We start from the raw sequence: 115,343 nt of genomic DNA, 5'->3' as shown, positions 1-115,343 counted from the left end.
GAAATGGATGAAGCACCAATGCTGTATATCGGAGAGAAATTAGGTACAGGATATGGTCCGCGCGTAGACGTTGCAGTTGATCCTTTAGAAGGGACAAACATCGTAGCAGCTGGCGGATGGAATGCACTTGCTGTTATTGCAATTGCAGATCACGGTAATTTGTTACATGCTCCTGACATGTACATGGATAAGATTGCGGTTGGCCCAGAAGCAGTTGGGGCAGTTGATATTGACGCGCCTATTATCGATAACTTACGTGCAGTTGCGAAAGCAAAGAATAAAGATATTGAAGATGTTGTAGCGACAGTTTTAAACCGTCCACGTCATCAAGCAATTATTGAAGAAATTCGTAAGGCTGGTGCTCGTATTAAGTTAATTAACGATGGAGATGTAGCTGGAGCAATCAATACAGCATTTGACCGTACAGGTGTAGATATTTTATTCGGTTCTGGTGGAGCTCCTGAAGGTGTATTAGCTGCGGTTGCATTAAAATGTCTAGGTGGAGAAATTCAGGGGAAACTATTGCCACAAGACGAAGCTGAATTAGAACGTTGCAAAAAAATGGGCATTGAAGATATAAATCGCATCCTTCGTATGGAAGACTTAGTAAGAGGTGACGATGCAATCTTTGCTGCAACTGGTGTAACAGACGGAGAACTATTACGCGGTGTTCAATTTAAAGGTAACGTAGGAACAACACACTCCCTTGTTATGCGTGCGAAATCAGGTACATTACGCTTCGTAGACGGACGCCATAGCTTAAATAAAAAACCGAACTTGGTTATTAAATAAAAAGTGGAAGCGGCTCGTTTAGAATCGCAGGGCATTGGAACTCTCGACCTTGAAGCGCTCTTTGCTTCGAGTGAGAGAGTGAAATGACCGGAGATTCTAGCCGCTGGAACTGGATTAAATAAAAAGCGTAAGCAGCTCGTTCAGAATGGGAGGGGGATGGAGCTTCTGACGTAGAGGCGTTTTTTGCCTCGTAGGAAGAAGTGAAGCCACCGACCATTCTAGCTGCTGAAGCTGGATTAAATAAAAAGCGTAAGCAGCTCGTTTAGAATCGCAGGGCACTTCAAACGAGAGAGCAAAATGCCTTATCTATTCTTCCTTAAAATCAGGTGAGTAGAAAAAAGAACGAAATATAAAAAGCGAAGACAAATTTTCTTGTCTTCGCTTCTTGTATTTGTGTTTCAACGTATTGATTAAAACTAGATAAAAGGGTTACAATAGTGAATATTACCCTACTTGAACTTATTGCCTTTCATTATTAATTATTTGCCTTCCGTATTTTTTCCCTTTACCCATTTGAATAGAGAATAACGTTAAAGTGTGGTGTCTGAATGAATTTGTCAATTGCAGCATTAGAAAACATGAAATTAAAAGAGTTATACGAGCTTGCGAAAGAATTTAAGATTTCGTATTATAGCAAATTAACGAAAAAAGAGTTAATCTTCGCTATTTTAAAAGCTCGAGCAGAAAAAGAAGGTTTCTTTTTCATGGAAGGCGTATTAGAAATTATTCAATCAGAAGGATTTGGATTCCTACGTCCTATCAACTATTCTCCAAGCTCAGAAGATATTTATATCTCAGCTTCGCAAATTCGTCGTTTCGATTTACGTAATGGAGATAAAGTTTCTGGTAAAGTACGACCTCCGAAAGAAAATGAACGCTATTTTGGATTGTTACAAGTTGAAGCTGTAAACGGAGATGATCCAGAGTCAGCAAAAGAGCGTGTGCATTTCCCTGCATTAACACCATTATACCCAGATCGCCAAATGAAATTGGAAACGGAACCGAAAAAGTTACCGACACGCATCATGGATTTAATCGCACCAGTTGGATTTGGACAACGTGGTTTAATTGTCGCGCCTCCAAAGGCAGGTAAAACAAGTCTATTAAAAGAAATCGCGCACAGTGTTACAACAAATCATCCGGAAGCAGAATTAATTGTACTTTTAATTGATGAGCGTCCAGAGGAAGTAACAGACATTGAACGTTCTGTTAAAGGAGATGTTGTAAGTTCTACTTTTGATGAAGTACCAGAAAATCATATTAAAGTAGCTGAACTTGTGTTAGAACGTGCAATGCGTCTTGTAGAGCACAAAAAAGATGTTATCATTTTAATGGATAGTATTACCCGTTTAGCGCGAGCTTACAACCTTGTTATCCCACCAAGTGGTAGAACATTATCGGGTGGTATCGACCCAGCTGCCTTCCATAGACCGAAGCGTTTCTTTGGAGCTGCGCGTAATATTGAAGAAGGCGGTAGCTTAACGATCTTAGCAACAGCGCTCGTTGATACAGGGTCTCGTATGGATGATGTAATTTATGAGGAATTTAAAGGAACTGGAAATATGGAACTTCACCTAGATCGTTCATTAGCTGAGCGTCGTATCTTCCCAGCAATTGATATTCGTCGCTCTGGTACGCGTAAAGAAGATCTATTAATTCCGAAAGAACATTTAGACAAATTATGGGGTATTCGTAAAACAATGCGTGATACACCAGACTTTGTTGAAGGTTTCTTGCGTAAACTTCGTCAAACAAAGACAAATGAAGAATTTTTACAAAACATTGTTGCAGACTCAAAAAGGTATGTAACAACTAAGTAAAGGGAAAAGATGGGGACTCGCTTATTTTATAGTAAGCGAGTTTTTTATGCCTTTTAGGTGATATTAAAGAGAGAAATAAGTGGGAGAACCTTAGCCAGTCAGAGCTAAACGAGCCCCCGCCACTTTAAATTTCAAAATACAAAAACAGGTAGTTGCAAAATGGAGTTAGCCTTGTTATAATTTCATCATATGTGTTTCATCAATATAGTTGTGTAAGCAGCTGAAGATGAAAAACTCTGTTTCGAAAATGATTCAGGGCGGAAGGAGATGAAAAGAATGAAAGCAGGAATCCATCCAAATTACAATAAAGTTGTATTTATGGACACGAACACAGGCTTCAAATTCTTAAGCGGGTCTACTAAAGGCTCTAGCGAGACTGTTGAGTGGGAAGATGGTAACACTTATCCATTACTAAAAATTGAGATCAGTTCTGATTCTCACCCATTCTACACTGGACGTCAGAAGTTTGCTACTGCAGACGGACGTGTTGACCGCTTCAATAAGAAATACGGTATTAAGTAATAAAGAACATAAAACAGGCAAGTGTATGTATTCGCTTGTCTGTTTTTTTTGCAAAAATATTAAACCTTTACCCTACTTTGGATTAGGAAAGTAGATGAAAGGAGAGCTCAATGTACTTAATGAATCAAAGTGGTTGGATTGAAGTGATTTGCGGGAGTATGTTTTCTGGAAAATCAGAAGAGCTCATCCGCCGTATACGCCGTACGCAATTTGCGAAACAACATGCGATTGTATTTAAACCATGTATTGATAATCGTTATAGTGAAGAAGATGTTGTATCACATAATGGATCAAAGGTTAAAGCGGTGTCTGTTTCAGCTTCAAAAGATATATTTAACCATGTAACAGAAGAAATGGATGTTATTGCAATCGATGAGGTGCAATTTTTTGATGGGGACATTGTGGAAGTGGTGCAAATATTGGCAAATCGTGGCTATCGTGTCATTGTAGCTGGTTTAGACCAAGATTTCCGTGGTCTACCATTTGGACAAGTTCCTCAGCTAATGGCGATTGCTGAACATGTAACTAAATTGCAGGCAGTTTGTTCTGAATGTGGATCTCCAGCAAGTCGTACGCAACGTTTAATTGATGGAGAACCAGCGGCATTTGATGATCCAATCATTTTAGTCGGGGCTTCAGAGTCATATGAACCACGTTGTCGTCATTGTCATGCAGTACCTACAAACAAAGATAAGTAAAACTCGCTATGTAGGGCGGGTTTTTTTCAAAATAGAGAGAATGTGCGGTGTGAGCCGCTTGCGCTTTTAAATATAATTTGCGTTTTTTTGATTAAGTACCATATACTATTTGTATTAGATACTAGGATGTAGAGGTGAATGGTGTGTTAGATCGTTTGCAAGCTGTAGAAGATCGTTATGAGAAGTTAAATGAGTTGTTAAGTGACCCAGAAGTTATTAGCGATACAAATAAGCTTCGTGAGTATTCAAAGGAACAATCCGATATGCAGGAAACGGTAGAGGTGTACCGTGAGTATAAAGATGTTCGTGAGCAATTAAGAGATGCGAAAGCAATGTTAGAAGATAAGTTAGACGCTGATATGCGTGACATGGTAAAAGAAGAGGTTTCTGAATTAGAAGGACAAGAGAAAGAATTGTCAGAGCGCCTGAAAATTTTACTTGTTCCAAAAGACCCTAATGATGATAAGAACGTTATCGTTGAGGTTCGTGGGGCTGCTGGTGGCGACGAGGCGGCTTTATTTGCTGGTGATTTATACCGTATGTATAGCCGTTATGCTGAGGTGCAAGGTTGGAAAACAGAAATTATCGAGGCTAGCTATACAGAATTAGGTGGATATAAAGAGATTATCTTTATGATTAACGGTAAAGGTGCGTTCGCGAAGCTGAAATTCGAGAATGGCGCTCACCGTGTACAACGTGTTCCTGAAACAGAATCTGGTGGACGTATTCATACATCTACAGCAACTGTAGCTGTATTACCAGAGGCAGAAGAAGTAGAAATTAATATTCATGAAAAAGATGTTCGTGTTGATACATTTGCTTCTAGTGGTCCTGGTGGACAAAGCGTTAATACAACGATGTCAGCGGTACGTTTAACACATTTACCGACTGGTGTAGTTGTATCTTGTCAGGATGAGAAATCACAGATTAAGAATAAAGAAAAAGCGATGAAAGTATTACGCGCACGTGTTTATGATAAGTTTAGACAAGAAGCACAAGCTGAGTATGATCAAAACCGTAAACAAGCTGTTGGTACGGGAGATCGTTCAGAGCGTATTCGTACGTATAACTTCCCGCAAAACCGTGTTACAGACCATCGAATCGGTTTAACGATTCAAAAGCTAGATCAAATCTTACAAGGTAAGTTAGATGATTTCATCAATGCCTTAGTAATGGAAGATCAGGCTCAAAAGATGGAGGCAGCTGAGTAATGCGTGTCTATGAAGCCCTGAAATGGGCTTCTTCTTTTTTACAGGAAAATGGACGAGATGAAAATGCGGGAGAAATTGTCCTTTGTCATGTATTAAAGATGAACAGAACAGGATTACTGATGAATATGCGTGAAGAAATAACTACGGAACAAGAAAAAAGTTTTACGGAGTTTATCCACAAGCATGTAGAAGGTATTCCTATTCAATATATGATTGGTTATGAAATGTTTTATGGACGGTCGTTCTTTGTGAATGAAGAAGTATTAATACCAAGACCGGAAACAGAAGAGCTTATAGTAGGAGTATTAGAAAGAATTGAGCGCCATTTTGGTAAGGAGAAACTGCATGTAGCGGATATCGGCACAGGTAGTGGAGCGATTTCTATTACGCTTGCTTTAGAAAATGAAAACCTTCATGTGTATACGGTAGATATTGCGCAGGAGTCGATTGAAGTTGCAAAAGAAAATGCAAAAGCTTTGGGCGCAGACGTAACGTTCTATCACGGTGATTTATTGTCGCCATTTTATAAAACAGGTCAAAAGTTAGATGTTGTTGTTTCAAATCCTCCATATATACCGGAAGAGGATTGGCGTGGTCTTTCTCCTGTTGTGAAAGAGCATGAGCCAAAGAGAGCACTTGTTGGCGGGGAAGACGGATTAGATTTTTATCGCCGTTTTATGGAAGAATTGCCGAATGTGTTGCAGAAGAAGGCAATTGTGGCATTTGAAATTGGAGTAGGACAAGGTGAGGATGTAAAGGGACTGTTACAACAAGCTTTTCCACATGCTCATGTTGAGGTTGTTTTTGATATTAATGGAAAAGACCGTATGGTATTTGCAGAAATGGAGTAAGGTATAAGCCTTACTCTATTTTTTTATGTGGAAATTCATATAGATTTTGAATTTAATAGTTTAGAAAGATGAAAGTCTGTCCACACTGTTTGTAGAAGGGACGGTGGAGGAAATGAAAAAACAAGTTATTGCTTATCTTCTTCTATTACTAATTGGTGCACAGTTGCTTGTGCAGTTTGGATATATGAAAGCTGATGCGAAAGGGCCTTCAGTTATTCCGAAAGAGGCCGTTCGATTACGAATTTTAGCAAATAGTGATTCAGATAAAGATCAGGCTTTAAAACGTAAAGTGCGTGATGAAGTAAAAGCACAAATTGATGGATGGGTAGCAGATCTAACTTCATTCGAAGAGGCAAGAAAAGTAATTCAAAGCCATATTCCAGAAATCGAAAAAACAGTTGCAAATACGTTAAAAAGAGAAGGAAGCAAAGAGTCATTTCAAGTGAAATTTAGTAAGAATGTAAAGTTTCCTACAAAGGTATATGGGAATTTTATTTATCCAGCGGGAGAATATGAAGCAGTACTGATTACAATTGGAGAAGGAGAAGGGGCGAACTGGTGGTGTGTATTATTTCCGCCAATGTGCTTCTTAGATTTTTCGAGCGGTACAGCTGTAAGAAAAGAGGAGCATGTTGTGAAGGCTGAATCTCCTGAAGAGGAGCAGGTAAAACAACTAGATGAGGAAGTAGTAGATATACAAGAGAAAAAAGAGGATGAGATGAAAGAAAAGGAAGTTGTAAAGAAGGAAGTAGCAAAAAAAGTAACGGCTTCTGAAAAGAAAGTAGTAAAAAATGAAACAAAAGTCGAAGAACAGCCTGTAAGTAAAGAAGAGACAAAAACTGTGGAAAAAGTGGAGAAACCTGTGGAACAAAAACAAGAAAAACAAAATGAGTATGTAAAAGTAGAGGAGGAAGAAGAAAAGCCAGAAGTTAAATTGTTTATTGTTGAAGCTTTTACATCTTTATTCTCTAAATAGTACTATTAACAAGTCCTTCCTCATATATAAAAAAGAGGAGGGATTTACTATGAAGAAGGTGTATTTTGCTACGAAAGCGGATGTGGAAAGATTACATTCTTTTTTCGGACAAGCTAATAAAAAAGATGATAAAATAAATGAGTTGTACGCACAATTTATGATTTTGGAAGAGGCGGAAGAAATACGAGCTGTAATTGGTTATGAACAAAGTGGGGAAGATGTATTGATTCGTTCTTGTTTATTCACACCTAATGTGGATAAACAGACTTTCTTATATTTTTTTGAAATGTTTTTGCAGTATATGAAAGAAAAAAGTATTCGACAATTGTACTTACTAACAAATCATCCACAATCTATAACAATCTTTCAGTTTTTTGATTTTGTCACTATAGAAAAAGAAAACGTGCCAGAGGGAATTCGACAGTTAGAACACTTTTGTAAAAATATAAAAGAGCCAAATGCAATAATACTAAATTGTCAGCTATTCACAAAGTTATCCACGGATTAATTAGGTTTATCCACATTTTGTGGATAAACCTTGTTTGTCTTTTGGATAAATCTCATAGTAAACTAAAAATAGACAAGTATTTCATGGTAGAAAAGGACGTGGGAAAAAATGCATACAAATATGTGGGTTGTGGATAATGTTGTGGAAAGAAAAAAATATTATCCACAGTTACAAGAAGCAGCAAAATTATTAAGGGAAAATGAAGCAATTGCCTTCCCTACAGAAACAGTATATGGACTAGGTGCGAATGCGATGAATGATGAAGCAATCGCGAAGATTTTTGAAGCGAAAGGAAGACCGAGTGATAATCCACTTATTGTCCACATAGGCACGAAATCTCAGTTAGATGGGATTGTGACGGAAATTCCGCCAGTTGCGGAGAAGTTAATGGAACACTTTTGGCCAGGCCCGTTAACAATTATTTTACCTAGAAAAGAAGGGATTTCAGAGAAAGTAACGGCAGGACTTAATACGGTTGGAGTAAGGATGCCGGATCATCCAGTAGCGCTTGCTCTTATCGAGGAGGCAAATGTACCTGTTGCGGCACCAAGTGCGAATCGTTCAGGTCGTCCAAGTCCAACATTAGCTTCTCACGTATATGAAGACTTAAATGGAAAGATTGCAGGTATTGTTGATGGTGGTGCAACAGGAGTAGGAGTTGAGTCAACTGTAATTGATTGTACGAGCGCAGTGCCAACGATTCTACGTCCAGGTGGCATTACGAAAGAACAGTTGGAAGCGGTGATAGGAAATGTTTCTTTAGATCCAGCTTTAAAGGATGAGAAGGAACAGCCTAAATCACCTGGAATGAAATATACACATTATGCACCGAAAGCACCACTTAGTATCGTTGAAGGATCGCGCGAGTTTATTCAGCGTATTGTGGATAAGAAAAAGGAAGAAGGATTTAAAGTAGGGGTATTAACGACAGAAGAATATCAGCATGTATATAGCGCAGATGTTGTATTATCTTGTGGTGTGCGAAGCGATTTAGCTAGCGTTGCGACTAAATTATATGATGTGCTTAGAACGTTTGATGCAAGTGACGTGGATGTTATTTTTAGTGAGTCGTTCCCGAATGAAGGAATAGGGGATGCAATTATGAATCGTTTAACAAAAGCAGCGGGACATCACATTATTACTGAATGATAATGTACCTTTCGCAAACAGAATATTTCTCCTCGGATAAGCATATTTTGAAGTAGCACGTCCGAGGAGGGACATGAATGACATTTGAACAATTAATGCCTTTAATAATTATGGCATTTGCCTTAGGTATGGATGCATTTTCAGTGAGCCTAGGTATGGGGATGATGGCCTTAAAGTTGAGGCAAATCTTGTATATCGGTATGACAATCGGGATATTTCATATTATTATGCCCTTTATCGGAATGGTATTAGGACGTTTCCTATCAGAGAAGTATGGGGATGTTGCACATTTTGCAGGAGCTATTTTATTAATTGGACTAGGGTTTTATATCGTATATTCGTCTATTTTAGAAAACGAAGAGACTAGAACGGCCCCTATAGGAATTAGTTTATTTGTATTTGCATTTGGCGTCAGTATAGATAGTTTCTCAGTGGGGCTTAGTCTTGGTATTTACGGAGCACAGACGATTATTACAATATTACTTTTTGGATTTATTAGCATGCTATTAGCGTGGTTTGGTTTACTAATTGGTAGACATGCGAAAGATATACTTGGTACATATGGTGAAATAGTAGGTGGTATCATTCTGGTTGGATTTGGATTATATATCCTTTTTCCTATATAATTTTATGGAGGAGGGAATTATGAACAAGTCATTGGAATGGTACATTCGATTTTTAACCTTTTTCCCTAGGTGGTTACGACAACTTATTATATGGGGTATTATTTTACAAATTTCTATTTTGGGTTGGATCAAGTTAATTCGTGAATGATAAGATAGTTCCTTTCTGTACATAGTTTTGTTTGTACTATACTTTATTGCACTAAAAAATTACAGATATAGAAAGGATGAGAAGAATGACGAGATTAAAGCAGGTTTTTGGCATTATTATTAGTTTTTTTGTTTTCTGGTTTAGTATGCTCGGTGTACAAATGTTTGCTGAGTTTTTAGATATTGAGTCATTAAAGTTTGTTGCGGGGAAAACGGAGGCAGCGCGTGCGTTTTATTCACCATATCCGTTTTTAATTGTTTTTCTTATTACATTACTTTCCTTATACTTCTTAGTAATTAAGCTTGGGAAACCGAAAAAAGAAAAATTCCCGGCTTTAGAGGAAAAAAAGGAAGAATTATAAAAAAAAATCCCCCGCTAAAAGCGGGGGATTTTATGTTTGAGCGATGAAGTTGGGCGAGCCGCTTCCGCTTTTAAGTGGTATCCAGTTCCAGTGGCAAGCTCTTCGCCACTAAGAACCTTAGCTGGTCAGAGCTGAACGAGCCGCCTCCACTTTTAGATATTATCCAGCTCCAGCGGCTAGAATCTCCGGTCATTTCGCTCTCTCGCTCGAAGCAAAAAGCGCTTCAAGGTCGAGAGCTCCAATGCCCTGCGATTCTGAGCGAGCCGCTTCCGCTTTTAAACTGGCCTCACTAATTCAAATTGTTCTCCTAGTTTTGCGTAGTTGTGTCCTGCCAGGCGGCTTATTGGTTTTAGTTCTTCGGCGTGAATGCGGCCGTTTTCGTATAGGTGTTCTGCGACGTGGAAACGAACGACGCGTCCAATTAGTAAATCGCAAGCGGGTGCGTCTTCTGTTCCACCAAGAGGAATTGCTTGTTCTAATACGCATTCCATTCGAATGTTTGCTTCTTTCACACCTGGAACGGAGATGACGTCACTTTCAATGGGTGTTAGTTTTGCTAGTTCAATTTCACTTTCATTTGGAGGTAGATTAGCCGCTGTTTCATTGATCGCTTCTACGTAGGATTCATCAGAAATATGTACGACAAACTCTCCTTTTTCGATTGCGTTTCTGGAAGTGTCTTTTTGTTTTCCTTCTTTTCGTTGTACGGAAACGGAGATAAGTGGTGGATTGGCAGCGACGATATTGAAATAACTATATGGTGCACCGTTCAATACGCCGTCTTTTGTTACAGAAGTAACGAATGCAACAGGGCGTGGAATGATACTTCCTGTTAGTAATTTGTAATTATCTTTTTCGGTTTGTTCGTTTGGATTAATGGATAACATGTTGTAATCCCCTTTCTAAATATGAAGACTTATTGTTTGTTTACAAGATATCAATGGGAATCTCCTGCTGAAAATAATATTTTTGTTATATAAAAAGAAACTTACTTCAATCGTGATGAAGTAAGTTTCTTTTTAAGAATCTCGAAATTGAGATAAATTTTAAAGTAAAACGTATGCGCCAGGTCCGATTAAAGCTACACCAACAGCAACAGCGATTAACATTAAGTTATATTCATATCCATTTTGGGTTACCCAGTAACCATTTTTTCCATGAACAGTGAAGATTGCCATTAACATTGTTCCGACAATAAATAATGCACCAATTGCAGTGAAAATACCTGATGCGAATAAGAAGCCACCTAATAGTTCAGTTGCACCCGCCATAAATGCCATAAATACACCAGGGCGTAAACCGATTGATTCCATCCAGCCGCCTGTTCCTTTCAGACCGTAGCCACCAAACCAACCAAATAATTTTTGAGCACCGTGACCCATGAATGTAATTCCTATAACAAGACGAATAATAAGAAGACCGATATCCATCATTTTTAAAACCTCCTAAAAGTTATTAACTTATCTTATGTAAGTAATAATAAAATAGTTACTTACTTTAGTCAAGCGATTTTTGAAAAAGGTATGAAATAAATTTTACATATTAACAACAAAAAATAAAATGTAGTAAAGACCTCTAGACAAGTTGGGTAAAAAAAGAGAAAATATAAGTAGAAGTTAACTTTCTTATTGTTATTCAGACAATCAGAATTGACTGGAATTTTATGAAGCGCTACAATAAGAGTCTATTAGTAATGACGTAATTTATTTCAAAAGCGTTTTTACAATATAATATTCGAAGTATGAAGTCTTACATGTATCCCGATCTTTACTAGGGATTGCCCTATAAACTTTTAGGTAAATTATAAGGAGGACTATCCTATGTTTAAAAAATTATTCGGTCTTGGTTCAAAAACAAATGAAGAAACAATCGTAGCTCCATTAACTGGAGCAGTGAAAAATATTGAAGAAGTACCAGATCCAGTATTCGCTGGTCGTATGATGGGTGAGGGTGTTGCAATCGATCCTACTGAAGGTGTAGTTGTATCTCCAGTTGATGGTGAAATCGTACAATTATTCCACACAAAACATGCTATTGGAATTAAAGCGAAAAACGGTACAGAAATCTTAATCCACGTTGGATTAGAAACTGTAAAAATGGAAGGCGAAGGTTTCGAAGCTCACGTTTCTGAAGGCCAAGCTGTAAAAGCTGGAGATAAATTAATCTCATTCGACTTAGAATTAATCCGTGAAAAAGCGAAAAGTACAATTACTCCAATCGTTATTACAAACACAGATGCAGCTGAGTCTATTAAGACTACTGTAGGTGTAACAGCTACAAAAGGTTCAACAGAAGTAATGAAAGTTACAATGAAATAATTATTGTGCGAAGGGAATCTGTTTCATATGAAATGGATTCCTTATTTTGTTTTGTAGTGTGTGTATTATGTATGATAAAATACTTTGGGCACTTGGAAATAGGGTTTCACATATATGTGGATAAGGCGCATTTTTCTTAGAAAAAATATAAGAGAAATGCGCCTTTCGTATATTCACATTTCTTTTGTTCTATTCTAATGTACGCTATGATAAATGGTAGGAAACAGAAAAAAAGGGGTGGGTTTAGATGAAACGAGTACTATTTGTTTGCACCGGAAATACATGCCGTAGTCCGATGGCTGAGGCGTTACTTCGTCATCATGGAGAAGGTAAGTTTGAAGTGCAATCTGCTGGTGTTTTCGCCTATCCTGGGAGCGATGCGTCGGTTTATGCGAAAGAAGCACTTATTGAAAAAGGAATTTCAATCGATCATGCTTCAAAGCAAATAAATGAAACGTTGCTTGATTGGGCGGATATTGTAATAGCAATGACAGAAAATCATAAGGGAATTATACTTGGGCATTATCCTAATAATGAAGAAAAAGTGTATACACTATATGGATTAACTGAAGGTGTAAGTAAGGATATTTCCGATCCGTTTGGAGGCTCTCTTTCTGTTTATAAGGAGACGTTAAAAGAGATGGAAGCTCTTGTGCAAACTTTATTGAAAAAACATTCAGAAGGTTGATGTTTCGTGTATAATACGATATTGGAGAGCATTTCCTACTATTAAGGTAGTGGAGTGAACAATGAAGATAATGGATTGAAACTTTGGAGGGGTAAAAATGAAAGTAGTAGTAGCATCTGATCACGGCGGTATGAATATCCGTAAAGAACTTGTAAGTTTATTAGAAGAGCTAAATATTGAATATATTGATTTAGGTTGTGAATGTGAAGCTGGTTCTGTTGATTACCCTGATTTTGCGTTTCCAGCAGCTGAAATGGTAGCGAATGGTGAAGTAGATCGTGGCATTTTAGTTTGTGGGACAGGCATTGGTATGTCAATTGCAGCAAACAAAGTAAACGGTATCCGTTGTGCGTTAGTTCATGATACTTTCAGCGCGAAAGCAACGAGAGAGCATAATGATACTAACATGCTAGCAATGGGCGAGCGCGTAATTGGTGCTGGTCTAGCGCGTGATATCGCAAAAATTTGGTTAACAACTGACTATGAGGGTGGACGTCACGAAAACCGTGTAGGAAAAATTAAAACATACGAAACAAAGTAATAGATTCTAACTAGAAGCAGTATGAAATATAATTTGGTGAACCAACCTGTGAAAGGAAGAGGCGTAATGACAGAAATCGTAAAAGTAAGAGAACAGCTACAAATCGCGCTTTCTGATTTCCAAGAACAAGCTTCATTGCAAAGTGGTCAAATTTTTGTAGTGGGGTGTAGCACGAGTGAAGTGCTAGGAGAAAGAATTGGAACATCAGGAACGATGGAAGTGGCAGAAGCGATTTTTTCTGAGTTAAAACAATTTCAAGAGCAAACAGGTATCGAATTGGCTTTTCAATGTTGTGAGCATTTAAATCGTGCTTTAGTAGTTGAGAGAGATGTGGCGATGAAATATCAATTTGAAATTGTAACAGTTACGCCTGTTAGATCAGCAGGTGGTGCATTAGCAACATATGCGTATCACAATTTGAAAGATCCGGTAGTAATTGAGTTTATTAAGGCGGATGCAGGAATGGATATTGGTGATACATTTATCGGTATGCATTTAAAGCATGTGGCGGTTCCGATTCGTACAAGTGTGAAGGGAATTGGAAGTGCACATGTAACGATGGCGAAAACACGTGGAAAACTAATTGGTGGAGCGCGTGCTGTTTATGCGGAGAAGGAAGAAACGATTACTTGCCGTTAAAGATGAAAAATTAGGAAGTCGTATAATAGCTTTGTATCGTAAGATAAAAGGTATGTTGTCTGACTTTATAATAGAAGAAAGAAAAGACCGATTTTCGGTCTTTTTTTTCTTTTATGATATAGAAAGTCATGTTAGAATGTAGTTGAAAACATGAATGTTCGAAAGAATTACAACCTGAATTTTCGTTTTTTCTGAATAAATGAGAAAAAACTATTGGGAATCGATGTAATTCGTTCAGAAAAGGGGGATTTTGGTGGATCATTTAAAACGTCAAGACGAAAAGGTATTTGCTGCAATTGAGGCAGAACTAGGAAGACAGCGTTCAAAGATTGAGTTAATTGCTTCGGAAAACTTCGTAAGCGAGGCAGTAATGGAAGCGCAAGGTTCTGTTTTAACGAATAAGTATGCTGAAGGATATCCTGGGAAACGTTACTATGGTGGCTGTGAACACGTAGACGTAGTAGAAGATATCGCACGTGACCGCGTAAAAGAAATTTTCGGCGCAGAGCACGTAAATGTTCAACCGCATTCTGGTGCACAAGCGAACATGGCAGTATACTTCACAATTTTAGAACAAGGCGATACAGTACTTGGCATGAATTTATCTCATGGTGGTCACTTAACACACGGAAGCCCTGTTAACTTCAGTGGAGTACAATATAATTTCGTAGAATATGGCGTGGATGCTGACTCTCACCGTATTAATTACGATGACGTATTAGCAAAAGCGAAAGAACATAAACCAAAATTAATCGTTGCAGGTGCAAGTGCATACCCTCGTGTTATCGATTTCAAACGATTCCGTGAGATTGCTGATGAAGTTGGCGCATACTTAATGGTTGATATGGCACATATTGCTGGTTTAGTAGCAGCTGGTTTACATCCAAATCCAGTACCACATGCACATTTCGTTACAACGACAACACATAAAACATTACGCGGCCCACGTGGTGGTATGATTTTATGTGAAGAGCAATTTGCAAAACAAATTGATAAATCAATCTTCCCTGGTATTCAAGGTGGCCCACTTATGCACGTAATTGCTGCAAAAGCTGTTGCGTTTGGTGAGGCACTTCAAGATGATTTCAAAACATATGCACAAAATATTATCAACAATGCTAATCGCTTAGCTGAAGGTCTTCAAAAAGAAGGGCTTACACTTGTTTCTGGTGGAACAGATAATCACTTAATCTTAATTGATGTTCGTAACCTAGAAATTACAGGTAAAGTAGCAGAACACGTATTAGATGAAGTTGGTATTACAGTGAACAAAAATACAATTCCATTTGAAACAGCAAGCCCATTTGTAACAAGCGGCGTACGTATCGGTACGGCAGCTGTGACATCTCGTGGTTTCGGTTTAGAAGAAATGGATGAAATTGCGGCACTTATTGCTTATACATTAAAAAATCATGAGAATGAATCTGCATTAGAAGAAGCACGTAAGCGTGTAGAAGCGTTAACAAGCAAATTCCCAATGTATACAGATCTATAATAGATTGAAAAAGACTGCTGAAATGTAATTGTTTCGGTAGTCTTTTTTTTGGGCATATATCATTTTTAAAGTATGTATACAAATGATGAATAAATTTTGGCGATATAATGAAGGATACAGCTCCCATAATTGGTAAAGATACTAGATAGATTCATCGTAAAATCATGATTTTGCCAAATTTGCCCTTGAATATTAGTAGCGTTTTCTTTACAATCGTAAATAGTGTAAAAAAGCGTGTGAACGCATGAATATCATCTAAAGGAGAGATTCACATGGGAAAACTGTATGTATTTGATCACCCGTTAATTCAACATAAGATTACATATATTCGCGATAAGAATACAGGTACGAAAGATTTTCGTGAATTAGTGGACGAAGTAGCAAGCTTAATGGCTTTCGAAATTACTCGCGACCTTCCACTTAAAGACATTGAAATTGAAACGCCTGTAAGTAAAGCGACAACAAAAGTGATCGCTGGTAAAAAACTTGGTTTAATTCCGATTTTACGTGCAGGTTTAGGAATGGTTGATGGAATTCTGAAATTAATTCCTGCAGCAAAAGTAGGACACGTTGGTTTATACCGTGACCCTGAAACATTGCAACCGGTAGAATACTATGTGAAACTTCCAACGGATGTAGAAGAGCGTGACTTTATCGTACTAGATCCGATGCTAGCAACAGGTGGTTCTGCAGCGGAAGCAATTAATTCTCTGAAAAAGCGCGGTGCAAAGCAAATTAAATTAATGTGTATCGTAGCTGCTCCAGAAGGTGTAAAAGTGGTACAAGAAGAGCATCCGGATGTTGATATTTATGTAGCAGCATTAGATGAAAAATTAAATGACCATGGTTATGTAGTTCCAGGTCTTGGTGATGCTGGTGACCGTTTATTCGGAACGAAGTAGGACAACAGACGAGAGGGGAGTCCCCGCTCGTCTTTTTTTTACCCAGAACGTGCGGGGGAGGGGAAGATAAATATACAGGGTGTATACAACATAAGTTACATACACATCACATATAATATAGAAGTCTTACGTCTAGGGAACACTATATTATGGAAGGAAAGCGCTATATCTTAAAAACATAATAGTGACAAAGTTGTGAACATTTTCTTCTATTATAAAGAGAAAACTGTTAGAAATTGCATATCTCTAACCAGTATTTAGAAGGGGAACGTTTTCATTTTTGGGAGGAAATGACTAATACTCAAATTTTTTGATTTTTTACGATTTCTCGTTGACACTGTTAATACCCTATTGTATGCTAACAACGGGGATAGATGGTAGGGCTTTCAGTGACAAAAATACATCTATTCCGTGACGAAAATGTAAACTTTTTATTTTGTATAGAATTTATGCAGAAAAATGAGTTATTATTAATACATCGTGAATGAGGGTTACATATTGGAGGGATGAATCCTTGCAAAAAAACGATCGCAGCCATATAAAAGCATATGCTTTAATGTCAGGAATTCTTGCTCAGTTAGTCGGTTCTATTCTTATTGGAATCTTTGGGGGGCAATGGATTGATAATAAGGTTGGAACGTTTCCATTGTTTCTTATTATAGGGTTATTACTCGGGTTAGGAACAGGGATATACGCAATGATTCGACTCATTCAACATTACTATTCGGGAGAGCAATGATGATAGACGTACATGGACTTGTCCAAAGACAAAAGAAATATATGTACTACTTGCTTGCGCTTCTAGTGCTAGGATGGGGATTTACCTCTTACAAGGATGTATTTCTTGGGCTGATTATCGGAACGATTTTCAGTTTTCTTAGTTTGCGCATCATTGCACGTAGAACAGACAAGCTATTAGATCGCGTAACAAACGGAGAAAACGTGAAGTTTAAGGCGACAGCGGTAAGTACATATTCAAGATTCGCCACGATTGGATTATTAATTTTATTTGCAGCCAAATATCAAGAGTTAATTGCGATGTGGGGCTTAGGTGTAGGATTGCTGACAGGATACCTTGTCATGATCATAGATTTTCTTTATTTAGAGTATAAGAGCAGGGAAGAGAGGTGAATTACTAGTGGAACACGGTAAATTAGTTGAATTTCTAGGTTTAACGTTCGATTTGTCATCAGTTATGATGGTTACTGTAGCGGCAGTTATTGTTTTCTTAATCGCTGTTATAGGAACTCGCAGTTTAGCCCTTCGCCCAACCGGGATGCAAAACTTCATGGAATGGGTGTTTGATTTCGTGAAAGGGATTATCAATAGTACGATGGACTGGAAAACAGGTGGACGTTTCTTAACGCTTGGCGTTACGCTTATCATGTTTATCATCGTATCGAACTTCCTTGGTTTACCATTCATGTATTCAACAGTTGAGGCTGGCGAACATATTGCATGGTGGAGATCACCAACGTCTGATCCAGCAGTTACATTAACATTAGCCGTGATGGTAGTTACCCTCACCCATTATTATGGAATTAAGATGAAGGGTACGAAAGAATACATTAAAGGTTATTTCCAACCGATGAAATTCTTATTCCCATTAAAGGTTATTGAGGAGTTTGCTAACACATTAACGTTAGGTCTTCGTTTATTCGGTAACATTTATGCAGGTGAGATTTTATTAGGATTACTTGCTAAGTTAGGCGGGGCATCAGTTCTTGGAGCATTAGGTGCACTTGTACCGATGTTAGCATGGATGGGATTCAGTGTATTCGTTGGATCAATCCAGTCATTTATTTTCGTAATGTTAACGATGGTTTATATGGCCCATAAAGTAAGCCATGACCATTAATATAATTTAAGTAAGAAAAAATTTATTTTTTTATAATACAAAGGAGGACAAATTAAATGAGTTTAGGTGTAATCGCAGCTGCAATTGCAATTGGTTTATCAGCATTAGGTGCAGGTATTGGTAACGGTCTTATCGTATCACGTACAATCGAAGGTGTTGCTCGTCAACCAGAATTAAAAGGCGCACTTCAAACAATTATGTTCATCGGGGTTGCTTTAGTTGAGGCACTTCCAATCATCGGTGTAGTTATTGCTTTCATCGTAATGAACAAATAAGGGAGACTCCCCTTACATAGATGGCGAAGAGTGTTTTTTGAACTTTCTTCGCCATTGCTTTATGAACGAAACGTATGTCTTTTTTTTTCATATGATCAATTTAGATATTTTGAAGGGAGTGAATCCTTGTGCCAACTTTATTATTAGGGGCTTCCATTCCATTTGGAACGATTGCTTACACATTGTTCATTTTCTTACTTCTATTAGTAATGCTACGCAAATTTGCGTGGGGTCCTTTAATGGGAATTATGAAAGAACGTGAAGAGCATGTTACTAATGAAATCGATGCTGCAGAAAGAAGTAACGCTGAAGCGAAGAAATTAGTAGAAGAACAACGTGAGATGTTAAAACAATCGCGTGTTGAAGCACAAGAGTTAATCGAAAGAGCGAAAAAACAAGCTGTAGATCAAAAAGATGTTATTGTTGCTGCTGCGAAAGAAGAAGCAGAGTCAATTAAAGCATCTGCTGTACAAGAAATTCAACGCGAAAAAGAGCAAGCAATTGCTGCTTTACAAGAACAAGTTGCTTCTTTATCTGTTCAAATTGCTTCTAAAGTAATTGAAAAAGAATTAAAAGAAGAAGATCAAGTGAAGTTAATTCGCGATTATATTAAAGAAGTAGGAGAAGCGCGATGAGCAATGGGATTGTAGCAAAACGTTATGCTGTCGCTCTTTTTAAAATTGCAAAAGAAAAACACGTATTAGAAATGTTTGAAGAGGAATTACGCCTTGTACAAAACGTTTATGTAAAGAACGGAGAACTACATAGCTTTTTAACGCAACCGAACATTTCAAAAGAGCAGAAGAAAACGTTTCTTGCAAACGTATTCGGATCTGTTTCTGAATCAATTTTAAATACGTTATATATTTTAATTGATAACAAGCGCATTGATATCTTACCTGAAATTGCAGATGAGTATGTTGTTCTTGCTAATGAAGAACGTAACGTAGCGGATGCAACTGTATATTCTATTCGTCTTCTATCTGAAGAAGAGAAGCTTAACATTGCAGAAGCATTTGCAAAGAGAACGGGAAGAGATGCAATTCGCGTGAAAAATGTTGTAGATGAAGATTTACTAGGCGGCATTAAAGTACGTATTGGAAATCGCATTTATGACGGAAGTTTACAAGGCAAATTAGCACGTATTCAACGTGAATTAATGAAGAATAGATAGGGGTGAAGCACATGAGCATCAGAGCTGAGGAAATTAGCGCACTGATAAAGCAACAAATCGAGAACTATCAGTCTGAAATCGAAGTTAGTGATGTTGGTACAGTTATCCAAGTTGGTGACGGTATCGCGCGTGCTCATGGTCTTGATAACGTTATGGCTGGTGAACTTGTAGAGTTCTCTAATGGCGTTATGGGACTAGCACAAAACTTAGAAGAAAACAACGTAGGTATTATTATTTTAGGACCTTACACAGAAATCCGTGAAGGTGACGAAGTTCGTCGTACTGGTCGCATCATGCAAGTACCAGTAGGAAAAGAACTAATCGGCCGTGTTGTAAACCCATTAGGTCAACCAGTTGATGGTTTAGGCCCAATCAATACAACAAACACTCGTCCAATCGAAAGTCCAGCACCAGGTGTAATGGATCGTAAATCTGTTCATGAGCCACTTCAAACAGGTATTAAAGCAATCGATGCTCTTGTACCAATTGGCCGTGGTCAACGTGAGTTAATCATCGGTGACCGTCAAACAGGTAAAACAGCAGTTGCACTTGATACAATCATTAACCAAAAAGATGAAGATATGATTTGTATCTATGTAGCTATCGGACAAAAAGAATCAACTGTACGTAACGTAGTAGAAACACTACGTAAGCACGGTGCATTAGAGTACACAATCGTTGTAACTGCATCTGCTTCTCAACCAGCTCCATTATTATACTTAGCTCCTTACGCTGGTGTAACAATGGGTGAAGAGTTCATGTACAATGGTAAACACGTATTAGTAGTATATGATGACTTATCAAAACAAGCAGCGGCTTACCGTGAGCTTTCATTACTATTACGTCGTCCTCCAGGTCGTGAAGCTTATCCAGGGGATGTATTCTACTTACATTCTCGCTTATTAGAGCGTGCAGCAAAATTAAGTGATGCAAGAGGCGGCGGTTCTTTAACTGCACTACCTTTCATCGAAACACAAGCAGGGGACGTATCAGCTTACATCCCAACAAACGTAATTTCTATTACGGATGGACAGATCTTCTTACAATCTGACTTATTCTTCTCTGGCGTACGTCCAGCGATCGATGCGGGTACTTCAGTATCTCGTGTTGGTGGATCTGCTCAGATTAAAGCGATGAGTAAAGTATCAGGTACACTTCGTCTTGACCTTGCATCTTACCGTGAGTTAGAAGCGTTCGCTCAGTTCGGTTCTGACCTTGATAAAGCAACACAAGCGAAATTAAACCGTGGTGCTCGTACTGTTGAAGTACTAAAACAAGGATTACACAAACCGTTACGTGTAGAGAAACAAGTTATCATTCTTTACGCTTTAACACGTGGATTCCTAGATGATATCCCAGTAGTAGATATCACTCGTTTCGAAGAAGAATTCCATGCTTGGTTAGATTCAAATGCGACTGACTTATTAGAAGAAATCCGCACAACTAAGAAACTTGCGGATGACGATAAATTTGCAGCGGCAATTAATGGATTTAAAAAAGTATTCGTAGCTTCTGAGTAATAAATAAAAGCGGAAGCGGTTCGTACAAGCCGCCGAAGCTAGATAATATATAAAGGCATCTCGGGTTCTGAGATTGCTAAAGGTCATGTAAAGGAAAAGAGTAGGTGCACCTATTCTTTTCCTTCAATCATGAGCAAGAATATCTTGCAACGTAGATTAGGAAGAGGATTCTTACTAATCGTGCCAACTTCCGGAAAAAAGGTGGTGAAAACCTGTGGCATCTTTACGCGATATAAAAGCGAAGATTACCTCGACAAAGAAAACGAGTCAAATTACGAAAGCGATGGAGATGGTATCTGCATCTAAGTTAAACCGTGCAGAGCAAAATGCTAAATCTTTCGTTCCGTATATGGAAAAGATTCAAGAAGTAGTAGCGAGCATTGCGCAAGGAAGCAAAGGGATTAATCATCCAATGTTAAATGCGCGTCCTGTAAAGCGTACAGGATACATCGTTATTACATCGGATCGCGGACTAGCAGGTGGTTATAACAGTAACGTATTACGTACAGTTAGTAACGTAATTCGTGAACGTCATAATATGGATTCAAACCAATATTCTATTATTGTGCTTGGACGACTAGGACGTGATTATTTAAAACGTCGCGGCTTTAACATCATTGATGAAGTAGTTGGACTATCTGACCACCCATCATTTACTGATATTAAAGATCTTGCTTCTCGAGCAATTGCGATGTTTGCAGATGGTGCTTATGATGAGCTGTACATTTACTACAACCATTACGTAAGTAAAATTTCACAAGAAGTAACGGAAAATAAAATTTTACCGCTTACTGATGTGGCGTCTGACAAACCGACGACATCTTATGAATTCGAACCTTCTGAAGAAGAAATTTTAAAAGTATTATTGCCACAATACGCAGAAAGCTTAGTGTACGGTGCATTACTAGACGGTAAAGCAAGTGAGCACGCAGCGCGTATGACAGCAATGAAGAGTGCTACAGACAACGCAATGGAAGTTATCGATTCACTTACACTTTCATTCAACCGTGCGCGTCAAGCAGCGATTACGCAAGAAATTACGGAAATCGTTGGTGGAGCAGCAGCGTTAGAATAGTATTAAAAAGCGGAAGCGGTTCGTTCAGAATGAGAGGGGGATGGAGCTTTTGACGTAGAGGCGATTTGTGCCTCGTAGGAAAAAGCGAAGCCACCGAACATTCTAACCGCTGGAGCTAGATTCAATAAAAAGCGGAAGCGGCTCTGTCAAAAGAGTCGCGTAAGCTAAACTAATAAAAAAAATTAAAAGCCGACTTCTTTTAGAAAGTTGGCTAATTAAAAGAAAGCTAGGAGGGAACCCGATGAATAAAGGGCGCGTTACGCAAATCATGGGTCCGGTTGTAGACGTTAAGTTTGATGGCGGAAAGCTACCAGAAATCTACAACGCCCTTACGGTAAAACAAAGCAACGAAAACGGAGCAAGCATTAACTTAACATTTGAAGTTGCACTTCATTTAGGTGATGACACAGTTCGTACAGTTGCAATGTCTTCCACAGATGGACTTGTTCGTGGCACAGAAGTAGAAGATACTGGTAAAGCAATCTCTGTACCAGTTGGTGATGCAACACTTGGTCGTGTATTCAACGTATTAGGTGATGCAATTGACTTAGATGGTGATGTTCCTGCGGATGTACGTCGTGATCCAATTCACCGTCAAGCACCTGCATTTGAAGAATTATCTACTAAAGTAGAAATTCTTGAAACTGGTATTAAAGTAGTAGACTTACTTGCTCCTTACATTAAGGGTGGTAAGATCGGTCTATTCGGTGGTGCCGGTGTAGGTAAAACAGTATTAATTCAGGAATTAATTAACAACATCGCACAAGAGCACGGTGGTATCTCTGTATTCGCTGGTGTAGGTGAGCGTACTCGTGAGGGTAATGACTTATACCACGAAATGAGCGATTCTGGCGTAATTAAGAAAACTGCGATGGTATTCGGACAAATGAACGAGCCACCTGGAGCACGTCAACGTGTTGCATTAACAGGTTTAACAATGGCTGAACATTTCCGTGATGAGCAAGGACAAGACGTACTATTGTTCATCGATAACATCTTCCGTTTCACGCAAGCAGGTTCTGAAGTATCTGCCCTTCTTGGTCGTATGCCATCTGCGGTAGGTTACCAACCAACTCTTGCGACAGAAATGGGTCAATTACAAGAGCGTATTACATCTACAAATAAAGGGTCTATCACGTCTATCCAAGCGGTATATGTACCAGCCGATGACTATACTGATCCAGCACCAGCTACAACGTTCGCTCACTTAGATGCAACAACAAACTTAGAGCGTCGTTTAACACAAATGGGTATTTACCCAGCGGTAGATCCATTAGCATCTACATCTCGTGCGCTTTCTCCGGAAATCGTAGGAGAAGAGCATTATGAAGTAGCACGTCAAGTGCAACAAACTTTACAACGTTACAAAGAGCTTCAAGATATCATCGCTATCTTAGGTATGGATGAGTTATCTGAAGAAGATAAGTTAGTTGTACACCGTGCTCGTCGTATTCAATTCTTCTTATCTCAAAACTTCCACGTAGCTGAGCAGTTTACAGGTCAAAAAGGTTCTTACGTACCTGTAAAAAATACAGTTAGTGGCTTCAAAGAAATTCTAGAAGGAAAATATGATGACCTTCCAGAAGATGCATTCCGCTTAGTTGGTGGCATTGAAGAAGTTATTGAGAACGCGAAGAAAATGATGGCGTAAGGCCTTAGGAGGGACGAAGTATGAAGACATTTCCAGTCAGTATTGTAACTCCTGATGGACCGGTTTACGAAAAAGAAGTAGAAATGGTAAGTGTAAAAGCAGAGAGTGGGGAAATGGGGATCTTACCAGGTCACATTCCAACTGTTGCACCATTAAAAATTAGTGCAGTTCGTCTGAAAAACGGTGGACACACTGATTATGTAGCAGTAAGCGGTGGCTTTATCGAAGTTCGTCCAGATAAAGTAACTGTATTATCATCATCTGCTGAAGAAGCAAACCATATCGATATCCATCGTGCAAATGAAGCGAAGCGTCGCGCTGAGCAACGTATGCAAGATAAACAAGCTCACGTTGACTTTAGACGTGCAGAAATGGCATTACAACGTGCTGTGAACCGTTTAAACGTTTCCGATATGAAATAAAAAATCCGTAAAGGCTTTGCCTTTACGGATTTTTTTTGTATGGTTTATGGATAATTTTACAAAAATGGTATAATTGTATTGATGCTTGTATAAGTAGAGAATGTACAACAATTTATAAAGGGGATGAATAAATGATTGGTGAAATGAAACGAGAAGCGTTGCATTCTTTAAAGGGAAAATGGGGACTAGGTGTTGGATCAACGATTTTATATTTTATTTTAAGTTATGTTGTTGCACTGGCTGCAATGCTCATACTTTTAATTCCAGGAATTATTATTTTTTTCTTATTTGTTAGTGTCACTGGTTCAGTTGAAGAAGAAACGTTATCAATTGGGGCAGGTATTACATTTGGAATTCTTTATTGCATTATGATAATTTTGAGTAATGCATCATATGGTATTACATCATACGGTTATACAAATGTATTTTTACAGATTAGTAAACGAGAAAGAGCTAGGATAGATGACTTATTCGAAGGATTTCGTGGCTTTAAAAGAATGATGAAAACGATGTGGGCGATGCTTGCGATTCTATTATATACAGGTACATGGATTCCAATGTTGCTATTAGCCTTATTCGCATTTTTTGGTGAGGAAGGGAATACGTCGTTTGCAATTGCTTTCTTCGTACTATTAGCGATTTCAATTGTTGTCATGATTGTGATGTATTTTTCTTATGCGCTGACGTACTATGTGATGATTGAAAATCCAGAATATAGTGTGTCACAGGCAATGAAAGAAAGTAAGCATCTTATGAAGGGACATAAGTTAGATTTGTTTCTTTTATGGCTTAGTTTTATAGGATGGGTTATTTTAGCGATTTTGACACTTGGAATAGGTTTTCTTTGGCTTAGTCCGTATATGAGTACAACGACAGCACATTTTTATCGATACATTTCAAAAGACGAATTGCAGTAAGAACATGCTATACTAATAGAATTATTACGTATAGGAGGCTAAGTTAAGTATGATAGGTGATTTAAAAGGAGAAGCACTAGATTCATTAGAAGGGAAATGGGGATTAGCAGTCGGAGCTACACTACTCATTTCAATTCTTATCATGATTTTTAGTTTTAGTGTTGAGTTGGGAGTTTCTTCGATTTTTGGTTGGCGAGAAACAAGGGGCTCACTTTCAATAAATATTTTCACATTTTTTGTTACCGGGCCATTAACTTTAGGTGGGTATTATCTTGCTTTAAATATCATTCGTGAAAAACAAGCTAGTATCGGTAATGTGTTTGTTTGGTTTACAAAGGGAAAAAGATTTCTAAAATCACTTTTAGTATATGTATTAGTGAATCTTTATCTTTTTTTATGGACTTTACTTTTCATTATTCCAGGCATTATTAAATCGTTTTCTTATGCAATGACGTATTTTATTATAAACGATCATCCTGAATATTCATTGAATCAAGCCATTACAGAAAGCCGTCGTATGATGAAGGGGCATAAAATGGAGTATTTCCTTTTATGTTTAAGCTTTATTGGTTGGTTTATATTAAGTTGTATTACACTCGGGATTGGATTTCTATGGTTAATTCCATATTTCTATACAACAGCTGCAGCTTTTTACGAAGAGATTGCAGAAGAATATTATGAGAAAAAAATTCCAACAATATAAAGTGAAACTGTAATCAGTGGGGGTACACCTCCCACTGATTTGAACCACTCGGACTTTTACGTGATAAAAACACCCAGTGTGAACTATTTGTTCATACTGGGTGTTTTTTGTAGAAATCTTATAAATTGCTTACTTGTTAGAGGTTTACTGAAATAGTAACCTTGCATATATTTACAGTTGTTTTTTTGTAAAAACTTTAGCTGTTTTTCTGTTTCAATTCCTTCCGCAACGACTGAAAGATTTAAAGTATTTGCAAGAGAAAGAATGGTTGAAACGATGGCCCTTTCTTCAGGTCGATGATCGGCTAGTTGTGTAAATTCTCTTGGTACTTTTAATGTATCGATAGGGAAAATCGACAAATATGCAAGAGAAGAGTAGCCGGTACCAAAATCATCAATGGATATTTGAATACCATATTCTTTTAATTGTTTTAGCCTTAATAATGTTTCCTGTTCATTGATCATCGCAATTCTCTCGGTTAGCTCGAGTGTTACAGACTTAGGATTCACATTGACTTCTTGTAGTATTTGGGAAATGTTTTCGATTAATTGATCCTGCTGAAACTCTTTTGCTGATAAATTCACGCTCATTTTTAAATCTGTGTAGCCAAGCATTTGCCATAGTCTTAATTGGCAACACGATTCTTTTAGCACCCAATGTCCAAGCGGGATGACTTGAGGAGTCTCTTCTACAATGGGGATGAACTCACACGGCGGAATCTCGCCTAGTAGCGGGTGTTTCCAGCGTATTAATGCTTCAGCGCCAATAATTTTTCTCGTTGTAATATCAATTTGTGGTTGATACACGAGATAGAACTCTTTATTTACTAAAGCAAGTGGCAAATCTTTTTCGATTCGAGCTTTTCGCTCCATTTTTTTATATAGTTCTTTTGTGTAAAGAGAGCTACCGTTTTTCCCTCTATTTTTTGCTTCGTACATGGCCATATCAGCATGCTGTAAAATAGATAACGGATCTTCACCTGCTTCAGGATATATCGCAATTCCGATACTCGGTGAGATTTGTAAATGTTGATTTTCGATTTTGAATGGTTCGTTCATGGCTGCTATAATCATATCAGCTATTTTTTGTACATCTGGCTTTTTTGCATAATTTTCGATAAGGATTGTGAACTCATCCCCAGCTAGTCGAGCAAGTTTCATATTCTGTGTCGATATTTGTTCGAGCCTTTTTGCCACTGCAATTAATAGAAGATCCCCTACCCGGTGACCGAGTGTATCATTAATAACTTTAAAGCGGTCTAGATCGAGAAACATAACAGCAAAAGGCCTTTTTGATACTTTTGCTCGTGCAATCGCTTTTTCTAAATATTGATGAAATGCACGGCGATTTGCAAGCTCCGTTAAAGTATCATGATATGCTAGGAAATTAATTTGTTCTTGTTGTTGTTTGCTTTCCGTAATATCTTTAATCATTAAATAGACCCCAGAAATATGCGCCTTTAAAAAGATGGGAACAGCCGTAACATGCAAGTAGTAAATATCTCTGTTTTTGTGATATGCCCGTATTTCTAAAGAGATAGAATTCCCTTTTTTCACATGATGAAAAGTATTAATAATTTCTTCTAAATCTTCCTCGTATATGAGTGAGTAATAGGGCTGATTTAATAGTTCATTCGTTTGATAACCGAGTAACATAGTACCAGCGTTATTCACTTTGAGAAAATTACCGTACAAATCTAATGTGAAGATTGGATCTGGATGGTGCTCGTATAAAGATTTAAACATTTGTTGGTTATGATAGAGCTCATTTTTTTGTTCTACTAAATCTTCTGTACGTAGTTCAATTTGTTTCTCGAGTTCCGAGTTGAATTGCATTTGGGCTAGCAATAATATTTTATTTTGTTTTCGAACTAAACTATGGCGTATGAGAACGAAAGTGAAAGTTATCATAAGACCAATTACTACAATGGGTGCAAAAACATATTCAATTAATATAAAAACAATAAGCATTACTACAGAAATATAAGGCAATGATAATCGGATTGATTCACCAAATTTAGGCGTTAATAGTACTTGCTCTTGTTTTTCAGGCTCTTTTGTATGAAGAATACAGGCGACTGCTACTAGTACTAAGACGACTTGATAGAACGGAGTGATTGTGAACATAGAATACGCTGGTGTGAAGTATTTTATATAAGCATAAATAGCATCTGTAGTAGCATACAAAATTAAAGCGCTGGCAAGAAGTGCACCAACCTGTTTTGGTAATAAGGATAACGGTCTGAATAAAAGATTGATTCCTATTAAAAGAAAGAGCAAATCAGCCATTGGATAGGCAAGTTGAACAAACATGTCGATATAGGTTGTTGTAAAAACGTGAATGGTTCGCTCAATAAGCAAGTAGTAACTTAAAGTAAATTGGGCTGTAACGATAATGCAAATATCACATAGCATAAAAAGTTTTTCTAATAAATCTCGGTTGTAAATGATTTCGTATAGAAAGGCAAGCGCAAAGCTAATTAAAAAAAGTAAGTAAAAAAAGTCGGACGGATCAACGAACGTATAGTAGTCCTTTAAAATTAAACGTTGATAGGAAACGACTATATCACCGATGAAATAAGAAAGAGTTCCAACGGATAATATTAACCAAAATAAACGAGGTAATCCTTCTTTCATATTTGAAAAATAAAGTATATAGCTACAAGCGATAATATCAATTAATAGGGTACTCATTCCGATTAATATTTGAAAAGAAAATGAGTATTCATATAAAAAAGGCATTGTGACGTAATGAATCGCAATAGACAATAATAAAATGCTTATAAGAATACTTACATGTGTTTGTTTTTTCATTTATATCACCTACGGTATATACATATAAACTTCTCTTTTTATTTTTTACGATTTCAAAAAAATCACTTCTATGTTTATTTTGCACAGGTATAGCGAGTTGTAAAAATAGATTTTAATAAATCTTGTTTCTGCCCCCAACATATCGACATCGGAATTTGAAGTTTGTTATAATGATTAAAATAGTTGCATTATTTAGAAAAATTTAAAAATAATAATTACTGCAACTAGGACATATTGTTTACTATGTGAACTTGTTCTTAATTCAGGGGGGAGGGTTTCACAATGGCAAGTGTATATGAAAATAGTTATATGATCGTTTTGATTTTCTTGCTATTAGGTATATTGCTGCCGGTAGTGGCTCTTACATTAGGAAGAATGCTGCGCCCACACAAACCAAGTGCAGCGAAAGCGACGACGTATGAGAGTGGGATTGAGCCTTTTCATGATGCGAATATTCGGTTTCATGCTCGTTATTATATTTTCGCTTTATTGTTTGTCATCTTTGATGTAGAAACTTTATTTTTATATCCATGGGCTGTTGCATATGACAAGCTAGGTTTATTTGCATTAATTGAAATGCTCATCTTTGTTGTAATGTTGCTAGTTGGATTAGCGTATGCTTGGAAAAAGAAGGTGTTACAATGGTTATAAATTTTGAGGAATTACATCCAAATGAACGAGCGGAATTAGAACAAAATATCTTTTTTTCTACATTGGAACAGTTGAAAGGATGGGCGAGGAGCAATTCTTTATGGCCGATGACATTTGGACTGGCATGCTGTGCGATTGAAATGATGGGAGTAGGTTCATCACATTATGATTTAGATCGATTTGGGTCATTTTTTCGGACTTCACCAAGGCAATCAGATGTCATGATTGTATCGGGAACGGTAACGAAGAAGATGGCTCCTATTGTTCGGCGTTTATACGATCAAATGCCCGAACCGAAATGGGTTATTGCAATGGGGTCTTGTGCGACAGCCGGTGGTCCATATGTAAATTCATACGCTGTTGTGAAAGGTGTAGATCAGATTGTACCAGTTGATGTGTATATTCCTGGATGCCCACCAAATCCTGCAGCTTTAATTTATGGAATTAATAAGTTGAAAGAGAAAATTCGTTACGAGGCAAAGACAGGGAAGCAGGTGACGAATAAATGAGTGATCCAAATAAAGATTTAGAGGATCTGAAAAGAGAAGCGGCTAGACGTGCGAAAGAAGAAGCAAGAAAACGTCTTGTTGCGAAACATGATGCGGAAATAAGTAAATTTGAGGCAGAAAATCAAGAAAAAGAGAAAGCGCTACCAAAGAATGACGAACTGACTGTAGAAGAAGAAAAACGTCGTGCAGCAGCGGCCGCAAAAGCAAAAGCAGCGGCACTAGCGAAGCAAAAGCGAGAAGGAACAGAAGAAGTAACGGAAGAAGAAAAGGCCAAAGCGAAAGCGAAGGCAGCAGCGGCCGCAAAAGCAAAAGCGGCGGCACTAGCGAAGCAAAAGCGAGAAGGAACAGAAGGAGTAACGGAAGAAGAAAAGGCCAAAGCGAAGGCGAAGGCAGCAGCGGCCGCAAAAGCAAAAGCGGCGGCACTAGCGAAGCAAAAGCGAGAAGGGTCAGAAGAAGTAACGGAAGAGGAAAAGGCCAAAGCGAAAGCGAAGGCTGTGGCAGCCGCAAAAGCAAAAGCGGCAGCACTAGCGAAGCAAAAGCGAGAAGGAACAGAAGGAGTAACGGAAGAAGAAAAGGCTAAAGCGAAGGCGAAGGCAGCCGCAAAAGCAAAAGCAGCGGCACTAGCGAAGCAAAAGCGAGAAGGGTCAGAAGAAGTAACGGAAGAGGAAAAGGCCAAAGCGAAGGCGAAGGCAGTAGCGGCCGCAAAAGCAAAAGCGGCGGCACTAGCAAAACAGAAAGCCTCGCAAGATAATGGAGATTCGGGAGATGAAAAGGCAAAGGCGATTGCAGCAGCGAAGGCGAAAGCGGCAGCAGCGGCAAGGGCAAAGACAAAGGGTACTGAAGGTAAGGCAGAAGATGAACCGAAGCCGGAAGAAACATCTATTAATCAGCCGTATTTAAATCAGTATGTTGGGGTTATTAGGGAGAAGGTAGGAGAGAGTGCATTAGTAGATTCCTATATTAATAAACTTTCAAAAGATGTGCCAACTCTTGTGGTGAATACATCGAAATATTATGAAGTGATGGAGTCATTGCGATTCCATGAGGAACTTGCTTTTGATTATATGTCAGAGCTACATGCGACGGATTTTGTGACACATATGGAAGTGTATGTTCATTTATTTTCATATGGAAAGAAACAGTCAGTAGCGGTGAAAGTAAAGCTGGACCGAGAAGAGCCACAAGTAGAATCGGTGACAGCGCTTTGGAAGGGAGCGGACTGGCCGGAGCGAGAAGCGTATGATTTGCTCGGCATTGTATTTAAGGGGCATCCGAATTTATCACGTATTTTAATGCCTGATGATTGGGTAGGTTATCCGCTTAGGAAAGATTATGAACCGTATGATGTGGAGGTGTAGCTTATGATTCGTACGGAAGAGATGCTTTTGAATGTAGGGCCTCAGCATCCGAGTACACATGGTGTGTTCAGGCTTGTTATTAAGATTGACGGGGAAATTATTAAAGAAGCTACACCGGTTATTGGGTATTTGCATCGCGGGACTGAAAAGATTGCTGAGAGCTTACAGTATACGCAAATTATCCCTTATACAGATCGAATGGACTATTTATCAGCAATGACGAATAACTACGTCATTTGCCATGCTGTAGAGACGATGATGGGACTTGAAATTCCGGAGCGTGCCGAATACTTGCGGGTGCTTGCGATGGAGCTTGGAAGGATTGCAAGTCATCTCGTTTGGTGGGGGACAAATCTTCTTGATATAGGAGCAGTTAGCCCATTTTTGTACGCGTTTCGTGAACGAGAGATGATCATAAATTTATTAAATGAATTATGCGGTGCACGGCTTACTTTTAACTATATGAGGGTCGGCGGTGTGAAATGGGATGCGCCGGATGGCTGGATTGAAAAAGTGGAAGAGTTTATTCCTTATATGAGAGAGCAATTGGCAGGTTATCACGACCTCGTTAGCGGTAATGAAATTTTCTTAAATCGTGTAAAAGGCGTTGGCATATATAGCGCGGAAGAAGCGATTTCTTATTCTTTAAGCGGAGCGAATTTGCGGTGCACGGGAGTAAACTGGGATCTTCGCAAAGATGAGCCATATTCGATTTATGATCGCTTTGATTTCGATGTTCCTGTTGGGAGCGTTGGGGATGCTTGGGATCGCTACGTTTGCCGAATGGAAGAAATTGAGGAGTCGTTAAAAATTGTTGAGCAAGCAGTCCAACAGTTCCCAAAAGATGGAGCGGTACTTGCTAAAGTACCTAAAATTATTAAGGCTCCTAAAGGGGAGGCGTTCGTCCGTATAGAATCGCCGCGCGGAGAGATTGGTTGCTATATTGCTAGTGATGGAAAGAAAGAGCCGTACCGCTTGAAATTTCGCAGACCGTCTTTTTATAATTTGCAAATCTTACCGAAGTTATTGAAAGGTGAAAACATCGCCAATTTAATTACGATTTTAGGTGGGGTTGATATTGTACTTGGGGAGGTTGACGGCTAATGATTGAGACGCTCTTACAATCACCTTCAAGCTGGACGAATTTCTTCATTTTTTTCGGATTAGCGGTGCTTCTATTATTTGCAGTCCTTGGCTTCGTTACATACGGCATTTTGGCAGAGCGGAAAGTGATGGGATTTATGCAAGGACGGATTGGACCAAACCAAGTTGGGGGCCGGTTCGGTTTACTGCAAACAGTAGCTGATGTTTTGAAACTATTATTAAAAGAAGATAGTATTCCGAAGGCAGCAGATAAACCGTTGTTTATATTAGCACCTGTCATTGCATTCGCACCAGCATTTATGGTACTTGCGGTTATCCCGTTTACTGATAAATTTCAGTTTGCAGATATTGGCGTAGGCTTATTGTATTACATTGCTGTTTCTGGGATTACGACGATTGGTGTTGTGACTGGTGGATGGGCATCAAATAATAAGTATTCCCTTTTAGGAGGGATGCGTGCGGCGGCGCAAATGATTTCCTATGAAATTCCGCTCGTAATGAGTGTAATTGGCGTCGTTTTGTTAGCTGGTAGCCTAAATTTAAATGAAATTGTAGCAGCGCAGGAGAAGGTTTGGTACATTTTCGTACAGCCAATTGGTTTTGTCGTTTTCTTAATCGCAGCGGTTGCAGAGTTGAATAGGACACCGTTCGATTTACCAGAAGCGGAGTCGGAACTTGTTTCTGGATATCATACGGAATACTCAGGGTTTCGCTGGGCATTTTTCATGCTTTCAGAGTATGTATATTTCTTCGGGATGGCATCTTTAATTACAGTGCTCTTTTTAGGCGGATGGAATCCAGTTATGTTCCTTGGATTTATCCCGGGAGCTGTATGGTTTGCTTTGAAATTTAGCAGTGTAGTCTTCCTATTAATTTGGTTCCGCGTTACGTTTCCGCGCATAAGGGGCGATCAGTTAATGGAGTTTGGTTGGAAAGTACTATTACCAATCGCGCTTGCAAATATTTTCTTAACGGCATTGATTAAGGAGTTATTCTTCTAATCTATAAAGGGGGTGCCAGTAAGAGATGAAAGGACTATTTAAAGGTTTAAAATATACGCTTAGTAATTTAAGTAAGAAAAAGGTAACGTATGATTATCCAAATCAGCCGTTGCCATTGCCAGATCGCTTTCGGGGGATTCAAAAGTTTTATCCGGAAAAATGTATTGTTTGTAATCAATGCTCTAACATTTGTCCGACAGATTGCATTCAATTAACGGGAAAAAAACATCCTGACCCTACGAAAAAAGGAAAAATTATCGATACGTACGATATTAATTTTGAAATTTGTATTCTTTGCGATTTATGTACTGAAGTTTGCCCGACAGAGGCGATTGTTATGACAAATAACTTTGAACTCGCGGAATATTCACGTGATGATTTATTTAAAAATTTGCAGTGGCTTGACGAAAACGACGAAAACGTCAGGAAGGAGAATAAAGCATGAATGGCGAGTTTGTAGCATTCTTTATCCTATCCTTGTCTGCAATTATCGGCGGAATTCTTATGCTGAACTTAACAAAAGTCATGCATATGATGCTAGCTCTCGTTCTTACATTCCTCAGCATTGCAGGTTTATACTTTCTTTTATCAGCCGAATTTATCGGCGTTGCACAAATTTTACTTTACTCTGGTGCGATCACAATTATTATGATTTTTGGCATTATGTTAACGAAACATGACGCGGAAAATGAATCGCGTCTTACTCTTCGAAAATGGATTATCTTCTTTGCGGTTGTAGCATTTGGAGCAGTTATGTATTTCGCTGTTAATAGTATCGATTTTTCAAATCAAAGCACACAAGGAAGTTTACCTCTCCATGAAAACAACACACTTCAAATCGGTACACTTCTCTATTCAAAATATATTATTCCATTTGAGTTAACCTCGGTTATTTTACTTGTAGCACTTGTTGGCGCGATTATACTTGCGAAGAAGGATGAGAAAGAGGAGGATTCCAATGAGTAGCGTTCCAGCTTCTGCATATTTAACGCTTGCGATTATTTTGTTTTGTATCGGGCTATTTGGAGCTTTAACGAAGCGAAATACGGTAATCGTATTGGTTTGTATCGAATTAATGCTTAATGCCGCCAATTTAAACTTAGTGGCGTTTAGCAAATTAGGTTTGTTTCCGAATTTAACCGGGCAAATTTTCTCGTTGTTTACGATGGCTGTAGCAGCAGCGGAGGCGGCGGTAGGACTCGCTATTTTGATTGCTTTGTACCGTAATCGCACGACAGTTCATGTAGATGAAATGGATACGCTCAAAGGATAGCCATTGTGACCGAAAAGGGGGAAGGAAACAATGATCGATTATGCATGGCTCATACCGCTTTTCCCGCTTGTTTCGTTTTTGCTACTTATTACGTTCGGGAAGAAAATTAGAGAAGGAAGCAGCGTACTTAGTATTTTCTTCATCTTTCTCTCCTTTATATTAGCGGTACTTGTATTAATAGAAAGGTTTTCGACAGTACCAGTGAAGTATAAGTGGGTATGGCTTAGAGCTGGAGATATAGATATATCATTTGGCTTTGAGGTGACTGCATTAGGAGCTTTAATGTTGTTTATCGTTACACTTGTGAGTTTACTTGTACATGTATATTCGAAAGGTTATATGAAAGGTGATGAAAGATTACCAACCTTTTATGCGTATTTAGGGCTCTTTACATTTGCGATGCTAGGGCTCGTTATATCGACGAATTTATTACAACTCTATATATTTTGGGAGTTAGTTGGCCTCGGTTCATTTTTACTCATCGGTTTTTATTTCTATAAAGAAGAAGCGAAGGCTGCTGCGAAAAAGGCTTTTATTATGACACGTATTGGAGATGTCGGCTTATTTATTGGGATGATTTTAATTTTTTGGCACGCAGGTAGTTTTGAATATGACGCGATTTTTAAAGCGATTCATACGGGCGACCTCCCTCCTTCTATGATTACAATAACGGCGATATTAATTTTTGTCGGTGCGATGGGGAAATCAGGTCAGTTTCCGCTTCATACGTGGTTGCCCGATGCAATGGAAGGACCGACACCTGTTTCAGCGCTTATTCATGCGGCGACGATGGTTGCAGCAGGTGTATATTTAGTAGCCACGATGTTCCCGTTATTTTCAGCAAGTGCGGTGGCGATGCAGACAGTGGCAATCGTTGGAGCGTTCACTGCAATATTTGCGGCCTCTATCGGCCTTGTACAAACGGATATAAAGAGGGTGCTTGCTTATTCTACAGTTAGCCAGCTTGGGTATATGATGCTCGCATTAGGCTCTGCTGGTTATGTAGCTGGTATCTTTCATTTAACGACACACGCCTTTTTTAAAGCGTTACTATTCTTGGCGGCAGGAAGTGTAATTCATGCCGTGCACACGCAAAACATTAATAAAATGGGCGGTTTACAGAAGAAGATGAAAGTAACTGCTGCGCTATTTTTAATAGGTACACTTGCAATTAGTGGTGTTCCTCTTCTCTCTGGTTTCTTTAGTAAAGATGAAATTTTAGCGGCGACGTGGATGAATGGCAATTACGTTTTATTCACTTTAGCAGTAATTGCGGCATTTTTAACAGCATTTTACATGTTCCGCCTATACTTTCTTGTCTTTACTGGAGAAGCGAAGACGAAGGAAGACGTGCATGAATCGCCCCGCACAATGACGTATCCGATGATTGTCCTCGGCGTTCTCGCGGTAGTAGCAGGATATATAAATACACCATGGTTTGGGACATTTCTCGGAGATTGGCTTACGAAAGATGTAGGGTTCAAGGTGGAAGAAGCTCATGGACCAGTTTGGATTATGATTGTTGCGACACTCGTTTCATTTGCGGGAATTGCCCTTGCATATTTCATATATGGAAAGAAAACTATCGCAAGGAACTGGGCTGGAGGAGAAGGATCCTTCCTTCATAATCTCCTGAAAGAAAAATATTATGTGGATGAACTATACAATGTTACGGTGCTTCCTATTACGAAGGGAATCGCTCATGTGCTTCGCTTGTTTGAAATATATGTTGTAGAAGGAATTGCAGTTTTAATTGGAAGTTTGGTTAAAGGTGCGAGTAGTATAGGATCGAAACTTCAAAACGGGAATGTACAAGTATATGGCACTGTAACAGCAGTTTCACTCGCAGTACTCGTCATTATTTTGCTATATACGGGAGGGGATTTACGATGAATGATTTGTTGTTAACGTTCTTCATTTTTTCCCCGCTTTTAGGAATTCTCTTACTTATATTAACGCCGAAAAAAGAATTGCGTACAGTGCGAGCGCTCGGTTTATTCGGGACGGCGCTTCCATTTGGAATCGCTATTGTCCTCGCTTGTACATATGCTTCTGGAAAGAGTTTATCGCTATTTGATGAAAAAGTGACATGGATTAAATTTGGGGATTTTGCAGCGGTGGATAAAAGATGGTTTTCCATTTACTATGAGCTTGGTATTGATGGCCTATCGCTTGTCATGATGGTGCTGACGGCCCTTCTAGCGATGCTTGCAGCGATTGCGGCCTTTTCTATTCAAAGAAATTTGAAAGCATTTTATATGCTATTACTCATGCTAGAGATAGGGATGCTCGGTGTCTTCGCTGCTCAAAATTTAATGTTGTTCTTTATCTTCTTTGAAATTACGTTGCCGCCAATGTTCTTATTAATTGGGAAGTGGGGGAAACTGTCGAGCGAGAAAGCTGCATATAGTTATTTAATATATAACGGTATTGGCTCAGCTATTTTACTTATCGTTTTCTCGATTTTGTTTGCGAAAACAGGTACTACAAATATTTTAGAACTGAAAGAGATCTTAACAAATGTGGGTAGCGGAGGAGCGACCATTCCGAGTAGTTTGCAGTTCGGTTTATTTCTTTCTATAATGATTGCTTTTGCGATTAAATTACCTGTCTTCCCATTGCATCGCTGGATGGTCAATGTGCATATTGAAGCGCATCCTGCGGTAGTTATGCTTCATGCGGGCGTTTTGCTAAAGATTGGAGCGTACGGTATGATTCGCTTCGGGAAGGGGTTATTTCCGGAATACTTTAGCGAGTTCGCAACGCTAATCGCGATTTTAGGAGTAATTAATTTATTGTACGGTGCCTTTTTAGCGCTCATCCAAACGGACTTTAGGAAGGTGCTTGCTTACTCTAGTATTTCGCACATGGGAATTGTTTTAATGGGGCTTGCAGCACTTAATGCACCAGGTACACAAGGAGCGCTATTCCAAGTTGTGTCGCACGGTTTAATTGCAGCCTTGCTTTTCTTTTTACTTGGCGTTATAGAACAGCGCTTTGGAACGTCGGATATTACAGCGCTTGGTGGACTCGCAAAAAGTGTCCCAGTACTTAGCGGTTTCTTCTTAGCAGGAGGAATGGCATCACTTGGACTGCCGGGGATGTCTGGATTTGTTAGCGAGTTCCTTGCCTTTCTCGGTTTATTTCAAGAGGAGCCAGTCATTGCTGCAGTTGGTGTGCTTGGTATCATTTTAACCGCTGTATACGTATTAAGAGCGACACTTCAAGTGACATTTGGGAAGAAAGAGTGGGAAGCGAAATCTGATATACACGGATGGGAGTATGTCCCCGTCCTATTGCTTATCTTCTGTATTATTACAATTGGAGTAATGCCAGAAATACTAGGGGATCCGCTTCGAAATACACTGGAAACATTGGGGGTGAAGTAGGATGGATATGGGTACGTTACTTAGTTTATCATGGCATCTAATGGTGCCAGAATTCATTATTCTCGGAGCTGCCATCCTTCTTTCCATATGTGATTTGTTTTTTAAGCTGAACCATAGGTACGTAGCGCTTGGTGCAATCGCCGCCGTCATATTCGCAATTGTGTCATTAATTACGCTATATGGCGAACCAACAGGAGATATTTTAAATGGATCGTTTGTGTTAGATGGATTTTCAAAAGGATTTAAAACGTTGTTATTAGGTGGTGCGGCTCTCATTTTATGCACCGCAATGAGCGATGACAAGAAAAATCCAATTGAAGATAAGGGAGAATATTATTACTTATTTTTAATGGCCCTTCTTGGGGCGATGTTCATGTCTTCTAGTGTTGACTTCATTACACTTTTTGTCGGTTTAGAGCTACTGTCACTTTCTTCGTACATTTTAGTAGGAATACGAAAAAAGAACCGTGCATCAAATGAAGCAGCAATGAAATACGTCATTAACGGAGGAATTGGAACGGCAATTACGCTCTTTGGAATGAGTTATTTATACGGTATTACAGGCTCAACCAATATCGTGGATATGCAAAAAGTATTCACTGAGGAGCTGGCTGGTGGTATTCAATTATTGTTAGCTCTCGCATTTCTACTGTTGCTCGTTGGGCTTTCTTTTAAAATTGCAACAGTGCCGTTTCATATGTGGGCGCCCGATGTATATGAAGGAGCTGCTACACCGGTTACTGCTTTTCTTGGAACAATTTCTAAAATTGCGGGGTTCCTACTCATTATTCGCCTGTTCCTTATGGTTTTTGCAAGTGTATCAATACAAGGGGAGATGCAATCTTTATACGGGCGTATGAGCATATACATTGCTGTACTAGCAAGTATTACGATGATTGTTGGGAACGTAGTCGCATTAAAACAATACAACGTAAAACGTTTATTTGCTTATTCAGGTATCGCGCACGCAGGGTATTTACTCGTTCCGCTTGTGGCTTTGTCACCATTTACGATGGATAGCATGTGGTTTTACATGCTTGCATATATGCTTATGAATATAGGGGCATTTGCAATTATCCATGGCTTAATCTTACAAAGCGACAAAGAAAATATCACCATTTTCACAGGGTTATATAAGCGATCGCCATTTACAGCGATAGTGATGACGATTTTTATTTTATCGTTAGCCGGGATACCAGGGACAGCTGGTTTCATTGGAAAGATTAACATCTTTTTAGGCGCATTTCATGTAGAGCCAGCTCATTACGTACTAGCTTCTATTATGATGGGTACGACAGTCATTTCATTCGTATATTATTTCCGTATTTTACAGCAAATGTTTTTCCGGTCTGGAGAGGCAGAGGAAAAAATTCGGTTGCCGTTAAATATAAAGGTTGTTATGAGTGTTTGTGCAATTTCGATTGTAATACTAGGGATTATGCCGATGATTGGATATAATTTCTTTTATGAATATTTTCCATTAATGAAAGATTTCTTCTTCTTAGGGAACGTGGTACAATAGTGAAAATAAAAGGTGTGGAGTCGTTACTCTACGCTTTTTATTTTGTGTTAATCGCAACTGAAAATGCATATAGGTATACGTTCTTTGAGAGAAAATTACGATATAAAATGTAAGATGCTTATTTGCATTTGAAAAAGTGTGGCTCCTACTTATTATGGTATCGTTTTTTTGATTTTGCATAAGTAGTAGCCAAGTAAAAAGGGGTCGATTTTTTGGCACAACTTTTAGGGCAACAAGCACTGATTGCCATTTTTTCGCATTTATTGTTTATTACCATTACGTGGTGGGCCCTGCAAGGCATCCATATTGAGCGTTTAATGAAGGCTGGAAAAGTGATGCAGACGAGAGTGTTGCTGATCCTAATTACAATTGCAATTGGGACATCTGTAAGTAACTTTTTCCTTGATTATTTAGGCTATTCGAAGAGTTTAACGTATTTAGTAAAGTAAGTGTATAGAACCTCATATCTCCGTTAACAATGGGGATAGGAGGGGATGAAATTGAAGTTTAAAGCCATTCTTATTGTTGCCTTGAGTGTCGTTTTATTTTTGGTTGGATATAGAGAGATGAAACCGATAAGCGATGAACAGAAAATGGAAAGCATGATTGCAGCTTTAGAGAAAAATGATGCTAAAGTGGAGAAATGGTCATGGTTAGCGCGAGAAACAAAAACAATTTCTAATATACATACGTTTCAAAAATTGTTAAACGATGTGAAGGACAAGGCGAATATTGAAAATTGGGAATTAGAGCAATCTCCAGATGGATATAAAGCTACATCCTATAAAAAGTTTTCTTCTTATGAAGAACGAGTAGTAGTAACTTGGAGTAAGGAAAATACTAAAGAAAACACTTTCATTATTTTTGAGGTAAGTGGGGCGAAATGGGACCCGAAGTATGTTCAGAAAATGAATGAAATTTTTAGTGGAAAACCTATAATTTACACTTGTGTTCAAGGTGTACTGAATGATAAGATTGAAGGTGTTTTGCAAAATAAAACCGATCAGGTTTTGAAAAATCTTTCAGCAAGAGCGATCGAACAGATAGAAGAAAGAGCATTTGTGTCAGTCTCCGCATACAATAAAAAGTGGGATGACGCTCTTTCAACAAATAGAGAGAAAATAAATGTGCAAATAGCAATACGTTCTACAGACAACAAGGATACAATTGTGGTTGGCACACCGATCATAACTTCTGAGTATTGAGTGAATAGATACTGAAAAAAGGACACGGAGGGGAATAATTTGGAAAAGATCATCGTCCGTGGCGGAAAGCGGTTAAACGGCACAGTGCGTGTTGAGGGCGCAAAAAATGCTGTATTACCTATAATCGCTGCAGCCCTATTAGCGAGTGATGGAAAGAATGTACTATCTGAAGTACCAGTTTTGTCTGATGTATACACAATTAATGAGGTATTACGTCATTTAAATGCTGAAGTCGTATTTGAAAATAACCAAGTAACAATCGATGCTTCTAAAGAACTAAACATTGAGGCACCATTTGAATATGTACGTAAAATGCGTGCATCGGTTCAAGTAATGGGACCATTATTAGCACGTAACGGTCGTGCTCGTATTGCACTTCCTGGTGGATGTGCAATTGGTTCACGTCCAATTGACCAACATTTAAAAGGCTTCGAAGCAATGGGAGCAAAAGTACAGGTTGGTAATGGTTTTGTTGAGGCATACGTAGAGGGAGAACTAAAAGGAGCTAAAATTTATTTAGACTTCCCAAGCGTGGGCGCGACAGAAAACATTATGTCTGCAGCTACATTAGCAAAAGGGACAACAATCCTTGAAAACGCAGCGAAAGAACCAGAAATCGTTGACTTAGCTAACTTCTTAAATGCGATGGGAGCGAAAGTACGCGGAGCTGGAACTGGAACGATTCGTATCGAAGGCGTTGATAAATTATATGGTGCAAACCACTCTATTATTCCTGACCGTATTGAAGCGGGAACATTCATGGTTGCAGCGGCAATTACTGGTGGAGACATCTTAATTGAAAATGCTGTACCTGAACATTTACGCTCAATTACAGCGAAAATGGAAGAAATGGGTGTTAAAATTATTGAGGAAAATGAAGGTGTACGTGTTATCGGCCCAGATAAGTTAAAAGCGGTTGATATTAAAACTATGCCTCACCCAGGTTTCCCAACAGACATGCAATCACAAATGATGGCATTATTACTACAAGCTGATGGAACAAGTATGATTACAGAAACGGTATTCGAAAACCGCTTTATGCACGTTGAAGAATTCCGTCGTATGAATGCTGATATTAAAATTGAAGGTCGTTCTGTTATTATGAACGGTCCAAACAGCTTACAAGGTGCTGAAGTAGGCGCAACTGACTTACGTGCTGCAGCTGCATTAATCTTAGCTGGTTTAGTATCAGAAGGTCACACTCGTGTAACAGAGTTGAAGCATCTTGACCGCGGTTATGTAGATTTCCATAAGAAATTAGCTGCATTAGGTGCAACTATTGAACGTGTAAACGAAAAAGTAGAAGAAGTGAAAGAACAAGAAGTTTCTGATCTTCACGCTTAATTGAAATAGTCTCTATGTCTTTTGACATAGGGGCTATTTTTTTGGGCTTATTACTGTTATAGTCAATAAATTCTATACTTATGCACGTACCAGTAAAAATATTTAGAAAATTTTCGTTTTATCCCGCACATGCCCGATTGGGATGGGCTAATAATTAGTGAGGGATGAACAAGCCCCCGACTGATCAAAGTTTCACTTTATACCAATACCTCCAAGTATGTTCTAAAAAACCCCATAATTCCATAAGAATGAAAGGAAGCCAACTTTATATTGGGGGAATAGGATGAAATTTTCAAAGCCACTTTTCATTACAGTAGCGCTGTTAATAGCGCTCGTTATCATTGTACCTGCTGCTCTTGTTATTCCGTTTGCGAAAGCAAAAGTAGGAGAAGAAGCAGCTTCTAAAACTCCTCCAGCGATAGAAAGTATACCAGCTCCAGGGAAAGTAGATACAGCGGTTCAAGTTGCTGTATATCGCGATCAGCAGAAGAAGGTAGAAACAGTACCTATGGAGGAGTATGTGACCGGTGTAGTAGCTTCTGAGATGAATGCCAGTTTTGAAATAGAGGCGCTAAAGGCGCAGGCATTAGCAGCGAGAACATTTGTAGTGCAGCGTATGCTAAGTGGTGGTAAGAAAAACAATGCAGACGTGACAGATACGGTGAAAGATCAAGTGTACAAAGGCAAAGAAGAATTGAAGAAACAATGGGGTAATAACTACGAAAATAATTTAAAGAAAATCGAAGAAGCAGTTTCTAAAACTGCAGGACAAGTTTTAACGTATGATGGAAAACCAATTTCAGCTTCGTTCTTCTCAACGAGTAACGGGCGAACAGAAAATGCAGCTGATTATTGGGGAAATGATTATCCTTATTTGAAAAGCGTAGATAGTCCGTGGGATGAAGCCTCTCCGAAATTTACAAGTGAACAAACATTCACAGTAGCTGATTTTCAAAAACGTCTCGGTGTGAAGGTGCTAGCAGACGGGAAGGTTGGCAATATTAAAGACCGCACAGAAGGAAATCGTGTAAAAGATGTAGCGTTTCAAGGAAAAACATTAACAGGAAGAGATGTACGTGACAAATTAGATTTACGCTCTTCTGACTTCACATGGAAACAACAAGGGGATAAAATCGTCGTGACAACGAAAGGATTCGGTCATGGCGTCGGTATGAGTCAGTACGGTGCGAACGGAATGGCGAAAGAAGGTAAGAAATATACAGATATCGTCGCTCATTATTATAAAGGGATCGAAATTAAAACGATGAACGATTATGAAGGAAAATTGATGGTGAAGAAGTAGGGTTCAAAAAGAGCTAATTTAAATTAGCTCTTTTTGTCATTATTTGTAGAAATAAATGGAAGTTACGCTGTACACTATGTGTTATAATACAGTTATATGAATATATAAAACATAATAACAGGGGGTAATGAAAAATGATGATGGATGTACCACTTCTCATTCCGTCAATGATGGAACGAGCGGAGAAATATTTTTCGAAAAAGGAAGTTGTCTCACGGACTGCATCGCGTATTCATACATTAACATACGGAGAAATTGCAAAGCGGACGAGAAGGCTCGCTAGCGTATTAACGAAAATGGGAATTGAACAAGGAGATAAAGTAGGTACAATTGCTTGGAACCATCATAGGCATTTGGAAGCATACTTTGCGATTCCTGGAATCGGGGCGGTGCTACATACAATTAATTTAAGACTTTCCGCTGATCACATTTCATATATTATTAACCATGCAGAAGATAAAATCATTCTTGTCGATGAAGATATGGTACCTATATTAGAGAGTATTCAACACGAAATCCCGCATATAAAAGCCTTTATTATTATGACAGACGATCATAAACTACCTCAAACAACACTATCACCAGCATATCATTACGACCAATTACTCGAAGAAGGCGATGAGACATTTCCGTTTGTAAAAGATTTAGATGAAAAAGAACCAGCCGGTATGTGCTATACATCGGCTACGACAGGGAAACCGAAAGGTGTAGTTTATACACACCGTAGTATTGCGCTCCATAGCTATACACTCGGACTTGCAGATGGCGGGAATATATCAGAAGTAGACACTTGTATGCCTGTCGTTCCAATGTTCCATGTTAATGCATGGGGATTACCGTTTGCGAGTACATGGTTTGGGACAAAACTCGTATTACCAGGACCACATTTCACACCGAAGATTTTAGCGGAATTAATTGAAAGTGAGAAAGTAACAATTACGGCTGGCGTGCCGACCATTTGGATTGGTTTGTTGCAGGAACTAGAAAAACATCCATATGATATTAGTAGCGTAAAAACGATATGGTCAGGTGGGTCAGCAGCTCCGCAAAGTATGATTCGTACGTATGAAGAGAAATATGAAATTGCATTTAGACAAATATATGGAATGACAGAAACGAGTCCTGCTGTTGTAATTAATTGTCCAAAATCATATCAACGTGATTTACCGAAAGAAGAATATTATAATTTACGCTCTCGCCAAGGATATTTATTCCCTGGGTTAGAAATGAAAGTGATCGGACAAGACGGTGAAATTAAATGGGATGGAGAAGAGATGGGAGAACTATGCCTAAGAGGCCCATGGATCGCCGGTAGCTATTATAAAGATGAGCGTACAGAGGAATCGATGAGAGATGGTTGGCTCCATACAGGAGATATCGTTACAGTTGATTCGGAAGGATTTATTAAAATTGCCGATCGTACGAAAGACTTAATTAAAAGCGGCGGTGAGTGGATTTCTTCAGTAGACTTAGAAAATGCTTTAATGTCACACGATAAAGTGTTAGAAGCATCTGTCGTGGCGGTGCCGCATGAAAAATGGCAAGAGCGCCCAGTTGCTTGCGTCGTATTAAAAGAAGGACAAGCAGTCGAAAGAGAAGAGTTGTACGCTTTACTAGAAGCGGAATTCCCGAAATGGTGGATGCCAGATGATATTTTATTCGTAAATGAAATTCCGAAAACATCTGTAGGGAAATTTCTAAAGAGAGCACTTCGTGATCAGCTGAAGACTTATATGGTGGAGCAGAAATAGAGAAGAAGGCTATCCTAATGGATAGCCTTCTTTGTTGACATCCTTTAAATTATAATGACTGTATTAAGTATCATAATTTTCCATTAATTGTTTGTTATAATAAAATAAAAACTATTTTGGGGGAGACGGAATGGCGTTATTGGAGTTAAAACAATTAGGGAAGACGAACCAGTTACCAGCAATTGATCTGGAAGTTGAGAAAAGCCAATGTGTTGTTTTGCAATGCAATAATCATACAGCTAAAGTGTTACATCGTATTATTATCGGAGAAGAAGAGGCTTCTTCGGGCAGTGTGTTATTTGAAGAGGAACCGATTGGAAAGGAAGTATATTCACGTATCGGTTTTTGCTTTTTGAAAGATGAAGCATATGATCGTTTAAAGGTGAAGGAATACTTCAAATTTTTATTAGGACTTTATGAATCGAATATGAGCACGGAAGAAGTTGTACAATATGTCGGTCTCTTAGATAAATTAAACGTGAAAATAGAAAAATTGTCATTTTCAGAGAAACGTCGCCTTCATATCGGGCGAGTTATGATTCATGATCCGGATTTAGTTATTTTAGAAGAGCCGGAGCAAAATGTAGATACAGAAAGTACGATTATTATTCGAAAAGCGATTATGAAGATGAAAGAACAAGGAAAGGCAATCTTTATTACGTCATCTTTCTTATCGGACGCTCTTTCGTTAACAGAAGATGTATACATTTTAAATAACGATGGTGTGAAAAAGATAGAAATTGAGCAAGAGGAAGTGGAAGAAGTCGATGAAGGAAAGGTCGTTCAAATGATTCCACAAATGAAGTTAGAAAGAATACCAGCGAAAGTGAACGATAAAATCATTTTACTTGATCCGATGGAAATTCATTTCATTGAAACACAAAATGGAGTGACACATATTCATGTACGTGAAGGTGATTTTGTGTGTGCATTAACATTAAGTGAACTAGAAACGAGATTAACAGGATTCGGATTCTTTAGATGTCATCGCTCGTACCTTGTGAATTTACAAAGAGTACGAGAAGTCATTACTTGGACTCGTAACAGTTTTAGTTTAATTTTGGATGACGAAAGAAAAAGCTCAATTCCACTTTCGAAAGGAAGAATGGATGAACTAAAAGGTGTAATCGGGATATAAATAATGCTCCAATAAGCTCAAAATACGATTCATTCACCGGTAAAAATACTCCTTTTATCGGTATTTTACTGCGCCTATCCTTTGTTTTTCATATGATTGAGTCAAGAAAAGCGAAACAACAAAATCGAAACTTGCGAAAGTGAATTTCATCTATATAAGAAAAACAAAGGGGATGACGAAATGACATTGGCAATTGAAATGAAAGATGTAATGAAAAGTTTCAACGGAAAAACAGCACTTCGAAATGTAAACATTGAGGTGAAGCAAGGAGAGATTTTTGGATTCCTTGGACCGAGTGGATCTGGTAAAACGACAACAGTGAAAATTTTAACTTCCCAATTGCTTCATAGTGTTGGAACGGTAAGAGTATTAGGGAAAGATATTACAGGGCCAAGTAGCATCGATTACAAACGAATTGGTATTTTAACAGATAACAGCGGCTTATACGAAAGACTTAGCATTTATGATAACTTACTATTATTTTGTGATTTATACGATTGTAAAAAAGAACGAATTGATGAAGTGCTAACGCAAGTGAACTTATTAGATGATAAAAAAACACAGGTAAAGAAACTATCAAAAGGAATGAAGCAACGCGTAACCTTAGCAAGAGCAATCCTTCATAAACCAGATATCCTCTTCTTAGACGAACCAACATCTGCACTCGATCCAGTAAACGTACAAAACATTCATAAAATCTTAAAAGGCTTAAATAAAGAAGGAACGACGATTTTCTTAACGACACACAACATGGACGAAGCAGAAACGCTTTGTAACCGTATTGCCTTTCTATGTGGTGGAGAAATTGTAGCACTTGATACACCGGAGAACCTTCGCTTACAATACGCGAAAGATCAAATACAAGTCGTATTAAAAGATAAGCAAAAAGAAGTAGTGCAAAAAGATGAATTAGGTGCAAAACGCATTTCAGAATGGATGAAAAAAGGAGAATTACTATCCATTCATTCACACGAACCAACACTAGGCGATATCTTTATTGAAGTTACTGGGAGGGGATTATAATGACATTTTCAATGAGGCGTGTATCAGCTATTTTTAGAAAAGAAGTACAAGATTTTAAGACAAATTCACAAGTGCTGTTAATGGCGTCTTTACCAATTATATTTGCATTTATATTTAGCAGGTTTGGGCAAGGGAGTGCAGGTGTTGGCATTATTACTTTAATGGCCTTTCTATTTGTTGCGGGGTTTGTTCAATCGATGGTAATCGCAGAAGAAAAAGAAAAACATACATTGCGTGTATTAATGCTATCACCAGCTTCTTCTGTTGAAGTTCTTCTTGGAAAAAGTATATTAACAGCATGTTTGACATTGGGTATTTGTATTGTGAACTTATTCATTCTGGATCAATTAAGTGGCAACCTTGTATTGCTAGGGTTTATCGTCTTATGTGGAACGATTCTATTTATCGTGATTGGAACAATGATTGGGTTATTAGCTGAGTCTGTACCACAAACATCACTAATTGGGATGCCGATATTAATGACGATGTATTTAGCTGCACAATTTGAGCCACTGGTTGAAAACAAAGTAATTAAGACGATGATTGAGTATCTTCCAACATCCCATATCGCAAAAGCGATTAACAGCTTAGTAGATGGAGCTGGGTTTAGTAGTATTAGTGGGCATATACTAAATGTTGGAGTGTGGCTTATTATTTCGCTTATTGCATGTTTAATCGTATACAAGAAGAAACAAATGGACTAAAAACTGAGCTGAAACGCTCAGTTTTTTCTTTTTTCATCATTTCCTCGGAAATTCTGCGAATCCTATACATATTTTTACAGATTTTGTCGAAAAGTAATTAGTTATACGTTGTATAGGATACATGAATATTGTTCAAAATGATTGCTGAGGTGATGATGGAATGCGAGGAAGAAATAATAAAAAGTCGCAAAAGGTAGTACATTTATTTCAAAAAAGATGGGTGTTTCCGGCACTATACATTGCTTGTGCAGCGGTAATCTTAATGGTTGCGCTATGGTTCCAAGGAGCTAATCCAAAGAAGACTCCGAACCATGATCAAGCAACACCGTATACACAATCGGAAGATCCAGCAGTACCAGTAACGAAATCTTCAGAAGTAGTGAAAATGCCAGCTGCCGCGAGTGTGGAAGTAGTTGTACAAAAGAAATTCTATGAAGATGCAGCAACTGAGGCGGAACAAGAAAAAGCACTTGTTTTTTATAACAACACATATTCCCCGAATAAAGGAATCGACATTGCTGCGAAAAATGGAAAAGAATTTAATGTAGCGGCTGCTTTAAGTGGTACAGTAATAAAAGCTGAAAAAGATTCACTTCTTGGTTATGTGGTAACAGTAGATAGTGGAAATGGTGTAGCAGTTTCTTATCAAAGTTTAGGCAGTGTGAAAGTAGAAAAAGGTGCAAGAGTTGTACAAGGTGAAGTATTAGGAACATCTGGTCTAAGTGCAATGAACAAAGAGGCAGGTTCTCACGTTCACTTTGAAGTACGAAAAGACAATGTGGCTGTGAACCCTGAGCGTTACTTAAATAAATCAGTAGCAGAAATTAAAGCTGATGCAGGTGCTGTAAAAGCAACGAATGCTTCTGGTAAAAAAGCTGATGACAAATCTCAAAAAGAAGAGAAGTCAACGAGCACGAAACCAGAAAGTAAAACAGAAGATAAGTCTCAAAAAGAAGAGAAATCAACAAGCGGTTCGACTAGTGACAAAAAAGAAGAACCGAAGAAAGAAGAAAAATCAACAAATGGTTCTACAGAATCATCTAACGGTTCTTCTTCACAAGAATAAGAAAGTGAAAAAATCAGCTCTCATTAGGAGAGTTGATTTTTTTATTTTTATATAAAAATACTCAATTTCGAGAAAAAAGTTGCAATAACAAGGAAAAATGACGAGATTCTCGAATATATATTACAAAAGGGAGGGGATACTGTGTCATTTTTGTTTGTTATGTCGATTGCTATTATTTTATTGTTTGTTTTATTCACCTTATATTATTATATTGCGGGTAAAAAAGAGGTTCCCCACCATCAGTTGTTAGAAGAAGAATTGGAACGAGAAGAATGACACCTTGAATATAAGGTGTCATTTTTTTGCCATAATAGTCATTGTTAACGTATTTCTCACAAAAAAACGTAATTTTTCTTAACTTAGTCCGCAAAAATAGTGAACATGTAGCATATATCAGTAGTGCGGGCAATACAATGGTATAAACCAAAGCAAAGAGAGTGTTTGAGGTGAGAAATCGTGAATCATTTCATTATAAATCCAAGAATGTTTAACGCTTACAAACAGCACTCACACTTACTTCTTAGTCGTATGCAGCGAGGCTCATTTCACACTTCTCACATCCAATTTAGGGAGGCGAGTGGTGTGCACGATTACATCAAAGAGAGAACTATCAAGATTGGCAAGTATATCGTGGAGACAAGAAAGACAGTGCGTGTCATTGCAAAGGAATTTGGGGTATCAAAGAGTACAGTCCATAAAGATTTAACAGAACGTCTACCAGAAATTAATCCAGAGCTCGCAAATGAAGTGAAAGAAATTCTTGATTATCATAAGTCTATTCGCCATTTAAGAGGTGGAGAAGCAACAAAGCAAAAGTATAGAAAAGAAGATGTAGAAAAGCCTGTACGTCAATAAAGATACAGTAGCAAACATTCCGCGTATATTCGATAACATTTTTCAGAAGAATTCTTTTTGTGAATATTACGTTTCTGTTAAATTTATGATAAAATCAGAAATTAGGTGTAAAAGAATTCGGGTGTAACCTGATTTTGAATATCGAGGAGGAAAAAACGGGAATGTTTGCGCGAGATATCGGAATTGACCTAGGTACGGCTAACGTATTAATTCATGTTAAAGGTAAGGGTATTGTATTAAATGAGCCATCTGTTGTGGCAATTGATCGTAATACAGGTAAAGTATTAGCAGTAGGTGAAGAAGCAAGAAGTATGGTGGGACGTACGCCTGGTAATATTGTAGCAATTCGTCCACTTAAAGATGGTGTAATCGCAGATTTCGACATTACAGAAGCAATGTTAAAGTATTTCATTAACAAATTGGACGTAAAGAGCTTCTTTTCAAAACCTCGCATTTTAATTTGTTGCCCAACGAACATCACATCAGTAGAACAAAAAGCAATTCGTGAGGCTGCTGAACGTTCAGGTGGTAAAACAGTATTTTTAGAAGAAGAACCAAAAGTAGCCGCAGTTGGTGCTGGTATGGAAATCTTCCAACCAAGCGGTAACATGGTTGTTGATATTGGTGGAGGTACAACAGATATCGCTGTACTATCTATGGGTGATATTGTTACCTCTTCCTCTATCAAAATGGCTGGCGATAAGTTTGATATGGAGATCTTAAACTACATCAAACGTAAGTATAAGCTATTAATTGGAGAACGTACTTCAGAAGATATTAAAATTAAAGTTGGTACAGTATTCCCAGGTGCGCGTAGTGAAGAACTTGAAATTCGCGGACGTGACATGGTAACAGGTTTACCACGTACAATTACAGTATGCTCTGAAGAAATTACAGAAGCACTAAAAGAAGACGCAGCTGTCATTGTACAAGCTGCAAAAGGTGTACTAGAGCGCACGCCACCAGAATTATCTGCGGACATTATCGACCGTGGTGTCATTCTAACAGGCGGTGGAGCTTTACTACATGGTATCGACATGCTTCTAGCAGAAGAATTAAAGGTACCAGTATTAATTGCTGAAAACCCAATGCAATGTGTTGCTGTTGGTACAGGTATTATGTTAGAGAATATCGATAAATTACCACGTCGTGCTTTGAGATAAAGTGAAACTTTAATCAGTGGACTAATTATTAGTTTTCATCAATCGAGTATTTACGAGGAGTTTGGCTCTCAGCTAAATCCTTTGCTTTTAGCTGAACTTTGGAATGGGAGCCTTACTGCTCATTAATACGGGATAATGTAGGAAGAACTAAGGTGTTTACTTTAGTTCTTTTTTGTTTGTATTTTAATATTTTTTTATTTTTTTATTTTGATTTATTGAGAAAATGGAAGGAAAATCAAGAAAAATGAAGAAAATAGGTAAAATATTGATATATATGGTTAAATTTAATATTTCCTTATTTGAAAACGTTTATAATATAATGAGTCGAATACGACATTAAGGCAAATAATGTTCATACATATTGCCTTTCCCTAATTTGGGCATACACTCTTTTCTACCTCCGTGTCAGTTGCAGGAATGTGCAACTATTTTGCTGGAATAGAGTGTGTGCATTTTTTTATAGAAGGCGATACAGATTAAAATTGTACTTTATAATGACAAATAATAAACAAAATGGGATAATAACAATATGTCCAAGTGGTAAGACCAATATTACAAAAGGGGCGATTGTTACATGCTAAATATAGAACAAATTAAAGAAATCATTCCTCACCGCTATCCATTCTTACTTGTTGATAAAATATTAGAAGTAGATGAAGGAAAAAGAGCGGTTGGAATTAAAAATGTATCCGCAAACGAAGAATTCTTTAATGGACACTTCCCTGACTATGCAGTTATGCCTGGTGTACTTATTGTAGAAGCATTAGCGCAAGTCGGAGCAGTTGCTGTATTAAAGAAAGAAGAAAACCGCGGAAGACTCGCTTTCTTCGCAGGTATCGACAATTGCCGTTTCAAAAAGCAAGTACGCCCAGGTGATCAACTTCGTCTAGAAGTTGAAATGACACGCGTACGTGGCCCGATCGGAAAAGGGAAAGCAATCGCAACAGTAGATGGCGAAGTTGCATGTGAAGCTGAAATTACATTTGCAATTGGTGATAAAAAAGAATAGAGAAACATAAAAAAATCTCCTTGTGAACATACAAGGAGATTTTTTTATTTCCGTTATATATCGCTTAAACAACGAAAAATGCAAACTAGTCAGAAAATAACTTGTAAATATATGGTAATTTCCGTATAATTATTTTATTATTTATTTGGAAAATAGGATAAAAGATAAAGGCAGAAAAGAAGTAAGGTCATTGTCATATTGTTAAGGCGTTTATATAAGACAAAGTAGAGTGGTATTGATTATGATGAAATGTGAGGAAGTCAGCAATACAAAATAGTAATTAGACGTATGAAATCGAGCATAGAGAAAAAGGAGAAATGTCGCATTTCACAAAAGGAGATTATGAATATGTTCGGAAGAAAGAAAAGAAAACCATTACGACAATTGATTACACATAAAGAGCCTAAATCACGAGTTGCAGAACAATACCGTAACATTCGTACAAACATTGAATTTACATCTGTAGATAGCCGCGTTCGTTCTATCATTGTTACTTCGGCAGATCCAGGAGACGGAAAAACAACAACAATCGCAAACTTAGCAGTTGTTTTCGGCCAACAAGGAAAGAAAGTATTATTAATCGGAGCTGACTTACGTAAGCCGACGATCCAAAACTTATTTGCCATTCACAATTCAAATGGGTTAACAAACTTATTATCAGGACAGGCGAAACTAGTACAATGTATTCAAAAAACAGATATAGAGAACGTATATTTAATGGCAGCAGGACCGATCCCGCCAAACCCAGCTGAATTACTAGGAAGCCAGGTGATGGACGAGACATTAATAGAAGCCTATAACATGTTTGATATTATTTTAATCGACACACCACCAGTCCTTGCAGTTACCGATGCACAAATACTTGCGAACAAATGCGATGGAATCGTACTTGTCGTGCGCAGTGACAAAACAGAAAAAGACAAAGTCTTAAAAGCGAAACAAATATTAGATAAAGCATTAGGTAAAATACTTGGAGTCGTTTTAAATGACAAAAAAGAAGAAAAGGAACAATATGGATATTATTGATAAATAATGTATGGAATAATAATTTTTAAAGCCAATGAAAATATTCATTGGCTTTTTTTGAATTTTTATAAAATTTTTTATTGCATTATACAAGAAAAATGATATAATGGAAATTTTGGGAAAACGATGGAATGTGTTGTCATATTTAAGATTTTTTTGTAAGATTATATATGTTTTTAAATAACGATCGTACATAGATATTACTAAATTAAATAAATGTAAGATTTATATGTTATAATTTTTCTTATGTGCAAATTTTAGAAAGTTGGAGGAACTTATGGAAGAAACAATTAGTTTGAAAGAGTTATTTCTTATCTTAAAAAAACGTCTAGCAATGATCCTCGTAATCGCCTTTGGTGCAGCTATTGTAAGTGCTATCATTAGCTTCTTCTTTATGACACCAATCTATCAATCTTCGACGCAAATTCTTGTTAACCAGAAGAAGCAAGAAGGTGCAATGATTCAAGCTGGTGAAGTTCAAACGAATATTCAATTAACGAATACATATAAGGTTATTATTAAAAGTCCAGTAATCTTAGATCAAGTAAATGAAAAACTAAACTTAAACATGACGCAGAAATCTTTAACTGAAAAGGTTAATGTTGCGAACGAAAAAGATTCACAAGTAATCTCTGTTACAGCTGAGGATAAAGATCCGAAAGTAGCTCGTGATATTGCCAATGCAACTGCAGATGTATTTAAAGGTGAAGTTGCAAAAATTATGAACGTTGATAACGTAACAGTACTATCTAAAGCGGAAGTTGCAGAAAATCAATCTCCGATTAAACCACGCCCAATGTTAAACGTAGCAATTGCTTTCGTTGTTGGTTTAATGGCTTCAGTTGGTCTTGCATTCTTACTAGAATACTTAGATAACACAGTGAAAAAAGAAGAAGATGTAGAGAGCTTACTTGGGTTACCAGTGTTAGGTATTGTAGCTCGTATGGATGAAGAAACAACAAACGTGAAATCACACGCTCCATCATCAAGAAAAGTGAGGGGACAAACAATTGGCTCTTAATTTATTTAACAAGAAAAAGAATCATCGTCAACGTCGTCAATTAATTGCTCATCAACAACCGAAATCACCAATTTCAGAACAATATCGTAATATTCGAACGAATGTCGAATTTGCAGCTGTTGATACGAATTTACATTCATTAATGGTTACGTCTGCGAACCCAAGCGAAGGGAAAACAACAACAACAGCGAATATGGCAGTTGTGTTTGCCCAACAAGGAAAGAAAGTATTATTAATTGATGCGGATATGCGTAAACCAGCAATGCATCAAATGTTCCAAGTAGATAATATTTTCGGACTAACGAATGTGTTAACACATAGTGAACGTTTAGAGAAATGTGTACAAACGACAGCTGTAGACAATCTACACTTTTTAGCATGCGGTCCAATCCCGCCAAACCCTGCGGAATTGTTAGGTTCGAAATCGATGCAAGAACTTCTTGCGCAAGCATACAGTATGTATGATTTAGTCATTTTTGATTTGCCACCAATTTTAGCTGTTACCGATGCGCAAATTATGGCAAATGTATGTGATGCTTCTATTCTTGTCGTTCGTAGTGAATCAACAGAGAAGGAAACAGCAGTAAAAGCAAAAGGATTGTTAGAATCGGCTAAAGGTAAATTGTTAGGCGTTGTTCTGAACGACCGTGAACGCGAACAAAGCTTATATTATTACTATGGTGCTAATTAATTTAAATGTGAGATATGGTAAGAACATATCTCCTTTTTTCCCTTGAATATGANNTCATATTCAAGGGAAAAAAGATTTATTTAAGAAAGGGAGGATGAAACAAATGATTGATTTACATTGTCACATTTTACCTGGTATAGATGATGGTGCACAAACCGTAACAGATAGTTTAGCAATGGCACAACAGGCCGTGGCAGAAGGAATACATACAATCGTCGCAACTCCACACCATCAAAATGGAAAATATGTAAATGAGCGCACTTCTATTATTCATCAGGTGAAACAATTAAATGATGAACTACAACAAAATGAAATTCCGCTAAAAATTTTACCAGGACAAGAGGTCAGGTTATATGGTGATTTATTAGAAGACTATGAAGCTGGTAAAATCGTTACTCTAAATGAAACAGATAAGTATATGTTAATTGAATTTCCATCTAATCATGTACCTCGATATGCAGAACAACTACTATATGAACTACGTGTAAAAGGAATGATTCCGATTATCGTTCACCCGGAGCGAAATGCCGAGTTAATCGAGCAACCGGATAAGTTATATAACCTTGTAAATAAAGGTGCGCTAACACAGGTGACAGCAGGTAGCTTACTAGGAAAGTTCGGTAAGAAAATTAAAAAGTTTTCACTACAACTTGTTGAACATAATTTAACACATATGGTCGCATCAGATGCGCATAACACAACTTCAAGAGGATTTCATCTAGCAGAAAGCTACGAATTAATTGAGAAAGAATTCGGAATGAACGTTATGAGTGACTTAAAAGAAAATCCGTACTTATTAATTAGCGGGAAAGCAATTTATAAAGAAGATCCAGAACTAATTCGTCGTAAAAAATTGTTTGGTATTTTTTAATTGAAGAGATTTGGTGATGTCTCCTAACCGTTATCAATGGAGGCACTCGGTCGTGCTGTGGGTAGAAAATTTATTTTCGAACCTACCTTAGACGCTTGTCGTCGGGAGTATGACGTGAGGATGGGTTGGATGCCCATAATTTTATTTATTATAGAAACTCTACCTATGGAGTTATAAAAATGACTCTATAGGTAGGGTTTTTGTTATTGTTACATATAGATAAAACAATATTTTTTGGGGGGATTAGATTTGAAAAAAGTAAGAAAAGCAATTATACCAGCTGCTGGTCTTGGAACGAGATTTTTACCAGCAACGAAAGCGATGCCGAAAGAAATGTTACCGATCGTTGATAAACCGACAATTCAATACATAGTAGAAGAAGCGATAGAATCAGGAATTGAAGATATTATTATTGTTACTGGAAAAGGAAAGCGCGCAATTGAAGATCATTTTGATCATTCCTTTGAACTAGAGCAAAATCTTCTAGAAAAAGGGAAGCATGAAATACTTGAAAAAGTACAAGCTTCTTCAAAAATAAATATTCATTACATAAGACAAAAGGAACCGAAAGGACTTGGACACGCAGTATGGTGCGCTCGTAAATTTATTGGAAATGAGCCATTTGCGGTATTACTTGGTGACGATATTGTTCAAGCAGAAACACCGTGCTTACGTCAATTGATGGATCAATATGAAGGTACACAGTCGTCAGTTATTGGTGTACAAACAGTACCTGAAAATGAAACGCATCGTTATGGCATTATCGATCCAGTTGAACAAAACGATCGTCGTTATCAAGTGCGCCAATTTGTGGAAAAGCCAGCTCAAGGAACAGCGCCATCTAATTTGGCAATTATGGGACGTTACGTATTAACGCCAGAAATCTTTATGTTCCTAGAAGATCAGCAGACAGGTGCAGGTGGGGAAATTCAATTAACAGACGCGATTCAACGTTTAAATGAAATTCAGCGTGTATTTGCTTATGATTTTGAAGGAACTCGTTATGATGTTGGGGAGAAATTTGGATTTATTAAGACGACAATTGAGATGGCGTTACAATATGAAGAATTAAATAAAGAATTAATGGAATACATGGGTGAGATTATAAAAAGAGAAACAGTACACTCATAAAGGAAAGGTGATATATTTGGGGAATCGTGAAATGGCTAGTGGATCATTGGAACAAAATACAATGGAGATTCAAAAGACTAGTATTATGTATTTATGTTTAAAAAGGACTATGGACCTACTCGGAGCAATAGTGGGATTGATAATTTTTTCTCCAGTATTTCTTTTAATTTCAATTTTATATATGACAGGAGATAATAAAGGACCTATCTTTTTTAAACAGATTAGAATAGGTAAAAATGGAAAAGAATTTTATATTTATAAATTCAGGTCAATGGTTATCAATGCAGAAGAGAAATTAAGGGGAAATGAAGTACTATATAAAAAATATATAGATAATAATTATAAATTAGAGCCAAGTGAGGATCCGCGTATAACAAAAGTAGGACAGTTTTTAAGAAGGACTAGCTTAGATGAACTTCCACAGTTTTTAAATGTTTTAAAAGGTGATATGAGCCTCGTCGGACCAAGGCCAGTAGTCCAAGAAGAGCTAGTAGAGTACGGAAAAAGAAAAAATGAGTTTTTATCTGTAAAACCAGGTCTTACAGGTTACTGGCAAGTTAGTGGTAGAAGTGATGTAGGATATCCAGAGAGAGTAGATTTAGAGTTATATTATGTTTATAACGCATCACTGTGGTTAGATATTAAAATTTTATTATTGACTGTTAAAGATGTTTTGGTTGGTAGAGGAGCATATTAAAATACTTACATTTCTAAAATTTTATAAAAAAGGGGGATGAAGATATGAGTATAAATGTTGAATTACATACACATACTTGTCATTCTCATGATAGTACTTTGGGCAAGTGGTTCTATTTGTTAATGCTTAAATTAAGAAGAATAGATGTAGTGGCAATTACTGATCATAATGAAATTAAGGGTGCATTAAAGTTTAAAGCTTTTCTTGAGAGATATTCAATTAAAGTAATTATTGGGGAAGAGATATTCTCTAGTAAAGGTGAAATAATAGGGTTATTTATAAATACCAAAATAAGCCCAGGAAAATCTCCGAGAGATACAATGATAGAAATAAAAAAACAAGGTGGAATAGTGTATATTCCTCACCCATATGATGAAAAAAGGTATAAAACAGTATTGGTGGAAGAAGAGATTCAAAAAAATCAAGATTTAATTGATGTCATTGAAATTCACAATGGTAGGAATATAAAGGGATATTTTTCAGACATTCAATTAGAGATTGCAAATAGATATAGTGTCGCTAAAGCTGTAGGTAGTGATGCACATACATTTCTAGAATTGGGTAGAAACTATAATGTTATGGAAGATTTTAAAGGTGCACAGGAGTTTAAGGATAATTTACAAAGTGCGCAATATGTTCAACGAGATTGTTTACAGGTGGCCCATCATATAACAAAGTTTGCTAGAGTTTTTAAATTAATAAAAAGAGGTAAATACAGTGAATTGTATAGAATTATCAATAAGAAATTTGGAAATAGAAAGCAAAAAGTTAGCCGTAAAAATTGAAAAAGAATTTCAGCCAGATGTAGTTATATTTATAGCTAAGGGTTCATTTTTAATAGGACAAACAATAAGTGAATACTTAAGAGTACCACTATTAGAAATTCACGCAGTGCGTAAAGGAAATAAATTAAAAGAATTTATTAAGCCTGTAATAAAGATTATCCCTAAATCCCTTAAGGAATATTTGAGACGTAAGGAAATTCAATCTGGGGTTCATAACCAGAATATAGATAGAGAAATTTACTTTGATAAAAGTAAATATGAGATGGGAAAAATAAATAAAATTTTGGTTGTAGATGATTCGGTGGATACGGGGCATACAGCTAATCAAGTGGTAAAATATTTAGGGAATATTTATAGTGAAACAGAGATTAAATTTGCTAGTCTAAATTATTTTAAAGATAGTGTGAATATTTTTAGTGTTGATTATTCTTTATATGAAGATTATATTTTAATAGGCCCTTGGTCCAATGATTCAAAATATAATAAAGAATTTATTGGATTATATGATCAATGGAGGGAGTTAAACCATGGAGAGGCCTAAAATTAGTATAGTAGTAGCGGCATATAATGTAGAAAGCTATATCGGAAAGTGTTTGGAAAGTCTTATTACACAGAGTATTAAGGAGATTGAAATACTGGTTGTAAATGATGGTTCACGTGACAATACAGTTGAAATTGCTGATGAATTTGCAAAGCGTGATAAACGTGTAAAAGTAATCTCCCAAGAAAATGGCGGTTTAAGTGCCGCTAGGAATACGGGAATTGACCATGCTAGTGGGGAGTTTATAGCGTTTGTAGATGGTGATGATTATTTAGATAAATCCATGTATGAGACTTTATATAAAAAGATCGTTACAGATAACATTGATTTGGTGGTTTGTGGATTCAAAAAGGTTTGGCTGGATGGGAAAGCGAATAAGCTACGCGAGAAGGATTATTATTTTAATCAAAATTTATTGAATGGTGATATCCTAGAGAATTTCCTGTGTAGACATGATGAACCTTTTGTTGTAGCTTGGAACAAATTGTATAGGACAGAAATAATCAAGCAAAATGGACTACACTTTGAAAATCGTGCTTTTTTTGAAGATGTAGGTTTTATGCCACGATATTTATACTATGCAAAATCTATTGATAGTATAGATTTTCCACTGTATTACTACGTACAAAGAGAAGGCTCAATTACTAAAAGTTACAATCCAATGATTGGAAATTCCTTGGTTAATACTACAAGATTAATAGGAGATTTTATAAAAAAAGACCCAAATTTAAAGAAATATATGGGTGCTTTGGAATTGAGATTGAAAATATATGAATTAAATTATTTAATAGATAATGGAGAAAATATAAAGACATTAAGGCAAGATATTATTGCTTTACAAGATTATAGTGAATTTTTACCACTTAAACATAGGATATCAATATTTTTAATAAAAAATAATGTATATATATTCTTTTATAAAAATATCTGGGGAAAGATTAATAAATGATATAGGCATTAATTTTATGAATAAAGTATTGAATCTATGGAAGGAAAGAAAATGAAAAATTATGATAAAATAATTATATATCTTATTATGATTGCAATCTTTAGCTTGTTTTTGGAAACGAAAATCTATATACCATTGTTTCTCTTAATTACCTTGATGTGTTTACCATATTTTAAACAAGTTAATAGATGGCAAATATACCTGTTGTTCTTCCTGTTATATGGAGGATTATTAAATATTTTTTACTTTAATAATTTCGAAATAAACTTATACATAAAGTTTATTGTAAACCTTAGTTTTTTACTAGTGGTTCCAAACTTTATCGAGAAGGTAAAAATAGACTCGAAATTTAATAATCAGTTTAAATTGTGTTTAGAGTTAATAATTATTCTAAGTTTTATACAAATAATGTATGTATACATTAGTCAAAATATATCCTTAAGCTATTTCCTAAATATAGAAAACTCTATTGATGCTTATGCTATTAGTAGGGGGGCAGATCCTATTTTTGGTCATAGTAATAAAAATATTTGGGCTTCGAAATTATTCTTAGTACAACTGTTATATTTTAATTTTATATTAAATGATAAAATTAAAACTAGAGAGTTCCTGATACTTTCTATATTTGTTATCAATATAATGCTTCTTTTATCCAGAACGGCTCAAATGGCGATGATTATTCCGTTTATATATATTTTTTATAAAAAGATATATAAAAAGAATAATTATATTAAATTTTTTGTTCTATGTTTAATCCCTATATTGTTATTTGGGTTTATTGAAGTTGTTACAGATGTTATTCTAAGAATAGGGGATCCCAGTACAGATGGAGGGGCATCTCGACTTTTTTTATGGAAAGCTTTCTTTGAGCATTTTAATGAGACACATTATATAGTTGGAAACGGTATGTATTCCAGTTATAATTTTTTAATGCAATATGTACCTCACTATTTAGTTAACACTAATATGCATAATTTTATTATAAATATTGCCATGGAGACAGGAATTATTGGAGTATGTATATACATTAGTTTCCTTTTTGGACTGTTCAGGAAACTAATGTCGGGTTTAAGAGGATATAAGGTTGAATTTTGTATAGTTTTTATTTTACCGTTAGTGCTAATAATGTCCTTGCAATATTTAGGTTATGATAATGATATTGTTGTATATCTTGTATTATTATTTTTAGTTAAGAAGAGTTGGGTTCAAGATTTTGATGTAAAACATAAATTATAGAGTGAAAAAGAGCCTTTTTATTTTATGTAAGGCTCTTTTTGTATTATTCAAAAAATACGAGGGGAATTTGAAATGAGGTAGTGAGTTAGAATATTAGTTGATGAGGAGAAGTTAATTTGAAAGCTAATTTTAAATATAAAATTTATCGATTGATAAGTATGTTTGTCTATGGTCTTTTTTATATGTTCCCCATAAATAAAAAGAAGATAATGTATACATCATATCGAGGAGAGCATTTTTCATGTAGCCCGCGATATGTCTTCGAAGAAATGTATAAAAAGAGGAGCGATCTAAAATATGTTTGGGTTTTAGATGATAAAAATAAAATGCCCGATGCATATGATAATATTACAATTGTTAGAAGGAAAAGTATAGAGTATTTCTACCATATGTATACCTCTAAGATTTGGATAGACAACTGTAATAAAGAAGCATTTCTAAAAAAGAAGAAAGGAATTATCTATATTCAATTATGGCATGGGCTCCCCTTAAAGAAAATAGGTTTAGATATAGGATTTAAACAAATTGATAGGGAGTTAGTAAATAGTTGGATTACAGAAGGGGAACAAATCGACTATCTTGTAGTTCCTAATGATTTTTGGGGAGAAATTTTATCGAAAGCTTTAAATGTTAGTAGTGAAAAGTTGTTGAATATGGGATTACCACGTAATGATTCATTATATGCGGTGCAAGAAGATAAGGGAAATCATAACAAGATAAATATTTTATATGCTCCAACCTTCCGACAAGAAAATCTGGAGTCTTTTGATTTACCAATAAATCTAGATGAATTACAGAATAGAGGAGTATTTAATAAGATAAATTTATTAATTAGATTACATCCAAATGTAAGGAATCTTAAAAATGATTTAAGCAAGTATGGTGGTAGTGTTATTAATGTTACTAATGTTGATGATTTGGAAACGTTATTAAAATCTACTGATATTTTAATAACAGATTATTCTTCTGTTTTCTTGGATTATTGTATTTTAGAAAAGCCCGTAATATTTTATCCATATGACTATGATAGTTATATAAAAATAAATAGAGAGTTTTATTTTAACTATCAAGATTTTGTTCCAGGCCCGATAGCGTATTCGTTTGAAGAATTGAAAGAGTTATTATTAAATGTTGAGGATTATATAGATAATGTAGATTTACAGTGTAATATAAGAAACTTTAAATATGAGTATGTTGACGAATTTAATGATGGAAAGGCATCAAGTCGAGTTACTAACTTTACGCTAAATTTATTAGATTGATGTAATTAAAAGCTGAAAAATAAGTAGAGGGATCGATATGAAAAATATTATACATGATTTCTTGTATAATGCTCTTTATCAAGTGTTTATTATTATTATTCCTATCATTACATTGCCTTTTCTATCTAGAACTTTAGGTGTAGAGGCCCTAGGGATTAATAGTTATACTTTTTCTATTGTACAAATTTTGACTGTCATATCTTTACTGGGTATGGCACAATTTGGGGTTAGAAATATTGCAAAAGTTAGAGATTCTCAATGTGATTTAAATAGTGCATTTTGGAATCTTTGGATTATACAATTAATAACAGGGATAGTGGTTTTATTAGGATATATAACATTCGTTATTTACGGCGCTAAAAATTACCAGTTATATTTTTGGCTGCAGTTGCCGTTTTTAATAAGTGTAATGTTTGATATATCATGGTTTTATATGGGGATTGAAAAGTTTAAAAAAATTGTATTGAGGAATATAGCAATAAAATCTATAACAGTACTTTTAATATTTGTCGTTATAAAAAATGAAAGTGACTTATGGAAATATATACTAATTTTATCTGTAGGTAATTTTTTAGGAAATCTAGTTTTTTGGATTAGTATAAAAAAGTATATAACCCGATTCGCTTTCGATAGGGCTACTTTAACAAAAAATTTTCGTGGAGCTCTTTTTTTGTTAATTCCACAGCTTTGTATTCAATTGTATATTACATTCGATAAAACTATTGTTGGTTTGATCGCTGGTCCAATGGAATTATCATATTACGATCACTCACAGAAAATTGCAAGGATAGTATTGACTATTATTACATCACTCAGTATAGTTTTACTACCTAAAATGTCAAATTTAATTGCGAAAAATGATGGTATTGAAATTGATAAAATTTTGAAAAAATCAATAGATTACACGTTAGTAGCTTCTATATTATTTTGTGTTACAGTAATGGTTAATTCCTTTGACTTTGTACCTTGGTTTTTCGGAAAAGAGTTTGCTCCTATGTCAAATTTAATGTTTTGGGTAAGTTTAATAATCGTATTTATACCCCTAGGTGGGGTGTTTGCAAATCAATATGCGCTGGTATTTGAAAAGGATAAACAGTATTTAGTCCCTTTGGTGATAGGAGCGGTATTGAGCTTATCCCTTAATTTAATAATGGTCCCATATCTAGGTGCTTTAGGTGCAACGTTTGTAATGATTATTGTAGAATTTACAGTATGCTTTTTTAGAATATATTTAGTGAGGAAAGAACTTAAATTAAATATAATGTTTAAAGGGATATATATATATATATTATTAGGAGGAATCGTCTTTCTTATAGGCGTATCTATTCCTAACATATTTGATAGCGTATTTTTAAATATGTTTATTAAAACCTTAATAATATTCCTAATATATTTAGGTGGAATTATGTTAACACCTAATGCAATATCTAAAGATATAAAAAAAATAGTATTGAAATAATTAAATTAGGAGAGTGCCGAATTATGAAAAGGGTTCTAACATATGGAACATTTGATTTACTACATTATGGTCATATAAATTTAGTAAGACGAGCAAAAGAACTAGGGGATTATTTAATAGTTGCATTATCAACTGATGAATTTAATGCATTAAAAGGAAAAGAGTCTTATTTTAAATTTGATGAGAGAAAAATGCTATTGGAAAGTATTAGATATGTTGATTTAGTAATATCGGAAAATACATGGGAACAAAAGATTGAAGATATTATAAAGTATGAAATTGACGTATTTGTTATGGGGAACGATTGGGAAGGGAGATTTGATTTTCTAAAGGAATATTGTGAAGTGGTTTATTTACCGAGAACTGAAGATATATCAACTACTCAAATAAAAAGTGAACTTTCATTACAAGCATAAGGAATAAAAAAGCTTTTATTTATAAATGTACTTGCTGTAATATGGAGAATAGCAATAATGCATAATTAGTTATAAATAAAAATTAAAGAAGGTATAAGTTATGAAAAAGAAAATTTTATTTTGGATTTTAGGTATAATAGGTTTTCTAGTAGTTGCAGGAGGAGCATATGCATATTATGTATATTCTAATGTGTCAAATACATTAAATGCAGTACATAAACCGTTAGATCGTGATAAATCTGAAAAACGTGATAAGAAAATAGATGTTGCAGATAATAAGCCGATATCTATTTTATTAATGGGTGTGGATCAAAGAGCGGATGAGACAGGGCGTTCGGATTCGATGATGTTATTTACGCTAAATCCACAAAAAAAATCTATGAAAATTACTAGTATTCCACGTGATTCTTATACAGAAATTGTAGGTAAGGGTAAAAAGGATAAGATTAATCATGCCTACGCTTTTGGTGGAATTGATATGGCTGTAAAAACGGTAGAAAATTTCCTTGATGTACCAGTTGATCATTATATTGAAGTGAACATGGCTGGCTTTAAAGATGTTGTGGATGCAGTTGGTGGAGTAGATGTTAATAATGATTTAGAATTTAAATATGAAGGATCACAATTTGCTAAAGGGAACATACATCTTAATGGTACAGAAGCGTTAAGATATTCTCGTATGCGCTATGAAGATCCACGCGGTGACTTCGGCCGTCAAATGCGTCAACGTCAAGTTATTCAAGCTGTAATTAAAAAAGGTGCAAGCGTTTCTTCTCTAGCAAGCTACGGTGATGTATTAAAAGCAATTGAGAAAAACGTTAAAACAAGTTTAACTCAAGATCAAATGTTTGAGATTCAAAAGAACTATAAAGATTGCATAGAGAATACTGAAGAAATCCAAATCCCAGGTGACGGCCACAAAGCCGCTGATGGTATTTGGTACTACTATGTTCCAGAGGCAGCAAAACAAGATATAACGAATAAGTTAAGAGCACATCTTGAATTGACTAAGTAATATGTAATAACCCAACTCCTTTGGTAGGAGTTGGGTTTATTTTTGCATGAATTTATATTAGTATTATATGTTGTGAGATTAATAGATGAGGTGAATCGATGAATAAGAAAGCAGTACTTGTCCTTGTTATTTTTGTATTGTTTGTTGCTTCGATTGTGAGCGGTAAATTGTACTGGAATAAGAAAGTTACGAATGCGACGGGACAGACGAATGAAGTAACGAAAACAAAGGCTGAAGTGAAAGATAGTGGAGAGAAGAAAACAGCGAAAAAACAAGATGAGAAGTCATCTTTTAATGAAGCATATGCGAAGAATTTACCAGATGCAGTGAAAGAGAAGTTAAAGAAAGCTGCTGAGGAGAAGAAGGCAGTAAACCTTGTTATTGTTGGTGATGAAGCTTCTTCATCTGAAAAGGATGCTTGGGCAGCTAAGTTCATTGCTAATTTAGAGGCTTCTTACGGTAAAGGTTTATGGAATGTGACGGTAAAGGAATATAAGGGCGAAAGTACAGAAGAGTTAATCGCGAATAAACGTGATAAAGAGATTGCGAAAGACAATCCAGATGTGATTTTATTTGAGCCACCATTTATTACTGATAATAGTAAAACTGGTAATGGCAACTCTGTTGCGAATACGCAGAAGTTCGTTCAAGCACTTTCTACTAGTGCAAAAGACGCTACAATTATGATTCAACCATCAAACCCGGTGTATGGTGCGAAGAATTATCCAAAAGCAATTGAGGCATTAAAACAATTTGCAACGCAAAATGGTTATACATATGTTGATCATTGGGGAGCATGGCCTGATGCAACAACAAAGGCTATCCTTCCATACTTACAAGAAGAATTTGGTTTCCCAAGTGCTAAAGGGCATGAAGTTTGGGCACAATATGTAACGGATTATTTTGTTGCTAAGTAATGAAAGGTACACAAAAGGTATACGAGCAATCGTATACCTTTTATAATAAGAAAGTGAGTAAGAAATCCTAATATATGTAGGAGGAAGACAATGAATTCAATTCTAATCTGTGGCGGAGCTGGTTATATCGGTTCTCACGCTGTGAAAAAATTAGTAGATGAAGGTTTATCTGTAGTAGTAGTAGATAACTTACAAACTGGTCATGAGGATGCGATTACGGAAGGTGCGAAGTTTTATAATGGTGACCTTCGTGATAAAGCATTTTTAAGAGATGTTTTTAAACAAGAAAATATTGAGGCGGTTATGCATTTTGCGGCTGATTCTTTAGTTGGAGTTAGTATGGAGAAACCTCTTCAATATTATAATAACAATGTGTATGGTGCACTTTGTTTATTAGAGGTAATGGATGAGTTTAAGGTAGATAAGTTTATTTTCTCTTCTACTGCGGCAACGTATGGTGAGGTAGATGTGGACCTTATTACTGAGGAAACAATGACAAATCCAACAAATACATACGGAGAGACGAAGTTAGCAATCGAGAAGATGCTTCATTGGTATAGCCAAGCTTCTAATTTACGTTATAAGATTTTCAGATACTTTAATGTTGCTGGTGCAACTCCAAATGGTATTATTGGAGAAGATCACCGTCCAGAGACGCATTTAATTCCTCTTGTGCTGCAAGTGGCGTTAGGTCAACGTGAGAAGATTATGATGTTTGGTGAAGATTATAATACACCAGATGGTACTTGTATCCGTGATTACATTCATGTTGAAGATTTAGTAGCGGCTCATTTCTTAGGGCTTAAAGACCTACAGAACGGCGGAGAGAGTGATTTCTATAACTTAGGAAATGGTAATGGTTTCAGTGTAAAAGAAATCGTTGATGCAGTTCGTGAAGTTACAAATCATGAAATCCCTGCTGAGGTAGCACCGCGCCGTGCGGGAGATCCAGCACGTTTAGTTGCTTCTTCTCAGAAAGCGAAAGAGAAGTTAGGATGGGATCCTAAGTATGTAAATGTGAAGACAATCATTGAGCATGCTTGGAATTGGCATCAGAAGAAACCTAATGGGTATGAGAAATAAGTTGTATATATGAAGAGCGGGTATCGTCTTATGGCGATATCCGCTCTTTTTGTTGTACGTATCTTTCCTTAAAACTATCTTAAAAGATAAGGTGTCATATTTCTAATCATTGGTATTTTTGTTACAATATAAGTGAATGTGTAAAACTTTGTAAAAAGAATGTAATAATATGTATTTTGTTTTCAGAAAGTTTTGTACAATTCGATTATTTATTAAACTATTAAGTTATAAAGGGAGAGAGACTATGTTACCAAATACGGTTCGTACTCCAAACAAGAAGAAAAAATGGATTATTGTCGGGGTTATTGCACTAATTGTGATTGTAGCAGCAGTTAATATTTTTGTTATGCAGGGTAAGAAGAAGGGCGCATCAACAACTGCTGATGCTGTAAGTTTTGAGAAAGTGACAGAGCGTAAGCTTAATAATACGAAGTTAATTTCTGGTCAGGTGAAGCCGGGGAATATTGAAAGTTTCTATGCAGATCCGACTAAAGGAAAAGTGAAAAATATTGAGGTGAAAGAGGGACAAGAGGTAGAGAAAGGTACGAAGTTATTCTCTTATGATAATGAAGAAATTAATCTTCAAATGAAGCAAGCTGAGCTTGATCAGAAGATGGCGGATATGCGTTATGATCAAGGGAAAAAGAAGATTGATTCGTTGAAGAAAGAAATTAAGAAAGCGAAAGATAGCGGGGCTGGGAAAGAAGTAACAGAACCAATGGAAGAGCAAGTAAGTGAGTTAGAGATGGCGCAAAAGACAACGGATCTTGAGAAAGAAAAAGGGAAGTTGCAGAAAGAAGAGTTAAGTAAAAAGCAACAAGAACTTACGGTTTATAGTAATTTTGCTGGTGTTGTTCAAAAGTTAGATAAAGATGCGGCACAAAGTTCATCTCAAGCTTTAGGTGGTCAAGGAAAAGCATTTTTACAAGTAGCTTCTAAAGATCCGTTCCAAATTCAAGGGACGTTAACTGAGCTTCAGAAGTCACAAATTCAAAAGGATCAAACATTCACTGTAACAGCGAAAGCAAATAATAAGAAGAAGTGGACAGGTAAGATTACAGAGGTAAGTGAGTTCCCAACGAGTGCCGAGATGGCTCAAGCTGGCGGTATGGGTGAAGCGACTCAAAATATGTCCCAATATACATATAAAGCAAGTCTTGATACCCAAGATGGTTTATCTCCAGGTTATCACGTTTCACTACAAGTGAATTTAGAGAATAAGACGATGATTGCTGTTCCAAGTAAGAGCATTGTAGAAAAGGGCGACGATGCATTTGTTTATATCGAAGAGAAAGGCAAGCTTCGTAAACAAAATGTGAAAAAAGGTGCTACTGATGGGGATTGGACAGAGATTACTGAGGGCGCAACAGTGGGGCAAAAGGTGGTTAAAAATCCTTCCGACAACGTGTATGACGGAATGGAAGTGAAAGAGAAATGATTACGTTAAATAATATTGCTAAGACGTATTATCAAGGGAAGCTTGCGGTGCCGATTTTGCATGGTATTAGTTTAACGATTCAGGGCGGTGAGTTTGTTTCCATTATGGGGCCGTCTGGTTCTGGTAAGTCAACGCTTATGAATATTATCGGTTGTTTAGATCGTCCAACAGAAGGCGAATATATGCTCAATGATGTGAATATCTTAACAGCAGACGAGTCAAAACTTGCTTTAATTCGTAATGAATATATCGGCTTTGTGTTTCAGCATTTTAATTTACTTCCGCGTCTTTCTGCAGTGGAAAATGTTGAACTTCCGCTCGTATATGGTGGAGTGAAGAAAGCGGAGCGCCGCAAGCGTGCGTTAGAGGCGCTAGGCAAAGTAGGATTAGCGGACCGCGTGCATCATTTACCGAATGAATTATCAGGTGGGCAGAAGCAGCGTGTAGCCATTGCAAGAGCAATTGCGAATAATCCAACGTTCATTATGGCCGATGAGCCGACCGGTGCGCTTGATACGAAGTCTGGTCAGCAAGTTATGGATATTTTTACAAAGCTAAATGCAGAAGGTACGACGATTGTTATGGTCACGCATGAAGAGGAAGTAGCATCGTATTCTTCTCGTCGCATCGTATTGCGAGATGGGAAAATTACAGAAGATAGAAGGTGTGCGGTATGAGTTTACTAGATAGTATTAAAATCGCCTTATCTTCTATTTTAGCTCATAAACTACGTTCTGCTCTTACGATGCTCGGAATTATCATCGGCGTTGGTTCTATTATTACTGTCGTTGCGATTGGGCAAGGCGGGGAAGCGATGCTGAAGTCAAAAATCACTGGTTCTGGTAATAATCTTATGCCAATTCAGTTTAAGCCAGATATTAATGATGAATTTAGTATGGGCGGATTTGAAATACCGAAGTTAACGGAAGAAGATATTCTAGAAGTAAAACAAGTGAAAGATGTCTCGCACGTTATTACGACAAATCAGACGTCAGAGATGCTTGATGTAAATGATAAAAAAGCAAATTTGAATGTTATTGGGCTTGATAATGAATATTTTGCAGTAAATAAAGTAAAAGTCGTAAAGGGACGTACTTTAAACGAATCAGATATTTCTCATGCGAATAACGTTGTGATGATTAGTACGAAAACAGAAGAGACATTATTTAAGGATACAAATCCAGTTGGACAAATTATTGAGATGAAGGGACAGCCGATGCAAATTATCGGTGTGTACAGATCTGAGAATGAGTTTATGGGATTTGAAATGGAAGAAGGTTTAATCCCAATAACGTTATGGCCTGTTTTATACGGAACAGATGAAATTCAAAGTATCGCAATTCAATCTAAAAATGTAGACGATTTAGAAACAGCGGGGAAAAAAGCTGTTGAGGTGTTGAATAGTCGTAAGCCAAGTGAAATTCCAGGTAAATATGAATTGGTAAATTTAAAAGAGTTCCAAGAAGGAGTTTCTAAAGTTACTAACATCATGACAATGATTATTGGTGGTATCGCTGGTATTTCATTAGTCGTTGGTGGTATTGGTGTTATGAACATTATGCTCGTATCTGTAACGGAGCGTACGCGCGAAATTGGGATACGTAAAGCGCTTGGGGCAACGCGTAGTAAAATTTTATTACAGTTTTTAATTGAAGCAGTTATGTTAACGCTTCTAGGTGGCTTAATCGGAATTGGTCTTGGATATGGCGGGGCATATATTGTTTCCACATTTGCGAAGTGGCCACCGCTTGTTTCATGGGAAGTTGTTGTAGGAGGCGTACTATTCTCTATGACACTTGGTATTATTTTCGGATTAATTCCAGCAAACAAAGCTGCGAAATTAGATCCAATCGAAGCATTACGTTATGAGTAATTTACTAGTGTAGTAGGGAGGGTATTCTCGACTACACATTACCGTTCTAGTGGGCGGTTCGTAGCCTCCATATGAGGAAGTGAACCGCCCGTTAGAACGGGTTACATAAATAGAAGGAGGCGTTAGAATGGAAGCGAATATGAATACGCAAAAGGTTGGTGGAGAGAAGCCATCATTATTTGGAATGATTACTTCTCCTGGTTTGCAGTTTGAGAGAATGAAGACGAGCGAGAAAGTCTGGGGGATGTTCTTCTTAGTTGCATTGTTACAAGGGCTTGTAGGTGGTTTGACGACATATGTGGTTAATACGTCACCTGAAATGATTAAAATGCAAAAAGAACTAGGTGAATTTGCTGGAAAGAGTTCAATTACATCAGAAGTTATTTATGGAATTGGATCTGGTTTTGTTGGAAGCATGATTGGTGCACTATTTGTCGCAGCTATTTATAAAGTATTTATGATGTTCTTTGGAAATGATACATCTTATAAAAAATTATTAATGATTGTTGTATATGCTAATATTGCTCTTGTTATTGGTGGACTTATAAATGGTGTTATAGCTTTAATTCTAGATGGTGGAGCAACTCAATATACAAGTTTGGGACCGTTATTTGATCAAGGTTCAGTTGCATATGGAATCGGTAATACAATTGAAGTGTTCTATTTATGGAATTTAGTTTTAATTTGGTTAGGTTTACAAGTTACAGCAGGATTAAGTAAAGTGAAAGCGGCTATTCCAATTATCGTCTTATTCATTATTAAAGCGGTATTCTTAGCAGCGATTGTCGTATTGATTGCAACGTTTTTACCAGGTATGCCTGTATAATATGATTGAATTAAAAGGTGGCTCTCCCAAGAGTCACCTTTTTTATTTTTACCCCTATTTCAAATACCACCAGCTGAATTTCAAATTCTGCCTAGCGTAATTTCAAATTTGGATAGTAGTATTTAAAATTACCCACAATGAACTTTCTTTTTCCTTTTTATATTGTAAAGGTACCGCGGAATAACAAAGAGGTATACCTTTTAGAAATAGGTACGATGTGAAGCCAACGACTTTTACTGAGACGGTTGCTTTGTATGAAGGTATGATTGTAAATCAAATAAAGAAGCTAGGTATTCGTCAAGATTATGAAGAGTATTATCAATGTGGTTTAATTGGTCTTTGGAATGCGTATGAAAGATTTGATGCGGAGAAGGGATGTTTCCCTGCATATGCACATGTAACCGTGCGTGGTTATATATTAGAAAGATTGAAGAAAGAATCTACTGTGCAAGAAAGATATGTATGTGTAGGTGAGTATGAGGACATTTTCCATTTTGAAGATATTGAAATGAGAGTGAAAGATTTGATGAGTGTGTTAGATGAGAAGGAGAAGTATATTATTTTGGAACGTTTTTTTGTAGGGAAGACGATGGGCGAAATCGCTTTAGAAGCGGAAATGACATATTATCAAGTAAGGTGGGTATATCGGCAAGCACTAGAGAAAATGCGAGATAGCGTAAGAGGATAAATATTAATATAAGAATGGAAGGCAAGAGATATTGCTTTCCATTCTACTAATTATTTTAAGGCAGTAAATGTAATAAGAGATTTTTAAATTGTAGTGAATCTTGCATGTTCATACGGGATAATACGTATCCAGCTTTTAATAATTGTTGCTTTAATTTATGGGGACTGATATGTATTGTAGTAGTAGTGCCATTTAAAAAATGAATTTTTGCTTTTTTGCTCTTTTTGAGAAATTCTATGTCATGTATATGGTTATAAAATAGCCATATACAGTTTGGAGAAGAAGGAGATTCTGTTGGAAAAGCACAAATATATTCCCTATGATTAATTGGAATTGGGACATTTTGTTTGAATTTAAAATTTGTTTGGACTGCATTACGTCTGCCTCGATAAGTAGAGTGAACATTGGTTAGACAAGATTTCTTTATGAGCTGGAGCGCAGTTTGCCGGGATTGTATATGATTCCCGCTACTGTCGATAAGTGTTGTGCAATAATAAGGGTGCTTGCAAGGCTCTAGCATCATTGTAGAACTTGAAATAAAAATATCATTTTCATCATTCATAACGTTAAGTCCTCCCTTATAAAAATTGATTGTAATATAATTATATTCGAATTAAGTAAATTAGTTGTTAATTTTGTGTTTCATATTGTAAATTTTGGTTGTTCGTTTACAATCAATAGATGATAGTCTTTCTAATTTGCATCGCTTGTACATATATATGAAAATAGAAAAGAGTAGGCGGTGAGATAGTATGAAGAAAAAGTATATTATTATGGTCCTAGCTGTTGTTCTCTTAGTTTATTTAGCAAGTAGTAACCCAAGCAAAGGTGAATATACGGATTGGGCAGCAAAACAATTTATGAAGCGTAATGATGTGAGTAAGAAGTTAGACGAGGTCGAGAAAGAAAATAAAGAGGATCTCCTTGGCGACTTAGCATCGGCAGGTAAAAAATTGGCAAATAAGTATGTTGGGCCACAAGTTGGATTATTAATTGACCATTATACAAAGCGAAATGATTATATTTTCTTCTCAACATATACGACCGAGTTTGATTTAGGTGGGGAAAATTATAAGTATGTTTGCGTTGGTTTTTCAAACATCTTTATCCCGATTGAAATGCCGAAGAAAAAAGACGAATCTGCAAAATGATGCAGATTCGTCTTTTTATTTATAGAGTAATTGGAACTTCAGAGACACTTCTTTCTACGAGACGTGCTCCTTTTTTTCGAGTATTTTCATTAATTGATGAAAATACAGATGAGGCAAGAATGGTATCCATTACTTGATTTACGACTTGTGCATCGATGGGTGTGATGGGATTATCGATAGAAAAAACAACTGTTTTTCCATCTTCTTTCGCGAAAATTAATTCTAGTACTTGCATACGTTATTCCCTCCTTTTTATTTATCCCGCTATTTGTGGGCTAATAATCAGTGGGGATAAACAAAACCCCCACTGATTAAATTTTTACTTTATAAGTTAGAAAGATCTGTCGTGCTTACAAGTTGTACAGCGTGAAGTGATGATTCTTGTAAGGAAGCAAGGGCATGTGCTACACCGTGTACTTTCTCTAAGTTTGCGTTTGTTTTCACACGTTTGAATTGTTTGTTCTTGAAAACTGTTTTGCCGTTCTTATCTAATCCGCTGTTTAATACAAGACGTAACGTTAAGTCCATTACGATTGTTTCGACTGCCATGTTTATCACCTCCTTTCACTATATAAATAGGGTGGGAATGTCATGTTTTGGCGTGAAATTTTATTTTTTTTTTGGTACTCTTAAAAGACTAGGAGAGGAGTTTCGGAAGAATGAATCGTAAATGGTTATTTTGGATTCCTGTATTACTATGGATGGGGCTGATTTTCTATTCTTCAGCACAACCATATCAAAAGCAGGATATGCGCTCGGATATTGAACAATATGTAAATGTTGAGTTTGTAAAAGAGCATTTTTCATGGGTATCTATCGATTACGGCGGTGGTACACCTGTTAGTATTGCAAATAAAGGTGTAGGCGGATTTATTGAGTTTTTCCTTCGTAAAGGTGCTCATTTTATGGTGTTCTTTATGCTCGGTTCATTGATGTATTATGCTTTTCATCGATCGGGTTATTCGAGAAAAAGATGCTTTATGTACGCTCTCCTTTTCGTTGCGGGGTATGCAACATTTGATGAAATCCATCAATCGTTTACAGGAGATCGTACACCGATGTGGCAAGATTCATTGCTTGATACGTGCGGCGGATTAACGGGGATTATAATAAGTAATTGGTTTTGGAATAGAAAAAGGAGCTAATCTCATTTCGAGATTTGCTCCTTTTTTATGTTTATCCCACTATTTTAGGGTAGTAAAATTCCCGGGTGGTTAAAGTTTCACTTTATACACCAAGTAATTCTTTTAATTCGTCTGTGGATAGTTCCGTCATCCAACTATCACTTGTAATGACAGCGTTGTTTAGTGATTGTTTTCGTTCTAACATTTCATCAATTTTCTCTTCTAACGTTCCTGTCGTAATGAGCTTATGAACATGAACGAATCGTTTTTGACCAATACGATATGCGCGGTCCGTTGCTTGATTTTCTACAGCTGGATTCCACCAACGGTCATAGTGAATGACATGGTTAGCAGCAGTTAAGTTTAAGCCTGTTCCGCCAGCTTTTAATGATAAGATGAAAATATCATACGTTCCGTTTTGGAACTGCTCAATCATTTTATCCCGCTCTTTCTTCGGTACACTACCGTTTAAGAAGAGGACGCGCTGACCGAATTTTTCTTCTAGCACACGTTTTAGCATATTCCCCATGCCAATGTATTGAGTGAAGATGAGGCAACTTTCATTTTGATCTTTTATATTTTCAATGAGCTCCATTAACGTTTTTGTTTTCATAGAGCGTTCAACGACATTTTGTGGTTCTTCTTCTTTTAAATAAAGAGCTGGATGATTACAAATTTGTTTTAGCTTGTTCAGCATAAGTAATATAAATCCGCGGCGCTCAATCCCGCTTAATCCTTCTACATTTTGCAATGTATCTTGAACAAGTTGTTCATATAAGGAAGCCTGCTCCCCAGTAAGAGGGCAGTAAGCTTTCTGTTCTTGTTTATCTGGTAAGTTTAATGCGACTGTTTGATCTTTCTTCGTTCGGCGCAGTAAAAATGGTGAGATAAAACGTTGAACTTGTTGGATTTTTCCTTCATCACGGTCCTTTTCAATTGGTGTGACGAAGCGGCGCTGGAATTGTCCTAAGCTTCCGAGGTAGCCATGATTAATAAAATCGAATAGGGACCAAAGCTCGGCGAGTCGATTTTCCATCGGCGTACCAGTTAAAGCGATTTTGTGATTTGCTTGTAAGTTTCGTACTGCTTTCGACTGTTTCGTATGTGGGTTCTTAATATTTTGTGCTTCATCCAAAATAACAGCGTCCCAGCATAACGAAGTCAGCTCTTCCTCATCGAGCTGAGCTAATGCATAAGACGTTAATACTACATCTGCCGACTGAAGGAAATCTTCAAATGAATCTCCCTTATCTCGGTTACTTCCGTAATGTAATTGAACACGTAAATTCGGCGCGAAACGCTCAAATTCTTTTTGCCAATTCCCAAGAACGGATGTCGGCGCTACGATTAATGCAGGGCCTGTTTTGAGATTGTTTTCTTTTGCATATAGTAAGTAAGTGATTGTTTGAATACTTTTCCCAAGTCCCATATCGTCGGCTAATAATGCCCCAAATCCAAGTTTTCGTAAATATAATAACCACTCAATGCCGTGTTGTTGATACGGACGGAGTGTTGCATGTAGGGAGGAAGGGACATCTACTTTCGGAATATCTCCGATGTGCAATAACTTTTGGAAGAGATCTTCATAATATCCGTCTAGTTCGATTTCAATATCAGTAAACGGACTATCTTCTTCTACAATTTCTGTTTCAGCAGTGTTCGATAAATGTTGCTGGAGGACATCTTTCATTTCTAGTCCATATTTATCGGCACGGTTCATTAGTTTTCTTACTTCTTCAATAAAGGCTGGATCTAGCCGCATCCATTGACCATTTATATTGAATAACCGTTTGTTTTGTTCAACGAGTTCAAAAAATTCGCTTTCTGATAAATCAATGCCGTTCGTTGAAATGCGCCAGTCGAAGTTAACGAGCGTATTCATGCCGAAGAAAGATTGTGTTTGTGCTACATTTTGCTTCAGCTGTACACGTAATTTTGGTTTTGTTGTTTTTAAATTTTGCCACCATGATGGTAGTAAAATCGTAATACCTGCTGCGAGTAATTCGTTACTTGCTTCTGTTAAGAAGTTCCACGCTTCTGTTTCAAAGAGTTCATTTCGGAACGTATCATCTTCTTTTAACCATGGTACGAGCTTACTAAAACCTTCTTGTGTTTCTATAACACGTTCTTCATAATCGTGCCATCTTTTCGGTAAAGAATCGATGTTTTCATATACATATATGCGATGTGCTCCGCGCTTTGGCGTAACAATCGTCTCAAGTTTCCACATTTCAAATTCTTCTAGTGGTTCTTGTAGTCTTAGTCCGATTGTAAACGGAAGGTCATCTTCAATATAACCAATTTTTCGAAGCCAATCTTCTTCATGAAGTGCAGTTTCCAGTTGCCTTTTCGTAAAGTCGTAATGTTCATATAGCCTTTTAGCATCTTCCCATCCATCATTTGAACGGTTATCTTGTAATATGCTTTCATTTACCGCAGACGAGAAAAGAGAAGCCAATGTGTTATCTTCGATTGGTGTATTTTGAACTTTCCAAGATGGTTGTTTCGGCCAACGTTCCATATCGGGTACGAAGCTCCCGCTTACGAAGGCATCCCATAATTCATTTGCTTCCTTTGCAAGTGCTGTAATAGGACCGTTTATTTGCATATTTGCAAAAGAGTTCATCGGTTTGTTTGCGATGTATTCAAATGCTTGTGCGTTTGTTAGCATAACACCTTGTTTTCCTTCAAATGTAGCTTCCTTTAGAAACGTGCCATAGAAGGAAGTGGAGTGCCATGTGAATGCATTTCGTTTCCAACTTGTTACGGATAATGGAGTACCGCTGTCATCTTCTCCCCAAAGGAACCAACCTTGACTAACGTGCTGGAGCCTAATTGTTACTTCAGTTTGATTGATCATCGATTAATTTTCCTTTCCGTAATTCCTCTTGTAGTGCACGCAGACGCGAATGGAGATTGGCGATGTGAATAATGAAAGCATCCCATTCATCGGTGCGCTTTAATCGTTTATATAATGTACGTAATTTCTTTAAGTAACGAACGGCACGTCTATATGATTTACGATTACGTTCTTCAATGGCTTCGGTAGCAGCAAGATGGTAAAGAGGAAGTGCTGCTTCTGGCGCTTCTTTTTCAATATCTTTCAGCGGCTCCTTTAATAGTTCAATTGCTTCAAATCCATATAAGAGATGAAGTTCTGCCCATGTGTGATACTGTTTTTTCGCGAGTACGTATTGTTCATAGTTTGCGAAACTATACGGCAGGAGTTCTTGCAGAATCATTTCGAATCCGGCTTGTTCATTTGTATGTGTTGCATATGTTTCATACATGATTACAAATAACCGAACGATATCTTTTATAAAGATTATATTTTCGTGCTCATGTATCGTTTCCTTTACTTGTTTATACGTAAAGGAAAGCCAGTTTTTCGCACGATCCCACTGCATGGTACTTAATAGCTCTTCTAACCAATAGAAGTACAGACTTACAACAGAAGAAGGCTGTTTTTTAAGTACGTCCATTGCTAATAGGTCTTCATCATTTAAAAAGAGTAGGTGAGAAGATGCTAATGCTTTGGAAAGTGGATTAATTTTCGTATCGATTCGTTTTTCTTCTTCTTGCAGTTTCTCTTTATTGTTTAAGAGTTCACTCCATATGTGACGATAAATGAAAAATCGTTCTTGTGTATAGGAGTCGGTGGAGAAGAATACTTCATGAATGAGACGAGCTGTTTCTTGTAAAATTGATTCAGACTCTGAAGGAATCGCTTCTGCTTGTAAGTCCCGAACGATGGATTCCACTTTATCTACAAATAGGCGAACGACGTTAACCGGTTGATGATAGGAATACGTTTTGTTTTCTTCGAATGCCTGAATTTCTTCTAATAATTTTTGAAAGCAATAAAGTGCCGCGTGTAGCCGGAACAATTCATGTATTGCAATGACGCGCGGAGCTTTTCGCTCGAGTTTCGTATAGAAGTCTGTAAAGATACTCATAAGAAAATACATTTGTTTATAAGTAAGCCGAGCTTGTTCTTTTTTAAATGATTCATATTCTTTTTCAAAATACGATTGCCAACTTTTATAATCCGTTTCTTCAAAAGCTGATGATTGCAATACTTGTCTTGCAGTTCGAATAGGAGGAAGGGAGGGTTTCGTATTATTTTTAAATAAAGTTAATACATCTCCTACTTGCCCGAAACTAGACGCTGCAGATAGTAACACAGCGAGCATATGCTCACATTGCGTTGGTGCGAAGCAATCGCAATAGCTTTCAGCGACATTACGAATCGGGATATGAACGCTATATACGCTGCCTTCAGCATCTACAGTTCCTGATAGCGTATAACCATCAAAGTCAACGTTATAGACAACACCACTACGATATAGGTGCCGAGCTGTAGCGACATGTTCCTGATCAGCAACTTGCTGCGGATCAAGCCCTTGAACGAACTCATTCGCAATCATCATAATTTCATCTTTCGTAATTGAGTGTTGCAGCATAATATTCCTCCGTACACATATTTCTTTCCTTTACCATTATAAACAAAAAATGCTCAAAACAGAAAAAATGAAATTTGGATTACATAAATTGAAAATCATGGTAATATATAAAATGTTAATTTTACATATTACTATATATTTATAGGGAGAGAAGTCATTTGTCAGATTTACAGACGAAATTAGGTAGTGGAATGAATAAGTTACAAGAGGGAATAGAACAAGGAAAGCAGAAGTTGCAAATTGCACAAGAAATTGCTCAGTTAAAAAAGGGAATGCAAGTGCAAATGCAGAAAAAAGCAGAAGTTTTATTAGATCTTGGACAACAGGTATATGTTCAACTAAGAGGGAACGGAGTAAATGAAGCGGGTTTAAAAGAAGTGATTGCTCCAATTCAAGAGTTTGATGTTGCTATTTATCAAGCAAGAAAACGAATAGTTGAATTGCAAAAACAACAAGGCGAGAAAGCAACTTGTGAATGTGGCGGGTCTTTATCAATAAATGATAAGTTCTGTGGTTCATGTGGAAATCCTAACCCAATGTTAGCGGTAGAAAGCAATAGTGAGAAGGAAAATTGTATTACATGTAATGAGTATATTGATAAAAACTCTACTTACTGCCCGGTTTGTGGAATTAAGCAAAGTGGGGAGTGAATAAGATGTATTGTCGCACGTGCGGAAAACAACATGGTGAAGAAGTGAATTATTGTCCTAATGAAGGAAGTATGGAGATTGCCGGGGCAGTAGATACAGTAACGTTAGAGCAAGATACTGCTAAATATTGTAGAGGTTGCGGTAATGAAAATGCTCAGCAAAATGTATATTGTCAAAAGTGTGGGCATTCTTTATTTGTTGTTAAGAAAAAAGAACAACTTGTAAAATTACCTACGATGGATAGTGCTCCTAAAGTTGCATTTACAGCAGATAAAGCAACTTTAAAAACAGGTTTAATTGGTGGGGCTATTGCAAGTGTTCTTATGTTAGTTGCTGGTTGGATTGGAAGTTTATTATTTGCTTCTATATTAAGTGAGATGTTTAGCGATCTTACGAAAGAACTGGAAATGCTACCAAGCTTCTATGCAAGCGCAACTTCTACGTTATTAAATTATCATTTGCTTGGTTTTACAGCCGGTGATGGTAGTGGAGTGATGTTATCTTTATCTTGGCATACTCCATTTGTTTTATTATTAATTGTTCCATTCATTATTTTAGCTGGTACAGGAATATGGTTAGGGAAACAAGGTGTTGCGAAGACGATTAAGGATCAAACCTTTGTAGCAGCAACAGTCGGTATTGTATATGGAATATTTTTACTTATTATAAGCTTTGTAGCATCACAATCTTTTACAATCCCATTCTCAGATGCAGGTAAGATAACAGTTGGTTATTCAGCTGTTAAGAGCTTCCTAAGTGGTTTTGTATGTGGAACGTTATTCACTTTAGTAGGATTTATTGTTCATACAAGCAAAAACAATATGGCAGCAGCGTTTCAAGAGTTAATGCCGTATGGAGCATCTATTTATTATGGGATTTCAGCCATGATAAAAGGACTTTTAGTGACAGCGGTAGTAACGTGTATTTTAGCTATGGCGTTAGTAAGTAACGAAGACAGTGTTGAACCATTAAAAGAAATGAAAGCTTCAAAAACGCAAGGAGCATTATTAGCACTAGAATTAACACCGCAATTATGGAGTATGGCTCACTTTTCTCCTTTAGAGGTATCAAGTCCAGCATTTGATCGTGAATTTAAAGGAATTAGTAAGCAATCATCTGATAACAAAATAGCCTTTTCGTTCGTATCGGGTATTTCTGTAAACGGGATTGGGATGAAGGATATAGCGATTACACAAGGAGGAACACAGGAAGATATTGCTGAGGTTGATGAAGTAAATAGCAACTTCCATTATGGTTTATTATTACTTGTGATTCCATTCTTCTTTATGTTTAGAGCAGGTAGGAAATTAGCAGAATTACCGACTACTAATATGTATATTACACTAGCGGTATGCAGCGGTTCTTACACAATTATGATGGTTGTAATGAACATAATTTCTAAGTTCCAAATTGATGTGTCTGGAAATGTAATGAATGTATTCGGAGCGAGCGGTACTGTATTATTTATGCAAAATTCATTTGTATATTTAATCTTGTTTAGTTTTATTGTGACATATGTAGCGGCATTTGTTGGAATGAAATTAGCGAAAAAGTAGGGGGAGAGCATATTGAAGTTTTGTGGAACTTGTAAAAAGCAGGTTGCAGATCATTTGAATTTTTGTCCGGATTGCGGAAGTAAGGTAGAAGAAATTGCTGATCAAACAGCTTCTTCTCATTCAGAAATGCAGATAGGAACAAAGCCAGTGAAAAGTAAGAAAAACATGTTTTTACTTATAGGTTTTGTCATTGTTTTTGCTATTTTGTTTGGCGCATATAAATTCGGTGCAAGTAAGTTTTCGAAGGAAAAGCAAGTAAATGCAATGATCGAAGCATTCCAAAATAAAGATGTAAATGCAATCGATGAGTTTGTGAAAGTAGATGATCCAAGCTTAAAGGTTAAGACAGAAGATATTAAAGCGTACATACGTTATTTAAAGGAGAATCCTTCGTACAATAAAGAATTACTGTCCTATTTACAAAAAGAGACAGTAGATCAAAAACTAGCAAAGGATAAAGCGTCCTTTAAAGATGGGCAAGTTATAGAAGATGGAAAAGAGTGGTTCTTATATCCGAAGTATAAGTTCAGCATGAAATCGTATTACATGAGTGTTAATACAACTGCAAAGAATGCGGAAGTATATGTGAATGATAAAAAAGAAACAGAACTTTCTAGTGATAAAACTTCGAAAGAGCTGGGGCCATACTTCCCAGGTACTTATGTTGTGAAAGCAACAGCGAAGACAGAACTTACTGAATTAGAAACAGAGAAAGAAGTAGATTTAGCAGATGAAAAGAGCGGGAAAGTAGAAGTGGATTTATCACTTGAAGGAGATTATGTAACCATTTCGTCTGATGAAAGCGATGCAACTGTATTTGTAAACGGGAAAAAGCGTGGGAAATTAACTTACGGAAGTTATAACCTTGGTCCTGTATCGACAGATGAAACAGTAGAAGTACATTTAGAGAAAAACACTGATTTTGGTGTCATTAAATCTGAAAGCATCAAAGTTGGAGAAGAAAGCACATACTATTTAAAATTCCCGAAAGAAGCTTCTAGTTCGGCAGTTGGAGATTTTGTACAAAATCACATTTATAATAACGTACGTGCGATTGCATTAAATGATTTTAGCTTAATTGAAAATGATTATGATAAGAGCGGTAAATCGTATAAGGAAGACCGTGATTACTTACAATATCTACACAAAAAAGGAATTACAGAAGATTTATTAACAATGGAAATGCGTAATGTAGAGCGTCAAAGTGATACGAAATATAAAGTAACGACATATGAAGAATATCATATTCGTTATGGTGATGGCTCTGTAAAATTCAAGAGCTTTAATAATGACCATATCGTTACTGTTAATGGAAATGGAAAGATATTGTACCATTCTCTTGGAGCGAATAATACGCTGAGATCAGAGGAAATATCTGGTCCAACTCGTTAACATAAGGGAGAGGCTGTTCAATTTTGAACAGTCTCTTTTTTAGGTAGCGTCGCTATTGTCAACCTTTGCCTGTGAATCGATATTTCATGTCGAACCGTTGATATATTGTAAGTTATGATAGATATAATTGGAAAATCGTTGATATATTGCGAGTAACGATAGATATATTCGAAAAATCGTTGATATAATTTCTTTTACTAATGTCCAATAAGGAGAAATAGAAAAGGATGTCACCTAGTTGAACTTTTTTGCTAGGTGACATCCTTTTTTGTAATTAGAAACGCGATTCCTTTAATATCGCTTGAACATATGGATCATTTAATATTTGTTCTATGATGGGTAACATGTTTTCTTCGAATGGAATATCAATAGGAAATGGCTTTTGAGAGCCTGGTTTTATTCCATATTGCACAATTTTGTAATGTGTATTTTCTTCATGGCTGAGCACAATTAATTTATAGCGATTGTCATCGTTTGCGAGTGAGAAGTCAATTGCGATTGCATCATATGTTACATCATCTTTATATATGTACGGTTTTGGTGTACCGACCCAGTCTACCTTTGCTTGTAAATTCATGGACGTCACCTCCTTATATGTATTATATAAAAAATAAAAGCCAGCTCTCAATAAAGAGAACCGGCTTTAGCAGTCATTGGTTATTTTAAAATTTTCACTTTAACAGTTTTGCGTCCCCATTTTTGAGCAGCGCTATCCGATCCAACTAGAACGTCGATACGGTTACCTTTAATTGCACCGCCAGTATCACCAGCGATAGCTTCTCCATAACCTTCTACCCATACTTTAGATCCTAATGGGATTACTTTCGGGTCAACAGCGATCATTTTCATGTTTGGGTTCGCTGTTAGGTCATGACCCATTGCAGTTAATACACGGCCACCATATGTGCCGCCATTTTCGCTCGGGTGAGCTGTATATGCTGTAGCTTCAACTGTTAACTCACGACCACCAGAAGGTTCGCTAGTTTCAGCAGCTTTTACTGCAGGCTTAGCAGCTGTTTTTACTGGTGTAGGTGCTGCAGCTTTAGCAGGAGCAGGCGTTTCTTGTTTCTCAATAACAGGTGCTGTACCTGTTAAGAAAGGAACATGAACATAAGCCGTTTTCCCGTTATATTCAAATTGTAACCACTCATTTTGTACTTGGTTCGTTGTTTCGATCATATCGTCTTTCTTAAGCGTTCCAAGAATTTCTGAGTTTGTGTTCGCTTCAGCACGTACATTTAATACGTTAGCTGTTACATAGTAAGAGCTTTTTGTAAACTCTGTACTTACGAATGCGTCTTTACCATTTAATTTGATTTTTGACCATCCGTTTTCTGTATTTAGAACATCTAATTTATGACCATTTAGTAATTTACCGACAACTTTTGATTCAGTAGTAGGGTTTTCTCGTACATTTAGTACGTCTGTTGTTACAACAGTTTCTGCGCTAGCAGATGATGTGAAAATCCCAAGACCAAAAACTGCTGCTGTTGCTATACCAATTAATTTTTTCATGATAGCCTCCATTGCGTTTGTTTTCGTGTCCTCATTATAGCAACAGATTTTTTCGGATTTTGGGAAAACACACAATTACAAACCATTCGTAATAAGTCGTTAACACTTTGTAATATAGCTAGAATTAGAAGGAAGCGTTTTTCATTCCATATCATTATTAGGTTTCTAGTTATATTCAAAATATTTAATGCAACATATTTTTTTCGGCGTAAATAAAAATGTTACAGGAATATTACGTAATGATTACTATACAGTTACATTCCTTGAGTATTTTACCGTTTTATGGGTAATATAGTTATATAAACATAAACATCTCGTTTGTGAAGTTATAAACATGCGCTATATACTAGCAAAAAAACCGCATAATTGTTACAAGAAGAAAGGGTTGTAAAGAACAAATCTGCCCTTTTTTACATCTGTAACACATCCTTTTTTGGGAAAATCTCTTCCCATCCGCATTTTTCTCACGCAATTTGACAGTAGTATTCCTATCTTATAGCTCTTGCAGAGTGAAAAGGTTATACGGAAGGTAAGGCTGTCCATAAGAATTCTAATTGGTGAAGGCAAAACTAAGAGAGCCGAAAGAAAATCACCGCAAAACTATAGTTTTCTATCCGATTTAACATATCGGAATTTATGTCATTTACAAGAAATGAAACATACGAAGGGGGATTTGATGAGGAAACTGACGAAAACATTTATTGTCTCATTAACATTATGTATTGCATTTACACTGTGGGGAATTATTCCCGAATCTATTATTGGAAAAGGTAGCTTAGGAAATGTAACGACTGCAATTCAAGCTGCGTTAGTTAGTAAGTTTGGTTGGTTCTATATTATTTCCGTTTCTATTTTCTTAGGAATTGCTATTTTCTTAATTGTTTCTAAGTACGGTTCGATTCGTTTAGGTAAAGATGATGATGAACCTGATTATAGTTATATGACATGGTTTGCTATGTTATTTAGTGCCGGCATGGGAATCGGTTTGGTTTTTTGGGGCGTTGCAGAACCGTTAAATCATTTATACACACCGCCGTTTGGAGAGGGTGCAACTGAAGAGAGTGCACGTCTTGCACTTCGTTTTTCATTTTTCCATTGGGGATTACATCCGTGGGGATTATATGCACTTGTAGCATTATGCATCGCGTATTTTACATTTAGAAAAGGAAGGGCAAGTACAATTAGTGCGACAGTGGGTCCACTATTTAAGGGCGGTGAACATGGCCGTATTGCCCATATGTTTGATGTTCTAGCTGTATTTGCGACAGTATTTGGTGTGGCGACATCATTAGGACTTGGGGCGAAGCAAATTGCAGGTGGTGTTAGTTATTTAACATCCATTCCGAACACATTACCGACACAGTTAGTAATTATCGGAATTGTAACAGTTCTTTATATGTTATCTGCACAAACAGGGCTCGATAAAGGAATTAAATATTTAAGTAATACGAATATTATTTTAGCGTTTGCACTTATGATAATTGTATTATTTGCAGGTCCAACAAACTTTATTATGAATTACTTTACTTCAACAATTGGTTCATACATTCAAGAATTACCAAGCATGAGTTTCCGATTAAGTCCATTAAATGAAGACGGAAATCAATGGATTCAGTCATGGACAATTTTCTATTGGGCATGGTGGATTGCTTGGTCACCATTCGTAGGTACGTTTATTGCTCGTGTATCACGCGGACGTACAATTCGTGAGTTTGTTATCGGTGTGTTACTCGTACCAACAATAATCGGTGCCCTTTGGTTCTCTGTTTTTGGAGGAACAGGTATTCACATGGAATTGTTCGACGGAGCGAATGTATATGACCAAATTAAAGAAATGGGCACAGAAGTAGGATTGTTTGCTATGTTAGATCAAATGGGTGGCGTGGGGCCGGCTTTATCTGTCCTAGCTATTTTACTTATTTCAACATTCTTTATTACATCAGCAGATTCTGCTACGTTTGTTCTAGGGATGTTAACGACACATGGTAGTTTAAACCCACCAAATCGCATCAAAATGGTTTGGGGTATTGTTCTAGCAGCGATAGCTTCGACCTTATTGTATGTCGGTGGATTAGAGGCACTGCAAACTGCGTCGATTATCGCGGCATTCCCATTTGTATTTGTTATTTTCTTTATGATTGCAGCACTATTTAAAGAGTTGCAAAAAGAAGGGCGTACGAAACAACATAAATAATAGAAGGAAAGGGGCTGATTTTATATCAGCTCTTTTTTATTATAGAAGGGATTTTACATACAAGTAAGGGAAATAAAACACATTACTATATAAGTAGTATGCCTTTTATATAAAGGAAAAACACTATATTTCGACAACATTCGATATTTCGCGAATTCAATTCGTATTTTTGACAAAAATTTGTCGGAAATGTGTTGTCACGTTTATTTATATGTGCTATATTATTTCCTGTAAGCGATTTCAAATAGTTTTAAATCGCATTCAAGGGGGACATCTAGAATAATGAAACGTTACGAAAGAAAGTGGAAGCATATTTGTTTGAAACGTGTGGCACATCGTAGTGTCCAAGAAAGCACGGAACCTAAGACTGAAACGCGCAAAGAACAGCAAGAGAAGCAATTGGTTCTACAAAAATAGCAATCACTTTTTCGTATATAAATGAAGGTCGATCGTTCGTTGGGGGATGGACGTGAAATTACTTTCAGCTAAGGGGTATTGTCTGATATATAAATTTATACGGCAATAAACAAGCACAGAGCTTACGGCGCTCTGTGCTTGTTTTTATTTTACAAAATAATAATAAGCGGGAGATGCGCTTATTATTTATCTTTTTTGAATCGAACCGTTTTATCCCAGCCGATGACTTGTTTCTTACTCTTTGCACGTAAGTATAAGATTAAGCTACGAATGAATAAGTACGTAAAGAGCTGTGCGTACGTAAAGTACATGATGACACTAATGAAAATATTAGTCGGTGTAAAGGTTCGTTCGACACTCTGTGCACTAAATAATTGCGAAACATATGTAATATATGCGACGTACCACATAAATAGTAGTGGAATACTATATTGAATCTGGAATATCCCAAGTAACCCAATTACGAACCAAACATTCGAAATGATTAGGAAAAGCCAAAATACGACATACACTAAAACTTGCTGTAAGGAATGGACGAGAAGTTTTCCTTTAAAGAAACTTAATGACGAGAACATTTTTTCTAAAATGTACAAATTCCCTTGGAGCCAACGTGTACGTTGCTTAATAAGAATTTTTAAATGCTCTGGTTCTTGCTCCCATGTAATCGATTCTGGAACGATTGGTAGGAGATAGCCTTTTTGTGTAATTCGTAATGTTAATTCAGCATCTTCTGCAATTGCATAAGGATCATAGCCGCCAAGTTCTTCTAACGCAGAGCGACGAAGAAGCATGTTTGTTCCTGTCAGTGAACCGGTTTGGAATAGTAACCAACGTCCAGATTGCATAAGGAGCTGGAAGATTTGAAATTCTAATGAAATCATTCGCGTTAGCCAGTTTCTTTTTTCATTTACAGTACGAACATGTCCAACAGCCCCAACAGCATCCTGGATTGTTTCAGCATGTTCTACAAGCATGCGTAAAGCATGTGGTTCAGGCTGGTTATCTGCATCATAAACACAGAAATATTCACCATCCGAAATACTCAGGCCATAGTTTAATACACGTGATTTCCCTTTTGGTTCACCAGGCGGGACACGAATGTGACGAATATGAGCATAAGCCTTGTCAAAATCATCACCGATTTCAGGTGTTTCATCTTGAGAGTTATCGTTTAATAAATAAACAGTTAGTTTTCCTGGATATTCAATCTTCGCCATCGCTTCTAAAGTATCTTTAATAACGACCCCTTCATTATGGGCAGGTATTAAAATATCGACGCTTGGATAATGTTCTAGTGTACGATCTTTTCGTTTACTATTTCGGTGAACTAAGCCTGCAAGTGTTAAGAAAGAGTAGTAAACGAGTAAGCCAGAGAATAGAAAGGCTGTAAAAATAAGTACGTATTTAATTGAAAATGTGATGCTGATCCAAAATACGAGTACGCAAAACAGAAGGAATAAAAGAAGTATAACGAGCGTCATCATAATAATGTCTGTCCTTTATTTCCAATTTGCTCTCTTGAAATTTTTATATCTTGGATTGCCTCAGCCGCAAGCCATTTTTCCATTTTTGGCTGTAGACGGTTCATTACTATATTAGCACCAACTTCATTTGTGTTTTGTAATAAAATGACTAATGTACTATTGTCGTATTCAGCGGCAAGGTCAAAATCAGTTCTTACAGTCTCAACTAATAAGGAAGCTACACGGTCCATAACACTTTCCTTCGTATATTTACTAAAGGAAGTGAAGTCAAAGTAAATAATAAAGCCTGTTTCATTACGACGGTCCATTGCAGTTGTTAATAACGCTTGGCGTCTCTCGAATTCTTGTCTTGTTAATAATTTTGACTCTCCAATATATTGTTCTAATGTTCTCACACGTTCAGTTAACTCTTTATTTTCATGTATAACCTTTTTTAATAGATGGGTTGAGATGTATACAATGAAGAAGTTTGCTGCCATCAAGAAGTGAGTAATAATATATTCCCATTGATCTGATGTACTCCATAAGTAAAGCCATGCTTGATAAAATAAATAGAATACGGAAATAATGGTTCCTAGTATGAAGAAAATAAATGCTTTTTTGTCAGCTAAAAATAAGAATAGTACATTTACGATTATATATATAATTGTAAAAATGAGCGCGTGCTCATATTTTGTCACATGTACAGTAGTAAAATAAAATACAATTTGTAAAATCCACATAGAAAGGATTTTATAGGATTTATCTTTCACGAAACTTGCCTCCTTAAAGATAATTCGCGTGGGATATTTGTAGTATGCACAACTATTCAGAAATGGACCATGTAGCTGAAATTCTTTTTAAGCGTGCAACATCAAATAGTATCCCTCTTTTTTACAAGAAAAAATAAACAGACATATTAATTATTGTAACATATTATCTATACATCCAGATGTAAGTGTTTGATATGTGTGAAAATTATATTTGTAGTATATAAAAAAATCTCCTCTTTAAAAGAGGAGATTTTACATAAAATTATAGGAACATCATACCTGCAACTGCTGCGTTTAAGAAATTCGCTAGTGTACCAGCGATAACTGCTTTAATCCCTAATTGTGCAATTTGCTTACGGCGAGTAGGAGCTAACGTTCCTGTTACACCTAATTGAATTGCGATAGAAGAGAAGTTTGCAAAACCACAGATTGCAAATGTTAAAATTAGATTTGTTTTTGCAGAGAACTCTGCCATGTGTGGTCCTAAGTTTGCGTATGCAACGAATTCGTTGATTGCAAGTTTTTGACCGATAAAGCTTGCTGCTTGTATCGCTTCATTTGGAGAAACACCGATTAAGATTGCAAATGGTGATAGTAAGTAACCGAAGATTAAATCAAGGCTAAGTTTAATATCGAACCAAGAACCAACCCATCCTAATAAGCCATTTAATAAAGCGATTAATGCGATGAAAGCCATTAACATTGCTGCTACGTTAATAACAAGTTGCATACCTTCAGATGCACCACGTGCAGCTGCATCAATAACGTTTGCGTCTTCACGTTCTGTAGAAAGTTCAACGTTATTATCTACTTGTTCTGTCTCTGGCATAATTATTTTTGCAATTAATAAACTTGATGGAGCTGCCATAATTGCTGCTGCTAATAAGTGTTCTAACGGAATTCCCATTGCTGCATAACCGACAAGAACTGATCCGGCAACAGCTGTCATACCACTTACCATAATAGTGAAGAATTCACTGTTTGTTAAGCGTGCTAAGTAAGGTTTGATTAAGATTGGAGCTTCAGTTTGTCCTAAAAATACAGTTGTTACTGAGTTTAAGCTTTCTGCTTTCGAAGTTCCAAGAAGTTTACTTAAGGCACCACCAATGATACTAACGAATTTCTGCATAATACCGAAATGATATAAGATTGCAACTAATGAACTAATAAATACAATTGGAAGTAGTGCTTGAATAACGAAGATAAATCCCCAAGGGCCTTTTGCGTTGACTAAATCCCCAGCAACGAATCTAATTCCCTCGTAAGAAAAATTAATTAATCCTTGAACACCGTCAGCAGCGTATTTTAAAACTGCTTTTCCAGCATCCCATCGTAATACAATAAATGAAAATGACATTTGTAATGCTAGCGCGATTAAAATTGTGCGCCAATTAATAGCTTTGCGGTTGGAAGATAGTAAGAAAGCAATTGCTAATACTCCAATCACGCCGCCAATTCCCCATAAAAGATTCATGCAGTGTATGCTCCTTCCTCATAGTAAAAAAAGTGTATAAACCAGTTGTCTATACTTTTGCGAATATAACATCTTAAGTAACTTATCATAATGGACATCGGAGGTCAAACGTCTAACGAAAAGTTTAAATAAAAAGAAAATTCTTTGAAAAAACACATATAAAATGAATTAACATGAAATAGGTTATGTTTTTTTGTAGAAATATATGCATTGTGATACGTTTCGGAAAAATTTTATAGAATATAGTGTATGAAATAGGAGAATGAACGCATAATTTTTGCTGTAGAGAGAGTATGAAGGGAGATTTAGCCCGTAAACGCCCAATTGGTGAAGGCTAATAATCATCAGTGGGGGATGGACAAAACACCCACTGATTAAAGTTTCACTTTATATTGAGTCCTTCAAAAAAGAGCCTTCTAGTAAACTAGAAGGCTCTGAAACTATAACTTAAGGTGCTTTCGTATAACCTAAGAAGTGCTTGCTCCAATAAGAGTTACTTAATGAAGCGATTGCGACACCTTTATCTCCAGATTGGATAAATGATCCGCCACCAAGGTAGATACCCATGTGAGAAGGACCAGCTTTATAAGTGTCTTTGAAATAAATTAAGTCACCTGGCTGTGGACTTGAAGTTTGTTGTAAGCTACTCCAATATCCTGCAACACTTTGGCGGCTAATGTTATGACCAAATTTCTTATATACGTGGTAGATGTAACCACTGCAGTCAACACCGTTAGCAGAAGTACCGCCCCAAACGTATGGTACGCCTTGCATTGATTTTGCGTATGCAAGTAGGGAAGAACTGTCACCGCTATTATTGTTTGTATTATTATTGTTGTTATTATTGTTTTGATTGTTATTTTGACTGTCATTAGGCTTATTATCTACTGCCCCACCAACTGGTGTTTTAGATAGGAAACGTGTTCCGATATAACCAGTTTGACCGTTGTAGTTAATTTTACTCCATCCAGAGTTTTCAGAGATTACTTGAACCTTCTGTCCTTGTGGAAGTGCGCCTATGATTCTATAATTTGTACCTTCACCGCTACGTACATTCAGTGCAGAAGCATTAATGTAGTAGTCACCAATTGCTTGGCTAGGTTGTTCAGGTTGTTTTGGTTGTTCAGGAGTAGTAGTGCCGCCTTTAACGAATTTTACAAACTCGCTACTAACAAAGCCTGTTTTTCCTTGGTAGTTTACTTTAAACCAACCATTTTCAGATCCAATTACGTTTAAAGTAGTACCGTTTAACACGCCGCCAATTACACTATGATAAGCAGCAGGGCCCGTACGAACACGTAGAGATGTTGCGTTAACAACGTAAGTACCACCAGTTTGAACAGTTACATTATTGTTTTGTTCTTGTTTGTTATCTTGGTTGTTGCCTTGTGTAACGTTGTCGTTAGAACCGCCTTTTGTTACATAGTCTTTGCTTACGTAAGCTGTTTGTCCTGCGTATTGAATTTTGAACCAATCTTGAACTTCACCTTCAACTTTGACTACTTGTCCTTGTTGAACAGAACCTACAGTTGGATGAGAAGTACTAGGGCCTGTACGCACACGAAGGGAAGATACGTTTACCGTATAATTTCCACTTGCTGGTTGTACAGTTGTTTGGTTGTTAGTATTCGTATTGTTGTTAGAAGAACCTGCATTAGAAGAAACACCAGATACAAATTCGCTACTTACATAACCCACTTGTCCATTATGGTTGATTTTCGTCCAACCATTTTCTTGGCCAATCACGTTTAAAGTTTGTCCTTCATATACACGTCCTGAAACAGAACTAGACGTGTCAGGAGCTGTACGCACACGTAATACATCAGCTGTAACTGTATTTTTTCCACCTGTGGTACTTACATTGGAATTACTTGAGCCATTTTTTGATACAAATTCGCCACTAACATAGCCTGTTTGTCCATTTTGGTTAATTTTGAACCAACCATTTTCTTCTCCAATTACGTTTAATGATTGACCATTATAAACGCGAGAGATGATGTCGTGAGAAGTACTTGATCCTGCACGAACATGTAATACGCTAGTGTTTACCGTATAAGATGAGTTGTTTGATGCGGAAGCTTGGACAGTTGTAGCAGCTTTTTGTGTGTTTTGTTCAGGGGCAGCTTGAACGCTATCAAGTGTAGGTGCTGCTCCTCCTGCTACAGACACTGCGGCAAGACCGGCAAGGTATTTTTTCATAATTTGTCGATTCCTTTCTGTCTGTAATGTAGTGAAGAAATATTTACCAACTGTTAAAAATTCTAAAGAGCATGTCGATTACTGTCAAGACTTATGCGGGAATCTGAATATGACAAAAAGATTACAAGAAAAAATCAAGGCATAAATCTACACCTTGATTTCCAATTAAATACATATATTGAATGTAGAAAGGATAGGGATTATTCGTGTTTAAGAAGATGACATGTTGGAATGTAACAAGCTTTGAGAAAAGGATCTTTGTAGCATTTTTGTGATAGGACCAACTTGACCATCTTGTATTGCCGTTCCATCAAGGTGAGTCATCGGTAAAATTTCAATCGTCGTTCCTGTAAAAAAGCATTCATCGGCTTGATAAACGTCACGAACGCTGAAAAGTTCTTCTTGTACAGGAATCTGAAGGGTTTTCGCTAAAGAAAGGACATATTGACGAATAATGCCGTTTAAAATAAGGTGATTGGCTGGATGTGTGTAAAGAGTCCCATTTTTGATTAAAAAGAAATTAGAACAGCTTCCTTCAGTTACAATGCCATTTCGTACGAAAAGTGCTTCTTTACAACCTTTTCGTTCAGCTTTCGTAGCAGCTAATACATTTGGTAATAAATTTAATGATTTGATGTCACAGCGTAGCCAGCGAGTATCTGGTTCTGATATAGCACGTATACCATATTCAATCCATAAAGCTGGTCGTTCTTTCTTTGTAATATAGGCATAAATTGTCGGAGGAATGTTATATGAGAATGCATGGGTACGAGCTTGTACACCGCGAGATACTTGTAAATAAATTGTGCCATCTTCGTGGAAATGATTTCGTTCAATTAATGTGTAAAGTAAGGTGATGAGTTCAGCTTTTGAGAAAGGAAGTGATAATTCTACTTCTTCCATGGAGCGATACAATCTTGTTATGTGCGGATCTAATAGGTGAAAGTTTCCTTTATATAGGCGAATGACTTCATAGACACCATCTCCAAACTGTAAGCCTCTCTCTTCAAGTTCTATGTACGTTTTATGTTTCGTTGTATCAATAACCTCATCATTCCAAAGTACAAATCTTTCGTATGTCAATTTCCGTCCCATCCTTTCGTAAGTACATAAGTAACGTGAAACTTTAATTCATTTGGAATAAGAATCACTATAGTAATTTTTATGTGAGTCATTCTCTACATATGACGTATATGTATTTATAAATCATAGAGAAGTAGAGATGATTTACAGTATTTCGTATATACAAATTCGAAAATAAGAAATGAGAATCCTGCTTTTTAATAAAAAAAAGCAACATTCGTATGGAATGCTGCACAAGGAGGGTAGCTATCTTTCATAGGGACATCGTCTTATTGAATGTTTTGTGTATGGAAACAAAACATGTTGAAAGACAATTATAAGAAAGTAGAAACAAAAGATTTACACATCTCTTTAAGGGATCTTAATTTAAGATGAGAGATAAGAAATATGTAGAACCTCGTTTACATATTTTATTATAGAGATGTTTCATTAATTCTATGTGAACCTTTGGTAAAGTTTATGTAATTTTAAAGTTAATGAATATAAGAGGCGAGAGAGAGGAATATAAAAAAAGAGGCTGAGATTACTCAGCGCTCTTCTTTTCTTCTTTAATAGCTGTTTTTACTTCACCAGTTTTGGTTTTGTTACTGTCAGAGAAGCGAAGTAAGTCGCCTTCAATGATTTTGTCAGACATGTTCAATTCATTTTGTGCACGATCAATTAGTGGTTGAGATTCTTCTTTCGGTAATTGTACAACTTCACCTGTGTTACGGTCGTAGAATGTACTGTTCGTGTACATGTACTTATCTGTAACGAAGCTACCGTCACGAAGAACAACGAATCCCTTATTGTCTGGTGAGAATACGTCGTGACCGAATTGAATTTGATCCGTAGAATCTACACCAAGTAAGTTTAGAATAGTTGGTTTAATATCAATTTCACCAGTTGGTTTTGAAATTGTTTTACCTTCTTTTTGACCTGGAACGTGAATAAACATCGGTGTTTTTTGTAAGTTCATATGGTCAAATGTAGTAATTTCTTCTTTTCCTAAGAACTGTGCCATTGCACGGTTATGGTTTTCAGAAATACCGTAGTGGTCACCGTAGAATACGATAACTGAGTTGTCATAAATACCTTCTGCTTTTAGACGTTCAACAAAGTGTTTCATTGCTTCGTCTAAATAACGAGCGGTTACCATGTAGCGATCAAATACGCCATCGCCAGAATTGTATTCATCGATTAATTTCGTACTGTCATCATAAGTGAATGGGTAATGGTTTGTTAAAGTAAGGAAGCGAGTATAGAATGGTTGCTTCACTTCTTTTAACATATCAATAGATTGATCGAAGTATTCGATATCTTTTAATCCCCAGTTTAATTTTGTTTCTGGCGTAATCTTGTAGTCAAGCTCGTTGTAGTAACGATCATAACCAAGTGCCGGATACATAATGTTACGGTTCCAGAATGTTGCGTTGTTTGCGTGGAATACCGACGTGTGATACCCTTGCTCACGTAAAATTTCTGGAGTTGCTGTATATTCGTTGTTACCGTGTGTGAAGAATACAGCACCGCGGTCTAGTGGATATAGTGAAGTATCTACTAAGAATTCAGCATCAGATGTTTTACCTTGCCCAGTTTGATGGAAGAAGTTATCGAAGTAATAACTTTCTTTCGCAAATTGGTTTAAGAATGGTGTAACTTCTTGTCCGTTAACTTGTGCACCAATTAAGAATGTTTGTAATGATTCAAGAGAGACAACAATTACGTTTTTCCCTTTTGCAGTACCAAACATATTTGGATCTGGTTTAGTTTGTGTTGTTTTCACATAGTTTTCTGCTTCTTGCAATTTACTACTATCAGCAAACGCTTTTTGTGAACTTGATTTTGCTTGTAAGCCAAGATCGTATACTTGGTGTACATATAGTCCTAAGTTTTTAACTAGCATAACGCGGTCGAATGAACGTGTTAATAGTTCTGGACGCTCAGCTTCTGCAAGTCCTAGGTTTGCGCAGAAAATAGCAACCGTTGATACGAAGTATAAAGAACGCATCGGACGTGCTACACGCTCTGTCGGTGCAAAATCTTTCTTCTTCTTCAATAGAACGAAGAATACGATAATATCCGCAAATGCAAGGATAATTTTGAAGTTCAGTAATTCTTTCACACTAGAACCTAAGCTCCCAAAGTTAGACGTTTGTCCTAGTACTGGTAAAGTAACGAAGTCATTGTAGAATCCGTAGAACATTACGTTACCAACAAGAATGAACGTTAAGATGAAGTTAATTCCAAGTGCTATATAGTTACGTTTTTTTCCTTTTGCAAATAATGCAAGTCCCACAAACAGTAATGATGCTGCTAATGGACTAATGAATAAAATGAATTCTTGCATGAAAGATTCAAGTTTTAAATCAAAGCTTGTGCGTGTAATAATGTAGGTCTTCAGCCATACGGTCAAAGCTACGAATAAAGTGAAACGCACATTTTGAAATTGTGATTTCAAGGTTTCTTTCATTCATTTCCACCCTTTCTCTATCAGGCTTGGTCGATTTTGGAGCGAAAAATGCTAAAATAAAAAATACATAGTTTTCTTTGCCATAATTAGAGGTTCTATATTCACCCATATACGACTATAACTATGCATACCCTTTTGGTTTCTTTTGTTGCTCATAAGCATAACGTCATTTCTGTATTATACAACAAAATTCATTTCTGAGAAACACTATAACATTTTACATTTTTTGTATGTGAATTGTCACTACCAGTGAAAACTTTAACATTCGTTTATATGTCCGTCAACTAGAAAATATAACAAAGATGGAACAAAGTACTAAGTGAAAGTGAAAATTTCCATGGTTGAGAAATAAAAAATGAAGATGGGTAAGTGGTTGTCTAGAAACCTATTATATGAAGGAAAGTGTGTGAAAATTAACGAACACTTGTTCTTTTTTGGTTTGTTTGTTACAATAAAAATTCATTGATAGATTATGTGCAATTTTGATGAACTTTTACTGATAACATATTGTAGCTTATTTCTTTTAAAAATAGGGAGGCTTTCACATGGAACAAAAATTTTCAGTTGAAGCGTTTTGGAAGAAAGTAAAACATGTTGCAAAGCAAGCGGGGCAGTCGGTTATTTATGCCAGTTTATTATTGTTTTACGTTTTACAAAGACCTGATGTTCCAAAACGAGTGAAAATTATTGTAATTGGAGCACTTGTTTATTTTATCACACCGATAGATGCTATCCCAGATTTCGTTGCTGGAATTGGTTATACGGATGATTTAGGGGCGCTAACGGCCGCGTTAATACAGGCGTCGTTATACGTCAATGAAGAGGTGAAAGATAAGGCACGAGTGAAGTTGGCAGAATGGTTTGGTTCGGATATAGACACATCATTTATCGATCAGAAATTAGATCAATAGGTGAGAACTGTCATAGGATGACAGGGCGAACGTAAGCGAGGAAGTGCATTATGCCATCAGGAAGAACGCATACGAAAATAAACTTAATATCCCTTCCGGTTGTTTTGTTTCTGCTTTTTTCGTATGGATTAACAAATTTTGATTTTTTATTAACTTTTGCAATTGGCTTTTTAGTAGGTACTTCATTTTTAACACCTGATTTAGATACGTACAGTAATGCGTATAATAAATGGGGATTCCTGCGTATATTTTGGTATCCGTATAAAAGGATAATGCCGCATCGTTCCTTTTTTACACATACGGTTATACTTGGTGATGTGATTCGTATCGCATACATGTTAATCGTATTTTCTCCATTTTTATTCCTATTAAATGTAATAGCGTTTGATGGGAATTTAATAGAAATTGCGAAGGAATATGAGGTTGAAATTGTAACGTTCGTAATGGGAATTGTTGTGGCAAGTACGCTCCACATTATAGCGGATAAAGTGAATACGCGCCGAAAGAAAATGATGAGAAAAAAGAAAAAACGCAGAAGATAAAGTGAAACTTTAATCAGTGGGGGGCATCTCCTACGGATTATTAGCCCACACCAATCGGGCGTTTACGGGAGAAAGGACACTTGCAATTTGCAAGTGTCCTTTTTAATTAAACGTTTGTTTAAAATTAAGCTTTCAGTACTTTAATACCTTTTACGATATTCCAAATGAAGTAGTATAAGCTAATGATTCCGCAAATACATAAGACAATCATTGCGCCGATTCCAAGTGTTACGTCTGGTTGATCAGATCCGATGCCCATAATTCCTAGAATAACTAATCCAATGAATGTAGCGATGCTTGGAATGATATGTGTCCATAGAGCACGTTTTGCATGTGGTTTTGTTTCAGAATCGCCCACAATCCACACGATAATAGGGAATAAGATAGGTGCGAATAGTACACTAAAATATGATAAAGCAGCTAATATTTTGTTTCCGTTCATATATATCACCTCATGAATAATGTCTGTTGTTATACATTCATTATGCAATAATTTTGGCAAGCTTCCTATCGATGAACATTACAAGAACGTGACGTTTTTGTAAGATTTCTATATTAAATAATGAAATTTTCAAAAAAATCTTTTTAAATAAAAGTTGTTATGATAAAGTATAAAAGAAGTTATTGAAAACGTTTTCCAGGGCGTTTTTATTTTTAGACTTAAAGGTATGATGACCTGATAGTCTATTGATAAGGTTATATCTATTTAAAAGGGGATTCTTTAGGGGGAGAGAACAATGAACACATGGACACAAGTTTACGATCCATTCGGTAACATTTGGATTTCGGCAGCAGTCGCACTTATTCCAATCATCTTTTTTTTCTTAGCTTTAGCAGTATTCCGCATGAAGGGGTATGTGGCAGGATTTATTACAGTTGTACTTACAATTTTGGTGGCGTTATTCGCGTATAAAATGCCATTCACAATGGCAATGGCAGCGACCGGATACGGTTTTTTATACGGATTATGGCCAATTGCTTGGATTATCATTATGTCGGTATTTTTATATAAAATTTCTGTGAAAACAGGTCAATTTGATGTGATTCGTGCATCTGTATTATCTATTACAAATGATCATCGTTTACTCGTCATTTTAATCGGTTTTTCATTTGGCGCATTTTTGGAAGGGGCAGCAGGGTTTGGTGCACCAGTAGCAATTACGGCAGCGCTTCTTGCAGGTCTTGGCTTAAATCCTTTATATGCAGCAGGTCTTTGTTTAATCGCAAATACTGCACCGGTAGCGTTCGGAGCGATGGGGATTCCAATTACGGTTGCTGGACAAGTAACAGGTATTGATCCGCATAAAATTGGACAAATGGCTGGACATCAATTGCCATTCCTATCATTATTTGTTCCGTTCTTTATCGTATTTTTAATGGATGGATTTAAAGGAGTAAGACAAACATGGCCTGCGTTATTTGTAGCAGGTAGCTCATTTGCAATTACACAGTTCATTACAGCGACATTTTTAGGACCAGAACTTCCTGATATTACGTCAGCGCTTGTAAGTTTAGTAAGTTTGTCGCTATTCTTAAAAGTTTGGCAGCCGAAAGAGATTTATCAATCTAAACAAGCGGATAGTGAAGTAGCCGCGGCAACGACATCAACATCTATGCCGAAACTAACAGTAGGAAAAGTAGTAAAAGCGTGGTCTCCGTTCATTATTTTAACTGTGATGGTAGTCATTTGGAGCCAAAGTTTCTTTAAAGCATTATTCGCTCCAGGCGGCGCATTAGAGAGTCTTGTATTTAAGTTTGAAGTCCCAGGTTTACACAATTTAGTAATGAAGGCGGAGCCGATTGTAAATAAACCGACGCCTTACGAGGCAATTTTGAAGCTTGACGTAGTATCAGCAACGGGAACAGCAATTTTAATTGCTTGTATCATTTCTATCTTTATTTTGAAAATGAGTGCAAAAGATGCAGTAGTGACATTTAAAGAAACGTTAAACGAACTTAAGATGCCAATTCTATCAATCGGATTTGTATTAGGATTTGCGTTTATCGCAAACTATTCTGGTTTATCTTCTACATTAGCATTAGCACTAGCAGGAACTGGCGGGTTATTCCCGTTCTTCTCACCATTCCTAGGTTGGATTGGCGTATTCTTAACAGGATCAGATACGTCAGCGAACGCACTATTCTCGAACCTACAAGCAATTACAGCACAGCAAATTGGCGTACCTGAAGTGCTTCTCGTTGCAGCAAATACAACGGGCGGTGTAACAGGTAAAATGATTTCTCCGCAATCGATTGCGATCGCTTGTGCGGCGGTTGGTCTTGCCGGGAAAGAATCAGAGCTGTTCCGCTTCACGGTGAAACATAGTTTGTTCTTCGTCATTATTGTTGGTATTATGACGTATGTTCAAGCATATTATTTAACGTGGATGATTCCATAAGTGACAAAAGAAATAAAGTTTGCATTTTTCGGATTATCGTGTATGATGGGAAAGTATTGAAAATTAAATCAGTGATAAACTAGGGGTGCCTAACGTATGCGTAGGCTGAGAGAGAAGCGTGTGAACTTCTTAACCCTTTGGACCTGATCTGGCTCGTACCAGCGTAGGGAAGTTAACGGCTTTACATAATGATGTCTTTTATGAGCCAGGTCCTTATTTTTTTATGGACCTGGCTCTTTTTATTTTGGCATGCGCTGGCCATATCTCGTCCTTGTCACGAACAGGGGGGCAACAAAGGTTATGAAACAATCTGTTTCAGCTGAGCAAATTGAATTGAAATCGAGTTTACCAGGGAGTAAGAAAGTATATGTGGATGGACCACGCGCAGGTATGAAAGTGCCGATGCGCGAGATTGAACAAAGCGAAACGAACGGTGTCCCAAATCCACCAATCCGTGTGTATGATACGAGCGGTCCTTATACAGACCCTGCGTATAAAGTGGAGCTGGAAAAGGGGTTGCAGGCGCCGCGTCATTCTTGGATCATGGAGCGCGAGGATGTAGAGGCATACGAAGGGCGTGAGGTGAAACCAGAGGATGATGGTGTGAAAGTGGCTTCGAAACATACACCTGTTTTCCCGCAAATGGATCGCCAGCCGCTTAGAGCGAAGCAAGGTGCAAACGTTACGCAAATGCATTATGCGCGTAATGGTATTATTACGTCTGAGATGGAATATGTTGCGATTCGTGAAGGAGTAGAGCCTGAGTTTGTTCGTAAGGAAATTGCGGAAGGTCGCGCTATTTTACCAGCGAATATTAACCATCCGGAAGCAGAACCGATGATTATCGGGCGTAACTTCCACGTGAAGGTAAATGCAAATATCGGAAACTCTGCTGTATCTTCTTCTATTGCAGAAGAAGTAGAGAAGATGACGTGGGCGACTCGCTGGGGTGCAGATACGATTATGGATTTATCTACAGGTAAAAACATTCATACGACGCGTGAGTGGATTATTCGTAACGCACCGGTACCAGTTGGAACAGTGCCGATTTATCAAGCGCTTGAAAAGGTAAATGGAATTGCAGAAGATTTAACGTGGGAAGTGTATCGTGACACGTTAATTGAGCAAGCGGAGCAAGGCGTTGATTACTTTACGATTCACGCTGGTGTATTACTTCGTTACATTCCAATTACTGCAAAGCGTACGACAGGTATCGTTTCTCGTGGTGGTTCAATTATGGCACAATGGTGTTTATTCCATCATAAAGAAAACTTCCTATATACTCATTTTGAAGAAATTTGTGAAATTATGAAGCAGTACGATGTTTCGTTCTCTCTTGGAGATGGATTACGTCCAGGTTCCATTGCAGATGCAAATGACGAAGCACAATTTTCTGAGCTTGAGACACTTGGTGAATTAACGAAAATTGCTTGGAAACATGATGTGCAAGTTATGATCGAAGGACCTGGGCATGTACCGATGCATTTAATTAAAGAAAATATGGAGAAAGAACTTGATATTTGTCAGGGCGCGCCATTCTATACACTTGGACCGTTAACGACAGATATTGCACCAGGTTATGACCATATTACATCGGCAATTGGAGCTGCAATGATTGGCTGGTTCGGAACGGCGATGCTTTGTTATGTAACGCCGAAAGAACATTTAGGTTTACCGAATAAAGATGATGTTCGCGAAGGTGTTATTACGTACAAAATCGCTGCGCATGCAGCCGATCTTGCTAAAGGGCACAAAACGGCTCATCAGCGTGATGATGCACTTTCAAAAGCACGATTTGAATTCCGCTGGCGCGATCAATTTAATTTATCTTTAGATCCTGAGCGCGCGATGGAGTATCACGATGAAACATTGCCAGCAGAAGGAGCGAAAACAGCTCATTTCTGTTCGATGTGTGGACCAAAGTTTTGTAGTATGAGAATTTCGCATGATATTCGTGAATATGCGAAAGAAAATGATTTAGAAACGACAGAAGCAATTGAAAAAGGTATGAAAGAGAAAGCGAAAGAATTTAAAGACACTGGTAGTCATTTATATCAATAACACGTTACACCTCTTTACTTGATTGATCACACTGTAGTACCTAACTTAATTATATAGAAGAAGCCCCCTTTGCTAAGACGGTAGCAAAAGGGGCTTCTATTTTTTATAAGGCGAAGAATAAGTGTACCCAGTAGTATAAGAGGAATAATGTGACGACTGTTGTGAGTGGGATAACGATGAGAGATACGCGTAAATAATCTTTCCATTTCACTTTGATTTTGTTTTGTCTTAGTATATACATCCAAATGAGAGAAGCTAGCGTACCAATTGGTAATAATAGTGAACCGATGTCACTACCAATGATATTTGCGAGATAGATAGTTTTTAATGTGACTGGATCTAATCCCATTTCTGTTAACGTAATGGTACCAATCATAAGGGCAGGGTGATTATTGAAGATGTTGGAGAGGATAGATACAAGTCCACCCATCGCAAAGCTTGCATAGAGTAGATGCTGATTTACAACTGGCTCGAGCCAATTTACAAGTGCCGCTGTTAATCCTGCATTGTGAAGCCCGTAAATAATTACATACATAGAGAAAGCGAAAATTAAAATGTGCCACGGTGTCTTTTTCAAAATATCGACAGGGTTTGTTCGTAAGTAGTACCATCTCCAGATGAGAAGAACGAGTGAACCGAGTACAGCAACAATTTCGATTGGGATGGATAAGAAGGATGCAACGAATAGAAGACAGCGCATAAGGAAGACGAAACCTAATACTTTTAACATGAATCTTGTACGTTTTTGTTTCGTATTAACAGAATTTTTTCCTTTAAGTGGATGGAAGTTCTTTGTGAAGAAAATCTCTTCAATATCATATGAAGAAACAGGTAATCTTTTCGGAAGTTTTTTCTTTAAAACGGCATACATAAGCCATGACATAAACAGTAGTCCTAATGTTGCAGGTACAAACATCATAGCTGTATGCATATAAAGAGTCATATGGACGATGTTTAAGGCAATTAAGTTTACGATATTACTTACACCAATTGGTGCACTAGACGCGGTTGCGATTAAAGCACCACTTAATAAATAAGGGATTTGTTGATGAGGTTTTAATTGAAGGTTTCTCAGTAGTAAAATTAAGATTGGTGTTGTAATTAAAATGCTACCGTCGTTATTAAATAAAAGCGTCATAAGAAAACATAGTAATTGAATGTACCAGTATAAGCGGCGTCCAGAACCTTTTGCTAGATTTGCAAGTTTTGCTGCGGACCAATGGAAGAAGCCGAAGCTTTCTAATATAACCGCCATAACGATGGTCGCTAATATTGTTATGGAGGCACCTCCGATTTTACTTATAATGTCCATGACGTCTGGTTTTGATACAAGGCCAGTAATCAGGATAATACCAGCGCCAATTGCTGCCGGCCACGCCTCATTTAAACCACGAGGTCGCCAAAAGACAACAATCATCGTTAAGAAGAATACAATAATAGTAATCCATATTTCAGTACTCATAATTTGCCTACCTTTCTATTTTTCCTGGAACAAATGTAACTTGTCTCAAGTTTATATTGGTAGTATATTCAGCAAAAAATAAGAGGAACTAGACGGATAATAGAATGAAGTGAATATGTGTTTTTTATGCTATAGGGCAAGTGTAATTAGTAGTGAAATAACCAGGAGGATAGAAGCCTAACAAATGCAGGGCATTCTAAGTATGAATGCCCTGCATGTATCTTTTTATTTCTAAATAGCCCTCACCAATCGGTGGGGACTGAACAAAAACTCGCGGATTAAAGTTTTACTTTATCCCGCTATTTGCGAGCAGCCCGATTGGTGAGGGCTAATAATCAGTGGGGGATGAACAAAACCCCACTGATTATAGTTTCATTTTATTATTTCTCCTTTAAAAATGTGCGGTCTTTTAAGAATAAATTCCAGAAAAAAATGAATCCTGGGAGTAAAATTGCAATCCCAATTGCGTATAGAATAAGCAGTGCATAGAATGTTTCGGGTGTCGTAAAGCTTGTAAAGACAGTTACGTCAGGATAAATAATATACGGTAAATGCGCGACGCCGTAAGCGTAGCTTGCAAATGCATATTGAGCGACGACAGCTAAAACGGCGATACGAGGGAATCCAAGTGTGCTGTACTTCTTGTTTGTCCACCAAAGAGAAGAGTATCCGATAACGAATAAAACGATAGAGACTGTAAACCATGGGAATTGTTTTATTATTCCTTGCATGAGCCAGTGTGTTTCAGGGTCCATTACAACAAGGGCAATGATCGCAGTAATGAGCGTTGCAGGACCAAGGATTATGGCGTTTCTTCTATAAATTCTATACGAATCTTCTGAACCTTGCTCTCTCGCAAAATCAGCAAGAAAGAGAGAAGATAGAAATAGTTCCGAAGTTATTCCGAAGAGCATATAACAATAAATAACAGGACTAGAAAGAAGTTTTCCGTACAGGAGTACTTCTTTTCCTTCAACCATTGTAATATAAGCACCTTCTGTAACGGGTAAAACGGTAATTAATAGAGCTGGAATTAGGAGCCCTGTAATACCTGAAATAATACGAAGAAGGTGTTGGTATTTCGGCAGGGAGTAAGCAAATACCATAAATGTACTGCGAATTGCAACGAGTACTAGAATTAGCATAACGGGTACGAACATAACGGTTGCAAGGGTAAAGGCTGCTTTCGGAAAGAAACCAAGGAAAGCGACAACAACAAAGACGAGAAATGTATTGGTTACTTCCCAAGTTGGTGATAAGTATCGATTCGCAAGTTTAGCAGCAATCGTCGGATGTTTCGCGTATACCATGCCCCAAAAACCAGCTCCAAAATCAATGGACCCTAATATACTATAAACAAAAATAAGAGCCCATAAGATGATGATTGCAATACTTTCCTCATGCACGAGAATCGCCTCCTTGATGATGTAAATCATTCTTTAACGGATGTTTCCTAAAGAACGTTCGTAGTACAAAGACTGTTAAAATAGCGAGTCCGATATATAAAATGATGAATAGAACAAATAAGGGACCGACGAAATCAGCACGTGTAGAAGCATCCATCGTACGTTGCATACCATAAATGGTCCATGGCTGGCGACCGCTACAACTGAAAATCCATCCGAACTCAATACCGAGCATCATAACTGGTCCGCACGCAGCAGTAGCCCAAAGAAGCCACTTCGGTAATTCTGCTCCTTTTTTTCGATAAACAAAGTACCAATACAAGAGGGCAATAGCTGCGACTGCAAAGGTAAATGTAGCGGCACCGACCATTAAGTTGAACAGTGTATGTGTATAAAATGGTGGCCATGTTTCTTGTGGGAAGTCCTTTAGCCCTTTTACAACTGTGCTAGGGTCTAGTCCTACTAATAAGCTAAGCATGTTTGGAATTTCAATTGCATAGTTTAGTTCAAGCGTGTCAGGATCCACAACCCCGCCGAGTGATAGCGGTGCGTGTGATGTCGTTTCAAATAAAGCTTCAGCAGATGCAAGTTTTTCAGGTGAATGCTTATGCAAGGCAATCGCTGATTCGTGTCCTGAAATCCACATCGTAGCACCTGTAATAAATGTCACGACGAGGCCTAACAGCAATCCTTTTTTGTGGTAAGCAAGTTCACGTGCATTTAAATTTTTATTTAATAATTTGAATCCCGCGATAGAAGCAATGACAGCTGCCCCGGCTGCATAGGCCGTAATAACAACGTGGAATGCACTTGTGCCAAAGCTTGGATTAAAGAAAGCTTTCCAAGGGTCAACGTTAAAAACTGATCCATCTGGCCCCATTGAAAAGCCTGCGGGTGTATTCATCCATGTATTTGCTGATGTAATAAGCACGGCGGATGCCGTGGCACCAAGCATAACGAAAAATAATGAGACTAATCTCATAAATGGAGGTAGTTTATCAGCTGCGTATACGTAAATAGACATGAATAAAGCCTCTAAAAAGAAGGCGAAAATCTCAATTTGAAACGGAACGGAAATGACTTGGCCAACAATTTTGGCGAAACCAGGCCAAAGAAGTGAAATTTGTACACCAACAATTGTTCCAGTTGGAATTGCTACACCGAGAAGGATAGCAAAAGCCTTTGTCCATCTTTTTGCCATAATGGCATAGTCAGAATCCTTCTTCCAGTGATACAATATTTCACTTATAAAAATCATTAAAGAAAGCCCGACTCCAAGTGTTGCAAAGATAATGTGGAATGCTAATGAAGAACCAAAAAACGCTCTTGCTAATGTTACGGTATCCATATGTATACTCCTCTTCTTTTTTGCCATTATTTTCTGATTGAATTGGAAGATTTATTCAATAAACTGCCAAAAATATATGTGTATTTAAAAAATGAATATGGTAATATTATGATTGAATATTCCGAATAAAAAGAAATGAACATTTGATAATATTTTGTTTGTTTTTTATTGAGGAATCTTTTATAATCTTTTATGCGAACATAAGTTCTGTCATTTCGGAAGAAAGAAGTTTATGTGAAATGGAGAGGGTGTTTTATGTATCCTGAAGTCATTAAAAAGATGGCATTTTCAAAAGAGCATAGAGATTTATTATTGAAGTTGTACAATAAAGAAATTACACGTCGTGAATATGATCGACTTGTGGAATCGCTATATAGACCTTCTAAAGAGGCTTACGAGGGATAAGGTGAGGGAGACAATCTAATAGATTGTCTTTTTTTAATTGACGTATGTTCTGTTAAAATTAAGGTTAGCCTGAATAGGGAGGTGAAAAGATTGCGGAAACGTTTATATATAGGGATTGGAGTTATTCTCTTAATCGCTTTAGGTGGAATTGTATTTTGGTCAGCTTTACAAGGAAACCGTACGGAGCATTTTATTTTAAGGCATATGGTAAATGAAAATGGAACACTTGCAACGTACCGTTTAGCAGATACAAAGGCAGGAACGGGTGGGGCGAAGGGCCGTGAAGCTTTATCAGAATCGGCAGGACTATGGCTACAATATACACTTGATAAAGATGATCAAGCGTTATTTGATGAACAAGTAAAGGTTATTCAAAATAATTTTGTACATAAGGATCACATCGTTTTATGGAAAATCTCTGAAAAGGGAGAAATGCAGTCAGCCACAAATGCACTTATAGATGATCTTCGTATTATTGAACAATTATATCGTGCTTATGAAATGTACAAGGAAGATCGTTATAAAAACCTTGCGGATCAATTGAGCAATGCTGTACTTCGTTATAATAAAAAAGGTAATTATTACGTGGATTATTACGATGCAGATGCAGGGAAACAAAATAATTTTACAACAACATCATACATAAATCCGCACGCATTCTTTTATATGAAAAAGTACGGAAAAGTTTCTGCTCAGCAATATCAGGAAGTAGTTCAGTTTTTAGCCGATTATCCAAGGCATGGCTGGGCCTTTCCGAAAGAGTATAAAGAAGATGGCACATTTACGTACGATAAAGAAGTGAATCTTATTGACCAATCATATGTTGCTTACCATCGTAGTCTAGGTGGTCTTTCATCAGATGCTTATTTGGAATTTATAAAGAAGAAATTCCAGGAGGACGGAAAGTTATACGGTCGTTACAATTTAGAAACGGGAAAACAAGCTGTGAATTATGAATCGCCTGCAGCTTACGGATTAACAATATTGTACGTACTACAAACAGGTGATACAAAGTTTGCGAAGGAATTGTATGATCATATGGCCACATTCCGAAACGATAATGTATTTAGTAGATATTACGGTGGATACGTCACAGGTGAAAATAATAATACGCATATTTTTGATAATGTTTTGCCGCTTTTAGCTGAAATGGAATTAGAGAAGAGTAAAAAATAGAGTGCCATCCTAGGGATGGCACTTTTTCTTATTTTTTTTCCATTACCGCAAAGTAATTATTTTCATTATCTGCAAAGTTGAACGCTCTACCAGTAGGTAAATCTACAATTTGGCCAACTGTGACGTTTTTCTCAGACAGGTCCTTATATAGACGGTCTAAGTCATTTGAGAAGAACATAAGTGAAGGGGTATTAAGATTTAGTTCAGGCTGCATCTTCGCAATTAACGCTTTATCGTGAAGGACGATGCTTGTTCCAGCTTCTTTTGCTGGCGCAATTTCAATCCAGCGAAATCCTTTTCCGTTATTTTCTTCTGCGATGATTTGGAACCCTACTTTTTCTGTCCAAAATTGTACGGTTTCATCTTGGTTATTTACATATAGCATAATTTGTCCAACTTGATTAATCATAGATGTCTCCTGCTTTCTTTTCATATATTTGTATAATTATATCAAATATATGGTTTGAATAGTTTTTCATGATTTTTTCGGAGTGCAATCTTCGCCCATTTCATATTTGTCGTAGGAGAAGGTCCTGTAATCCATATATGAAATGGTAGTGTGCTACAAATGACCATTGTTGAAATAGATATAACGGCTGTTAACACAAATAGTAATAGGCTATATAATATAGTATTTTCTTGTAGTGTGAATAAAGAAAGAAGTTTTGTACATAGTTGCAAGAAGAAAAAATGTGCTAAATAAGCGCCATACGTGTAGTTTCCAATGAATCGTAACGTTTTATATAAGAAACCCCGGCGCTGTACAATTGTAATAGATAACACGTACAGTATCATAATTTCACAGACTATATATAAAAACATGGACGGTTTTAAATAGGTAGAAACGGTTAAATGAATAGAGTTTGCTCCGTAAAAGCTAAATAGCTCATAATTGATGAACAAAAATAAGCTGAAAAATAAGATTGTGATAAGCGGGATATGTTTCATAACGAATAGACGCCAAGTTTTTAGTGCTACAGCGGCAATGCCTCCCATAACGAAATAGAATGAGTAAAATAAAAAGGATCGATCTGTATAATGTAAAATAGTCGAACTCGTTAATTTTTCTCCATTAAAAATATAGTGGGAAGAGAACCACATTAAAAGGAAATATAGAAACGCGAAAATGGACATATATTTATATATGTCTTTTTTATTTTCTGTTCGTTTTTGAAACCAATAAAAGAGTGTACATAGTAAAGGGAATAATAAGTGAATTTGGAACATCATAATAACGTACCAAAGATGAGGTGCGGCTGTTCCGAGTAGTAAACTTTTTATTCCGCTTTGTAATGTAATAAGATCATTTGTTGTTAATAAGTAAAGAATAGACCAAAAGAAATAAGGAATGAGTAAGTGTGTGGCTTTTTCAGAAATATATTCTTTGTATACTAATTGCTTTGTATAGTGACGAATTAAATGAAATCCAACGATAAATATGAATGCAGGTGCTGAAAACTTTGCAAGGTTAAACAACATACCCATAATGAGGGATTGTTCAAGTAAGACGTTTCCTTGATTCATTGTATATAATAAGGAACTTTGCAAAACGACAGCAAGAAAGGCAATGCTTTGCAAAACTTTGAATTCTGGTGCGCTTTGTGTCATTGTTTCCATCTCCTTTTCCATACATGATTATAGTACGGAGAATGGATGAGAGGTGTGGAATATTTGTGAAGATTTTAACAAATTTGTGGCGGATGAGATTATATAACGGTTGTGCTAATATATCAACGATGTTTCCAACGTATCGATTCGCTGACAAATAATAAAAAAAGAAGATGCTCCAAACGAGCATCTTCTTTCTATCTATTAAGCAAATTTATTTTTGATCCAGTCTTTACCTTCTACAAGGCGAGCTGTCATTACGGCACAAGCGTTATCTGCTGTTACGTTTAACATCGTTGCAGGAGGATCGATGATTGTACTAATTGCTGCGATAATTGGCAATGCTTCTGGCGGGAAGCCGTATAGAGAAACGATTAACATTTCACCAATCATACCGCCGCCTGGAATAGCACCCATTACTGTTCCTACTAGTAGAGAAACGACAAGAGCGATTGCCAATGTTTTCGGTCCTTCAAATTCCATATTGAAAATACCGAATAAGAAAGCAATTTTTAATACGCCGCCTAAAACAGATCCGTCCTTATGAAGCGTTGATCCAAGAAGGACAACTGTTTCACGAATGTCAGAAGAAATACCCATTTTCTTCGTTGCTTCTAAGTTCGCAGGAATACTTGCGGCACTACTACAAGTTGCAAGCGATGTAACTGTAGGAGAGACCATGTTCTTCCAAAATACTTGTACACCTTGTTTGCGACCTGCAAGGTACGCATAGAATGTAAAGAATACAAAGAAGTAAATAAGAGAAGCTGGATAGTATACCATTGCTGCTCGGAAGTAAGTTCCAAGAAGTTGCGGTCCGAACTCACCAACTAATGCTGCGAAGTAAGCAGCAAGTCCGATTGGAGCGTAGTACATAATGAAAGATACGACTTTCATTGAAATCTCTGCACCAGCTTGTAGGAATGTAGCGAATGGTTTTCCTTTTTCACCAACTGCTGAAGTTGCAATCCCCATTAAGATAGAGAAGAAAATAAGGGCTAACATATTTTCACGAGATAGTAACTTCGAGAAGTCAGATACTGTTAGAATACCAACGATTTGATCCGCAACGCTAACAGCTTTTTCAGCTTTATCAGGTTGTGTTAGTTCTAATACAACACCTTGTGCTGGCGGGAATACTTTCACGATGATAATCATAAAAATAGCAGCTAAAATACTTGTAAATAAGAAAGTCCCAGCCATACTAGACATAATTTTACCGAAACGTTTTAATCCATCCATATTAGCAATAGATGACGCGATGCTAAAGAACACTAAAGGTACAACAATCGTAAACATTAAGTTTAAGAAAATGTCACCAAGCGGCTTTAAAACAACTGCATCGGCACCCATGAAATAACCAATGAAACCACCAATTAGGATAGAAGATAATAAAATAAGCGGAAAGCGATATGCCTTCATAAATATACCCTCCTATCGATTATAAAAAAAATCATACTGAATCATTATAGCGAGTTAGAGTCTTCTTTACTAGGAAAATACCGATAGATGGAATAGCGTGAAAACCGAGAAATTTTTGTTTTTGAGCTCGGCATACAGTTAGAAATCTAGACATATATATTTGTAACCTAGTAGTGGCAAGGGGTGCACCATAACTTGGGTTTAGAAAAAGGGGGAGGGAAGCGGGATGAATATTTTGCTTTGCTGTGCAGCGGGAATGTCTTCCAGTTTGATTGTTACAAAAATGGAGAAAGCAGCACAGGCAAGGGGGATAGAGGTAAAGATTTGGGCTGTATCAGGTTCAGAAGTGCGAAATCATATTGATGAAGCGGACGTACTTTTACTGGGGCCACAAGTACGTTATTTATTACCGAAAATGAAAGAATTATGTAAAGAGAAAGGAGTACCTGTTGATGTCATTCAATCCGTCCATTACGGGCTTTGTAATGGGGAAGCTATCTTGCAAGCAGCCTTGTCAATGAAACCATGAGGAGAGTGGGATAGATGATACGGTTTTTAGAGAAATATGTAATGCCAGTAGCAGGAAGGGTTGCAGAACAGAGACATTTACAAGCAATTCGTGATGGAATTATTTTAACGATGCCATTCTTAATTATCGGCTCTTTTTTTCTTATTATTAGTGCTTTACCAATACCAGGGTATAATGATTTTATGGCCGGCTTGTTTGGTCAGGGTTGGCAGAAAGCTTTAGGGTACCCAGTCAGTGCTACTTTTAATATAATGTCTTTAGTAGCTGTTTTTGGAATCGCTTACAGGCTTGGTGAGTATTATAAAGTGGATGCTTTAGCATCTGGGGCATTGTCACTTGTATCATTTTTGCTTGCAACACCATTTCAAGTTGTATATATCGTACCAAGTACGAAAGAAAGTATACTGATAGATGGAGCAATCCCAGCTGCGTTAATGGGAAGCCAAGGTTTATTTGTAGCGATGATTATTGCACTTATATCTACTGAAATTTATCGATTTGTTGTACAAAAAAAGATAATTATAAAAATGCCAGAGACAGTTCCGCCAGCAGTAACGCGTTCATTTGCTGCGCTTATTCCAGGCTTTATTGTTGTGACGGTCGTTTGGATTATTAGATTGATTTTTGAAAATACGACTTTCGGTAGCATTCATAATGTTGTAGGAAAGCTTTTACAAGAGCCTCTTAGTGTACTAGGGGCTAGCATTTGGGGCGCAGTAATCGCAGTTATTATTGTCCATGTACTTTGGGCGTGCGGGATTCATGGCGCTGCAATTGTTGGTGGGGTAATGAGCCCAGTTTGGTTGTCGTTAATGGATCAGAACCGAATTGCTTTTCAGGCTGGTCAAGACGTACCGAATACGATTACCGCACAGTTTTTTGATTTATGGATTTATATGGGCGGTTCTGGCGCAACGTTAGCTTTAGTTGTAGGGATGTTACTGTTTGCGCGAAGTCAGCAATTAAAAAGTATCGGCCGATTGTCGATTGCACCTGGTATTTTTAATATTAATGAAATGGTGACTTTCGGTATGCCGATTGTAATGAATCCACTTTTACTTATTCCATTTATATTAGTTCCAGTTGTGTTAACAATTGTTTCTTATTTTGCGATGGAATGGGGATTAGTTGCCCGTCCGAGCGGGGCTGCTGTACCTTGGACTACACCTATTCTTTTTAGTGGATATTTAGGATCGGGCGGGAAAATTTCTGGTGTTATATTGCAGCTTGTTAACTTTGCACTGGCATTCTTTATTTATTTACCATTCTTAAAAATATGGGATAAACAAAAAGTGGCGGAAGAAAAGGGGGAGTAAAGAACTAAAATGGATACGATAGAGACGAAAGTTTTTCATTTAATCTTGCATGGGGGAAATGCGAGAAGTTGTTCAATGGAAGCAATTGATTGTGCTAAGCGTGGTGAATTTCAGGAAGCAGAAGCTAAACTACAAGAAGCTTTAAATGAACTGCAAGAGGCGCACCGCTTACAAACGGAGCTCATACAGAAGGAAGCTGGTGGTGAAAAGACAGAAGTTACCCTTCTGATGGTGCATGCGCAAGATCATTTAATGAATGCAATTACGGTAAAGGAATTAGCGAGTGAGTTTGTAGAATTATATAGGAAGATGTCAGCGGCAGAATGAACCTTGCGTATGCAAGGTTTTTTTATGTTTTGAAAAGATACTGTTATGACGAAACGAAGACCACTTACGCAAGATTACATTTATTGTTTTCAATTTTATGTAAAAATAAAAGTATAAAGGGGGTGGGAAATAGATGAAAGTTCGCATCGAGTTAGACCCATCACAAGTAGATGTAGAAATAATTATAAAAACAAAAGAAGTAACAGACGAAATTCAGCAACTTTTAAAAATAATAGAAGGCGGAAATGCGAATCAAATCGTTGGTGTGTTAGATCAGCAATATTACTTGTTGAATTTACATGATATTTATTGGTTTTATACAGAGGGAAGAAAAGTTATGGCACAAACGAAGAAAGGGAGTCTTGAAGTGAAGGCTCGTTTATATGAATTAGAGGAACAGTTAGCCAGAAAGCGTTTTGCTAGATTTTCTAAGTCGATACTTGCGAATTTAGAGCAGGTAAAAAGCTTTGAAATGTCTTTTAGTGGTAGTATGTGTGCTCACTTTTCTAATGGAACGAAAGAATATGTTTCGAGGAAATATGTACCGCTTATTAAAGAGGCTTTAAATATAGGAGGAGGTTAAAAGATGGTTGATAGAGTAATAAATAAAATCGCTATTGGATTAGGAATGGCGATGATATATAGTCTATTATTTTTATGGATTGGTTACGCAAATGGAATGGAAACAGTGGAAACAAAAACGTTAATTACGTATTTAGTTACAGCAAATATAGTAGGGCTAATCTTTTCTTTCGCTTCATTTGTTTTTGAAAAAGAAGAATGGAGCATATTAAAACAGACAAGTATTCACTTTATCATTTTACTAGGGACATTTTTACCTACAGCAATTTGGATCGGGTGGGTTCCGAATCGTTTCGGCTCGATTCTTGTTTGTATAGTGAGCTTTATTATGATTTACTTCATTATATGGTTTGTGATGACACTATATTGGAAACGAAAAATAGAAAAATTAAATCATCAATTAAGGTGAAAAATTATGTATGTGTGCGTACCATCAGTGGAGCTTTCGTTCCACTGATGGTATTTGCAACCCTCCTTTTCATGGATGAGTAAGAATCAATCGGTAGTAACGATTTCTCCTATACCACGAGTTAATTTTTTTATATGAATCTGTTTTGGTTTTAATATATTTACGATATAATCAATCGCTATTTGCGGTTCAACGGTTGTACCGCACGTATAGCAATCAATTGCTGCAAAATTTTTCTCTGGATAAGTGTGAATAGAAAGGTGACTTTCTGATAGCAATACTAATACTGTAACGCCATACGGCTGGAATTTTTTTGTACTTACGTTTAAAACATGTGCACCAGAGTAATCAGCAGCAGAAACTAAATGATGCTCTAAAAATTGAATATCATTTAATAGAGAAAAATCTACGCCCCATAAATCTACTATTATATGCCGGCCAAATGTAGAATAGTCCATATGCTTGTATCCCCTTAGTTAAAATATCATCAAAATTCCATTTCTTGTTGATAGCAATGATGTAGAGTAAGTTCCGATTCTAAATTTAAAACGGCATTGTTACGATGCTCTAAATGTTCTTCTTTAAATTGAAATAAAGGAGCAAGAAGAGAAGGTAATGTGCGAGGAGTTGGTACTACGTACAGTTGTTCAATTTGATTGAGTACATGTGAGGAGTTAGCAGCAATATGAAATCCCCAGTCAGTTCCGAAAGAAGGAACAATTATATGATAGTTTTTTACAGTTAGCCCGGCATTTTCAATTGTATTACCGATACTCCAATATACAAGAGGTGCATCAGCAGGTGAATTAGATTGGCAGACGAAAGCACCATCTTCTGTTAAGAACGTAGCTATACGAGCAAAAAGTTCGCTTGTATATAAAGTACTTAATAATTCTGTTGAAGGATCAGGAAAATCAATAATAATTACATCGTATAAAGAGGAAGGAGAATTCAGAAATTCTTTTGCATCGCATATATGCGCATTCACGCGATTATCAAAAAATGCTTTTTTGTTTAAAGAGACTATTTCTGGTACGTTACAAGCCATATTAATCATCGCCTCGTCTAAATCAACAAGGTCTACATGCTGTACAGTTTCATATTTCAAAACTTCTCGTAAAGCAAGGCCATCGCCACCACCTAATATGAGAACACGTTTTGGATCAATGACTTTGGACATTATCGGATGAACAAGTGCTTCATGATAAATTTGTTCATCAACGGAACTAAATTGTAGTTGGTTGTCCAAATATAAACGGATATCGCTTACTTGTAGCAAATTAATATTTTGATAATTGCTTTTTTCTTCAACTAAACTCGTATGTTCACCAGCTTGTATTTCTTTTAGAGAAATTTCATCCCATATATCTAAGTTGAGTAAATTTGTTTCTATTACAGGTTCCAATGGTGTTGACTTGGCTTTTTCTTCTTTTTCGTCTTTTTCGCCTTGTTTATCTTGCTTGTCTTGTTTATCTTGCTTGTCTTGTTTATCTTGCTTATCTTGTTTATCTTGCTTGTCTTGTTTATCTTGCTTGTCTTGTTTATCTTGCTTGTCTTGTTTATCTTGCTTGTCTTGTTTATCTTGTTT

The 115,343-nt window shown here is 36.9% G+C and carries 119 protein-coding genes and 1 riboswitch (1 of these 120 running past the window's edge); of the genes, 94 read left to right on the top strand and 25 right to left on the bottom strand.

The annotated features are described in order from the left end of the window. The 12 genes from glpX to COC96_RS11930 form a co-directional block, all read left to right on the top strand. Positions 1–792, top strand: partial view of a class II fructose-bisphosphatase gene (gene glpX, locus COC96_RS11985; protein ID WP_098268229.1) — the 3' portion only. Its footprint begins 174 nt before the window's first position; 792 of the gene's 966 nt are visible here — the last part of the coding sequence; its start codon lies off the left edge, out of view; it ends in the stop codon at positions 790–792. Positions 793–1,340: 548 nt separating this feature from the next. Continuing rightward, positions 1,341–2,612 carry a transcription termination factor Rho gene (rho, locus tag COC96_RS11975; RefSeq protein WP_001053898.1) on the top strand — a complete coding sequence of 424 codons (1,272 nt, stop codon included), beginning with the start codon at positions 1,341–1,343 and terminating at the stop codon, positions 2,610–2,612. A 276-nt stretch (positions 2,613–2,888) separates the two neighbouring features. Then, positions 2,889–3,134, top strand: coding sequence for a type B 50S ribosomal protein L31 (locus COC96_RS11970; protein ID WP_000643447.1), 246 nt, complete (start codon positions 2,889–2,891; stop codon positions 3,132–3,134). A gap of 110 nt (positions 3,135–3,244) precedes the next feature. After that, complete coding sequence (locus tag COC96_RS11965) at positions 3,245–3,832, top strand: thymidine kinase (RefSeq protein ID WP_097902996.1); 588 nt, start codon at positions 3,245–3,247, stop codon at positions 3,830–3,832. A gap of 143 nt (positions 3,833–3,975) precedes the next feature. Further along, the gene (gene prfA / locus COC96_RS11960) at positions 3,976–5,043 is read left to right on the top strand and encodes a peptide chain release factor 1 (protein ID WP_141536013.1); all 1,068 of its coding nucleotides are present in this window, start codon (positions 3,976–3,978) and stop codon (positions 5,041–5,043) included. After that, positions 5,043–5,894, top strand: coding sequence for a peptide chain release factor N(5)-glutamine methyltransferase (gene prmC / locus COC96_RS11955; RefSeq protein WP_098268227.1), 852 nt, complete (start codon positions 5,043–5,045; stop codon positions 5,892–5,894). Before prfA ends, prmC begins: the two co-directional genes overlap by 1 nt. Before the next feature lie 112 nt (positions 5,895–6,006). Next, the gene (gene spoIIR, locus COC96_RS11950) at positions 6,007–6,870 is read left to right on the top strand and encodes a stage II sporulation protein R (protein ID WP_098268246.1); all 864 of its coding nucleotides are present in this window, start codon (positions 6,007–6,009) and stop codon (positions 6,868–6,870) included. Positions 6,871–6,919: 49 nt separating this feature from the next. After that, positions 6,920–7,378 (top strand): mechanosensitive ion channel protein, encoded by a 459-nt coding sequence (locus COC96_RS11945; RefSeq protein ID WP_098268226.1) that lies wholly within the window; start codon positions 6,920–6,922, stop codon positions 7,376–7,378. Positions 7,379–7,486: 108 nt separating this feature from the next. Next, entirely contained in the window at positions 7,487–8,527 is a 1,041-nt protein-coding gene (locus COC96_RS11940) for an L-threonylcarbamoyladenylate synthase (protein ID WP_098268225.1), read from the top strand. Between the two features lie 77 nt (positions 8,528–8,604). Beyond that, the gene (locus tag COC96_RS11935; protein WP_098268224.1) at positions 8,605–9,153 is read left to right on the top strand and encodes a manganese efflux pump MntP; all 549 of its coding nucleotides are present in this window, start codon (positions 8,605–8,607) and stop codon (positions 9,151–9,153) included. A 19-nt stretch (positions 9,154–9,172) separates the two neighbouring features. Beyond that, entirely contained in the window at positions 9,173–9,301 is a 129-nt protein-coding gene (locus COC96_RS28020; RefSeq protein ID WP_255287954.1) for a hypothetical protein, read from the top strand. Between the two features lie 85 nt (positions 9,302–9,386). Next, on the top strand, positions 9,387–9,662 hold the full coding sequence (locus COC96_RS11930) for a DUF3935 domain-containing protein (RefSeq protein ID WP_098268223.1): 276 nt from the start codon (positions 9,387–9,389) through the stop codon (positions 9,660–9,662). Between the two features lie 275 nt (positions 9,663–9,937). Here the strand turns inward: COC96_RS11930 and COC96_RS11925 are convergent, their stop codons facing one another. Both COC96_RS11925 and COC96_RS11920 read right to left on the bottom strand, forming a co-directional pair. Next, positions 9,938–10,549, bottom strand: coding sequence for a flavin reductase family protein (locus COC96_RS11925; protein WP_098768866.1), 612 nt, complete (start codon positions 10,547–10,549; stop codon positions 9,938–9,940). A 159-nt stretch (positions 10,550–10,708) separates the two neighbouring features. Further along, positions 10,709–11,095, bottom strand: a complete 387-nt coding sequence (locus COC96_RS11920; RefSeq protein WP_098252370.1) for a DoxX family protein — start codon at positions 11,093–11,095, stop codon at positions 10,709–10,711. A gap of 387 nt (positions 11,096–11,482) precedes the next feature. On the opposite strand from COC96_RS11920, the gene COC96_RS11915 reads away from it, so the two are divergent. From COC96_RS11915 to COC96_RS11820, 19 genes are all read left to right on the top strand, one after another. Further along, on the top strand, positions 11,483–11,980 hold the full coding sequence (locus COC96_RS11915; protein ID WP_097902988.1) for a PTS sugar transporter subunit IIA: 498 nt from the start codon (positions 11,483–11,485) through the stop codon (positions 11,978–11,980). Positions 11,981–12,227: 247 nt separating this feature from the next. Beyond that, the gene (locus COC96_RS11905) at positions 12,228–12,668 is read left to right on the top strand and encodes a low molecular weight protein arginine phosphatase (protein WP_098268221.1); all 441 of its coding nucleotides are present in this window, start codon (positions 12,228–12,230) and stop codon (positions 12,666–12,668) included. Between the two features lie 97 nt (positions 12,669–12,765). Beyond that, the gene (gene rpiB / locus COC96_RS11900; protein ID WP_000869917.1) at positions 12,766–13,209 is read left to right on the top strand and encodes a ribose 5-phosphate isomerase B; all 444 of its coding nucleotides are present in this window, start codon (positions 12,766–12,768) and stop codon (positions 13,207–13,209) included. A gap of 21 nt (positions 13,210–13,230) precedes the next feature. Continuing rightward, complete coding sequence (locus COC96_RS11895; protein WP_098268220.1) at positions 13,231–13,848, top strand: TIGR01440 family protein; 618 nt, start codon at positions 13,231–13,233, stop codon at positions 13,846–13,848. 253 nt (positions 13,849–14,101) lie between these two features. Then, positions 14,102–15,343 carry a serine hydroxymethyltransferase gene (glyA, locus tag COC96_RS11890; protein ID WP_141436272.1) on the top strand — a complete coding sequence of 414 codons (1,242 nt, stop codon included), beginning with the start codon at positions 14,102–14,104 and terminating at the stop codon, positions 15,341–15,343. A 272-nt stretch (positions 15,344–15,615) separates the two neighbouring features. Continuing rightward, positions 15,616–16,245 carry a uracil phosphoribosyltransferase gene (gene upp, locus COC96_RS11885; protein ID WP_000517536.1) on the top strand — a complete coding sequence of 210 codons (630 nt, stop codon included), beginning with the start codon at positions 15,616–15,618 and terminating at the stop codon, positions 16,243–16,245. A gap of 374 nt (positions 16,246–16,619) precedes the next feature. Then, positions 16,620–16,733: a DUF4024 domain-containing protein gene (locus COC96_RS11880; RefSeq protein WP_097902984.1), complete on the top strand. Its 114-nt coding sequence runs from the start codon at positions 16,620–16,622 to the stop codon at positions 16,731–16,733. 26 nt (positions 16,734–16,759) lie between these two features. Beyond that, a complete protein-coding gene (locus COC96_RS11875) occupies positions 16,760–16,984 on the top strand; it encodes an AtpZ/AtpI family protein (RefSeq protein ID WP_141436271.1) in 225 nt (74 codons plus the stop codon). Then, on the top strand, positions 16,984–17,376 hold the full coding sequence (locus COC96_RS11870) for an ATP synthase subunit I (protein WP_000567600.1): 393 nt from the start codon (positions 16,984–16,986) through the stop codon (positions 17,374–17,376). Before COC96_RS11875 ends, COC96_RS11870 begins: the two co-directional genes overlap by 1 nt. 7 nt (positions 17,377–17,383) lie before the next feature. Continuing rightward, a complete protein-coding gene (gene atpB, locus COC96_RS11865) occupies positions 17,384–18,103 on the top strand; it encodes a F0F1 ATP synthase subunit A (RefSeq protein WP_088231980.1) in 720 nt (239 codons plus the stop codon). A 56-nt stretch (positions 18,104–18,159) separates the two neighbouring features. Further along, positions 18,160–18,378 carry a F0F1 ATP synthase subunit C gene (gene atpE / locus COC96_RS11860; protein ID WP_000052064.1) on the top strand — a complete coding sequence of 73 codons (219 nt, stop codon included), beginning with the start codon at positions 18,160–18,162 and terminating at the stop codon, positions 18,376–18,378. 128 nt (positions 18,379–18,506) lie between these two features. Further along, positions 18,507–19,013, top strand: a complete 507-nt coding sequence (gene atpF / locus COC96_RS11855) for a F0F1 ATP synthase subunit B (protein WP_001142625.1) — start codon at positions 18,507–18,509, stop codon at positions 19,011–19,013. Further along, positions 19,010–19,552: a F0F1 ATP synthase subunit delta gene (gene atpH / locus COC96_RS11850; protein WP_097902981.1), complete on the top strand. Its 543-nt coding sequence runs from the start codon at positions 19,010–19,012 to the stop codon at positions 19,550–19,552. Before atpF ends, atpH begins: the two co-directional genes overlap by 4 nt. A gap of 11 nt (positions 19,553–19,563) precedes the next feature. Beyond that, a complete protein-coding gene (gene atpA, locus COC96_RS11845; RefSeq protein ID WP_000027521.1) occupies positions 19,564–21,072 on the top strand; it encodes a F0F1 ATP synthase subunit alpha in 1,509 nt (502 codons plus the stop codon). 214 nt (positions 21,073–21,286) lie between these two features. Beyond that, on the top strand, positions 21,287–22,147 hold the full coding sequence (gene atpG, locus COC96_RS11840; protein WP_088231983.1) for a F0F1 ATP synthase subunit gamma: 861 nt from the start codon (positions 21,287–21,289) through the stop codon (positions 22,145–22,147). 241 nt (positions 22,148–22,388) lie between these two features. Further along, a complete protein-coding gene (gene atpD / locus COC96_RS11835; protein WP_001032589.1) occupies positions 22,389–23,798 on the top strand; it encodes a F0F1 ATP synthase subunit beta in 1,410 nt (469 codons plus the stop codon). A gap of 20 nt (positions 23,799–23,818) precedes the next feature. Continuing rightward, entirely contained in the window at positions 23,819–24,220 is a 402-nt protein-coding gene (gene atpC, locus COC96_RS11830; protein WP_000847215.1) for a F0F1 ATP synthase subunit epsilon, read from the top strand. Positions 24,221–24,351: 131 nt separating this feature from the next. Beyond that, positions 24,352–25,137 carry a DUF975 family protein gene (locus COC96_RS11825; RefSeq protein ID WP_098268219.1) on the top strand — a complete coding sequence of 262 codons (786 nt, stop codon included), beginning with the start codon at positions 24,352–24,354 and terminating at the stop codon, positions 25,135–25,137. Positions 25,138–25,186: 49 nt separating this feature from the next. Further along, a complete protein-coding gene (locus COC96_RS11820) occupies positions 25,187–25,840 on the top strand; it encodes a DUF975 family protein (protein ID WP_098768865.1) in 654 nt (217 codons plus the stop codon). Between the two features lie 83 nt (positions 25,841–25,923). On the opposite strand, the gene COC96_RS11815 is transcribed toward COC96_RS11820, so the two are convergent. After that, complete coding sequence (locus tag COC96_RS11815) at positions 25,924–28,653, bottom strand: putative bifunctional diguanylate cyclase/phosphodiesterase (RefSeq protein WP_098768864.1); 2,730 nt, start codon at positions 28,651–28,653, stop codon at positions 25,924–25,926. A gap of 282 nt (positions 28,654–28,935) precedes the next feature. Here COC96_RS11815 and nuoA point away from each other — a divergent pair, with 282 nt between their 5' ends. The 45 genes from nuoA to COC96_RS11590 all read left to right on the top strand — a co-directional run bounded on the left by nuoA (position 28,936) and on the right by COC96_RS11590 (position 71,946). Next, a complete protein-coding gene (nuoA, locus tag COC96_RS11810; RefSeq protein WP_097902978.1) occupies positions 28,936–29,304 on the top strand; it encodes an NADH-quinone oxidoreductase subunit NuoA in 369 nt (122 codons plus the stop codon). Beyond that, positions 29,295–29,813: an NADH-quinone oxidoreductase subunit NuoB gene (gene nuoB, locus COC96_RS11805; protein ID WP_071711210.1), complete on the top strand. Its 519-nt coding sequence runs from the start codon at positions 29,295–29,297 to the stop codon at positions 29,811–29,813. The genes nuoA and nuoB overlap by 10 nt, the downstream gene beginning before the upstream one ends. Continuing rightward, positions 29,810–31,171 (top strand): NADH-quinone oxidoreductase subunit C, encoded by a 1,362-nt coding sequence (locus COC96_RS11800; protein WP_098768863.1) that lies wholly within the window; start codon positions 29,810–29,812, stop codon positions 31,169–31,171. The genes nuoB and COC96_RS11800 overlap by 4 nt, the downstream gene beginning before the upstream one ends. 3 nt (positions 31,172–31,174) lie before the next feature. Beyond that, complete coding sequence (gene nuoD, locus COC96_RS11795) at positions 31,175–32,275, top strand: NADH-quinone oxidoreductase subunit NuoD (RefSeq protein ID WP_098269760.1); 1,101 nt, start codon at positions 31,175–31,177, stop codon at positions 32,273–32,275. Next, on the top strand, positions 32,275–33,276 hold the full coding sequence (nuoH, locus tag COC96_RS11790) for an NADH-quinone oxidoreductase subunit NuoH (RefSeq protein WP_000573436.1): 1,002 nt from the start codon (positions 32,275–32,277) through the stop codon (positions 33,274–33,276). Before nuoD ends, nuoH begins: the two co-directional genes overlap by 1 nt. Before the next feature lie 25 nt (positions 33,277–33,301). After that, positions 33,302–33,721 (top strand): NADH-quinone oxidoreductase subunit NuoI, encoded by a 420-nt coding sequence (gene nuoI, locus COC96_RS11785; protein WP_000677191.1) that lies wholly within the window; start codon positions 33,302–33,304, stop codon positions 33,719–33,721. Further along, positions 33,718–34,242 carry an NADH-quinone oxidoreductase subunit J gene (locus tag COC96_RS11780; RefSeq protein ID WP_098269762.1) on the top strand — a complete coding sequence of 175 codons (525 nt, stop codon included), beginning with the start codon at positions 33,718–33,720 and terminating at the stop codon, positions 34,240–34,242. The genes nuoI and COC96_RS11780 overlap by 4 nt, the downstream gene beginning before the upstream one ends. Then, positions 34,235–34,549: an NADH-quinone oxidoreductase subunit NuoK gene (gene nuoK, locus COC96_RS11775; protein ID WP_000100078.1), complete on the top strand. Its 315-nt coding sequence runs from the start codon at positions 34,235–34,237 to the stop codon at positions 34,547–34,549. The genes COC96_RS11780 and nuoK overlap by 8 nt, the downstream gene beginning before the upstream one ends. Positions 34,550–34,579: 30 nt before the next feature. Continuing rightward, entirely contained in the window at positions 34,580–36,442 is a 1,863-nt protein-coding gene (gene nuoL, locus COC96_RS11770) for an NADH-quinone oxidoreductase subunit L (protein ID WP_098768862.1), read from the top strand. Then, the gene (locus COC96_RS11765) at positions 36,439–37,938 is read left to right on the top strand and encodes an NADH-quinone oxidoreductase subunit M (RefSeq protein WP_098768861.1); all 1,500 of its coding nucleotides are present in this window, start codon (positions 36,439–36,441) and stop codon (positions 37,936–37,938) included. Before nuoL ends, COC96_RS11765 begins: the two co-directional genes overlap by 4 nt. A 7-nt stretch (positions 37,939–37,945) precedes the next feature. Further along, the gene (gene nuoN, locus COC96_RS11760) at positions 37,946–39,460 is read left to right on the top strand and encodes an NADH-quinone oxidoreductase subunit NuoN (RefSeq protein ID WP_373604886.1); all 1,515 of its coding nucleotides are present in this window, start codon (positions 37,946–37,948) and stop codon (positions 39,458–39,460) included. Positions 39,461–39,672: 212 nt separating this feature from the next. Next, entirely contained in the window at positions 39,673–39,909 is a 237-nt protein-coding gene (locus tag COC96_RS11755; protein WP_097904614.1) for a DUF1146 family protein, read from the top strand. A 51-nt stretch (positions 39,910–39,960) separates the two neighbouring features. After that, the gene (locus tag COC96_RS11750) at positions 39,961–40,665 is read left to right on the top strand and encodes a YwmB family TATA-box binding protein (protein ID WP_176538799.1); all 705 of its coding nucleotides are present in this window, start codon (positions 39,961–39,963) and stop codon (positions 40,663–40,665) included. A 39-nt stretch (positions 40,666–40,704) separates the two neighbouring features. After that, the gene (gene murA / locus COC96_RS11745) at positions 40,705–42,009 is read left to right on the top strand and encodes a UDP-N-acetylglucosamine 1-carboxyvinyltransferase (protein ID WP_098269767.1); all 1,305 of its coding nucleotides are present in this window, start codon (positions 40,705–40,707) and stop codon (positions 42,007–42,009) included. A 283-nt stretch (positions 42,010–42,292) separates the two neighbouring features. Next, complete coding sequence (spoIID, locus tag COC96_RS11740) at positions 42,293–43,312, top strand: stage II sporulation protein D (RefSeq protein ID WP_098269768.1); 1,020 nt, start codon at positions 42,293–42,295, stop codon at positions 43,310–43,312. Positions 43,313–43,446: 134 nt separating this feature from the next. Then, positions 43,447–45,063, top strand: a complete 1,617-nt coding sequence (locus tag COC96_RS11735) for a long-chain fatty acid--CoA ligase (protein ID WP_098768859.1) — start codon at positions 43,447–43,449, stop codon at positions 45,061–45,063. Between the two features lie 130 nt (positions 45,064–45,193). Further along, positions 45,194–46,201: a LytTR family transcriptional regulator DNA-binding domain-containing protein gene (locus COC96_RS11730; protein ID WP_098768858.1), complete on the top strand. Its 1,008-nt coding sequence runs from the start codon at positions 45,194–45,196 to the stop codon at positions 46,199–46,201. Positions 46,202–46,381: 180 nt separating this feature from the next. Next, the gene (locus tag COC96_RS11725) at positions 46,382–47,224 is read left to right on the top strand and encodes an ABC transporter ATP-binding protein (RefSeq protein WP_098768857.1); all 843 of its coding nucleotides are present in this window, start codon (positions 46,382–46,384) and stop codon (positions 47,222–47,224) included. Continuing rightward, complete coding sequence (locus COC96_RS11720; protein ID WP_098768856.1) at positions 47,224–47,928, top strand: ABC transporter permease; 705 nt, start codon at positions 47,224–47,226, stop codon at positions 47,926–47,928. Before COC96_RS11725 ends, COC96_RS11720 begins: the two co-directional genes overlap by 1 nt. A gap of 160 nt (positions 47,929–48,088) precedes the next feature. Beyond that, entirely contained in the window at positions 48,089–48,994 is a 906-nt protein-coding gene (locus COC96_RS11715) for a M23 family metallopeptidase (RefSeq protein ID WP_098269773.1), read from the top strand. 141 nt (positions 48,995–49,135) lie between these two features. Continuing rightward, a complete protein-coding gene (locus COC96_RS11710; RefSeq protein ID WP_097904605.1) occupies positions 49,136–49,270 on the top strand; it encodes an ABC transporter ATP-binding protein in 135 nt (44 codons plus the stop codon). 306 nt (positions 49,271–49,576) lie between these two features. Further along, positions 49,577–49,849 carry a sporulation transcriptional regulator SpoIIID gene (spoIIID, locus tag COC96_RS11705; RefSeq protein WP_000544012.1) on the top strand — a complete coding sequence of 91 codons (273 nt, stop codon included), beginning with the start codon at positions 49,577–49,579 and terminating at the stop codon, positions 49,847–49,849. 161 nt (positions 49,850–50,010) lie between these two features. Continuing rightward, positions 50,011–51,012, top strand: coding sequence for a rod shape-determining protein (locus tag COC96_RS11700; RefSeq protein ID WP_000457981.1), 1,002 nt, complete (start codon positions 50,011–50,013; stop codon positions 51,010–51,012). 574 nt (positions 51,013–51,586) lie between these two features. Then, complete coding sequence (gene fabZ, locus COC96_RS11695; RefSeq protein ID WP_000931959.1) at positions 51,587–52,021, top strand: 3-hydroxyacyl-ACP dehydratase FabZ; 435 nt, start codon at positions 51,587–51,589, stop codon at positions 52,019–52,021. A 348-nt stretch (positions 52,022–52,369) separates the two neighbouring features. After that, complete coding sequence (locus COC96_RS11690; protein WP_142339994.1) at positions 52,370–53,047, top strand: CpsD/CapB family tyrosine-protein kinase; 678 nt, start codon at positions 52,370–52,372, stop codon at positions 53,045–53,047. 277 nt (positions 53,048–53,324) lie between these two features. Then, a complete protein-coding gene (locus COC96_RS11685; RefSeq protein ID WP_098768855.1) occupies positions 53,325–54,068 on the top strand; it encodes a YveK family protein in 744 nt (247 codons plus the stop codon). Then, positions 54,058–54,759 carry a CpsD/CapB family tyrosine-protein kinase gene (locus COC96_RS11680; RefSeq protein WP_098768854.1) on the top strand — a complete coding sequence of 234 codons (702 nt, stop codon included), beginning with the start codon at positions 54,058–54,060 and terminating at the stop codon, positions 54,757–54,759. Before COC96_RS11685 ends, COC96_RS11680 begins: the two co-directional genes overlap by 11 nt. A gap of 103 nt (positions 54,760–54,862) precedes the next feature. After that, the gene (locus tag COC96_RS11675; protein ID WP_098768853.1) at positions 54,863–55,630 is read left to right on the top strand and encodes a tyrosine-protein phosphatase; all 768 of its coding nucleotides are present in this window, start codon (positions 54,863–54,865) and stop codon (positions 55,628–55,630) included. Between the two features lie 249 nt (positions 55,631–55,879). Beyond that, positions 55,880–56,761, top strand: a complete 882-nt coding sequence (bpsC, locus tag COC96_RS11670; RefSeq protein WP_098768852.1) for a UTP--glucose-1-phosphate uridylyltransferase BpsC — start codon at positions 55,880–55,882, stop codon at positions 56,759–56,761. A 16-nt stretch (positions 56,762–56,777) separates the two neighbouring features. Then, positions 56,778–57,458 carry a sugar transferase gene (locus COC96_RS11665; protein ID WP_373604885.1) on the top strand — a complete coding sequence of 227 codons (681 nt, stop codon included), beginning with the start codon at positions 56,778–56,780 and terminating at the stop codon, positions 57,456–57,458. A 44-nt stretch (positions 57,459–57,502) separates the two neighbouring features. Continuing rightward, on the top strand, positions 57,503–58,243 hold the full coding sequence (locus tag COC96_RS11660) for a PHP domain-containing protein (RefSeq protein WP_098768850.1): 741 nt from the start codon (positions 57,503–57,505) through the stop codon (positions 58,241–58,243). Continuing rightward, positions 58,176–58,784 carry a phosphoribosyltransferase gene (locus COC96_RS11655; protein ID WP_098768849.1) on the top strand — a complete coding sequence of 203 codons (609 nt, stop codon included), beginning with the start codon at positions 58,176–58,178 and terminating at the stop codon, positions 58,782–58,784. Before COC96_RS11660 ends, COC96_RS11655 begins: the two co-directional genes overlap by 68 nt. Then, complete coding sequence (locus COC96_RS11650) at positions 58,771–59,733, top strand: glycosyltransferase (RefSeq protein ID WP_098768848.1); 963 nt, start codon at positions 58,771–58,773, stop codon at positions 59,731–59,733. Before COC96_RS11655 ends, COC96_RS11650 begins: the two co-directional genes overlap by 14 nt. Before the next feature lie 51 nt (positions 59,734–59,784). Next, complete coding sequence (locus COC96_RS11645) at positions 59,785–60,969, top strand: O-antigen ligase family protein (RefSeq protein WP_180234959.1); 1,185 nt, start codon at positions 59,785–59,787, stop codon at positions 60,967–60,969. A 116-nt stretch (positions 60,970–61,085) separates the two neighbouring features. Continuing rightward, complete coding sequence (locus COC96_RS11640) at positions 61,086–62,231, top strand: CDP-glycerol glycerophosphotransferase family protein (protein WP_098768846.1); 1,146 nt, start codon at positions 61,086–61,088, stop codon at positions 62,229–62,231. A gap of 37 nt (positions 62,232–62,268) precedes the next feature. Continuing rightward, the gene (locus COC96_RS11635) at positions 62,269–63,690 is read left to right on the top strand and encodes an oligosaccharide flippase family protein (protein ID WP_098768845.1); all 1,422 of its coding nucleotides are present in this window, start codon (positions 62,269–62,271) and stop codon (positions 63,688–63,690) included. A gap of 23 nt (positions 63,691–63,713) precedes the next feature. Beyond that, complete coding sequence (gene tagD / locus COC96_RS11630; protein ID WP_098768844.1) at positions 63,714–64,106, top strand: glycerol-3-phosphate cytidylyltransferase; 393 nt, start codon at positions 63,714–63,716, stop codon at positions 64,104–64,106. Positions 64,107–64,206: 100 nt separating this feature from the next. Then, positions 64,207–65,121: a polyisoprenyl-teichoic acid--peptidoglycan teichoic acid transferase TagU gene (tagU, locus tag COC96_RS11625; protein WP_098768843.1), complete on the top strand. Its 915-nt coding sequence runs from the start codon at positions 64,207–64,209 to the stop codon at positions 65,119–65,121. 98 nt (positions 65,122–65,219) lie between these two features. Further along, complete coding sequence (locus COC96_RS11620) at positions 65,220–66,038, top strand: SGNH/GDSL hydrolase family protein (RefSeq protein ID WP_098768842.1); 819 nt, start codon at positions 65,220–65,222, stop codon at positions 66,036–66,038. 90 nt (positions 66,039–66,128) lie between these two features. Then, on the top strand, positions 66,129–67,121 hold the full coding sequence (gene galE / locus COC96_RS11615; protein ID WP_098768841.1) for a UDP-glucose 4-epimerase GalE: 993 nt from the start codon (positions 66,129–66,131) through the stop codon (positions 67,119–67,121). A gap of 244 nt (positions 67,122–67,365) precedes the next feature. Beyond that, positions 67,366–68,559, top strand: coding sequence for an efflux RND transporter periplasmic adaptor subunit (locus COC96_RS11610; protein WP_098768840.1), 1,194 nt, complete (start codon positions 67,366–67,368; stop codon positions 68,557–68,559). Next, positions 68,556–69,236, top strand: coding sequence for an ABC transporter ATP-binding protein (locus tag COC96_RS11605; protein WP_098269350.1), 681 nt, complete (start codon positions 68,556–68,558; stop codon positions 69,234–69,236). Before COC96_RS11610 ends, COC96_RS11605 begins: the two co-directional genes overlap by 4 nt. Then, the gene (locus COC96_RS11600; RefSeq protein WP_098269349.1) at positions 69,233–70,432 is read left to right on the top strand and encodes an ABC transporter permease; all 1,200 of its coding nucleotides are present in this window, start codon (positions 69,233–69,235) and stop codon (positions 70,430–70,432) included. The genes COC96_RS11605 and COC96_RS11600 overlap by 4 nt, the downstream gene beginning before the upstream one ends. A gap of 127 nt (positions 70,433–70,559) precedes the next feature. After that, positions 70,560–71,258 carry a Yip1 family protein gene (locus COC96_RS11595; RefSeq protein ID WP_098269348.1) on the top strand — a complete coding sequence of 233 codons (699 nt, stop codon included), beginning with the start codon at positions 70,560–70,562 and terminating at the stop codon, positions 71,256–71,258. 217 nt (positions 71,259–71,475) lie between these two features. Then, complete coding sequence (locus COC96_RS11590; RefSeq protein ID WP_098768839.1) at positions 71,476–71,946, top strand: sigma-70 family RNA polymerase sigma factor; 471 nt, start codon at positions 71,476–71,478, stop codon at positions 71,944–71,946. A 55-nt stretch (positions 71,947–72,001) separates the two neighbouring features. Here the strand turns inward: COC96_RS11590 and COC96_RS11585 are convergent, their stop codons facing one another. Next, on the bottom strand, positions 72,002–72,508 hold the full coding sequence (locus COC96_RS11585) for a competence protein ComK (protein WP_098768838.1): 507 nt from the start codon (positions 72,506–72,508) through the stop codon (positions 72,002–72,004). Between the two features lie 190 nt (positions 72,509–72,698). Between COC96_RS11585 and COC96_RS11580 the strand changes: the two genes are divergently transcribed. After that, positions 72,699–73,097, top strand: coding sequence for a DUF4359 domain-containing protein (locus COC96_RS11580; RefSeq protein ID WP_098269345.1), 399 nt, complete (start codon positions 72,699–72,701; stop codon positions 73,095–73,097). A gap of 19 nt (positions 73,098–73,116) precedes the next feature. Here the strand turns inward: COC96_RS11580 and COC96_RS11575 are convergent, their stop codons facing one another. Both COC96_RS11575 and COC96_RS11570 read right to left on the bottom strand, forming a co-directional pair. Next, positions 73,117–73,332 carry a DUF2922 domain-containing protein gene (locus COC96_RS11575; protein ID WP_098269344.1) on the bottom strand — a complete coding sequence of 72 codons (216 nt, stop codon included), beginning with the start codon at positions 73,330–73,332 and terminating at the stop codon, positions 73,117–73,119. Positions 73,333–73,421: 89 nt separating this feature from the next. Continuing rightward, the gene (locus tag COC96_RS11570; protein ID WP_098269343.1) at positions 73,422–73,646 is read right to left on the bottom strand and encodes a DUF1659 domain-containing protein; all 225 of its coding nucleotides are present in this window, start codon (positions 73,644–73,646) and stop codon (positions 73,422–73,424) included. A gap of 110 nt (positions 73,647–73,756) precedes the next feature. On the opposite strand from COC96_RS11570, the gene COC96_RS11565 reads away from it, so the two are divergent. Further along, positions 73,757–74,242 carry a VanZ family protein gene (locus COC96_RS11565; protein ID WP_098269342.1) on the top strand — a complete coding sequence of 162 codons (486 nt, stop codon included), beginning with the start codon at positions 73,757–73,759 and terminating at the stop codon, positions 74,240–74,242. Between the two features lie 82 nt (positions 74,243–74,324). Here COC96_RS11565 and COC96_RS11560 read toward each other — a convergent pair whose 3' ends face one another. Together COC96_RS11560 and COC96_RS11555 are read right to left on the bottom strand one after the other, a co-directional pair. After that, complete coding sequence (locus COC96_RS11560) at positions 74,325–77,081, bottom strand: DEAD/DEAH box helicase (RefSeq protein ID WP_098768837.1); 2,757 nt, start codon at positions 77,079–77,081, stop codon at positions 74,325–74,327. Further along, complete coding sequence (locus COC96_RS11555; protein WP_098768836.1) at positions 77,065–78,684, bottom strand: SWIM zinc finger family protein; 1,620 nt, start codon at positions 78,682–78,684, stop codon at positions 77,065–77,067. Before COC96_RS11555 ends, COC96_RS11560 begins: the two co-directional genes overlap by 17 nt. 158 nt (positions 78,685–78,842) lie before the next feature. Between COC96_RS11555 and COC96_RS11550 the strand changes: the two genes are divergently transcribed. From COC96_RS11550 to COC96_RS11540, 3 genes are read left to right on the top strand one after another with little or no spacing between them, the layout of a single operon-like run. Beyond that, positions 78,843–79,334, top strand: coding sequence for a zinc ribbon domain-containing protein (locus tag COC96_RS11550; RefSeq protein WP_098269339.1), 492 nt, complete (start codon positions 78,843–78,845; stop codon positions 79,332–79,334). Between the two features lie 5 nt (positions 79,335–79,339). After that, positions 79,340–80,890 carry a zinc ribbon domain-containing protein gene (locus tag COC96_RS11545; RefSeq protein ID WP_098768835.1) on the top strand — a complete coding sequence of 517 codons (1,551 nt, stop codon included), beginning with the start codon at positions 79,340–79,342 and terminating at the stop codon, positions 80,888–80,890. Between the two features lie 12 nt (positions 80,891–80,902). Beyond that, positions 80,903–82,282 carry a zinc ribbon domain-containing protein gene (locus COC96_RS11540; protein ID WP_098768834.1) on the top strand — a complete coding sequence of 460 codons (1,380 nt, stop codon included), beginning with the start codon at positions 80,903–80,905 and terminating at the stop codon, positions 82,280–82,282. Positions 82,283–82,556: 274 nt separating this feature from the next. On the opposite strand, the gene COC96_RS11535 is transcribed toward COC96_RS11540, so the two are convergent. Next, positions 82,557–82,859 (bottom strand): DUF3910 family protein, encoded by a 303-nt coding sequence (locus COC96_RS11535; RefSeq protein WP_098269336.1) that lies wholly within the window; start codon positions 82,857–82,859, stop codon positions 82,557–82,559. Positions 82,860–82,939: 80 nt separating this feature from the next. After that, positions 82,940–83,809 (bottom strand): cell wall-binding protein EntA, encoded by an 870-nt coding sequence (locus COC96_RS11530; RefSeq protein ID WP_180234958.1) that lies wholly within the window; start codon positions 83,807–83,809, stop codon positions 82,940–82,942. Between the two features lie 664 nt (positions 83,810–84,473). On the opposite strand from COC96_RS11530, the gene opuD reads away from it, so the two are divergent. Together opuD and COC96_RS28015 are read left to right on the top strand one after the other, a co-directional pair. After that, a complete protein-coding gene (opuD, locus tag COC96_RS11520; protein ID WP_098269334.1) occupies positions 84,474–85,991 on the top strand; it encodes a glycine betaine transporter OpuD in 1,518 nt (505 codons plus the stop codon). Positions 85,992–86,273: 282 nt separating this feature from the next. Further along, entirely contained in the window at positions 86,274–86,408 is a 135-nt protein-coding gene (locus tag COC96_RS28015; protein ID WP_000833067.1) for a hypothetical protein, read from the top strand. A 182-nt stretch (positions 86,409–86,590) separates the two neighbouring features. On the opposite strand, the gene COC96_RS11510 is transcribed toward COC96_RS28015, so the two are convergent. From COC96_RS11510 to COC96_RS11480, 6 genes are all read right to left on the bottom strand, one after another. Continuing rightward, a complete protein-coding gene (locus COC96_RS11510; RefSeq protein WP_098269333.1) occupies positions 86,591–87,892 on the bottom strand; it encodes a glycosyltransferase family 2 protein in 1,302 nt (433 codons plus the stop codon). Next, positions 87,889–88,644 (bottom strand): dGTP triphosphohydrolase, encoded by a 756-nt coding sequence (locus tag COC96_RS11505; protein ID WP_098768832.1) that lies wholly within the window; start codon positions 88,642–88,644, stop codon positions 87,889–87,891. Before COC96_RS11505 ends, COC96_RS11510 begins: the two co-directional genes overlap by 4 nt. A 262-nt stretch (positions 88,645–88,906) precedes the next feature. Then, positions 88,907–90,118 carry a NupC/NupG family nucleoside CNT transporter gene (locus COC96_RS11500; RefSeq protein ID WP_088229891.1) on the bottom strand — a complete coding sequence of 404 codons (1,212 nt, stop codon included), beginning with the start codon at positions 90,116–90,118 and terminating at the stop codon, positions 88,907–88,909. A gap of 447 nt (positions 90,119–90,565) precedes the next feature. After that, positions 90,566–92,317 (bottom strand): C40 family peptidase, encoded by a 1,752-nt coding sequence (locus tag COC96_RS11495; protein ID WP_098269331.1) that lies wholly within the window; start codon positions 92,315–92,317, stop codon positions 90,566–90,568. Between the two features lie 210 nt (positions 92,318–92,527). Continuing rightward, positions 92,528–93,412 carry a D-amino-acid transaminase gene (locus tag COC96_RS11490; protein ID WP_098269330.1) on the bottom strand — a complete coding sequence of 295 codons (885 nt, stop codon included), beginning with the start codon at positions 93,410–93,412 and terminating at the stop codon, positions 92,528–92,530. Positions 93,413–93,923: 511 nt separating this feature from the next. Beyond that, positions 93,924–95,852, bottom strand: a complete 1,929-nt coding sequence (locus COC96_RS11480) for an LTA synthase family protein (protein WP_098269328.1) — start codon at positions 95,850–95,852, stop codon at positions 93,924–93,926. Positions 95,853–96,397: 545 nt separating this feature from the next. Between COC96_RS11480 and COC96_RS11470 the strand changes: the two genes are divergently transcribed. Continuing rightward, positions 96,398–96,763, top strand: coding sequence for a YkvA family protein (locus tag COC96_RS11470; protein WP_097904794.1), 366 nt, complete (start codon positions 96,398–96,400; stop codon positions 96,761–96,763). A 50-nt stretch (positions 96,764–96,813) separates the two neighbouring features. Then, entirely contained in the window at positions 96,814–97,305 is a 492-nt protein-coding gene (locus COC96_RS11465; protein ID WP_098269327.1) for a metal-binding protein, read from the top strand. A gap of 124 nt (positions 97,306–97,429) precedes the next feature. Here COC96_RS11465 and COC96_RS11460 read toward each other — a convergent pair whose 3' ends face one another. Further along, positions 97,430–97,747: a DUF4870 domain-containing protein gene (locus COC96_RS11460; RefSeq protein ID WP_070145517.1), complete on the bottom strand. Its 318-nt coding sequence runs from the start codon at positions 97,745–97,747 to the stop codon at positions 97,430–97,432. 295 nt (positions 97,748–98,042) lie between these two features. Between COC96_RS11460 and lldP the strand changes: the two genes are divergently transcribed. Both lldP and thiC read left to right on the top strand, forming a co-directional pair. Next, positions 98,043–99,704, top strand: coding sequence for an L-lactate permease (gene lldP / locus COC96_RS11455; RefSeq protein WP_098269326.1), 1,662 nt, complete (start codon positions 98,043–98,045; stop codon positions 99,702–99,704). A gap of 71 nt (positions 99,705–99,775) precedes the next feature. Then, positions 99,776–99,891: riboswitch (TPP riboswitch) on the top strand. A 113-nt stretch (positions 99,892–100,004) separates the two neighbouring features. After that, positions 100,005–101,765, top strand: coding sequence for a phosphomethylpyrimidine synthase ThiC (gene thiC / locus COC96_RS11450; RefSeq protein ID WP_098269325.1), 1,761 nt, complete (start codon positions 100,005–100,007; stop codon positions 101,763–101,765). Positions 101,766–101,868: 103 nt separating this feature from the next. Here thiC and COC96_RS11445 read toward each other — a convergent pair whose 3' ends face one another. From COC96_RS11445 to cydA, 3 genes are all read right to left on the bottom strand, one after another. Then, on the bottom strand, positions 101,869–103,227 hold the full coding sequence (locus tag COC96_RS11445; RefSeq protein ID WP_098269324.1) for an arsenic transporter: 1,359 nt from the start codon (positions 103,225–103,227) through the stop codon (positions 101,869–101,871). A gap of 380 nt (positions 103,228–103,607) precedes the next feature. Next, positions 103,608–104,633, bottom strand: coding sequence for a cytochrome d ubiquinol oxidase subunit II (locus COC96_RS11440; RefSeq protein WP_098269323.1), 1,026 nt, complete (start codon positions 104,631–104,633; stop codon positions 103,608–103,610). Beyond that, complete coding sequence (gene cydA, locus COC96_RS11435; RefSeq protein ID WP_098768831.1) at positions 104,626–105,981, bottom strand: cytochrome ubiquinol oxidase subunit I; 1,356 nt, start codon at positions 105,979–105,981, stop codon at positions 104,626–104,628. Before cydA ends, COC96_RS11440 begins: the two co-directional genes overlap by 8 nt. 255 nt (positions 105,982–106,236) lie before the next feature. Between cydA and COC96_RS27560 the strand changes: the two genes are divergently transcribed. Both COC96_RS27560 and COC96_RS11425 read left to right on the top strand, forming a co-directional pair. Then, positions 106,237–106,386, top strand: a complete 150-nt coding sequence (locus tag COC96_RS27560; RefSeq protein WP_000283175.1) for a hypothetical protein — start codon at positions 106,237–106,239, stop codon at positions 106,384–106,386. A 90-nt stretch (positions 106,387–106,476) separates the two neighbouring features. Then, positions 106,477–107,562 carry a transcriptional regulator gene (locus tag COC96_RS11425; protein WP_141535880.1) on the top strand — a complete coding sequence of 362 codons (1,086 nt, stop codon included), beginning with the start codon at positions 106,477–106,479 and terminating at the stop codon, positions 107,560–107,562. A gap of 28 nt (positions 107,563–107,590) precedes the next feature. Here COC96_RS11425 and COC96_RS11420 read toward each other — a convergent pair whose 3' ends face one another. From COC96_RS11420 to COC96_RS11410, 3 genes are all read right to left on the bottom strand, one after another. After that, entirely contained in the window at positions 107,591–107,971 is a 381-nt protein-coding gene (locus COC96_RS11420) for a VOC family protein (protein ID WP_098269320.1), read from the bottom strand. 41 nt (positions 107,972–108,012) lie between these two features. Then, on the bottom strand, positions 108,013–109,170 hold the full coding sequence (locus COC96_RS11415) for an acyltransferase (RefSeq protein ID WP_098269319.1): 1,158 nt from the start codon (positions 109,168–109,170) through the stop codon (positions 108,013–108,015). A gap of 204 nt (positions 109,171–109,374) precedes the next feature. Next, the gene (locus tag COC96_RS11410) at positions 109,375–110,592 is read right to left on the bottom strand and encodes a dicarboxylate/amino acid:cation symporter (RefSeq protein ID WP_098269318.1); all 1,218 of its coding nucleotides are present in this window, start codon (positions 110,590–110,592) and stop codon (positions 109,375–109,377) included. A 226-nt stretch (positions 110,593–110,818) separates the two neighbouring features. On the opposite strand from COC96_RS11410, the gene COC96_RS11405 reads away from it, so the two are divergent. The 5 genes from COC96_RS11405 (at position 110,819) to COC96_RS11385 (ending at position 113,755) form a co-directional block, all read left to right on the top strand. After that, entirely contained in the window at positions 110,819–111,121 is a 303-nt protein-coding gene (locus COC96_RS11405; protein ID WP_098269317.1) for a PTS sugar transporter subunit IIB, read from the top strand. Between the two features lie 14 nt (positions 111,122–111,135). Then, on the top strand, positions 111,136–112,437 hold the full coding sequence (gene celB / locus COC96_RS11400; protein WP_098269316.1) for a PTS cellobiose transporter subunit IIC: 1,302 nt from the start codon (positions 111,136–111,138) through the stop codon (positions 112,435–112,437). 9 nt (positions 112,438–112,446) lie between these two features. Next, the gene (locus tag COC96_RS11395) at positions 112,447–112,764 is read left to right on the top strand and encodes a PTS lactose/cellobiose transporter subunit IIA (protein WP_097904805.1); all 318 of its coding nucleotides are present in this window, start codon (positions 112,447–112,449) and stop codon (positions 112,762–112,764) included. A 133-nt stretch (positions 112,765–112,897) separates the two neighbouring features. After that, positions 112,898–113,347: a LytTR family DNA-binding domain-containing protein gene (locus COC96_RS11390; RefSeq protein WP_098269315.1), complete on the top strand. Its 450-nt coding sequence runs from the start codon at positions 112,898–112,900 to the stop codon at positions 113,345–113,347. Positions 113,348–113,350: 3 nt separating this feature from the next. Further along, complete coding sequence (locus tag COC96_RS11385; protein ID WP_098269314.1) at positions 113,351–113,755, top strand: DUF3021 domain-containing protein; 405 nt, start codon at positions 113,351–113,353, stop codon at positions 113,753–113,755. An 86-nt stretch (positions 113,756–113,841) separates the two neighbouring features. On the opposite strand, the gene speD is transcribed toward COC96_RS11385, so the two are convergent. Together speD and COC96_RS11375 are read right to left on the bottom strand one after the other, a co-directional pair. Continuing rightward, positions 113,842–114,213 carry an adenosylmethionine decarboxylase gene (speD, locus tag COC96_RS11380; protein WP_098269313.1) on the bottom strand — a complete coding sequence of 124 codons (372 nt, stop codon included), beginning with the start codon at positions 114,211–114,213 and terminating at the stop codon, positions 113,842–113,844. Between the two features lie 29 nt (positions 114,214–114,242). Further along, the coding region (locus COC96_RS11375) for a polyamine aminopropyltransferase (RefSeq protein WP_098768830.1) at positions 114,243–115,343 on the bottom strand (1,101 nt) is incomplete at its 5' end.

Source organism: Bacillus cereus (genome assembly GCF_002577405.1).
GTDB classification, from domain to species: domain Bacteria; phylum Bacillota; class Bacilli; order Bacillales; family Bacillaceae_G; genus Bacillus_A; species Bacillus_A cereus_AU.
The sequence above is the reverse complement of the archived record's forward strand: the minus strand, read 5'-3'. Positions and strand labels throughout refer to the sequence as shown.

Bases quoted from the DNA above. Each gene is read 5' to 3' on its own strand.
- COC96_RS11635 (WP_098768845.1), top strand. From the start codon at position 62,269: ATGAAAAATATTATACATGATTTCTTGTATAATGCTCTTTATCAAGTG.
- COC96_RS11965 (WP_097902996.1), top strand. From the start codon at position 3,245: ATGTACTTAATGAATCAAAGTGGTTGGATTGAAGTGATTTGCGGGAGT.
- tagD (WP_098768844.1), top strand. From the start codon at position 63,714: ATGAAAAGGGTTCTAACATATGGAACATTTGATTTACTACATTATGGT.
- COC96_RS11915 (WP_097902988.1), top strand. From the start codon at position 11,483: ATGTTTAAAAAATTATTCGGTCTTGGTTCAAAAACAAATGAAGAAACA.
- COC96_RS11460 (WP_070145517.1), bottom strand. From the start codon at position 97,747: ATGAACGGAAACAAAATATTAGCTGCTTTATCATATTTTAGTGTACTA.
- upp (WP_000517536.1), top strand. From the start codon at position 15,616: ATGGGAAAACTGTATGTATTTGATCACCCGTTAATTCAACATAAGATT.
- COC96_RS11395 (WP_097904805.1), top strand. From the start codon at position 112,447: ATGGATACGATAGAGACGAAAGTTTTTCATTTAATCTTGCATGGGGGA.
- COC96_RS11720 (WP_098768856.1), top strand. From the start codon at position 47,224: ATGACATTTTCAATGAGGCGTGTATCAGCTATTTTTAGAAAAGAAGTA.
- COC96_RS11675 (WP_098768853.1), top strand. From the start codon at position 54,863: ATGATTGATTTACATTGTCACATTTTACCTGGTATAGATGATGGTGCA.
- COC96_RS11605 (WP_098269350.1), top strand. From the start codon at position 68,556: ATGATTACGTTAAATAATATTGCTAAGACGTATTATCAAGGGAAGCTT.
- atpA (WP_000027521.1), top strand. From the start codon at position 19,564: ATGAGCATCAGAGCTGAGGAAATTAGCGCACTGATAAAGCAACAAATC.
- fabZ (WP_000931959.1), top strand. From the start codon at position 51,587: ATGCTAAATATAGAACAAATTAAAGAAATCATTCCTCACCGCTATCCA.
- nuoA (WP_097902978.1), top strand. From the start codon at position 28,936: ATGGCAAGTGTATATGAAAATAGTTATATGATCGTTTTGATTTTCTTG.
- COC96_RS11970 (WP_000643447.1), top strand. From the start codon at position 2,889: ATGAAAGCAGGAATCCATCCAAATTACAATAAAGTTGTATTTATGGAC.
- COC96_RS11650 (WP_098768848.1), top strand. From the start codon at position 58,771: ATGGAGAGGCCTAAAATTAGTATAGTAGTAGCGGCATATAATGTAGAA.
- prmC (WP_098268227.1), top strand. From the start codon at position 5,043: ATGCGTGTCTATGAAGCCCTGAAATGGGCTTCTTCTTTTTTACAGGAA.
- COC96_RS11825 (WP_098268219.1), top strand. From the start codon at position 24,352: ATGATTGGTGAAATGAAACGAGAAGCGTTGCATTCTTTAAAGGGAAAA.
- COC96_RS11730 (WP_098768858.1), top strand. From the start codon at position 45,194: ATGGCGTTATTGGAGTTAAAACAATTAGGGAAGACGAACCAGTTACCA.
- tagU (WP_098768843.1), top strand. From the start codon at position 64,207: ATGAAAAAGAAAATTTTATTTTGGATTTTAGGTATAATAGGTTTTCTA.
- COC96_RS11685 (WP_098768855.1), top strand. From the start codon at position 53,325: ATGGAAGAAACAATTAGTTTGAAAGAGTTATTTCTTATCTTAAAAAAA.
- COC96_RS11600 (WP_098269349.1), top strand. From the start codon at position 69,233: ATGAGTTTACTAGATAGTATTAAAATCGCCTTATCTTCTATTTTAGCT.
- COC96_RS11465 (WP_098269327.1), top strand. From the start codon at position 96,814: ATGCCATCAGGAAGAACGCATACGAAAATAAACTTAATATCCCTTCCG.
- COC96_RS11780 (WP_098269762.1), top strand. From the start codon at position 33,718: ATGAATGGCGAGTTTGTAGCATTCTTTATCCTATCCTTGTCTGCAATT.
- lldP (WP_098269326.1), top strand. From the start codon at position 98,043: ATGAACACATGGACACAAGTTTACGATCCATTCGGTAACATTTGGATT.
- atpH (WP_097902981.1), top strand. From the start codon at position 19,010: ATGAGCAATGGGATTGTAGCAAAACGTTATGCTGTCGCTCTTTTTAAA.
- COC96_RS11585 (WP_098768838.1), bottom strand. From the start codon at position 72,508: ATGAATGATGAAAATGATATTTTTATTTCAAGTTCTACAATGATGCTA.
- COC96_RS11660 (WP_098768850.1), top strand. From the start codon at position 57,503: ATGAGTATAAATGTTGAATTACATACACATACTTGTCATTCTCATGAT.
- rpiB (WP_000869917.1), top strand. From the start codon at position 12,766: ATGAAAGTAGTAGTAGCATCTGATCACGGCGGTATGAATATCCGTAAA.
- nuoD (WP_098269760.1), top strand. From the start codon at position 31,175: ATGATTCGTACGGAAGAGATGCTTTTGAATGTAGGGCCTCAGCATCCG.
- COC96_RS11645 (WP_180234959.1), top strand. From the start codon at position 59,785: ATGAAAAATTATGATAAAATAATTATATATCTTATTATGATTGCAATC.
- COC96_RS11530 (WP_180234958.1), bottom strand. From the start codon at position 83,809: ATGGAGGCTATCATGAAAAAATTAATTGGTATAGCAACAGCAGCAGTT.
- cydA (WP_098768831.1), bottom strand. From the start codon at position 105,981: ATGGATACCGTAACATTAGCAAGAGCGTTTTTTGGTTCTTCATTAGCA.
- COC96_RS11610 (WP_098768840.1), top strand. From the start codon at position 67,366: ATGTTACCAAATACGGTTCGTACTCCAAACAAGAAGAAAAAATGGATT.
- COC96_RS11390 (WP_098269315.1), top strand. From the start codon at position 112,898: ATGAAAGTTCGCATCGAGTTAGACCCATCACAAGTAGATGTAGAAATA.
- nuoL (WP_098768862.1), top strand. From the start codon at position 34,580: ATGATCGATTATGCATGGCTCATACCGCTTTTCCCGCTTGTTTCGTTT.
- COC96_RS28015 (WP_000833067.1), top strand. From the start codon at position 86,274: ATGAAACGTTACGAAAGAAAGTGGAAGCATATTTGTTTGAAACGTGTG.
- COC96_RS11765 (WP_098768861.1), top strand. From the start codon at position 36,439: ATGAATGATTTGTTGTTAACGTTCTTCATTTTTTCCCCGCTTTTAGGA.
- speD (WP_098269313.1), bottom strand. From the start codon at position 114,213: ATGGACTATTCTACATTTGGCCGGCATATAATAGTAGATTTATGGGGC.
- COC96_RS11620 (WP_098768842.1), top strand. From the start codon at position 65,220: ATGAATAAGAAAGCAGTACTTGTCCTTGTTATTTTTGTATTGTTTGTT.
- COC96_RS11510 (WP_098269333.1), bottom strand. From the start codon at position 87,892: ATGATGACGCTCGTTATACTTCTTTTATTCCTTCTGTTTTGCGTACTC.
- COC96_RS11700 (WP_000457981.1), top strand. From the start codon at position 50,011: ATGTTTGCGCGAGATATCGGAATTGACCTAGGTACGGCTAACGTATTA.
- COC96_RS11420 (WP_098269320.1), bottom strand. From the start codon at position 107,971: ATGATTAATCAAGTTGGACAAATTATGCTATATGTAAATAACCAAGAT.
- atpD (WP_001032589.1), top strand. From the start codon at position 22,389: ATGAATAAAGGGCGCGTTACGCAAATCATGGGTCCGGTTGTAGACGTT.
- COC96_RS11870 (WP_000567600.1), top strand. From the start codon at position 16,984: ATGATAGACGTACATGGACTTGTCCAAAGACAAAAGAAATATATGTAC.
- COC96_RS11920 (WP_098252370.1), bottom strand. From the start codon at position 11,095: ATGATGGATATCGGTCTTCTTATTATTCGTCTTGTTATAGGAATTACA.
- nuoB (WP_071711210.1), top strand. From the start codon at position 29,295: ATGGTTATAAATTTTGAGGAATTACATCCAAATGAACGAGCGGAATTA.
- COC96_RS11570 (WP_098269343.1), bottom strand. From the start codon at position 73,646: ATGGCAGTCGAAACAATCGTAATGGACTTAACGTTACGTCTTGTATTA.
- COC96_RS11565 (WP_098269342.1), top strand. From the start codon at position 73,757: ATGAATCGTAAATGGTTATTTTGGATTCCTGTATTACTATGGATGGGG.
- COC96_RS11500 (WP_088229891.1), bottom strand. From the start codon at position 90,118: ATGAATCTTTTATGGGGAATTGGCGGCGTGATTGGAGTATTAGCAATT.
- COC96_RS11815 (WP_098768864.1), bottom strand. From the start codon at position 28,653: ATGAAAAAACAAACACATGTAAGTATTCTTATAAGCATTTTATTATTG.
- opuD (WP_098269334.1), top strand. From the start codon at position 84,474: ATGAGGAAACTGACGAAAACATTTATTGTCTCATTAACATTATGTATT.
- COC96_RS11940 (WP_098268225.1), top strand. From the start codon at position 7,487: ATGCATACAAATATGTGGGTTGTGGATAATGTTGTGGAAAGAAAAAAA.
- nuoI (WP_000677191.1), top strand. From the start codon at position 33,302: ATGAAAGGACTATTTAAAGGTTTAAAATATACGCTTAGTAATTTAAGT.
- rho (WP_001053898.1), top strand. From the start codon at position 1,341: ATGAATTTGTCAATTGCAGCATTAGAAAACATGAAATTAAAAGAGTTA.
- COC96_RS11930 (WP_098268223.1), top strand. From the start codon at position 9,387: ATGACGAGATTAAAGCAGGTTTTTGGCATTATTATTAGTTTTTTTGTT.
- COC96_RS11820 (WP_098768865.1), top strand. From the start codon at position 25,187: ATGATAGGTGATTTAAAAGGAGAAGCACTAGATTCATTAGAAGGGAAA.
- COC96_RS11405 (WP_098269317.1), top strand. From the start codon at position 110,819: ATGAATATTTTGCTTTGCTGTGCAGCGGGAATGTCTTCCAGTTTGATT.
- COC96_RS11800 (WP_098768863.1), top strand. From the start codon at position 29,810: ATGAGTGATCCAAATAAAGATTTAGAGGATCTGAAAAGAGAAGCGGCT.
- COC96_RS11560 (WP_098768837.1), bottom strand. From the start codon at position 77,081: ATGATCAATCAAACTGAAGTAACAATTAGGCTCCAGCACGTTAGTCAA.
- COC96_RS11895 (WP_098268220.1), top strand. From the start codon at position 13,231: ATGAAATATAATTTGGTGAACCAACCTGTGAAAGGAAGAGGCGTAATG.
- COC96_RS11385 (WP_098269314.1), top strand. From the start codon at position 113,351: ATGGTTGATAGAGTAATAAATAAAATCGCTATTGGATTAGGAATGGCG.
- COC96_RS11490 (WP_098269330.1), bottom strand. From the start codon at position 93,412: ATGGGACGGAAATTGACATACGAAAGATTTGTACTTTGGAATGATGAG.
- COC96_RS11935 (WP_098268224.1), top strand. From the start codon at position 8,605: ATGACATTTGAACAATTAATGCCTTTAATAATTATGGCATTTGCCTTA.
- COC96_RS11690 (WP_142339994.1), top strand. From the start codon at position 52,370: ATGTTCGGAAGAAAGAAAAGAAAACCATTACGACAATTGATTACACAT.
- COC96_RS11735 (WP_098768859.1), top strand. From the start codon at position 43,447: ATGATGATGGATGTACCACTTCTCATTCCGTCAATGATGGAACGAGCG.
- COC96_RS11715 (WP_098269773.1), top strand. From the start codon at position 48,089: ATGCGAGGAAGAAATAATAAAAAGTCGCAAAAGGTAGTACATTTATTT.
- COC96_RS11410 (WP_098269318.1), bottom strand. From the start codon at position 110,592: ATGAAGGCATATCGCTTTCCGCTTATTTTATTATCTTCTATCCTAATT.
- thiC (WP_098269325.1), top strand. From the start codon at position 100,005: ATGAAACAATCTGTTTCAGCTGAGCAAATTGAATTGAAATCGAGTTTA.
- atpE (WP_000052064.1), top strand. From the start codon at position 18,160: ATGAGTTTAGGTGTAATCGCAGCTGCAATTGCAATTGGTTTATCAGCA.
- COC96_RS11595 (WP_098269348.1), top strand. From the start codon at position 70,560: ATGGAAGCGAATATGAATACGCAAAAGGTTGGTGGAGAGAAGCCATCA.
- spoIIR (WP_098268246.1), top strand. From the start codon at position 6,007: ATGAAAAAACAAGTTATTGCTTATCTTCTTCTATTACTAATTGGTGCA.
- nuoN (WP_373604886.1), top strand. From the start codon at position 37,946: ATGGGTACGTTACTTAGTTTATCATGGCATCTAATGGTGCCAGAATTC.
- COC96_RS11480 (WP_098269328.1), bottom strand. From the start codon at position 95,852: ATGAAAGAAACCTTGAAATCACAATTTCAAAATGTGCGTTTCACTTTA.
- COC96_RS28020 (WP_255287954.1), top strand. From the start codon at position 9,173: ATGAACAAGTCATTGGAATGGTACATTCGATTTTTAACCTTTTTCCCT.
- COC96_RS11725 (WP_098768857.1), top strand. From the start codon at position 46,382: ATGACATTGGCAATTGAAATGAAAGATGTAATGAAAAGTTTCAACGGA.
- COC96_RS11445 (WP_098269324.1), bottom strand. From the start codon at position 103,227: ATGAGTACTGAAATATGGATTACTATTATTGTATTCTTCTTAACGATG.
- COC96_RS27560 (WP_000283175.1), top strand. From the start codon at position 106,237: ATGTATCCTGAAGTCATTAAAAAGATGGCATTTTCAAAAGAGCATAGA.
- COC96_RS11470 (WP_097904794.1), top strand. From the start codon at position 96,398: ATGGAACAAAAATTTTCAGTTGAAGCGTTTTGGAAGAAAGTAAAACAT.
- nuoH (WP_000573436.1), top strand. From the start codon at position 32,275: ATGATTGAGACGCTCTTACAATCACCTTCAAGCTGGACGAATTTCTTC.
- COC96_RS11580 (WP_098269345.1), top strand. From the start codon at position 72,699: ATGAAGAAAAAGTATATTATTATGGTCCTAGCTGTTGTTCTCTTAGTT.
- COC96_RS11415 (WP_098269319.1), bottom strand. From the start codon at position 109,170: ATGACACAAAGCGCACCAGAATTCAAAGTTTTGCAAAGCATTGCCTTT.
- COC96_RS11575 (WP_098269344.1), bottom strand. From the start codon at position 73,332: ATGCAAGTACTAGAATTAATTTTCGCGAAAGAAGATGGAAAAACAGTT.
- nuoK (WP_000100078.1), top strand. From the start codon at position 34,235: ATGAGTAGCGTTCCAGCTTCTGCATATTTAACGCTTGCGATTATTTTG.
- COC96_RS11545 (WP_098768835.1), top strand. From the start codon at position 79,340: ATGTATTGTCGCACGTGCGGAAAACAACATGGTGAAGAAGTGAATTAT.
- spoIID (WP_098269768.1), top strand. From the start codon at position 42,293: ATGAAATTTTCAAAGCCACTTTTCATTACAGTAGCGCTGTTAATAGCG.
- COC96_RS11905 (WP_098268221.1), top strand. From the start codon at position 12,228: ATGAAACGAGTACTATTTGTTTGCACCGGAAATACATGCCGTAGTCCG.
- COC96_RS11945 (WP_098268226.1), top strand. From the start codon at position 6,920: ATGAAGAAGGTGTATTTTGCTACGAAAGCGGATGTGGAAAGATTACAT.
- atpC (WP_000847215.1), top strand. From the start codon at position 23,819: ATGAAGACATTTCCAGTCAGTATTGTAACTCCTGATGGACCGGTTTAC.
- galE (WP_098768841.1), top strand. From the start codon at position 66,129: ATGAATTCAATTCTAATCTGTGGCGGAGCTGGTTATATCGGTTCTCAC.
- COC96_RS11880 (WP_097902984.1), top strand. From the start codon at position 16,620: ATGGTAGGGCTTTCAGTGACAAAAATACATCTATTCCGTGACGAAAAT.
- COC96_RS11495 (WP_098269331.1), bottom strand. From the start codon at position 92,317: ATGAAAAAATACCTTGCCGGTCTTGCCGCAGTGTCTGTAGCAGGAGGA.
- COC96_RS11535 (WP_098269336.1), bottom strand. From the start codon at position 82,859: ATGAATTTACAAGCAAAGGTAGACTGGGTCGGTACACCAAAACCGTAC.
- COC96_RS11925 (WP_098768866.1), bottom strand. From the start codon at position 10,549: ATGTTATCCATTAATCCAAACGAACAAACCGAAAAAGATAATTACAAA.
- celB (WP_098269316.1), top strand. From the start codon at position 111,136: ATGATACGGTTTTTAGAGAAATATGTAATGCCAGTAGCAGGAAGGGTT.
- COC96_RS11555 (WP_098768836.1), bottom strand. From the start codon at position 78,684: ATGCTGCAACACTCAATTACGAAAGATGAAATTATGATGATTGCGAAT.